Origin of the sequence: Kitasatospora sp. NPDC058492, from assembly GCF_042720685.1 — a bacterium.
GTDB lineage: Bacteria > Actinomycetota > Actinomycetes > Streptomycetales > Streptomycetaceae > Kitasatospora.
Genome location: NZ_JBHXMU010000029.1, coordinates 1 through 106,423 on the forward strand (window position 1 = coordinate 1; position 106,423 = coordinate 106,423).

Consider the following 106,423-nt stretch of genomic DNA (forward strand, 5'->3'; position numbering starts at 1 on the left):
GTTTGGTGGCGCCTCCCCCCGCTCGGGGGTAGGGTTCGGCGCCGCCCGGCCCCCCCCGCCCCCCCCCCCCCGCCCCGGGGGGGGGGGGGGCCCCCCCCCCCCCCCCCCCGGCTGCGTTTGAACCGGACCGTGGCCGAGGGGCCTTATGACGTCGTACTGGTCGACGAGGCCGGGGCCGCGCTGCTGCCTGAACTGATCGTTGCGGTCGCCAAGGCCAAGGAGACCGTCGTCCTGTTCGGCGATTTCTGCCAGCTCGGCCCGGTCATGCCCAAGCGTGTGCCGAAGCAGCCGGAGTTGGCTCGGTGGATCCGCGCGGACTGCTTTGGGTTGGTGGGCATCCGCACGCCCTCCGACGCGCTGGCGCACCCCGGCTGTGCGGCGCTGCTCACCACGCACCGGTTCGGACCTGACACCACCGATCTGGTCAACCGGATCGCCTACGGCGGCACGCTCAGGTCGGCCCGCCCGGTACGGGACCGTGCCCTCGACCCGGAGATCGTCCTGGTCACCACCGACGGCCTCGGCGACGGAGGCGACGGAATCGCTTCCGCAAGGCAGGTGCCGGGCGAAAAGGGCCGCTGGTGGGTGGCCGGCAGTCTGCTGGCGACCGCACTGGCCGAGCGCCACCACAACGAGGGTGAGAGCGTCGGCATCGTCACGCCGTACAAGCTCCAGGCCCAGGTGACGCACGACTGGCTCCACGACCAGGGCCGTCTCTTCCGTAGCCCCGCAGTGGAGGTGGGCACGGCGCACCGATTCCAGGGCCGGGAGTTCGACGTGGTCATCCTGGACCTGGTAGAGGACGGTGTCCTTCCAGGATGGACCGCTGCCGGTGACTTCAAGGATGCGCGCGACTACCGCAGAGACGGAGCCAGGCTCTTCAACGTGGGTGCGACGCGGGCCCGCCAGCGTGTCTACGTGCTCGCAGCCTGGTCCGCCCTGGCCAGAGCGGACCACGGGACGGTACTGGCCCAGTTGCGGGACATGGCAAAGGCGAAGCCCGTGCCACTGGTGGGCGGCGTCCGTTCCGGGCAACTCCTCGGTCTGCCCGCCACCGACTCGCCGGGGCTGAACCCGTTGCAGCAGGAGATCTGGCAAGCATTCGAGGGCCACGTCCGGTACACGGCCATCCACGACGAGGACACCTACTTCCCCGACGCCCTCGATGCCATCGATCAGGCCCGCCACAGCATCTGGCTCTGGTCCCCCTGGTACACCAAGCGCATGTGGGAGGTTCTTCCGCGGCTTCATGACGCGCGCCGCCGTGGCGTGCGGATCCACCTCTTTGTCACCAACGAGAGCGACAGCCTGCTGCAGGGCCAGCTGGCGAAACCGGCCACCGCGGCCGATGCCGCCCGCCGGCTGCCCGAACTCAAGGCGGTTGCGGACACCGTGGTGGAGATCAAGGACATGCACCAGAAGATCCTGGTGATCGACGAACAACTCTGCTTCCTCGGCAGCCTCAACACCTTGTCCCATGCGCCTGGCGGTCAGGGACGGCGGGAGATCATGGTCCCGTTCCGCGGGCGCCGATTCGCCCGCCATATCCTTGAGCACGAGAACGCAGAGCTTCTGCTCCATCCGCCTGTCTGCCCCGACCACGGAGGCCAGGCCGAACTGCGCAAGTACACGATCCCGGCCAAGCAGCGCCCCGCAAGGTCCCGGCACACGACCAACCACCCGGCCCAGCGCTACTTCGTCTGGGCCTGTCCGACACGCACTGCCGTGGCCGAACCCGACGGCACGCCCAGCACCGTCGGTTGCGACAGACGGAAGGCTCTGCGTCCTGACGAAGCCCGTTACTTGGGGGACAAACCGCCGCTGTAGCGAATCGGCCGGTTCCACGCGGTGGAACAGCTCACCGAGCGGGAGACCACTGTCCGACGGCCCCCCGATACGCATGGCCTGATCGGATCGCGGGGACGCGGTTCCGGCGGCAGCGGAGATCGAGGACCGGCACGGGTGCCGCTCGCAATGGTGGCCGAGCCGTTCTCGCCGCCCGCGCAGTCAGTCCGGTGTGACTGACAGAGAGGTGAGGACCGCGACGGTTTTCCCGGGCTGCTCATGGGGCTGAAGTCTATCCGGCCGCAGCGACGGCGCCGCCGGTGCGTCGATCGGCTGGTCGTGAGCCAGGGGTGTGCTGAGCGTCAGGTGCCCTTGGCCTGTCGAGTCCGCAGTGCCGGGGCCGCTGCTCCGTACGGTGTCCCCTCACTGCGGCCGTGTTGTCCACGGCCCGAGGGCTCTTCACGAGGAGCCGTGCGAGCCGCCTTCTCCACTTCCACGGCCGTGGCGACCGTGCGTGCGACGGTGTCCGGTGGCTCGTGTTCCCAGAAGCGCATGACCGTCCAACCCTTGGATATCAGCTGGGCGTTCGTCTCCAGATCCCGTGCGATGTTGCGGTCGAGCTTCTGCCGCCACCACTCCTCGTTCGCCTTGGGGCTCGTGGCGTGCTCCGGGCAACCGTGCCAGAAGCAGCCGTCGACGAGAACGGCCAACCTGGCTCTCGTGAACGCGATGTCGATCTTGCGTCGGCGCATGCCGGGCACGGGAAAATGGGTGCGATAGCGGTAACCCGAGGCATGGAGGATCTTTCGTACGGCTAGCTCGGCCGCTGTGTCACGGCTGGTCTGGCGACTCATTCGGGCCGAGACCTCAGGGCTGGAGGGCAGTACAGCTGGCATACCTCCATTGTCTCGTTCTCATGGCGTGCATCGGCACCGTGTGCCCGTCTGCCGGGGCACTGCTGGCGTCACTGCACGATGCTGTCACGGTTACCCGAGGCCGGTTCTCCGGCGTGGCCGTCGGCTGTGTCCCTGGGCTGTGTCCCACGATCACCGAGATGCTCCACCCCACCGCCGCCAGCACGATCGCGAAGCAGAGCGCCGCGACGGTTCAGCCCAGCGGGCCAGCGCCGGCCCCGCCGCCGGGGTGTGGGGCGGGGGCTGAGGGCGCGCGGGCCAGCGCCGGTCAGGGTGCCGACGACGACGATCTTCCACCATTCGGGATTCCTGCGCCGAGGCCGGTTGGCCGGTTGGAGTTGGTTCGCCGGTGGGCTGCGGTGACGGGCAGACCCGGCAGGGCGAGACTGGTGTGCGGCGGCTCTGGCGTATGGGTGGGCGGCCTGGAGTGCTTGCTTGTCCTCGCCGATGAGTTGGACTGCTGCTATGCAATGCGGTCGGCTGGGAGACCCAGCCGACCGCAGACGCGGACTACTCGCGCCCTGATCAACCACGTGATGCAGCGGTTCCTCGGGTTGGCTCGCCAAACGGCAGTCAGGGCGACGCAAAGGCAACGGCTACTCATCGTCACGTCGCTGTGGGCTGCGCAGTGGCGGTTCAGGCCGCTGAGGGGGTTTGCGTCGAGATCGAACTCAGTGCACTCCCATTTCACATCGCGAGCCCCAGGGTTTTCGGAGCGAGTCGGTCGCCTTGCGTTTCCGCAGGTCAGCGAGGTGATGACCCGCGGAAACAACGAGAGATCGAACTGCGTTTCTGCAGGTCGGAGGAGCTTCTACAGGTCGTAGTTCTGATCGAACATGCCTCTGACCTGCGCAAATGATGGTCGCATGGAAGATCATTTCACAACCAGTGCACACGCGGGGGCTTCAGCGGATGAGATGAGTCGGGAAGTGCGGAGCAGTGACGAGGGATCGCGTTGGCTGGTCGCTGCAGGGCGCTACGCAGTGCTACCGAACTTCGAACCGGCTCGTATGCGCCGCGTCGTCCAGTGCCTCTGTGTTGAGGGTAAACGCCGGAATGCCGACCTCCCGAGGGTATCGACCGGGGAGGTCGGCATTGGCGTTCTTGCCGCGCCGTGCAGTGCCCAGCACTGCTTTTGCCGCGGCGACCAGCGGCTCTGCTCGGTCCTACTCGGTCCGCAGCGCGGTGGCGGTCCGCGACCGGGCCGCCCAGCCGGCCGGCAGCAGTGCCCCGAGCAGGGCGATCACGATCCCGCCGGCCAGCAGGGGGATGAGCAGCCCGGCGGTGTAGGTGTGGGTCACGCTCGGCGGCAGGTGCCGGCCGATCGCGTTCCCCATCGGGTTCAGCGTCGTCTTCTCCACCGCGACCCCGAGCGGGACCCCGATCAGCCCGGCGATCAGGCCGGTGAGTGTCACCGAGGTCAGGACCATCGCGATGGTCTGCTTGGGTGTCATCCCGAGGGCCTTGAGGATCCCCAGATCATGGACCCGCTCCCGGGTGTCCTGCACCACCATGCTCAGCACCCCGAGCGCGGCGACCGCGGTCATCATCAGCGTGAGCGTGGCCACCAGGGCGCTCATGGTGAGCATCACGATGTTCTTGCCCGAGCTCGAGTTCGACTGGACCGAGGCGTTCAGCGGGGTCAGCGCGGCGGCGGCCGAGGTGGACCAGTCCGATCCGTTGACGTTGTCGGTCAGCTCGACGTTGAACTGGTCGATGTGCGGGGGCAGACCGGCGGCGGTGAAGGTGGCTGCGTCCGTCATGACGGTGTAGTCGCCCTGGTTGGTGTCGAAGTTGATGCCGACGACCTTCAGCGGCAGTTGTTTGTTCTGCTGCGTCACGGTGACGTCGTCACCGACGTGGATCCCCGCCGTCGTGGCCAGCTTGTCGCCGACCACGGCCTCGCCGGGCGCCGAGTACCAGCGGCCGGACACCAGCTCCAGGTGCGTCCAGGAGAAGTCGCCGGTGACCGTGAACACCTTCGGCGGTTCGCCGCCGGGCGGAGCGCCGACCATGGCCGCGCCGCTTTCGCCCCAGCCGAACGCGGCCTTCGTGCCCGGGATTCCGGCGAGCGCGGCGGCCACCTCGGCGGCGTCCAGGTGCGGGGTGCGCGGGTCGTTGGGGCCGTAGAGACCCCAGGGCACGCCCACGTCGGCTGTGGGTATCACGATCTCCGACGCGACGTTGAAGCCTGAGGTGCTGGCGTCCAGGTACTTGTTGAACCCGGTCCCCAGCCCCACCGCGAACGTGGCACTCACCACGCCGAACAGCACCGCCGCACCGACCAGTACGGCCCGGGCCGGCCGGGCGAACGGCTGGGCCAGCCCCAGCGACATGGCCCGGGGCAGCGGCAGCCGCGAGGCCAGACGCTGCGCCGCCTGACCGCCCCCGGCCTTGGGGGCGCGGCCGACCACCAGGGCCCGCACCGTCGACATCCGGCCGGCTCGCAGTGCCGGGATCAAAGCTGTGACGCCGACGATCAGCAGGGTGCCCAGCGACACCACGGCGCTGACCCACGACGGAATCGTGGTACGGGCCGCGCCGAGCTGCTTGGTGGCCCCGTCCAGGATCGGCACAGCCAGGAGGTTGCCGAAAACCGTGCCGAGCACCACGCCGAGTGTCGCCGGGATCATGGCCTGCGCGGTGTAGGCGCGGGCCACCTGCGAAGGGGTGAAGCCCAACGACTTCAGAATCCCGATGCGCCGGATTCCCGAGGCCACAGCCCCGCTGACCACGATCGAGATGATCAGCACCGACATGAACAGCCCGAGGATCCCGAAGCCGATCAGGAACGGCACGTAGGCCTTGGCGTTGCCGGTCGCCTGCTGCTCCGTGGTCAGGTACGACTGTCCGCCCTCGACCGCGCCGGCCGGCGCGGCGGCGGCCACCGCCTGCTTGTCGGTGGCGATGTCGGTGGCGGTCCCGGCCTCGGCGAACCGGTAGAGCATCTGCTCGTCGGACTTGGCACCGGCGGCGGTGAGCCGCGCGAAACCGTCGGCGGTGGCGAAGGCGGTCGCGCTGTCGGTCACCGAGCCGCCGAAGCCGACGACCTTGAACGACGGCTTGCCCGGCAGGGAGGAGAACACCACTGAACTGCCGAAGCAGTCGGTGGCGTAGTGCTGCCACGGCAGGGCGATCTCGTCCGGGCTCGTCGGCCAGCGCCCCTGGGTCAGCGCCAGTTGGTCCATCCCGGAGGTGCTGCCCAGGTCGGGCCGGGTGGTGACGGTGATCGGATGGTTGTCAGTACCGGCGAAATCGTTCTTGGGGCAGTCCGTGCCGATGGTTGTGTCCAGGGCGGCGGCGACCGGGTACGGCCCGGCCGCCTCGGTGACGCCGGCGGCGTGCGCGGTGGCGGCGGCCTGCGCGGCCGTGACCTTCGAACCGTCGAACTGGACCGCCAGGTGCGCCCCGTTCCGGGCACTGAAAGCGTGCTCGAACGGGGCCTGCACGACAGTCAGCAGACCGAGGGAGAGTACTGAGGACGTCACCGCGGCGAACGTGGTCAGGGCCATGACGATGGACTGGACCCGACGGCGGCCCACGCCGGAACGTACGACCTTGCCCAGGGCGCTCACCGGACCGCTCCCGCCGAGCTGTTGACGGTGGCGCCGCCGGCGGTGTTGACCACGTCCCGCTCGACCGCGCCGTCCACCAACTCGATCGTGCGGCGCGCGGTGCTCGCGGCCAACTGCACGTCGTGGGTGACCAGCAGGATGGTCTGGCCATCGCTGTTCAGCTCCAGCAGCAGCTGGCGCACGTCCTCGGCCGAGCTCGAGTCCAGGGCGCCGGTCGGCTCATCGGCCAGCAGCAGCGCCGGCTCGTTCATCAGGGCCCTGGCCACCGCCACCCGCTGCCGTTGCCCGCCGGACAGCCGCTGCGGATAGGCATTGACATGCCGGTCGATGTCCAGCGAGCCGAGCAGCTCGACGGCCCGCCGCTGCGCTTCGCGCTTGCCCATCCCGGCCAGCTGCGCCGGAACCATGACGTTGTCCAATACGGTCAGGTCGTCCAGCAGGTTGAAGAACTGGAAGATCATGCCGATGGAGGCCCGGCGGTACTTCGCCGAACCGGCCTCGCCGAGCTGGTCGACGCGGGTGCCGTCGACGGTCACGGTGCCACTGGAAGGCTTGTCCAGACCCGCGATCAGGTTCAGCAGCGTGGACTTGCCACTGCCGGAATGGCCGAGGATCGCCACGCACTCACCAGCCGCCACGGACAAGGTGACGCCGGCCAGTGCGGGCGGGCCGTCGTCGTACTTCTTCGTCGCGTCGCGGAGATCGATCATCGGTGCATTCGTCATGACCATGAACCTAGGAACGGACCACGATCCACCGCGTCGGCCGGCGGATGTCACCTCTTCCCAGGTCATCGGCCCGGGGGCGTATCCGGCGTACATCCCCGGGGCGACGCGCAGAGCCGATGCCACTGAATACGATCTCCGTATGGAACAGCTTCTCCAGCGTCTCTCGACATCGAAGCGCGTGACCTGGCTGACGTCACAGGCCGTGGTACTGGCCACTGCCTGCTTGTACGCGCTGATGCTCCCCTTGACGATGCCGACCCCTGAGAACGGCCTGTTCCGGTTCCCCGACCTCGAGCCCGCCCAGATGATCGGTCTGTACATCGTGCTCGCCCTGCCGGTTCTGCTGGTGCGCCGCCTGCCGGCGGCGGTCTTCGCGGCGGTCCTGGGCGAAACAGTCCTCGGCGACGCCTTCGGCGCGCGGCCCTCGATCGTGTTCGTCCTGCTCGTCGGCTTGGGCGGGTACCTCGCCGTCCGGCGGCCGAAGGCTGCCGCCGTCGGCTCCGTCGCGGGCGTCGCGGCCGCGCTCGTCAACGACATCCACACCCGCGAGCAGTCCGTCAGCGACGCGGTCCAGTGGGCCGGGGGGTTCGCGTTGTGGTTCGCGGTCGCGTGGGTCTTCGGGGGCGTGTATCGCAAACGCCGTGAATACCTCGAAGCCCTGCAGGAGCAGACCGCGGCCCGCGTCGTCTTGGCCGAGCGGCTGCGGATCGCCCGCGAGCTGCACGACAGCGTCGCGCACAGCATCGGGATCATCACGGTGCTGTCGGGAGCGGCGGCGCGGGTCGTGGAGACCAAGCCCGAGCAGACGCGGCAGGCGCTGACCGGCATCGAGACCACCAGCCGGGAGACGCTGCTGGAGCTGCAGCGCATGCTCGGGGCGCTCCGCCGCGCCGAGCCGGATGACGCCATGCCGCAGGCCGCTCCGCTGGCGCCGGCCAGCAGCCTGGCCGACGTCCCGCAGCTCGCCGAACGCACGGCCGGCGCCGGGGTGCGGGTCCATGTGACCTGGCGGGGCGAGCGGCGTCCACTGCCGCCGGAGATCGAACTGTCGGCGTTCCGGATCGTCCAGGAGTCGGTGACGAACGTGGTGCGGCATTCCGGTGCGCGGACGTGCCGGGTCGCGGTCGGTTACGAGCCGGAAGGGGTGACGATCGAGGTGGTGGACGACGGGGACGACGGTCTCGGCGGGCCGGGCCGTCCGAGGTTCACGGCGGGGGCCGGCGGCAGCGGCTTCGGCCTGCTCGGCATGCGCGAGCGGGTGACGTTGCTGTCCGGCCAGTTCAGCGCGGGCCGGCGTTCGGAGGGCGGATTCCGGGTGGCTGCGAGGCTCCCGGCATGAGCGTGCGGGTGCTGCTGGTCGACGACCAGCCGCTGATGCTGGTCGGGCTCGGGATCCTGATCGGCGACACCGACGACCTGGAGGTGGTCGGCCAGGCCGGCGACGGCCGCGAGGCGGTGCGCCTGGTGCGTGAACTGCGGCCGGACGTCGTGGTGATGGACATCCGGATGCCGGATATGGACGGGATCGAGGCGACCCGGCAGGCGACCGCCGAACCGGACCCGCCCAAGGTCTTGGTGCTGACGACCTTCGACGACGACGAGTACGTCTACGGCGCACTGCGCGCCGGGGCCAGCGGATTCCTGCTCAAGAGCATGGCCCTGGACGCGATCCTGGGAGCGATCCGTGTGGTGGCCGCGGGCGACGCGCTGATCGCACCGAGCGTGACCCGACGGCTGATCGCGGATTTCGCCGGGACGTCCCGCCCCGCGGCCCCCGAACCGGACGCCGAGCCCGCTGCGGACCCACGTCTCCTCGCGGGGATCACCGACCGGGAGCGCGAGGTGCTGGCACTGGTCGGACAGGGACTGTCGAACACTGAGATAGCCGAGCGGCTGGTGATCAGCGCGGCGACCGCGAAGACGCATGTCGCGCGCCTGTTCGCCAAGCTCGAAGCCCGGGACCGCGTCCACCTGGCGATCGTCGCCTTCGAAGCCGGACTCATGCCGCGTAGACGGTCCGGACTCATGCCGCGTAGACGGTAGGGACAGGATCAGAAGAACGAGGCGGCGCTGCCCGAGCCGCCGGCACTACACAGAACTCCTGCGGAGATCGAACCCAGTGCACTCTCATTCCACATCGCGAGCCCCAGGGGTGTCGCAGCCGACCCCTCTCCAGGCGTTTCCGCAGGTCAGAACCTCGTCTGACCTGCGGAAACGATGAGAGGTCGAACTGCGTTTCCGCAGGTCGGAGGAGCTTCTACAGGTCGTAGTACAGCTCGAACTCGTGGGGGTGGGGGCGGAGGGCGATGGGGGCGATCTCGTTGGTGCGCTTGAAGTCGATCCAGGTCTCGATCAGGTCCGGGGTGAAGACGTTGCCGGCGAGCAGGTACTCGTGGTCGGCTTCCAGGGCGTCGAGGACGGCCGGGAGGGAGGCGGGCACCTGCGGGACGTTGGCGTGCTCCTCGGGGGCGAGCTCGTAGAGGTCCTTGTCGACCGGCTCCAGCGGCTCGATCTTGTTGCGGATGCCGTCGAGGCCGGCCATCAGCATGGCGGCGAAGGCCAGGTACGGGTTGGAGGAGGGGTCGGGCGCGCGGAATTCGATGCGCTTGGCCTTGGCGTTGGAGCCGGTGATCGGGATGCGGATCGCGGCGGAGCGGTTGCGCTGGGAGTAGACGAGGTTGACCGGCGCCTCGAAGCCCGGGACCAGGCGGTGGTAGGAGTTCACCGACGGGTTGGTGAAGGCCAGCAGCGAGGGGGCGTGCCGGAGCAGGCCGCCGATGTAGTAGCGGGCGGTGTCGGAGAGGCCGGCGTAGCCCTGCTCGTCGTAGAAGAGCGGCGAGCCCTCGGTCCACAGCGACTGGTGGACGTGCATGCCCGAGCCGTTGTCGCCGAAGATCGGCTTGGGCATGAAGGTGGCCGTCTTGCCGTTGCGCCAGGCGACGTTCTTGATGATGTACTTGAACAGCATCAGGTCGTCGGCGGCGTGCAGCAGGGTGTTGAACTTGTAGTTGATCTCGGCCTGGCCGGCCGTGCCGACCTCGTGGTGCTGGCGCTCGACTTCGAGGCCGGACTTGGCCAGTTCGAGCGACATCTCGGCCCGCAGGTCGGCGAAGTGGTCCACCGGCGGGGTGGGGAAGTAGCCGCCCTTGTACTTGACCTTGTAGCCGCGGACGTCGCCCTCGGCGGCGCCGGAGTTCCAGGCGCCGGCCTCCGAGTCGATGTGGTAGAAGGACGCGTTGGCGCTGGTCTCGAAGCGGACCGAGTCGAAGACGTAGAACTCGGCCTCGGGCCCGAAGAACGCGGTGTCGGCGATGCCGGAGGAGGCGAGGTAGGCCTCGGCCTTCTTGGCGACGTTGCGCGGGTCGCGGCTGTAGGCCTCGCCGGTGACCGGGTCCTGGATGAAGAAGTTGATGTTGAGGTGCTTCTCGACCCGGAAGGGGTCGAGCCGAGCCGTGGCGAGGTCCGGGACCAGGGCCATGTCGGACTCGTGGATGGCCTGGAAGCCGCGGATCGACGAGCCGTCGAACATCAGGATCTCGGACGGGTCGAAGGTCGCCGCAGGTACGGAGAAGTGCTGCATGACGCCAGGCAGATCGCAGAAGCGGACATCGACGAACTTCACGTCGTTGTCCTGAATGAACTGCTTCACTTCGGCGGCGTTGTTGAACATCCATCCTCCTCGGCGTGCGAATGGGGCTCACCCTAGGAACGGGCCGTTTCCGGCCGGTGACCCGGTCGTTTCATAAATGTTAACCACGCCCGCCGATCGGGTGGCAAAGATGTACGGGACGGGGCAAAACGCACCGCCGTCAGGCTCGGCTCTCCACAAGTGGTCTGGACCACTTGGAAAGCTCCGGCGGCACGATTCACCCGCCCGTGGCGTTCGGGGGAGCCGGTGGCGGCGCGGACGGGTCGCCCGGTTAGTGTGGATTCGTGGACACCAGAGAAGCGTTGGGATCGTGGATCGACGGCCCGAAGGCGGCCGCCGAGAAGATGGGAGCCGACTTCGGCTTCCGCGGCGAGCGCCTCGGCCTGCCCAAGGGGGGCCCCGGCTCGATCGCGGGCCCGGGCCGCCGGATCGGCGCCCTGTTCGTGGACGGCTGGCTGGTCGCCCTGATCGCCTACGGGCTGATCGGCAAGGGCAGCCCGGCCGAGGCGAACCTGTGGACCAGCCCGCTCTACTTCCTGGTCGCGGCGGTGCTGCTCGCCACCACCGGGACGACCGTCGGCAAGCGGCTGTTCGGCCTCCGGGTGATCCGTCTGGACGGCGGCCGCGCGACCATCCCGCAGGTGCTGCTGCGCACCCTGCTGCTCTGCCTGGTGGTGCCGCCGCTGGTCTGGGACCGCGACACCCGCGGTCTGCACGACAAGGCGGTCGGCACCGTCGAGGTCCGGATCTAGTTCGGATCTGTCGAGGTCCGGAACCCAGTCCGGAACCCAGCCTGGATCCAGGGCCGGACGGCCTTGCCGCACAACACTGAACGGCCCCGCTGCGGGATCTCCGCGGCGGGGCCGTTCAGTGTTGTGGTCGGGGGAGCGTCAGCGGGCCTGGCCGCCCTTGGGCATCCGGGCACCCTTGGGCATCGGGCCCTTGGGGATCGGCGCCTTGGAGAGCAGGTCGCCCAGGGCGCGCAGACGGTCGTTGGTCTCGGTGACCTGGGACGCGGTGATGGCGCGGGGCAGTCGCATCAGGTGGATCTGCAGCTTCTTGAGCGGGATCTCGCCCTCGCCGGTACCCACCACGATGTCGTGCACCGGCACGTCGCCGACGACCCGGGCCATCTTCTTCTTCTCGGAGGCCAGCAGCTGGCGCACCCGGTTCGGGTTGCCTTCGCCGATCAGCGCGATTCCGGCCCGGCCCACCGCGCGGTAGACCGCGTCCTGGTTGCGGGTGACCGCGACCGGGGTGGAGTTGGAGCTCCAGCCGCGTCGGATGTTGTTCAGCACCGCCGCAACGGCGCCCGGCTGCCCCTCCATCTGTCCGAACGCCGCGCGTTCGGCCCGGCGCCCGAAGACGATCGCCATGGCCAGGAAGGCCACGATGAAGCCCAGGATGCCCAGGTAGATCGGGTGGTCGATTGCGAAGCCGATGGCGAGGAACACGCCGAAGGTCAGCAGGCCGACGCCGGCGATGATCAGGCCGATCTTGGTGTCGACCTTCTTGGTCATGGTGTAAGCCAGGCGGATCTGCTTCAGTCGCCCGGGGTTCTCGGATGTTTCCCTCGCCATAACGCTCATGGTACGTGGCACGGGTACGGGATATCCAAGCCCGGTACCCGTTCGCCTCTATCCGTGACTCGTGTGCCCTGTGCCGTCGCACACAGCGACCGTCGGCGACGGTGAACGGCCTCCGGAGCGGTCGCGTCGAGAGCCGAGTCGAGAGCCGAGTCGAGAACGTCACCGTCGTGGCGGTGATGTCGTCGCCGCCCGCGCGTCGTGTCGGCGGTCCGCCGCGTACCGGCGGTTCTCGCAGACTGCCGCCCAGGCGTTGCGCCGGGCCTGCTGCTGGCCGCCCGCCAGCAGGACGCTCTCGGCGAGCCGCAGCGCGACCCCCACCGACCGGATGCGCATCCGCATGCCGAACAGCTCCCCTCGTGGCTGAGAAGAATCGAACGATCGCAACGAGTCCATCGTCACCATCCCGTGTTACCAGGCGGTGACCAGGCAGTCAAAGTGCGGTGAAACCGAAAGGGCGGAGCCGAGGCTCCGCCCTTCGCTCGCGCACCGGATGGCTCAAAAGCACCGGATCAGCAGGATCATCAGAATCTGCCGGCTCAATCAGCCCGGCCGACCCAGCCGACCCAGCCGACTCGGCCGGATCAGACCGCGGCCTGCGCGCGCCGCTCCAGCGCCTGCCGGTACAGCCGCCCGGCCCGGTAGGAGGAGCGCACCAGCGGGCCCGACATGACCCCGGCGAAGCCCAGCTCCTCGGCCTCCTGCTGGAGCTCGACGAACTCGTGCGGCTTGACCCAGCGCTCCACCGGGTGGTGGCGCAGCGAGGGGCGCAGGTACTGGGTGATGGTGATCAGCTCGCAGCCGGCGCCGACCAGGTCGGCCAGCGCCTGGCTGACCTCCTCGCGGGTCTCGCCCATGCCGAGGATCAGGTTGGACTTGGTCACCAGCCCGGCCGCGCGGGCCTGGGTGATGACGTCGAGCGAGCGCTCGTAGCGGAAGGCCGGGCGGATCCGCTTGAAGATCCGCGGCACCGTCTCGACGTTGTGCGCGAGCACCTCGGGGCGGGAGGAGAAGACCTCGGCCAGCTGCTCGGGCACCGCGTTGAAGTCGGGGATCAGCAGCTCGACGCCGGTGCGGCCGCTCTCGCGGTCGGCGGTCAGCGCGTGCACCTGGCGCACGGTCTCGGCGTACAGCCAGGCGCCGCCGTCCGGCAGGTCGTCGCGGGCGACGCCGGTGATGGTGGCGTAGTTGAGGTCCATCGTGACGATGGACTCGGCGACCCGGCGCGGCTCGTCCCGGTCGAACTCGGCGGGCTTGCCGGTGTCGATCTGGCAGAAGTCGCAGCGGCGGGTGCACTGGTCGCCGCCGATGAGGAAGGTCGCCTCGCGGTCCTCCCAGCACTCGAAGATGTTGGGGCAGCCGGCTTCCTGGCAGACGGTGTGCAGCCCCTCCTTCTTCACCAGCGACTGGAGGGCGTTGTACTCCGGCCCCATCTTCGCGCGGGTCTTGATCCACTCGGGCTTCCGCTCGATGGGGGTCTCGCTGTTGCGGACCTCCAGGCGGAGCAGCTTCCTGCCGTCGGGCGCGACAGCGGACACGTGCGACTCCTAGAACTAGACGGGGTACCCCCAGGGTACGCCTGTGGTTGTAAGGCCTTCGCGCGGCCTGTTGCCCCGCAATCGCAGGGCAACAGCGCTACTGGCCGGTAGATTCCCGGGGGGCAATCCGGAGTGGGGCCCGGGGAAGAGCCCGGGCGAGGACCCGGGCCCGGGTCAGCGGGTGAGCGCGGGTTCGGGCAGCTCGGCGAACACGTCCGCCAGGTGCCGCTCGACCACCGGCAGCGCCTCGCCGACGGTGAAGTCGCGTCCCAGCTCGCCGGCGAGCGAGGCGACGCCGGCGTCCCGGATGCCGCACGGCACGATCCGGTCGAACCAGGTCATGTCGGGGTCGCAGTTGAGCGCGAAGCCGTGCATGGTGACCCCGCGGGCGACCCGGACGCCGATCGCGGCGAGCTTGCGGTCGTCGCCGCGCTGGCCGGCGTTGGACGGCGCGTACTCGGGGCCGGCCAGCCGCGGGTCGATGCCCAGCGGCAGGCCCATCCGCAGGGTCAGCTTGCCGATGTCCACCACCTGCGCCGGGTCCACCACGGCGTCCGGGATGGAGTCGCCCAGCACCCAGACGCCGCTGCGGCCCTCGACCCGGGTGGTGCCGACGCCGAACCCGGCGCAGGCGCGGATCAGCGCCTCCTCCAGCCGGCGGACGTAGGCGACCACGTCGATCGGGTCGGGCAGCTTGACGATGGGGTAGCCGACCAGCTGGCCGGGGCCGTGCCAGGTGATCTCCCCGCCGCGGTTGACCTCGACCACCGGGGTGCCGTCGAGCGGCAGGTCGGCGGGGTTGGTGCGCTTGCCCATCGTGTAGACGGGCTGGTGCTCCAGCAGCAGCACGGTGTCGGGGATCTCGTCCGCGACCCGCAGCGCGTGCAGGCGCTGCTGCTCCTCCCAGGCCTCCTGGTAGGCGATGGCGCCCTCGCCTGTCCCCATTCGAACGAAACGCACGTTCTCGCTCACCGCTGCCGCTCCTTGCCAGGCGTTCGAGACCAACCTCGCCACTGTACGCCCACGCCCGTGCGGGCGGTTCAGCCGCCCGTACGGGCCGTTCAGGAGGCCGAACCGGACCGTTCGGGCGGCCCGGAAGGACCGCGCCCGCAAGGACCCGTTCAGCCCCCCGCCAGCAGTTGCAGCCGCAGCGCCAGCTGGAGTTCGAGCGAGCGCTCGGGGTGGTTCCAGTCCGGGCCGAGCAGCGCCTCGACCCGGTCCAGCCGCTGGACGACGGTGTTCACGTGGACGTGCAGTTCGTCCTTGGCGCGGGTGAGGCTGCCGCCGCAGTCGAAGTAGGCGCGCAGGGTGCGGACAAGTTCGGTGCCGCGGCGGGTGTCGTAGGTGAGCAGCGGGCCGAGCGCCGAGCCGACGAAGCCGTCCACGTCGTGCCCGTCGCCGAGCAGCACCCCGAGGAAGCCCAGCGCGCGGGCCGAGGCGCCCTCCCCGGCGCGGCCGAGCACCCGCAGCGCCCGGACGCAGCGCAGGCCCTCGGCGTACGAGGCGGCCAGCGCGGGCGGGCCGGCGGCCGGGCGGCCGGCGCCCACGGTGACGGGGAACCCGGCCAGCCGGGCCAGCCGCTCGGCGGCCTGCCGTGCGGCCTCCTCCGGGTCGCCGGCCTCCGGCACCAGCAGCACCACCGCCTCGCCGTGCTCGGCGCTGACGCCCCGGGAGCCGAACAGGTACCGCCGGGCGGCGCCGGCCAGCCGGCCGCGGTCGGGGACGGGGGGTCCGGCGGGTTCGGCCGGTTCGGCGACCAGGACCAGGTGCGGGCGGGCGAGGTCGACGCCGAGCCGGCGGCCGCGCGCGGTGAGCCCGGCCGGATCGCGGTCGGGGGCGGTGAGCAGGTCGGTGAGCAGTTCGCCGCGGACCCTGTTCTCGGTCTCGGCCACCGAGCGGCGCAGCAGCAGGAGCAGCGCGGTCACCACGCTGGCCCGCTCGAACAGCCGCCGGTCGGCGTCGTCGAGGCCGGGGCGTCCGCGCAGCACCAGGGTGCCGAGCGCGTCGTGCCCGGCCAGCACCGCGCATACCCACAGCTCGCCGTGCCGGACGGACCGCCCCTCGGCCCGGGACGCGGCGACCGCCTCCGCCAGTTCGCCGGCGGGTGCGGACCGCCCGGCCAGCGGCTCGCCCTCGGCGTCGAGGACGGCTATCTCGCCGCCCAGCAGGGTCGCGACGGCGGCGGCGACGTCCGGCACCTCGGCGCCGCGCAGCACCAGGTCGGTGAGCCGGTCGTGCGCCTGCTCGGCGCGCTGGACGGCGGCCGAGTGGGCGCGGACCAGTTCGTTGGCGCTGTTCAGTTCGGCGAGCGCGGCCCGGGTGTCGGCCAGCGACTTGGCGGTGTCCAGGGCGATCGCGGCGTGCGCGGCCAGCGTGCACAGCAGCGCCACCTCGTCGGGGGAGAAGGCGCGGGGCGAGCGGTCGGCGGCGAACAGCACCCCGATGACCTCGCCGCCGAGCAGCAGCGGCACCCCGATGATCGCCACCAGGCCCTCGTCGAGCACGCCCGCGTCGATCGTGCCGGTGTGGTGGAACCGTTCGTCGGTGCGGTAGTCGGGGGTGGCGTACGGGCGGGCGGTCTGCGCGACCAGGCCGCCCAGGCCGTGCCCGAGGCTGAGCCGCAGGGTCTGGAACAGGACGGAGACCGAGCCGTCGGTGACCCGCATGTAGGTGTCGCCCGCGGCCTCGTCCGGCAGGGTCAGGTACGCGGTGTCGGTGCCGAGCAGCATCCGGGCGCGGCGGACGATCGCCTGGAGCACGGTGTCCAGTTCCCGGGAGGCGGCGAGGTCCCCGGCGGTGTCGAAAAGGGCGGTCAACTCAGCCTCCCGGCGCCGGTGTTGACGCAGCGTGCGGTGCACCCGCAGGGCCTGCCAGGTGGCGTCGTCGATCTCGGCGAGGACGGCGGCCGGCGCCCCGCGGCGGCGGGCGTCGGCCAGCACGTCGGCGAAGTCCTCGGTGGCGGCGCCGGAGGCGAGCAGGTCGAGCAGCCGCCGCAGCGCGGGCGCGGCGCTTTCGTGAGGGTGGTTCATGGTGCGTGCCGCCAATCGGCGTCGGGTCCGGCGGAAGCGCGATCGTAGCGGCTCGGCCGTCAGGCGGTGGCGGGCTTGGCCGCCACGGCGGCGCCCTCCGCCTCCACCGCCGCCTCGACGTCCGCCAGGTCGCTGCCCCTGGTCTCCCGCCCGCACAGCACCGCCAGCACGGTGATCGCCGCCGCGATCGCCACGTACACCGAGATCGGGGTGGCGTTGCCGTAGTCCTTGAGCAGTGCGGTCGCGATCAGCGGCGCGGGCGCTCCGGCGGCCACCGAGGCGAACTGGGCCCCGATCGAGGCGCCCGAGTACCGCATCCGGGTGGCGAACAGCTCGGAGAAGAACGCCGCCTGCGGTGCGTACATCGCGCTGTGGAAGACCAGTCCGACCGTCACCGCGACCACCAGCTGTCCGAACGACCTGGTGTCCACCAGCCCGAAGAAGACGAACGCCCAGATGCCCACCCCGACCGCGCCCACCAGGTACACCGGTTTGCGTCCGACCCGGTCGGACAGTGCTCCGAACAGCGGGATCAGCGCGAACTGGATCGCCGAGCCGATCAGTACGGCGTTCAGCGCGGTCTGCTTGGAGAAGTGCGCGTGGGTGACGGCGTACGTCAGCACAAACGTGGTCATCACGTAGTACGAGATGTTCTCCGCCATCCGTGCGCCCATCGCCACCAGCACCTCCCGCCAGTGGTTGCGCAACACCGCCACCAGCGGGGGCTGTTCGACGGTCTTCCGCTGCTGCTTGGCCGCCAGCGCCTGCTTGAACAGCGGCGACTCGTCCACCGCGAGCCGGATCCACAGCCCGACCCCGACCAGCACCGCCGACAGCAGGAACGGCACCCGCCACCCCCACGACAGGAACGCGTCCTCCGACAGCACCGCCGTCAGCAGCGACAGCACCCCCGCCGCCAGCAGGTTCCCGGCCGGCGCCCCGCCCTGCGGCCACGACGCCCAGAACCCGCGCCGCCGCTGGTCCCCGTGCTCCGACACCAGCAGCACCGCCCCGCCCCACTCCCCGCCGAGCGCGAAGCCCTGCACCAGGCGCAGCACCGTCAACAGCACCGGCGCCGCCGCCCCGATGGAGCTGTAGGTGGGCAGCACCCCGATCAGCGTGGTCGACCCGCCCATCAGCAGCAGGCTGACGACGAGCAGCTTCTTCCGCCCGACCCGGTCCCCGAAGTGCCCGAACACCAGCGCCCCGACCGGCCGCGCGGCGAACCCGATCGCGTAGGTGAGGAAGGACAGCAGCGTCCCCGTCAGCGGATCGGTGTTCGGGAAGAACAACTTGTTGAACACCAGCGCGGCCGCTGTTCCGTACAAGAAGTAGTCGTACCACTCGATGGTGGTCCCGATGAGACTGGCGGCCACGACCCGAGGGAGTGAGCGGGTGGCTGCCGTGGCTGGTGCGGAGGCGTTCATGGTCACCACTTCCGGGCCGGGGGGAGGGCGTCGCCCCGAGAGGCGTCGCCCCGAGGAATGTCGCCACAAGGGGCGCCGCCCCAAGGGACGTCGCCACAAGGTAGGGAGGCGCGTTCCCCGGGACTATGTGGGCCACCCACATAGTCCCGGGGGTCAGCCTGGGGAGGGCGGCCAGGTGCCGCCGCTCAGTGCGCCGTCCAGCCGCCGTCGACGGGGAGGCTGGCGCCGGTGATGTAGGAGGCGGGCGGGGAGCAGAGCCAGAGGGCGAGTTGGGCGATCTCCTCGGGTTCGATGAGACGCTTGACGGCCGTGCGTTCGAGCATGATCTGCTCGACGACCTCGTCCTCGCGGATGCCGTGGGCGAGTGCCTGGCTCGCGATCTGCTTCTCCACCAGGGGAGTTCGGACGTAGCCCGGGTTGATGCAGTTGCTGGTGACGCCGTAGGGGGCACCCTCCAGGGCGACGGTCTTGCTGAGGCCCTCCAGCGCGTGCTTGGCGGTGACGTAGGCGGACTTGAAGGCGCTGGCCCGCAGGCCGTGGACGGAGGAGATGTTGACCACCCGGCCCCACTCCCGCTCGTACATGTGCGGGAGAGTGCGGCGCAGGATGCGGAACGGCGCCTCGACCATGACGCGTTGGATGAGGGTGAAGCGGTCGGGCGGGAACTCGTGGACGGGCGCGACGTGTTGGAGGCCGGCGTTGTTGACCACGATGTCGGCGTCGGCCGGCAGGGCCTCCACGGCCTCGGGGTCGGCGAGGTCCGCGACGACGGCGCGGCCGCCGATCCGCTCGGCGAGCTCCCGGGCCGGACCGGCCGCGAGATCGACGACGTAGACCCGGGCGCCGGCCCCGGCGAAGGCCTCGGCACAGGCCCGGCCGATGCCCGAGGCGGCCCCGGTGACCAGGGCCGTCCGGCCGTCGAGCGGGCGGGCTGTAGTGGTGTCCATGGCCGAGAACGCTAGGAAACCCGGGGGCCCGGCTCCCATGTGGTGGTCCACCACAGCATCCCGGTGGGCTGTGGTGTTCACCGCCATGATGGTCGATCGACGGTTCGACCGCGAAAGGCCAAACCCGCGCCGCCCGCGCTTCCCCACAATGGGCGCGATTGCTTCACCCGTTCGGAGGATTGCTCGGTCAGATCCACCCATAGCGCCCGAATGCTCGCTACATTCACGCCGATTCCCGACAGGGGGCGCCGCCCCAGGCAGCCGAAGTGCTGGTAGAGCCCGGTGCGACGTCCGAGAGGTGTTGACTGACATGCCCCAACGGCCTGCAACCGACAGCCCGGCGTACGGACCGCTCGACCCGCTCGGCCACCACCGAGGCCCGGTCGGCCGGACCCTGCCGGACGCCCCCGACGCCCTGACCGCCGACGCCCCGACCGCCGACGAACTGCGGCTGCCCGCGCAGGCCACAACCGACCGGCACGAACCCGCCGTCCCCGCGCCCGGGCCGGTCGGCGGCCACTCCGGGCACTCCGGCCCGTCCCCGCAGAACGGCCAACTCGCCGCGCTCATCGAGGAAGCCGGCTTCTCGCACGCGGGCCTGGCCCGCCGGGTCGACCAGCTCGGCCTGGAACACGGCCTCGACCTGCGCTACGACAAGACCTCGGTCACCCGCTGGCTGCGCGGCCAGCAGCCCCGCGGCGCCACCCCCGCGCTGATCGCCGAGGTCTTCACCCGCCGCCTCGGCCGCCGCCTCACCGCCCAGGACCTCGGCCTGGACGCCTGCGCCCCGGTGTACGCGGGCCTGGAGTTCGCCGAGACCCCGCAGGAGGCGGTGGACATCGTGGCGAGCATGTGGCGCAAGGACAACGGCCCGCAGTCCGAACTGCGCCGGATCGCCTTCACCCCGGCGGGCCTGGTCGTCCCCAGCCGGGACTGGCTGATCGGCCGTACCGACGAGCGCGTCGCCCGGGACGGCTCGACGATGGTCCGCCCCGACGCCGCCACCGGTCCGCCCGCCGGTCCGTCCGCCGCCGCTGCCGGTACCGCCGGCACCGCAGCATCCGTCGTGACGGCGGCATCCGGAGCACCCTCCGCACCCGCCCAGAGCGTGCCCCCCGCGCCCGGCGCTCCCCCTCCGAGCCCAGCGCGCAGCCAGGCCCACCACGGGGCCCCCGGCATCCGCCCCGTGCCCGGCGCGGCCGGCCCCGCCGCGCCCACCATCGGCCGGGTGCCCACCCAGAGCCGGCGCCCGCCGACCGCCGTCGAGCCGCCGTACACCGAACCGGCCCGCGAGTCGCGCCCCGCCCTGCGGGTCGGCCGCGGCGACATCGCCGCCATCCGCGCCGTCGGCGACCTCTTCCGGGCGCTCGATCACGCCTACGGCGGCGGGCACGCCCGGCAGGCGCTGGTCCGCTACCTGGAGAGCGAGGCCGAGCCGATGCTGCGCGGCCGCTACGGCGAGCAGATCGGCCGGGCGCTGTTCGGCGCCGTCGCCGACCTGACCAGGCTGGCAGGCTGGACGTCCTTCGACATCGCCGCGCACGGCCTCGCCCAGCGCTACTTCGTCCAGGCGCTGCGCCTGTCCCAGGCCGCCGGGGACCGCGCGCTCGGCGGGTACGTCCTGGTGACGATGAGCCAGCAGGCCGTCCACCTGGGCCACGGCCGGGAGGCCGTCCAACTGGCCCGGGTCGCCCAGCAGGGCGTGGGCACCGCCGTGCCGCCGGTGGTCCAGTCGCTGATGCACACCGCCGAGGCACGCGGGCACGGCCTGCTGGGCGACGTCCGGGCCTGCACCACCGCCCTGGTGCGCTCCGAGCGGGCACTGGCCGCGGCCCGGGTCGGCGACGAACTGCCCTCCTGGGCGCGGTACTTCGACGAGGCCCAGCTCTCCGACGAGTTCGCCCACTGCTACCGCGACCTCCAGCAGTGGCGCACCTCCGCGCAGCACGCCGAGAAGTCGCTGCGGCTGCGCTCACCCGCCTACGCGCGCAGCCGGATCTTCTGCCGGCTGGTGCTGGCCACCGCCCGGCTCGGCATGGGGGACCTCGACGAGGCCTGCACCATGGCCACCGACGCGCTGCGGGCGGCGGGGGAGATGCGCTCGGCCCGCTCGCTGGAGTACGTCCGGGACTTCCACCGCCGCCTCACCCCCTACCGGGGCAGTCCGGTGGCCCGTGCCTTCGAGGAGACGGCCCGCCAGGCCGGCGTGATCTGAGGACCTGTCGCAGAGGGGCCGGTCGGGCGAGCTCCGGCGGCCCTGGAAACCCGTCCGGCCCGGGTCCGCCCCGGGCCGAAGGGCCCATCCGCCCGGCGACGGCTCCGAGCGCCCCGGCGACGGCTCCGGGTGCCCCGGTGACGGGCTGGAGCATCCCGGCGACGGCTCCGAGCACCTCGGCGACGGGCGGGAGCGAAGCGGGTCACCAGCTCTCGGCCCGGACGCGCGGCTGCCCGGCCTCCGGCGAGGGCGGCCGGACGCCGCCGCGCACCCGCTGCGCCACCAGCGGGAACACCAGCACCGAGAGCATGCCGGCGCCGACCAGCGCGGCCGCCGTCGAGGACGGCAGGTGGCCGTCGTCCACCTCGATGGTGGTGATCACCACGACCAGCGGCAGCGCCGTCGCGCCGTAGAGCCCGAGCGCCGTGCGGTCCCGCCGGCCGAGTCCGGCCGGGGCGAGCAGCCCGGCGGGCAGTCCGCGCACGGCCAGGAGCAGCAGCAGGAACACCGGGACGAGCAGTATCGTGCCGGGGTCGTCCAGCAGGGCGGACAGGTCGAAGTTCATCCCGCTGACCACGAAGAACACCGGCACCAGGAAACCGAAGCCGATGCTCTCCAGCTTGGCCTCGATCACCTCCTCCTCGGCCCGGCGGATGTCGGAGAGCAGCAACCGGGAGACGATCCCGGCGGTGAAGGCGCCGAGCAGCATGTCCAGGTCGAGCCAGATCGCGGCGGCCACCATGACGGCGAGCACCAGGATCACCGCCCGGACGGCGAACTGCCCGGAGGTGCGCAGGGTGCGCTCGATGAGCCGGGTGGCCCAGGCGGGCCGGGGGCGGCGTGCGCCGAGGACCGCGACGGCGGTGATCACCGCGAAGGCGCCGAGGATGACGGCCGTCCGGACCGGGGAGTTGCCGCTGAGCAGGATGGCGATCGCGATGATCGGCCCGAACTCGCCGACCGCCCCGGTGGCCATCACCAACGAGCCGAAGGGGGTGGGCAGTTCGCCGGAGTCGCGGAGGATCGGCAGGATGGTCCCGAGGGCGGTGGTGGTGAGCGCGAGCCCGGCGAAGGCGCCGTTCAGCGGGTCCCGGTTGACCAGCGCGCCCACGCCGAGCGCCACCACGAGCGAGACCAGCCACGCGGTGCCCGCCCGTTTCAGCGGGCCGCCGCGCAGCTTGGCGAAGTCGATCTCGTACCCGGCCAGGAACATCAGCATGGCCAGGCCGAACTGGGAGAGCGCGTTGACCAGGTCGTCGACGCGTGCCCAGTTCAGGACGTCGGGGCCGATCAGGACGCCGAGCAGGATCTCGAACACGACGGTCGGGACGGCGATCCACCGCAGCAGGCGGTCGGCGAGCAGCGGCGCGGCGACGGCCGCGGCGGGGATCAGGATCAGGGCCACCGGCTGGACGGCGGCGCTCACCGCGCAACCGGCCGGACGGTGTAAATCATCCGATGAGCGGTCATGTCGGCATCCTGGCATGCCGCCGGTCCGTCACCCACCGGCGGGCCGCCAGCGTGTCCCGGAAGCCAGACCGAAAGCCCGCCGGGCCGGGAGCCGGGCCGGGAGCCGGGCCGGGAGCCCGCCGGGCCGACCCCGACGGGCTCAGGCCGCCGCCTCGGCCTCCCGGGCGTTGGCCGGGACGCCGAGGTCGCGCAGCACCGCCTGCGCGGCCCGCCGCCCGGAGACCAGCGCGCCCTGCACGGTGCTGGTGTCCCGGTGGTCCCCGGCGACGTACAGCCCGGCCAGCACCCGCACCGGGCGCCGGGGGTTGTGCGGCGGCGGCATCGCGGGCAGCGCGTCCGGGACGTGCCGCACGTTCAGGAACTGCCAGCCGGTGGTCGAGGCGCCGTACAGCTCGGCGAGCCGGGCCCGGACCGCCGGTTCCAGTCCGGCCGGGCCGCCCGCGTCGAAGGAGCGCCGCCCGAGCACGGTGGTGGCGATCAGCGCCTGTCCGGCGGGGGCGTAGGAGGGGTGCAGTTCGCTGAGCACCAGCGAGTGCGAGACCAGCGGCGGCTGCCCGCCGGGCCGGTCGCCGTCGAGCAGCAGGACGGCCTCGCCCAGCGGGGTGCGGTCGGCCGCGTGGTAGAAGGTCGTGACGGGGTGGAAGTCCGGCAGCCGTAGCCCGGGCAGCAGTTCGGCGGCGGAGCGGGCGTCGGTGGCGAGGACGACGGCCTGGGCGCCGATCCGCCCGTGGGCGGCGGTCTCCACGCCGTCGGCGGTGATCGAGGTGACCTGCACCCCGGTGCGTACGGTGCCGGCGGGCAGGGTGGCGGCCAGCTGGGCCGGCACGGCCGCGATCCCGCCGGCGGGCAGACAGAGCCGTCCGCGCGCGTAGGAGCGCAGGACCAGGTCGGCGATCCGGCTGCTGGTGCCGAGGGCGGGATCGCTGAGCAGCGCGCTGAGCAGTGGCCGCAGGAAGCCGTCGAGGGTGCGCGGGGCGAGCCCGTGGCCGGCCAGCGCGCGGGCGGTGGTGGTCTCCGGGCGGGCCTTGAGCCGGCTGGCGGGGGTGGTGGCGAGCCGGCCGAGCCAGCTGCCGAGCCGGGCCTTGTCCAGCGGGCTGCCAAGTGGGGCGCGGGTGGCGGCCTGCCGGGCGGTGGTGAGCTGCGGGTCCCCGGTGCGGTAGCGGCGGCCGCCGCTGTGTACGAGGACTCCGGGGGCGAGCGGGCGCAGGTCGAGGCGGTCGAGGTCGAGGACGCGGCGGAGTTCGGGGAAGGCGGTGTTCAGCAGGTGGCTGCCGTCGTCGAGCCGGAATCCGTCCAGTTCGCGGGTGGCCATCCGGCCGCCGATCCGGTCCGTGGCCTCAAGGATCTGCACGGTGAGGCCGCGGCCGGTGAGCGTGCGGGCGGCGGCCAGGCCGGCGAGTCCGGCGCCGATGACGATGACGTCAGGGTCGGACGGGCGGCGGGCGCGGCGGGTGAAGTCGTATGTGGGCACTGGCGTGCTCCCTCCCTGGTCCCGGGGCTCCGGCCGACGCAGGCAGCGGGGTGCCGGGACACGGTCCGACGGTGTGATGCCCAGTCAGTGTGAGCATCAGACAAGCGCATCGGGCCCGATCCAAGGGTCGAGAGGGGGCGTGCGGCACCGGGCGGGAGCGCGGTCACGGACAGTGCGCCGTTGGGGCCGGGTTCCGGGGTTGGCGGGCGCGCACGGTCACCGGGGGCGTGCGACGCGCCCGGTGTGTGCTCCCATGCGCCCCCTCCCGGAGCCCCGTCCGACCCCCACCCGACCCCCACCCGATCTCCGCCCGGCATATGCCCCTGGCCAGCGCGAATGCCGTAGCCGCCGTACGCAGCGGGACGTACCGGAGCCCCGCCGTGCAGCCCGTGCCGGAAACCCGCGGCGGACGGCAGGGTTCCGCGCCACCGGTCGCCCCCACCGCCACGCACGGCGCCACTTACAGCGCCGCGCGCACCGCCGCGTCCACGTCCGGGTGCGCGAAGCGGAAGCCCGCGTCCAGCAGCCGCCGCGGCACCACCCGGTGGCTGCCGACCACCTCGACCGCCAGCTCGCCGAGCACCACCTTGAGCACCGCCTCCGGCACCGGGAACGGGGTCGGCCGCCGGAGCACCCGCCCGAGCGCCGCCGTCAGCTCGGCGTTGGTGACGGGATCGGGCGCGGTGAGGTTGACGGCGCCGGAGAGGTCGTCCCGGTCGATCAGGAACCGCAGCGCGGCGACCTGGTCGGCCAGCGAGATGAAGCTCCAGTACTGCCGCCCGTCGCCGAGCCGCCCGCCCAGCCCCAGCTTGAACAGCGGGAACAGCCGCGCGCCGGCCCCGCCGGCCGCGGACAGCACCATCCCGGTGCGCGGGTGGACGACCCGGATGCCGGCGAGCTCGGCCGGCCGTGCGGCCGCCTCCCACTCCACGCAGACCTCGGCCAGGAAGTCGTCGCCGGCGGGGGAGTCCTCGTCGATCACCCGGTCGCCGGTCTGCCCGTACCAGCCGACGGCGGAGGCGCTGACCAGCACCCGGGGCGGCTCCTTGAGCGCGGCCAGTGCGACGGCCAGCGTCTCGGTGCCGAGTGCCCGGCTCTCCCGGATCTCCCGCTTGTAGGCGTCCGTCCAGCGGTGGTCGCCGACCCCGGCGCCGGCCAGGTGCACGACCGCCTCGACCCCGGCCAGCCCGTCCTGCTCGACCTGGCCGAGCAGCGGGTTCCAGCCGATGGCCGTGCTGCCGTCGGGCTGCGGGCCCGTCCTGGAGCGGCGCCGGACCAGCCGGACCACCTCGTGGCCGTCCGCCAGCAGGGAGCGGACGAGAGCCGAGCCGATCAATCCCGTGGAGCCTGTGACAGCGATGCGCATGCGTCCATCCTCCCAGTTCCCAAAGCCCTGTCATGTCGGCATGCGCCTCACTAGCATGACGCGCATGCACGAGGACGATCTGATCATCCGCCCAGCTCAGCCCGAGGACGAGGTCGAACTCGCCGTTCTCAACCGTGCCGCCTGGTCCCCGCTGGCCGACGTCTCCCCGCAGCCGCCCGAGGGGGACGGCGTCTTCGACGAACGGCACACCCCGGAGCAGTACCTGCTCGCCCTCCTTGACGGCCGGGTGGTCGGCTATGTCCGCCAGGTCCCGCCGACCCCGCTGGCCAGCAACCGGCACGTCCGGCAGATCCAGGGCCTGGTCGTCGACGGCACGGCCCGCGGCCGGGGTGTCGGCCGGCGCCTGGTCGAGGCGGCGTGCGAGGCCGCCCGGGCCGCGGGCGCGCGCAGGATGACCCTGCGGGTGCTCGGCTGGAACGCCCCGGCCCGCCGCCTCTACGAGGGCTGCGGCTTCGTCGTCGAGGGCTCGCTCGCGGAGGAGTTCCTGATCGACGGGTCGTACGTGGACGACGTCCTGATGGCCCGCAGCCTGGCGCACTGACAAGCCCGACCGGCCTTTCCGCCCACCGAAACTGACGGCACGTCAGGCATGGCGGGCGGTGCAGAGTCGTGACCGATCCGCTCTGTCTGGACCAGCACCCCGCCGGGTACCGTACGGCCGTGAGCAACTCGACGCCCCCCGGGTGGTACCCGGTCCCCGGTGCGGACGGCACCCCCGGTCACGAGCGCTGGTGGGACGGCAACGCCTGGACCAGCGAGGTGCGCCCGCTCCAAGGCGGCGCCGGCCAACTCGCCGACGCCCCCACCCAGGGCTGGCAGCCCCCCGGCCGGCAGCCCGGGTACGGCTACGGCGGCCCGCAGGACGCCCCCGGCCACGGCTACCCGGGCAGCGCCCCCGCCCCGGGCTACGGCTACCCGGGCCAGGACGGCTACTACCCGGCCCAGGACGGCTACCCCGCCCAGGGTGCGGGCTACGGCTACCCGGCGCCGGGCTACCCGCCGCAGCAGCCGGGGCCCGGCCGGATGAGGCCCGGCCTGGTCGTCGGCATCGCGGTCGCCGTCCTGGCCGTGGGCGGGATCGTCGCCGGGATCGTGCTCAGCGGCGGCGGCTCCCCGCAGGCCGACCCGACCCCGAACCCGACGGTCACCATCACCCGGGGCGCCGGCCCCGCCCCGAGCCCCACGGCGGGCACGCCCGCCCCGACGCCCGCGCCCAAACCGGCGCCGACCGTCAGGAGCACCGTCCCGGACGCCCAGCACGCGATCACCGTCCCGGTGCTCGACGGCTGGGACGTGGCGCCCAACTCCCCGCACTCCACGGTCTACCTGGGCACCGGCCGCTACACCTGCCCGGACGGCAACTCCTGCATCCGCGGCCAGTTCTCGGTCGAGACCGACACCGTCCAGGGCGTCACCGCCAAGACGGCCGCCGAGGCCACCATGCCGGCGTACGCCGGCCAGATCTTCACCGGGATCAGCTCGCACACCGACTCCGGCTCCGGCTACACGACCGTCGCGGGCGTGTCCGGCTACGCCGTGCGCTGGCACATCCGCACCGCGGACGGTACCCAGGGCTACGTCCTGCTGGCCGCCGTCCCGGCCAAGGGCGGCGGCTTCGTGGTGTTCGAGGGCGGGGTGGACGACACCCCGAGCGCGCCGGACGCGTCCGTGCTGGACCAGATCCTCAAGGGCGTCAAGCAGGACGGTACGTCCGGCGGCGGCAGCACCGCCTGACGCGTCCGGCGCCGCTCACGCCGTGGGCGTGTCTGACGCGCCGTTCGGCCGGACAGAACCTGTGGCCTGCCCTAATCCCCGTAGCGCTCCCAGAGCTTGGGAAACCGTTTCGCCATGACGTCCGGGTCGTCGAAGTCCAGCGCGGCCCCGGCCGGTCGGCCGGACTGTCGCCCGCCCACCTCGGGCAGCGGCAGCCCGGTCAGCTGCTCGTACGCCTCGTCGGCGGCGTAGCCGAGGTCCTCGGCCTCGCCGTCCTCCTCCTCGTCGAACTCGGGCAGCAGGTCCGCCAGGTCGTCCGGCTCGAACAGAGCGCCCTCGAAGACGTCCCGGCCCTGGCCGATCAGCCAGCAGCGGAAGTAGTCGAAGGTGTCGTCGGAGGCGCCGTCCAGCAGCAGGTAGGCGGCGCCCCAGAGGTCGTGGCGGTAGGCCCGCTGGAACCGGGCCTCGAACAGCCGGGCGAAGTCGATGACGTCGTCCGGGGTCAGTTGGACCAGCCGTTCCACCAGCCGGTCGGCCTGCTCGTCCGGATCGCCGTCGGCGTCCTCCCGGGTCTCGTCGATCATCTGCCAGAAGTCGGTCTCGTCCATCACCGCTCCAGCATCCCCGTTCGCCAGCCCCCGCGCATGCCATGGCCCGGCGAAACGCTGGTGATGTTCGACGCAGCCGGGCGCGGGTCGGAGACGACCAGGCGCGGCCAGGAGCAGGCGGACGGCAGGCGGACCCCGGCAACGGCGGAGCCCCGCGCCGTCCAGGGACGACGCGGGGCTCCGTGCAGCCGAAACCGCGGACCGGCAGTGGTGCCTTACAGGCCGAGCTCGACCTCGAACTCGCCGGCCTCCAGGATCTCCTTGACCGCGACCAGGTAGCGGGCGGCGTCGGCGCCGTCCACCAGGCGGTGGTCGTAGGAGAGCGACAGGTAGGTCATGTCGCGGATGCCGATGGCGGTGCCGCCGTCGGCCTCGATGACCACCGGGCGCTTGACGGTGGCGCCGATGCCCAGGATGGCGACCTGGTTCGGCGGCACGATCACGGTGTCGAACAGCGCACCGCGCGAGCCGGTGTTGCTGATGGTGAAGGTGGCGCCGGACAGCTCGTCCGGGGTGATCTTGCTGTCGCGGACCTTGGTGGCCAGCTCGGCGGTCTTCTTCGAGATGCCGGCGATGTTGAGGTCGCCCGCACCCTTGATGACCGGGGTCATCAGACCCTTCTCGGAGTCCACCGCGATACCGATGTTCTCGGTGTCGAAGTAGGTGATGGTGCCCTCGGCCTCGTTGATCCGGGCGTTGACGACCGCGTGGGTCTTCAGCGCCTGGGCGGCGGCCTTGACGAAGAACGGCATCGGGGACAGCTTGACGCCCTCGCGGGCGAGGAAGCCCTCCTTGGCCTTGCCGCGCAGCGACATGATCTTGGTGACGTCCACCTCGACCACGCTGGTCAGCTGGGCCTGCTCGTGCAGGGCCTTCAGCATGTTGTCGCCGATGACCTTGCGCATGCGGGTCATCTTGACCGTCTGGCCGCGCAGGGCGGACGGTGCGGCGGCGGCCTTCGGCGCAGCGGCCGGAGCGGCGGCGGCGACCGGGGCCGGGGCGGCCTTGGCGGCCTCCGCGGCGGCGACGACGTCCTGCTTGCGGATGCGGCCGCCGACGCCGGTACCGGCGACGGAGGACAGCTCGACACCGTGCTCGGCGGCGAGCTTGCGCACCAGCGGGGTGACGTAGGCGTCACCGGCGTCGGCCACCGGGGCAGCCGGCGCGGCCGGGGCGACGGGAGCCGGGGCGGCGACCGGAGCGGGCGCGGCCGGGGCCACCGGGGCCGGGGCGGCGGCGACCGGAGCCGGGGCAACCGGAGCCGGAGCAGCCGGAGCGACCGGGGCGGCCGGAGCGACGGGGGCCGGGGCAACCGGGGCCGGAGCGGCGACCGGAGCCGGAGCGGCCACCGGGGCCGGAGCGGCCACCGGGGCCGGAGCGGCGGCGACGGCACCCGCGGCACCGATCAGCGCGAGCTGGGCGCCGACCTCGGCGGTCTCGTCCTCGCCGACCAGGATCTTCACCACGACACCGGCGATCGGTGACGGGATCTCGGTGTCGACCTTGTCGGTGGAGACCTCGAGCAGCGGCTCGTCGACCTCGACCGTCTCACCCTCGGCCTTCAGCCAGCGGGTGACGGTGCCCTCGGTGACCGACTCGCCCAGTGCGGGCAGCAGGACGGGGGTGGCGTCGGCGGCCGGAGCGGCAGCCGGAGCCGCCGGGGCGGCAGCGGCGACCGGGGCGGGGGCGGCGGGCGCCTCCACGACCGGGGCCGGGGCGGCGACGGGCGCGGCCTCGGCGACCGGGGCCGCAGCGGCGACCGGGGCACCGGAGCCGTCGTCGATGATCGCCAGCTCGGCGCCGACGTCGACGGTCTCGTCCTCGCCGACCTTGATCGAGGCCAGGATGCCGGAGGCCGGCGACGGGATCTCGGTGTCGACCTTGTCGGTCGACACCTCGAGCAGCGGCTCGTCGACCTCGACACGCTCACCCTCGGCCTTCAGCCAACGGGTGACGGTGCCCTCGGAAACGCTCTCGCCCAGCGCGGGCAGTGTTACTGAGACCGCCATGGTTTCAGCGACTCCTATCAAGTCTTGCGTACTGGAAATGGGGGGTGGTGGCGTGATCAGTCGTGCGCGTGCAGCGGCTTGCCGGCCAGCGCCAGGTGCGCCTCGCCCAGGGCCTCGGACTGGGTCGGGTGCGCGTGGATGAGCTGCGCGACCTCGGCCGGCAGGGCCTCCCAGTTGTAGATCAGCTGAGCTTCGCCGACCTGCTCGCCCATGCGGGCGCCGACCATGTGGACGCCGACCACGGCGCCGTCCTTGACCTGGACGAGCTTGATCTCGCCGGCGGTCTTCAGGATCTTGCTCTTGCCGTTGCCGGCCAGGTTGTACTTGAGGGTGACGACCTTCTCCTTGCCGTACAGCTCGACGGCCTTGGCCTCGGAGATGCCGACGGAGGCCACCTCGGGGTTGGAGTAGGTCACGCGCGGGACGCCGTCGTAGTCGATCGGCACCGGCTTGAGGCCGGCCAGGCGCTCGGCGACCAGGATGCCCTCGGCGAAGCCGACGTGGGCCAGCTGCAGGGTCGGGGCGAGGTCGCCGACGGCCGAGATGGTGGGCACGTTGGTGCGCATGTACTCGTCGACCAGGACGTAGCCGCGGTCCATCGCGACGCCGTTCTCCTCGTAGCCGAGGCCGGACGAGACCGGGCCGCGGCCGATGGCGACGAGCAGCAGGTCGGCGTCGATCTGCTTGCCGTTCTCGGTGGAGACGCGGACACCGGCCTCGGTGTACTCGACGCCCGAGAAGCGGGCCTTCAGCTCGAACTTGATGCCGCGCTTGCGGAACGCGCGCTCCAGCAGCTTGGAGGAGTTCTCGTCCTCCAGCGGGACGAGGTGCGGCAGCGCCTCGACGATGGTGACCTCGACGCCGAAGGACTTCCAGACGGAGGCGAACTCGACGCCGATCACGCCGCCGCCGAGGATGACGGCCGACTTCGGGATGCGGTCGAGCTTGAGCGCGTGGTCCGAGGAGATCACGCGGTTGCCGTCGATCTCCAGGCCCGGGATCGAGCGCGGCACGGAGCCGGTGGCCAGGACGATGTGGCGGCCCTCGATGCGCTGGCCGTTGACGTCCACCGAGGTCTGCGAGGAGAGCTTGCCCGCGCCCTGGATGAAGGTGACCTTGCGGGAGGCGACCAGGCCCTGGAGGCCCTTGTACAGGCCGGCGACGACGTCGTCCTTGTACTTGTGGACGCCGTTGATGTCGATGCCCTGGAAGGTGGCCAGAACGCCGAACTCGGCGGCCTCCTTCGTCTCGTCCGCGATCTCGGCGGCGTGCAGCAGAGCCTTGGTCGGGATGCAGCCGCGGTGCAGGCAGGTGCCACCCAGCTCCCCCTTCTCGACCAGGGCGACGCTCAGGCCCAGCTGAGCGGCGCGGAGCGCCGCGGCGTAACCGCCGCTTCCGCCTCCGAGAATGACTACGTCGAAAACGGTGCTGGCGTCGTTCGCCACGTCACGTCCTCCATGCAATGGGGTGGGTCGCCGGGCCGGTCGCGGTCCGGTGGGTCGGAAGCCTTTGTGAGGCGCCCAGTCGTGCCGGAAATACATCTTCGCACTTGTTCGCGGTGGCTGATGTCCGGGTCCACCCCAGGGGTGTCCCACAGAGCGGTCACCGGGGCGGGAATACCCCCGACGGAAGGGCATCATTGCAGCTCAACGCGGGGTTGACAGCCGCCGGACGGGCGTCGGGGCGGCCCTGCGGCGCCGCGTCTTCCGCAGGGTGGAACAAAGTTTCGCCCGCAGCGAACAGAGGTGCGGGTCGGGGTCCCGCCCTACTCGCAGGTAACCGGCGCCGGAACGTGACGGACCCACGACGGGCCGACAGCGGACCCACGGCGGACCCACGGCTGACCCACGCGCGAACGCCGACGGGGGCCCGGCGCACGCGCGCCGGACCCCCGTCGACTCGGGTGCCTGATCAGGCCTTGCCGCCCGCCGCGGTCTGCTCGGCGAACCGGACCAGGGTGCGCACCGCGCTCGCGGTGCCGCCCTTCGGGGTGTAGCCGAACGGAGCGCTCTCGTGGAACGCCGGGCCGGCGATGTCCAGGTGCGCCCAGTCGATGCCCTCGGCCACGAACTCCTTCAGGAACAGGCCGGCCACCAGGCCGCCGCCCATCCGCTCGCCCATGTTCGCCAGGTCGGCGATGGTCGACTCGGTCATGCCCTTGCGCAGCTCGGCCGGCAGCGGCATCGGCCAGGACTGCTCGCCGACCTCGCCCGAGACGGTGTGCAGGGTCGCGCGCAGCTCGTCGTTGTTGGACATCACGCCGAAGGTGCGGTTGCCCAGGGCCAGCACCATGGCGCCGGTCAGGGTCGCCACGTCGACGATGACGTCCGGGTTCTCCTCGCCGGCGCGCACGATCGCGTCGGCCAGCACCAGACGGCCCTCGGCGTCGGTGTTCAGCACCTCGACGGTCTTGCCGCCGTACATGCGCAGCACGTCGCCGGGGCGGGTGGCGGAGCCGGACGGCATGTTCTCGGCCAGCGCCAGCCAGCCGGTCACGTTGACGGCCAGGCCCAGGCGCTTGGCGGCCACCACGGCGGCGAACACGGCGGCGGCGCCGGCCATGTCGCACTTCATGGTCTCGTTGTGGCCGGCCGGCTTCAGCGAGATGCCGCCCGAGTCGTAGGTGATGCCCTTGCCGATGAAGGCCAGCGTGGCCTTCGCCTTCGGGTGGGTGTAGGCCACCTTCACCAGCCGCGGCGGGTTGGCCGAGCCGTTGCCGACGCCCAGCAGGCCGCCGAAGCCGCCCTTGAGCAGCGCCTTCTCGTCGAGCACCTCGACCTTGAGGCCGTGCTCCTTGCCGGCCGCCTGGGCGATCGCGGCGAAGCTCTTCGGGTTCAGGTCGTTCGGCGCGGTGTTGACCAGGTCACGGGCCCGGTTCATCTCCTCGCCGACCGCGGCGGCGCGCTCCACGGCCGCCTTGGAGTCCTTGCTGCCCTTGCGGGGGGCCAGCACGACCAGCTCGCCGACCGGCTCCTTGCCGCTGCCGTCGGCCTTGTAGGTGCCGAAGGCGTACGAGCCGAGCAGGCCGCCCAGCGCGACGGCCTCGACCTCGTCCGCGGACTCGGCCGGCAGGGCCAGCGCGGCCTTCTTGGCGCCGGCCAGGGTGCGGGCGGCGACACCAGCGGCGCGGCGCAGCGCCTCCAGCTGGTAGCCGGTCTCGGCGGCCTCGCCGAGGCCGACCGCGAGCACGAGCGCGGCCTTCAGGCCGGCGGGGGAGGGCACCTTGACGGCCTCGCCCTCGGCGCCGGTCGCGCCCAGGGTGCTGAGGACCTCGGTCAGCTTGCCCTCGAACGCCTCGTTCACGGCCTCGGAGCCGGGGGCCAGCACGATGCCCTTGGGGCCCTTGGCGACACCGACCACCAGGGCGTCCGCGCGCAGCGAGGCGGCGGAGGAGGTGCTCACAGACAATGCAGTCACGTAATGCGTCCTGTTCTTTCGCGGTCCACGGCCGGTTGCGGCGAGGCTGCCGCACCGGCGCAACCCGCCGTCGCAGGCCGGACCGCCCGGCACGCCCCGGGTCCGGGCCCCCTGGCGCGCGCACCCGCGCAGGTCGCGGCCACGCACACCAGAGGCCCCGGCTCCTCGGGTCAGGCCGGGCGGGCAGGACCTGCGACGGTGCAGGGCTGCGGTGCTCCCCGCATGGTAGTCCGCATGGTGGGATCACGCGCCGCCCGGTGTCAGCCGAGCAACGCCAGGGCGAACAGCGAAGCGGTCGCGGCGGTTTCCGCCATCGCGCCGAGCACGTCCCCGGTGATTCCGCCGAACCGCCGTACGCAGCGCCGGAGCAGCAGCTGGGCGCAGCCGACGCCGAGCACAACGGCCGTGGGGAGACGAAGGGTTGACGATCCGTCAAACAGTCCGAGGGCGGCCAGGGCGAGCGCCGCGGCGGCCGTCCCCGCGACCGCTCCGGCGGGTGCCACGGTGCCCGCCACCATCGCGCCCAGGCCGCCCGGCCGGGCGGCCGGCACCGACCGCAGGCAGCCCCAGGCGAGCGCGCACCGCGCGGTCACCGCCGACGCCAGCACCGCGAGCGCGCCGCGTGCGGTCGACTCGGCGAACTGTCCGGCCAGCGCCGCGATCTGGGCCAGCAGCACGAGAAGGAGGGTCAGGACGCCGAACGGGCCGATGTCGGACTGCTTCATGATGCGCAGCGCGTCCTCGGCCGGCTTCCCGCTGCCCAGGCCGTCGGCCACGTCCGCCAGACCGTCCAGGTGCAGCCCCCGGGTGAGCGCGGCCAGCACCCCCACCGCCGCCACCGCCCCGAGCAGCCCGCCGGCCCGCCAGGCCACCAGTGACCCCGCCCCGGCGGCCACCGCGCCGAGCACCAGCCCCACCACCGGGGCCGCCGTCATCGCCCGCGCCGCCGCGGCCCGGTCCCACCGCTCCACCCGCACCCGCAGCACGGACAGCGTCCCGAACCCGAACCGGAGCCCCTCGGCCCAACTGGCGCCCTGCACGACGTGTTTCCCTCCGAACGGAAGCGCCCCGTCCGATGTGCCGGACGGGGCGCCCATGATCCTGGTGCCACAGGTTGCCGCGGGTTGCTACATCCGCCGCAGCAGGTCCGCCGCCGAGGGCAGCTTCGGCTGCTCCTTCGGCGCCGACGGCACGAACGGCCGCGGGGCCTCGTCCGCGAGCGCGTCGCCCGCGGCCTGGAGCAGCGGCAGGGCCAGCAGCGCGCCGAGGCCCTCGCCCATGGTGATCCCCTGGTCCTGCAGCGGCGTCAGGGTGAGCCGGTCGTAGGCCTTGGCCTGGGCGGGCTCGCCGCTGGACTGCCCGGCCCGCCACCACTCCGGCGCCCGGAAGGCGATCCGCTGCGCGACCAGCGCGCAGGCCGCCGAGACGACGCCGTCCAGCACCACCGGGAGCCGTCGCACCGCGGCCTGGAGCAGGAAGCCGGTGATCGCCGCGAAGTCGGCCCCGCCGGTGGCGCCGAGCAGCGCCAGCTGGTCGCCCAGGACGGGCCGGGCCCGCCGCAGGGAGTCGCGGATGGTGGCGCACTTGACCATCCAGACCCGGTCGTCGACGCCCGAGCCGCGCCCGGTGACGGCGGCCGCGTCCGTTCCGCACAGCGCGCCGACCAGGACGGCGGCGACGGTGGTGGCGCCGACGCCGAGGTCGCCGAGCAGCACCAGGTCGGTGCCGGCGTCGGCCTCCTCGTCGGCGACGGCCATGCCGGCCCGGAAGGCCCGCGCGGTCTCCGCGGGGGTGAGCGCGTCCTCGACGTCGATCCGGCCGGAGCCGCGCCGGATCCGGTGGGTGACCACGTCGTCCGGGAAGTCGGCGGGGTCGGCGTCCACCGCGACGTCGACGACCCGCACCTCGGCGCCGTAGCGCCGGGCCAGCCGGGTGACCGGCGCGGTGCCGTCCAGGACGGCGCGCACCCGCGCGGCGGTGCCGCCCTTGGCGGGCAGCCGGGACACCCCGAGCGCGGCCACGCCGTGGTCGGCGGCGAACAGCAGCACCTTGGGGGCCGACACCGGCCGCACGGGGGATCGCCCCTGTACGGACGACAGCCAGCTGCCCAGTTCCTCCAGCTTGCCGAGCCCGCCGCGCGGCCGGCCGGCCTCCTGCCAGCGTTCCTCGGCGGCCCGTCGGGCGCTCTCGTCGGGGCGCTCGACGAGCGAGGAGAACGTATCGAGATCCACGGTCGTGTCCATCGTCCGGAAGGCTACACGCCGCAGATGTTCAGGCGGCGGCTGGCTTGACGGTCAGAACCTGCCCGGCCACGACCAGCAGCACACGCTCGGAGGCGTCCGCCACGGCCATGTTCAGCCGGCCCAGGGTGTCGCGGAAGCGCCGGCCTGCGGCGGTCGCCGGGACGACGCCCATCCCGACCTCGTTGCTGACCGCGACGGCCGTGCGCCCGGTGGCCGCCCAGGCCCGCGCCAGGGCCTCGCAGCGCCGCTGGACGGCGGCCTCCCCACCCGCCGCCCAGACCGCGTCGTCCCAGGCGCCGCACTCGTCCATCACGGCGGTCAGCCACAGCGCCAGGCAGTCGACCAGCACCGGCGCAGGGTCGGTCCGGTCGGCCAGCACGGCCTCCAGGTCGCAGGTCTCGGCGGTGCGCCAGCTCGCCGGCCGCCGCTCGCGGTGCAGCGCGACCCGCTGGGCCCACTCGGCGTCGCCGTCCCGGGTGCCGCCGGTGGCCACGTACAGGACGTCCGGGTGGTCGGCGAGCAGCTGCTCGGCCCGGGTGGACTTGCCGGAGCGGGCGCCGCCGAGCAGCAGTGTGCGGGGGAGCGGGTGGTGGATCGCCATGCCGCCCATCCTGCCCGACCGGGCATCCGGAGCGTCCGGCCAGGCATACGGAAGATCGGGCCGGGCAGGCTAAGGTGCGCAGCACGCAGGCAGCGTCGTCGGTGGGAGGAGCCGGGCATGGTCTGGACGTGGCGGTACGAGAAGGCGGACGGCACCGCGGTGGTGCCGGAGGGCGCGCAGGAGGAGTTCGCGGGCCAGGGGGACGCCGAGACCTGGATCGGGGAGTCCTGGAAGCAGCTCGCCGAGGACGGCATCGACACGGCGGTCCTGCTGGACGACGACCGGGTGATCTACTCGATGAGCCTGCACGAGGCGTAACCGCCGTCGCGGGGCCGCTACTTGGCCCCGACCACGTGCAGCAGCGCGGCGACCTGCCGGTACGGGTCGGTGCGGCCGGCCCGGTCCTCGGCCTCCAGCAGCTGGGCCAGCTGCCGCCCGTCCACCGGCGGGGCCGCGTCGTCGGGCGCGTTGTCGGTGAAGACCCGTACGCCGTACCAGTGCTTCAGCGGCACCGACACCTCGGAGAGGGTGACGGTGAGGTCGGCGAGGCGGTCGGCGCGGGCCGCCAGCCCGAGCCGGTTGTAGTACCGGTCGCTCTCGAAGGCGTGCAGGGCGGCCCGCCAGTCCCCGGCGGCGGCGGGCCGCAGGGCGAGCGCGTCGCGGTTGCGGACCAGCAGCGAGAGCAGCCCTCCCGGGGCCAGCAGCCGGGCCAGCGAGGCGATCATCGGGTCGGGGGCGGGCAGGTACATCAGGACGCCGTGGCAGAGCACCACGTCGAAGCTGCGCGGGCCGAACCAGCGCCCGCACTGGTGGGCGTCGCCGCTGAGCAGTTGCAGCCGGCCGGCGACCTCCGGCGGTTCCTCGGCGAGCGCCCCCTGGGCGACGCCGAGCGCGACCGGGTCGGAGTCGATGCCGGTGACGTAGTGGCCGGCCCGGGCCAGGCGCAGCGCCTGGGTGCCCTGGCCGCAGCCGATGTCGAGGACGCGCTGCGCGGTGCGGCCGGCCAGTTGCTCGGCGAGCTGCCGGGAGACCAGCTCCTGGCGGACGAAGTTGCGCAGTCCGCCGAGCCGGTCCAGCCAGGCGCCGGTACCGCCGGCGAAGGAGCCGCTGCGCGAGGGCAGCCGGCGCTCCTGGCCGATCCGGTCGTGGCCGCCGTCCCCCTGCCCCGGCAACGCGTACAGGCCGGGCCCCTCCCAGGAAGGCGGGGCCCAGCCGGAGTCCACCGGTTCGGCGGTCAGGGCTTCTCCCCGCGCCGCACCTGCGGCTTGGGCAGTCGCAGCCGGCGCATCTGCAGGATGCGCATCAGGCCGTAGGCGACCGCGCCGCGGGTGTTCTGGCCGGCGAAGCGCTCGGCGAACTGCTTGCGCAGACCGAAGCCGAGGCGGACGAAGTCCAGGATCACCAGCACGAAGAACAGCAGGAACAGCAGCGTGGACAGCAGCTGGATGGCGGGCACCTTGATGATGCTCAGCACCAGGATGACCACGGCGGCGGGCAGGAAGAACTCGGCGAGCGACCAGCGGGCGTCCACGTAGTCACGGGCGAACTTGCGCACCGGGCCCTTGTCACGGGCCGGCAGGTGGCGCTCGTCGCCCTCCATCAGCGCGGTGCGCTGCTTCTCGCGCTCGGAGCGCATCCGCTCGCGGGCCTGGCGGGCGGCCTCCTTGCGGTCCTTGGGCACCGTCACCCGGGTACGCCGGTGGGCCTCGGCCTCACTGCGCTTGGGCGTTGGCCGACCCTTCTTGGCCTGGGGGTGGCGGGTCTCGTCCGGCTTCTCCAGCACGGTGGCGGAGGCGGCTGCATCATCTGAACGGCGTCGGAACACACCACCAGCGTACGGGGTGCCGGGCGGCTTCTCGGGGTCCCCTCGGACCCAAACGCGTATCGATCCGCGAGGTCGGCCGCCCGCCGGGGTTTCCCGGCCCCTTCCCGTAGGGGATCAATCGGATGGACTATGGAGGGGATGAGAGGCGGATCCACCCGGGGGAGGAGGAACTCCGCTGGTCGCTGTAGCAGTCTTGTAGCAGGCAGGTGCACTGCGGCGACGGGCTCGCTGCACATACACTCGTCGTGTCTGGTATCGAGATAGAGACCGCAGGCCGGAGAAGGGGGCACCCGAGGCCCATGAGCGACGGAATCATGAAGCGTATGGGGTTGATCTTCCGCTCCAAGGCGAACAAGGCCTTGGATCGGGCGGAGGATCCCCGAGAGACGCTCGACTACTCCTACCAGAAGCAGCTCGAACTGCTGCAGAAGGTACGGCGTGGCGTCGCGGACGTCGCGACCTCGCGCAAGCGCCTGGAACTCCAGCTGACCCAGCTCCAGCAGCAGTCGGCGAAGTACGAGGACCAGGGCCGCAAGGCGCTGTCCCTGGGCCGTGAGGACCTCGCGCGCGAGGCGCTGACCCGCCGGGCCAACATGCAGTCCCAGATCACCGACCTGGAGACGCAGTACCAGGCCCTCCAGGGCGAGGAGGAGAAGCTCACGCTCGCCTCCCAGCGGCTGCAGGCCAAGGTGGACGCCTTCCGCACCAAGAAGGAGACCATCAAGGCCACGTACACCGCCGCTCAGGCGCAGACCCGCATCGCCGAGTCCTTCTCCGGGATCTCGGAGGAGATGGGCGACGTCGGCCTGGCCATTCAGCGGGCCGAGGACAAGACGGCCCAGATGCAGGCCCGGGCCGGTGCGATCGACGAGCTGCTGGCGTCCGGTGCGCTCGATGACGCGAGCGGTCTCGGCCGCAAGGACGACATCGAGGCCGAGCTGGAGCGAGTGGCCGGCGGCACCGACGTCGAGCTGGAGCTGGCCCGGATGAAGGCCGAGCTGGGGGGCCCGTCCTCCGGTCCGGCCGCGATCGAGCAGGGCAAGCCGCAGCAGCCGCAGGCCCACCCCCAGCAGGACACCCCGCGCATCAACTACAACAAGTGATCTGAGCTCCATCCCACGAACCAGGGAGACGCACGGCATGATCATGAGGGTCATGGGTGAGGGGCAGTACGAGGTGGGCGAGGCCCATCTGAACCTGCTCAACGAGCTCGACTCCGAGCTCGTCACCGCAGTGGAGTCGGGGGACGAGGAGCACTTCCGTCGCGCCTACGGCAAGCTGCTGGACGCGGTGAAGCAGTTCGGCACTCCGGTGCCGCTGGATTCACTGGCGCCGTCCGAGCTGATCCTGCCGAGCGCCGAGGCGACGATCGACGAGGTCCGCGAGATGTTGATGGCCGACGGCGAGGGTGTGATCCCGGGCTACCCCGAGTAGCCGCCGCGGCCGGTGCCAGACGAAAGGGCGGGTCCCCTCCGGTGGGAGGGGACCCGCCCTTCGTCGTGTCGCCGTGTTCCGGCGGCCGGGTCGGGCCGGGCCGGCTACGGCAGGGCCAGCATCCGGTCCAGCGCCGCCTTGGCGTACTTCTCGGTCTCCGGGTCGACGGTGATCACGTTCGGCACCCGGCCCTCGACCAGCGACTCCAGCGCCCAGACGAGGTGCGGCAGGTCGATCCGGTTCATGGTGGAGCAGAAGCAGACCGTCCGGTCCAGGAAGACGATCTCCTTGTCCGGGTGGGCCTTGGCCAGGCGGCGGACCAGGTTCAGCTCGGTGCCGATGGCCCACTTGGAGCCGGGCTCGGCGGCGTCCAGCGCCTTGATGATGTACTCGGTCGAGCCCACCATGTCGGCGGCCGAGACGACCTCGTGCTTGCACTCGGGGTGCACCAGCACGGTGACGCCGGGGATCCGCGCGCGCACGTCGTTCACCGAGTCCACGCTGAACCGGCCGTGCACCGAGCAGTGGCCGCGCCACAGGATCATCTTGGCGTCCCGCAGCTGCTCGGCGGTCAGGCCGCCGTTCGGCTTGTGCGGGTTGTACAGGACGCAGTCGTCCAGCGAGAGGCCCAGATCGCGCACCGCGGTGTTGCGGCCGAGGTGCTGGTCGGGCAGGAACAGCACCTTCTGGCCCTGCTCGAAGGCCCACTCCAGGGCGCGCTCGGCGTTGGAGGAGGTGCAGATGGTGCCGCCGTGCTTGCCGGTGAAGGCCTTGATGTCGGCGGAGGAGTTCATGTACGAGACCGGGACGGTGACGTCGGCTATGCCGGCGTCGGTCAGCACGTCCCAGCACTCGGCGACCTGCTCGGCGGTGGCCATGTCGGCCATCGAACAGCCGGCCGCGAGGTCCGGGAGGACGACCTGCTGGGCGTCGCCGGTCAGGATGTCGGCGGACTCGGCCATGAAGTGCACGCCGCAGAAGACGATGTACTCGGCCTCCGGGCGGGCCGCCGCGTCGCGCGCGAGCTTGAAGGAGTCGCCGGTGACGTCGGCGAACTCGATCACCTCGTCGCGCTGGTAGTGGTGTCCGAGGATGAAGACCCGGTCACCGAGCGCGGCCTTGGCGGCGCGGGCGCGCTCGACGAGGTTCGGGTCGGAGGCCGGGGGGAGGTCGCCGGGGCACTCGACGCCGCGCTCGCTGTTCGGGTCGGCCTCGCGGCCGAGCAGCAGCAGAGCGAGCGGCGTCGGAGTGGGGTCGACGCCGTGGGTCTCGGTGATGGTGGTGGTCACGGGCGGGTGCCCTTCTGTGCGGCCGATCAAGCCTGAAGCCTTTTCGTCTATCTGACGCTATCTATGATAACCGGTTAGCGTCAGAGTGACGATGGCCATCCTGTCGATGTGACGAGAACCGCTCGCCGAATCGGACCCCCGGCGGAGCCGGATGACCGTTTTGGGGTGGTCCTCGCGTGGCCGAATCGATATCCGGCCGGGCCCGGGTATGGCTGAGGCCATGAAGGCAATCGCGATCAACCGCTACGGCGGCCCCGAAGTCGTCGAGTACACCGACCTGCCCGACCCCAAGGTCGGCCCGGACTCGGTCCTGGTGCAGATGCGGGCGGCCGGGGTGAACCCGGTGGACTGGAAGATCCGGGACGGCGCCCTGGACGGCCTGCTGGACGTGCACTTCCCGCTCGTCATGGGCTGGGACCTGGCCGGCGTGGTCCGCGCCGTCGGCGGCGGCGTCACCGAGTTCGCGCCCGGCGACGAGGTCTACGGCTACGTCCGCAAGGACACCGTCGAGCACGGCACCTACGCCGAACTCGTCTCCGCCCCGGTCCGCACCCTCGCCCGCAAGCCGGCCGCACTGGACTGGGCCCAGGCCGGCGGCCTGCCGCTGGCCGGGCTCACCGCACTGCAGAGCCTCAAGGCGCTGCGGCTGCGGGCGGGGGAGACCCTGCTGGTGCACGCCGCGGCCGGCGGGGTCGGGCACCTGGCCGTGCAGATCGCCCGGGCCCTCGGCGCCCGGGTGATCGGCACCGCGGGCGAGCGCAACCACGACTACCTGCGCGGCCTCGGCGCCGAGCCGGTGCTCTACGGCGAGGGCCTGGCCGACCGGGTCCGGGCGCTCGCCCCGGGCGGGGTCGACGCGGCCCTCGACCTGGTCGGCCACGGCGCCGTCCCGCTCTCGGCGAGCCTGGTGGCGGACCAGAGCCGGATCGCCTCGATCACCGACTTCGGGGTGAAGGCCCTCGGCGGCCACTACGTCTGGGTCCGCCCGGACGCCGCGGACCTCGCCGAACTGGCCGCGCTGGCCGACGACGGCCGGCTGACCGTCACCGTCGCCTCCACCTTCCCGCTCGCCCAGGCGGCCTCCGCCCAGGCGCTCAGCGCCGAGGGCCGCACCCGGGGCAAGATCGTCCTGCTGGCCGACTGACGGCGGACCGGCTGCCGACCGGCGGCGGACCACCGGCCGTCATCTGCGAGCGGTGAACTCGCTCCTGACATCCGCCAGAATGGTTGGCGAACCGTTTCGGCAGCCGCCCCTACCGCCCTCCGTCCGAGGGCCGCCGCCCGAGGCCGCAACCGACCCGTACGACCCGTGGAGCCCCGCACCGATGACCAGCAGCCGAGCGCACGAGGTGGTCGGGGCCGACCTGGACGAGACCGACCGGCTCCTGCTCGCCCGGCTCGGCCGCGACGGCCGCGCCTCGTACGCCGAGATCGGCCTCCAGGTCAACCTCTCCGCCACCGCCGTGCGCCGCCGGATCGACCGGCTGCGGGCGCGCGGCGTGGTGCGGGGCTTCACCGTGGTGCTCGACCCGTCGGTGCTCGGCTGGCAGACCGAGGCCTTCGTCGAGGTCTACTGCCGCGAGCGGACCGCCCCCGAGGAGATCCTCGCCAGCCTGCGCCAGTTCCCCGAGGTGATCGCCGCCTGGACGGTCACCGGAGATCCGGACGCCCTGGTCCACCTGCGCGCCGCCGACATGCGCCACCTGGAGGCCGTCATCGAGCGCATCCGCCGCGAGCCCGGCGTCCAGCGCAGCCGCTCCTCGGTCGTCCTCTCCCAGCTCATCGGTTGAGGCGCGCCCCGTCCGGCCCCCTCCGGCCGGTGCGCAGGAATCCTGCGCGGACCGGCCCGAAGACGCCCGAAAGCTGCCTGACCAGCCGGGTTCCGACGCGCGGCGAACCCCTCCCGCTGCCTACGCTGATCACGTCCGGTCCACGCGGTGAACCGCCCCGCCGACCGGGCATCCCCCGACACCCCACAGCCGAGAGGGACAGCCGTGTCCGCAGCCCCCGACCGCATGCACCGGCCCGACAACGAACTGGTCGACCTGGTTTTCGACTACATGCGGGACCGGCTGCAGTACGACCCCGTCCCGCTCGACCACCCCGGTGACGGCGAGCACCTGCGCGCCCAGCTGGCCGGTCTGCTGAACGCGGACGGCAACGCCCCCGCCGACGTGCTCAAGCTCTACGACCACGAGCTGTCCCGCGCGGTGATCTCCGCCGACAGCCCGCGCTACCTGTCGTTCATCCCGTGCGCCCCGACCAAGGCCGCGCTGCTCTTCGACATGGTGGTCTCCTGCGCGTCCCTGCAAGGCATCTCCTGGCTGGAGGCGGCCGGCGCGATCGCCGCCGAGAACCAGGTGCTGCGCCTGATCGCCGACCGCGCCGGCCTGCCCGCCTCGGCCGGCGGCACCTTCGTCTCCGGCGGCTCCGCGGGCAACCTCTCCGCCCTCGTCGTCGCCCGCGACACCGCCCGCCGCAAGCTGGGCGTCGGGCCGGAGGCGCGGCTGCGGATCGCCGTCGCCGACCAGGTCCACTCCTCGGTCAAGAACACCTTCAACATCATCGGCGTCGAGGCCTTCAAGGTCCCCACCGTGAACCGCCGGTTCACCGGCGAGGCGCTGCGCGCCGCGCTGGCCGCCGACCCGAACCCGGAGACCGTCATCGCGGTCGTGGGCACGGCCGGGACGACCAACGAGGGCATCGTCGACGACCTCAAGGGCCTGGCCGAGGTCGCCCGCGAGCGGGACCTGTGGTTCCACGTCGACGGCGCCTACGGCGGCGCGGGCCTGTTCGCCCCCTCGGTGCGCGAGCGCTACAACGGCATCGAGCACGCCGACTCCTTCGTCGTCGACCCGCACAAGTGGCTGTTCGCCCCCTTCGACTGCGCCGCGCTGATCTACCGCAACCCGCAGCTCGCCCGGGCCGTGCACACCCAGGACGCCTCCTACCTCGACGTCCTGCACACCGAGGGCGACGAGTGGAACCCCACCGACTACGCCTACCACCTCACCCGGCGCGCCCGCGGCCTGCCGCTGTGGTTCTCCCTCGCCGTCCACGGCACCCAGGCCTACACCGACGCCATCGAGGCCGGCCTCACGCTCGCCCGGGACACCGCCCAGCTCATCCGCGACACCGACCACCTGGAGCTGCTGTTCGACCCGCAGCTCTCGGCCGTCTGCTTCAAGCGCAAGGGCTGGACCAACGAGGACTACTACCGCTGGTCGCAGCAGCTGCTCGCGGACCAGATCGGCTTCGTCACCCCCACCGGTTGGGACGGCGAGACGGTCGCCCGCTTCGCCTTCCTGCACCCGGGCACGACGATGGACATGGTCCGGGAGATCCTGGACACCATGGCCTGATCGGCCCCGGTGACCCGTGGCCCCCGCCGGAGCAGGCAGCCGGCGGGGGCCACGTCGTCCGTCCCGTCGTCCCGTCGTTCACAGGAAGGCGCCGCTCGGCAGGTACGGCGCCGGCGGCCGCATCCCGCGCAGCCCGACGAAGCCCCGGCTCTGCGGGGTCAGCCCCACCTCCAGGCCGACGTCCAGCGCCCACTCCTGCTCGGCGGTCAGGAACTCCACCCGCGCCTCGACCCCGTCCGGCACCCGGGCCAGCGCCTCGCGCAGCAGCCGGGCGGCGATCCGCTTGGTGGTGGCCGCCAGCAGCTTCACCTCGCCGCCGTCCCGGTAGCAGTAGCCGCTGCCGGCCAGCGCGTCGGCGATCAGCAGTTCCTCGAAGTGGCCCAGCATCAGCTCGTGGTCCGGGCCGTGCGCGGACCCGCGCAGCCGCCGGTCCACCGAGTCCAGCAGGTACCGGTGGACGGCGCCGCCCCGGTGCACCGGGATGTCCCCCGGGTCGAGCAGCCCGGCCCGGTCCACCCGCCCGGTCAGCCGCATCGCCGGGTGCAGGGTGAACCCGGCCAGCCGGTAGCGGCGGACCGCCGCCGGGGACGCCGACGCGCAGACCATCCCGCGCAGGCAGCCCCGCGAGTGCGCCGCCGCCCGTTCCAGCAGCAGCCGCCCGACGCCCTTGCCCTGCGCCTGCGGCCGGACCGCGAACAGGGACGGCGCCCACAGGCCCTCCCGGCGCATCGACAGCACCGCGCCGACCGGCTCCCCGCCGCTCTCCGCCAGCCAGCAGCCCGCCGGATCGGTGCGCGCCAGATGTCTCGTCCGGGCCAGCTGCAACGGGGTCGGCACGGCCGCCGGACCGGGCAGGGCCGGATCGGCGAACGCGGCGAGGGAGAGCTCCTGGACGGCCTCCGCGTCGGCGGCGGTGTCCCTGACCTGGCGCAGGATCATGGCCACCATCCTGGCGTCCGCCGGCCCGGCCCGGGGCCGGTTCCCCGGATTCCGCGGCTCGGGCGGTGACCCGCCCTCCCGGGTTGTGCGAGCATGGGGAGCGTAGGGGACACGGGTGGCACACCCGGCCCACGGAAATTCCGCCACCAGCAAGCCGACGAAGACAATCGCCGTTCGGGAAATGAATCCGGACGGCCGTTGGTTGGCACTGGGGGCAAACCGTCGTCAAAGACCGGGAGAAAGCAGATGACCGTCCAGGACGAGACCACCGTCGAGAGTGGCATCCTCCTTACCGATGCCGCCGCGGCCAAGGTCAAGGGCCTGCTGGAGCAGGAGGGCCGCGACGACCTCGCACTTCGCGTCGCCGTCCAGCCCGGTGGCTGCTCCGGCCTGCGTTACCAGCTGTTCTTCGACGAGCGCTCGCTCGACGGCGACGTGCTCAAGGACTTCGACGGTGTCAAGGTCGTCACCGACCGGATGAGCGCCCCGTACCTGGGCGGCGCCACCGTCGACTTCGTCGACACCATCGAGAAGCAGGGCTTCACGATCGACAACCCGAACGCCACCGGCTCCTGCGCCTGCGGCGACTCGTTCAGCTAGGCCTGAGCAGCACCGCTCGACGCTCGTTCGAGCCGCGGTACGGAGGCGGGGCCCGGGGGGAGGACCCCCGGCGCCCCCGCGGGGGCCAACCCCGAGGTGGGGTGGGGGGGGGGGCGGGGGGCGGCCCGGGGCCCCCCCCCCCCCCCCCGCCTCCGCGTTCCACACCGTTGTCGCGGTTACTGGGTCGTCGCGGCTACTGGCCGGCGACGTCGGGAGTGACCGGGTCCGGCCCCATGTGCGGATCGGCGTCCAGCGGCACGTTCTGGCCGCTCGACTGGTCGGTCACCGTCCGCCCGGCCAGCGGCGAGCGCAGATCGGCGGTCACCGACTGCCGCTTGGCCAGCGCGTTGCAGACCTGCCCGGGCTGCACCGGCGCCGCCACCACGATCCTGACGTCCACCCGGCCGGGGTGCGACTCGTCCGCCTTCAGCGCGTACTTCTGGCAGACCCCGCCGAAGAAGTAGACGGTCAGCCCGTTGCTGCCGTCCACCCGGTAGGAGACCGCCGGGCGCGCCCCCGACCCGGCCGGGTCGGGCTCGCCCACCGCGATCCCGGGGCCCGGGGGAGTGCCCCCGGAGCCGGCCGTCGACGGCTGCCCAGGGGCGGGCGAGGCCGGGGTGGGGGCCCACTTGGTCGGCGGCGTCTGGCCGGGCTGGTCCGTGGTGGCCGACGGGCTCCCCGTCGGAGCCGTCGGAGCCGGCGCGGACGGGGCGCCGGAGGACGCCGGGGCCTCCGGGGAGGCGCTCGCGCCCGCCGAGGTCGTGGCCGCGCCGCCCGCCGCCGCGTCCGAGGAGGTCTTGCCGTCCCCGTTGCACCCGGCCACCGTCACCACCGCCGCCAGCGCCAGGCCCGCCAGGGCCACCGCCCGCCGACCGCGCCGGGGCATCGTCTCCAGGTCCATCTGCACATCCTCCCGAGGGCTCAGCGGTGCCGCCCGCTCGGCCGCTCCGCGCGGATGTGACGTGACCCGGTCGGATCCGGTTCCACCCGCCCCGGGCCGGGGCGGGCGCCGGGTCACATGTCGTACTCGGCCATCCCGGCGACCAGCCGCTGCGCGTCGGACGGCACCCGGAACCCCTCCCGGGCGGGCGCGGCCGGCTCGGGACCGGTCGCCAGCAGCGGCCAGAACCGGCGCAGCCGCCGGGACGAACTCACCAGCGCGTCGAGGCTCTCGCCGTCGGCTTCGGTCCGGAGGGCGGACAGCGGGGCGTGGCTGGGCATCATCGGGCATCGCTCCGATCCATGGCCGTGGCCGCACTGCCACGGTCGACGACGGGGCCCGCCCGGCTCGGCGGGGCCCCTGCTGCCGACCCTAGGCCGGGGTTCGGCCCACCCACCAGTGCTACCCGGAGGTAGTACACGTTCGACGGTGACGGGTGCCACGATGGCACTGCGGGCCGGCGGATTGCGGCGGTCTTGCTGCCGCCCGCCCCGAGCCCGGTACCGTGTGTGGGTTCACCCGTGCTTGCCCGTTGGCCCCGCAGCCATCCTGAGGAGACCTCCCGTGCGTATCGCCGTCGCCGGCTCGATCGCCACCGACCACCTGATGACGTTCCCCGGTCGGTTCGCCGACCAGCTCGTCGCCGAGCAGCTGCACACTGTGTCGCTGTCCTTCCTGGTCGACACCCTGGACATCCGCCGCGGCGGAGTCGCGCCGAACATCGCGTTCGGCATGGGCGTGCTCGGGCTCCGCCCGATCCTGGTCGGCGCGGCCGGCGCGGACTTCGCCGAGTACCGCAGCTGGCTGGAGCGCAACAACGTGGACTGCAACTCCGTCCACATCTCCGAGACCCGGCACACCGCCCGCTTCATGTGCACCACGGACGAGGACCACAACCAGATCGCCTCGTTCTACACCGGTGCCATGGCGGAGGCCCGCAACATCGAGCTCAAGCCGATCGCCGACCGCGTCGGCGGCCTCGACCTCGTCCTGATCGGTGCCGACGACCCGCAGGGCATGGTCCGCCACACCCAGGAGTGCCGCACCCGGGGCTTCGCCTTCGCCGCCGACCCCTCCCAGCAGCTGGCCCGCCTGGACGGCGACGACATCCGCGACATCGTCGACGGCGCCGCGTACCTCTTCACCAACGAGTACGAGGCCGCACTGATCGAGAGCAAGACCGGCTGGGACGCCGAGGAGATCCTCACCCGGGTCGGCACCCGGATCACCACCCTGGGCAGCAAGGGCGTGCGGATCGAGCGCAAGGGCGAGGCGGCGATCCTGGTCGGCTGCGCCGCCGAGGAGGCGAAGGTCGACCCGACCGGCGTCGGCGACGCCTTCCGGGCCGGCTTCCTGACCGGCCTGTCCTGGCAGCTCGACCTGGAGCGCGCCGCCCAGCTCGGCTGCATGCTCGCCACCCTGGTGATCGAGACCGTCGGCACCCAGGAGTACGAGCTGCGCCCGACCGCCTTCCTGAAGCGCTTCGAGGACGCCTACGGCGCCGAGGCCGCCGCGGACGTCCGCGCGCACCTGGTCAAGTAGTCCGCCGGACGACGAGGTAGGCCGAGCCCCGGTCGCCGCCGTAGTCGGCGGCCGGGGCCTCGCCCGCGTACTCCTGACCGCGCATCCCGCACCAGGCCGGGATGTCCAGCCGGGCCGCCTCGTCGTCCGCGAGCACGGCGACCGTGCCGCCCTCCGGCACCTCGCCGATCCGCTTCGCCAGCTCGATCACCGGCAGCGGGCAGCGCTTGCCCAGCGCGTCGATCACCAGCAGGGGCCCGGCCGCCGGCTCCGGCTCCGGGGCCGGCAGGTCCAGCCCGAGCGGCGCCCGGACGCCCGCGACCAGCTCCGGCAGCACGGTGAGGAAGCGTTCGACGTCGGCCTCGGCCGTCCCGGGCGGCAGCGAGACCCGGACGTTCCCCTCGGTGAGCACCCCCATCGCGGCCAGCACATGGCTCGGCGTCAGGGTGGAGGAGGTGCAGGAGGAGCCGGAGGAGACCGCGAAGCCCGCCCGGTCCAGTTCGGTGAGCAGCACCTCGCCGTCCACGTACAGGCAGGAGAAGGTGACGATGTGCGGCAGCCGCCGCACCGGGTCGCCGACCACCTCCACCTCGGGCACCAGCTGCGGCACCCGGGCCCGGATGCGCTCCACCAGCGCGTGGAGCCGGGCGTTCTCCCGCGCGGCCTCGGCCCGGACGGCCCGCAGCGAGGCGGCCGCGGCGACGATCGCCGGGACGTTGACGTAGCCGGGCACCCGCCCGCCCTCGCGTTCGTCGGCCGGCAGCGGCGAGGCGTACCGGACGCCCTTGCGCACCGCCAGCACCCCGACGCCGGGCGGCCCGCCCCACTTGTGCGCGCTGGCGGTCAGCAGCGACCAGCCGGCCGGGACGTCCATCCGCCCGACGCTCTGCGCCGCGTCGACCAGCAGCGGGACACCGGCCTCGCGGCAGTGTCCGGCGACCTCGCCGACCGGCTGGACCGTCCCCACCTCGTGGTTGGCGCTCTGCAGGACGGCCAGCGCGGTGTCCGCGCGCAGCAGCGCGGCGAACACGTCCGGGTCGACCCGTCCGGCGCGGTCCACCGGCACCACCGAGACGGTGCCCCCGCCCGCCTCCTGACGCTCGGCGACGTGCAGCACGCTGGAGTGCTCGACCGCCGAGTGCACCAGGTGGCCGCCGCGCCGCCGGTGGCCGGCCAGCGCGCCCAGCATGCCGAGTTGCACCGCCTGCGTCCCGCTCGCGGTGAAGGAGATCTCGTCCGCCCGGGCGCCCAGGGCCTCGGCCACCGTCTCGCGGGCGGCGTCCAACAGCATCCGGGCCTGCCGGCCGGAGCGGTACAGCCGGGCCGGATCGGCCCAGCCCTCGTCCAGGGCGGCGGTCAGCGCCTGTCGTGCGACGGGGTGCAGAGGAGCCGTCGAGGCCGCATCGAAGTACACGGTCACATTTAACGACACACCCGGAGCCGTTCCGGTCCGACGACATCGCTTACCGGCCGTCAGTCGATCACCCCGAATGTCCGCTTCGTCCGCGTCCGACGGACCGTCACCCGCGTAGTTCGAGGTCATCCCCCGATCGGGCGTAAGGACCTCGAATGCCTACGATGACCTGCGACGCAGCCCCTGCCGGGCCTGATCGGGCGACCGGGCGGCGCGTTACCGGGGGCTGCCCGTCAGGAGCGCATAAGGCTGGAGTAGGGTTTGGCCCGCATAAGCATTCAAACCGTGCCCGTGGACGGGTCGCCGGGGAGGCTCACAATCCTCCGCGGGGCGACGCGAAGGCGGGCGAGACTTCGGGAAGGCGCTACGTGAGTCCCAACGGCTCCGACCGCTCGCCGCGGCGCACGATGCGGCGGAAGCTGCCTCAGGCGCTGGCACTGGGCCTCGTCATCGCGACCGCCACCGGCTGCTCGGCCAACGACCTCCCCAGGCTTGGCCTCCCGAGCCCCGTCACCAAGGAAGGGCCGATGGTCCTCCAGATGTGGCAGGGCTCCTGGATCGCGGCGCTGGTGGTCGGCGTACTGATGTGGGGTCTGATCATCTGGAGCGTGATCTTCCACCGGCGCAGCCGCACCGGCGTGGAGGTCCCCCCGCAGACCCGGTACAACGTGCCCATCGAGGCGCTCTACACCGCGGTCCCCATCATCATCGTCTCGGTGCTCTTCTACTTCGTCGCCCGCGACGAGTCGAAGCTGATCGCCGTCTCCGAGAAGCCGCAGCACACGGTCAACGTGGTCGGCTTCCAGTGGAGCTGGGCGTTCAACTACGAGAACACCGAGAACCCCGACCCGGCCAACAAGGACGCCGCGTACGACGTCGGTACGCCCAGGGACGTTCCGACGCTCTGGCTGCCGGTCAACGAGTCGGTGCAGTTCCGGCTGACCTCGCGTGACGTCATCCACGACTTCTGGCCCGTCAACTTCATGATGAAGATGGACGTCGTGCCGGGCGTGGTGAACAGGTTCGAGGTCACCCCCACCGTCAAGGGCGAGTACATGGGCAAGTGCGCGGAGCTCTGTGGCGTCGACCACTCGCGCATGCTGTTCAACGTCAAGGTCGTCGACCGCGCCGACTACGACAAGCACCTGGCGGACCTCCGGGCCAAGGGCCAGACCGGCGCGTTGCCCTCCGGCATCACGACCATGGGAAGTGAAGAGAAGTGACCATCCTCAACGAGCCCGCCGCGGCCGGCGGGGGCGCCGGGGCCGTCACGGTCGGGGCGCAGCGGACCCGCAAGCCGGGTTCGACCATCATCAAGTGGCTGACCACCACCGACCACAAGACGATCGGCACCCTGTACCTGGGCACGTCGTTCGCCTTCTTCCTGATCGGCGGCATCCTCGCGCTGGTCATGCGCGCCGAGCTGGCTCGTCCCGGGACCCAGATCCTGTCGAACGAGCAGTTCAACCAGGCGTTCACGATGCACGGCACGATCATGCTGCTGATGTTCGCGACGCCGCTGTTCGCCGGCTTCGCGAACTGGATCATGCCGCTCCAGATCGGCGCCCCGGACGTGGCGTTCCCGCGTCTGAACATGTTCGCGTACTGGCTGTACCTCTTCGGCTCGACCATCGCGGTGGCGGGCTTCCTGACCCCGAACGGCGCGGCCAACTTCGGCTGGTTCGCCTACTCCCCGCTGTCGGACGCGGTCCGTTCGCCGGGCGTCGGCGCCGACATGTGGATCATGGGCCTGGCCTTCTCCGGCTTCGGCACGATCCTCGGTGCGGTCAACTTCATCACCACGATCATCTGCATGCGCGCCCCCGGCATGACGATGTTCCGGATGTCGATCTTCGTCTGGAACGTCCTGCTGACCGCCGTGCTGGTCCTGCTGGCCTTCCCGGTCCTGGCCGCCGCGCTGTTCGCCCTGGAGGCGGACCGTAAATTCGGGGCCCACGTATTCGATCCCGCCAACGGCGGGGCGATGCTGTGGCAACACCTGTTCTGGTTCTTCGGCCACCCCGAGGTGTACATCATCGCGCTGCCGTTCTTCGGCATCGTGTCGGAGATCATCCCGGTCTTCAGCCGCAAGCCGATGTTCGGCTACTCCGGCCTGATCGCGGCCACCATCGCGATCGCCGGTCTGTCGGTGACGGTGTGGGCGCACCACATGTACGTCACCGGGCAGGTGCTGCTGCCGTTCTTCTCCTTCATGACCTTCCTGATCGCGGTCCCGACCGGTGTGAAGTTCTTCAACTGGGTCGGCACCATGTGGAAGGGCTCGCTGAGCTTCGAGACGCCGATGCTCTGGACGGTCGGCTTCCTGGTCACCTTCCTCTTCGGTGGTCTGACCGGTGTGCTGCTGGCCTCCCCGCCGATCGACTTCCACGTCTCGGACTCGTACTTCGTCGTCGCCCACTTCCACTACGTGGTCTTCGGCACCGTCGTCTTCGCGATGTTCGCCGGCTTCCACTTCTGGTGGCCGAAGATGACCGGCAAGATGCTGGACGAGCGCCTCGGCAAGATCACCTTCTGGACGCTGTTCTTCGGCTTCCACACCACCTTCCTGGTCCAGCACTGGCTCGGCGCGGAGGGCATGCCCCGCCGCTACGCCGACTACCTGGCCTCGGACGGCTTCACCACGCTGAACACCGTCTCGACCATCGGCTCGTTCGTGCTCGGCGCCTCGATGCTGCCGTTCCTCTACAACGTGTGGAAGACGGCCAAGTACGGCGAGAAGGTCGAGGTCGACGACCCGTGGGGCTACGGCCGCTCGCTGGAGTGGGCGACCTCCTGCCCGCCGCCGCGGCACAACTTCCTCACCCTGCCCCGGATCCGCTCCGAATCCCCGGCCTTCGACCTCCACCACCCGGAGATCGCCGCGCTGGACTACCTGGAGAACCACGGTGAGCCGGCCAAGCACCTCGCCGGCGTGACCCCGGCGAAGTACGACGCCCCGAAGCTGGACAAGGGCAAGAAGGAGGGCGACGTCTGATGAAGGAACAGGGAAAGATCTTCCTCGGGCTGGCGGTCTTCGTCCTCGCGATGGCCGTCACCTACGGCCTGTGGACCAACCACTCGGAGCACGGGATCGAGGCGGCCGGCACCACGGCGCTGTTCCTCGCCTTCGCGCTCTGCGCCTTCATCGGGTACTACCTCGCCTTCACCGCCCGCCGGGTGGACAGCGGCGCGGGTGACAACCCCGAGGCCGAGGTGGCGGACGACGCCGGCGAGCTGGGCTTCTTCGCCCCGCACAGCTGGCAGCCGCTCTCCCTGGCGATCGGCGGCTCGCTGGCGTTCCTCGGAGTGATCTTCGGCTGGTGGCTGCTGTTCTGGTCGATCCCGATCATCCTGATCGGCCTCTTCGGCTGGGTCTTCGAGTTCTACCGGGGCGAGAACCAGAACCAGTAGGTTCCCGGGTTCCGCCGACGACGACAGGGCCGGTCCTCCCGCACGGGGAGGACCGGCCCCGTTGCGTCTCCAGGGTGACGAACTCACTCACCCGGGTGAACGCGGGGGCGCTCCGATGTCGCTTCGGCGGGCCTCGTTCCTACGATCTGAGCAATCGTGCGGACCCTCGGAGGCGTTTCATGGCCGACAGGCGCGGAATCGCAGGTATCGGCGGCATCTCGCTGACCCTCGCAGTACTGGCCCCGCTGGCCGCCTGCTCGTCCGGCGGCGGCGAGGCGGTCGGCCCCCACCGGATCGACGCGGCCGTGCTCGTCCATCTCTCGGCCGAGGGCGGGGGCAAGGTCGACCCCTCCAAACCGGTCACGGTGACGTCCGTGCCCGGCAGCCGGCTCACCGACGTCACCGTGACCGGCCCGGACGGCCGGGTGGTGGCCGGTCAGCTCGCCGAGGACCAGCGCAGCTGGCAGACCACCGGCCGGCTGAAGGCCGACACCGACTACTCGGTGCGGATCGCCGCCGACGACGGCAAGGGCGGCCGCGGCGACACCACGGCGGACTTCAGCACCCTCGCCGCCCAGCGCCTGCTCACCGCCAAGCTGGGCCCGGACTCCTCCGGCAGCGGCATCTACGGCGTCGGCCAGCCGCTCACCGTGCAGCTCTCCGAGGCGGTGCAGGACCCGCAGGCCCGCCAGGAGGTCGAGCGCGTCCTGACCGTCAGCTCCCAGCCCGCCGTCACCGGCGCCTGGTACTGGGTGGGCGACAAGGAACTGCACTTCCGCCCGCAGGAGTACTGGCCGGCCGGCACCACCGTCTCGCTGGCCTTCGACGGCACCGGCGTCCGGATCGCGGACGGCCTCTACGGCGGCGACCGCAGCACGCTGGGCCTGCGGATCGGCGCACGGGTCGAGACGGTGGTCGACGCGGCCGCCCACCTGCTCACCCTCAGCCGTGACGGCGAGCTGCTCCGGAGCATCCCGGTGACCACCGGCAAGCCCGGATTCGACACCCGCAACGGCGTCAAGGTGGTGCTCGGCCAGGAGCGGTCCGTCCGGATGAACGGCGAGACGATCGGGATAAAGGCCGGGAGCTCGGAGTTCTACGACCTCAACGTGGAGTGGGCCACCCGGGTCACCTGGAGCGGCGAGTACGTCCACGCGGCGCCCTGGTCGGTCCGCTCGCAGGGCCTGGAGAACGTCAGCCACGGCTGTACCGGCATGAGCACCGAGAACGCCAAGTGGTACTTCCAGAACACCAGGGTGGGGGACCTGGTGACGGTGGTGAACAGCCGCGGCGCCACCATGGAGCCCTTCGGCAACGGCTTCGGGGACTGGAACATCTCCTGGACGGACTGGATCAAGCACAGCGCCCTCGGACAGCCCGTCAGCACCACCGTGCCGTCCTCCCAGGCCCACGCCTCGGGGATGATCCGCCCGGAGGCCTGAGGGCCCCTGGAGCGCCTCCTCAGGCCTCCTGGTAGGCCAGCCGCAGGGCGGCGTCCACGGCGGCCAGCGCGTCCGCCCGCGGGAGCCCGAGCCGGGTCGCCCGCTCGGCGTACTCGGCGGCGGCCGCGGCGGCCAGCCGGTGCGCGGTGTCGCCGGTGGCCGCGATCAGCGTGCCGCGCCGGCCGTGGGTCTCCACCACGCCGTCCGCCTCCAGTTCCCGGTACGCCCGGGCGACCGTCCCGGCGGCCAGCCCCAGCTCCTCGGCCAGGGCCCGGACGGTGGGCAGCCGCAGCCCGGTCGGCAGTTCGCCGGAACGGGCCCGTTCGGCGATCTGGGCCCGGATCTGCTCGTACGGGGGAGTGGCGGCGGCGGGGTCGACGGACAGCTGCACGGGAGCTCCTGGAGGGTGCGGACGGGGGACGGGAAAGCCCGAGGGCCGCCGACCAGAAGAACTCTGGTCAGCGGCCCTCGGGTGTGACGCTGCGGGGCGTACGGGATCAGTGGTGGCCGTGGCCGCTGGTGATCTCGTGGTGCTCCTCGGAGGTCGGCTTGGGGATCTGGGCGCCGCCGCCGTAGAAGCCGCGGGACAGCTTGGCCCGGGTGCGGCCGATCAGGCCGGCCTTGCCGGCCACGCCGTTCTCGTCCGTCTGGGCCGGCAGCTCGACCGGCTGGACCTGCTCGTGCGCGGTGAGCTTGTACAGGTCCTTCTGCGGCAGCTGGGCGTGCACCTCGACGAACTCGCCGTGCGGCAGGCGCTTGATGACGCCCGTCTCGCGGCCGTGCAGCACCTTCTCCTTGTCCCGGCGCTGGAGGCCGAGGCACCAGCGCTTGGTGATGATGAAGGTGATGACCGGCACCGCGAAGAAGCCGACGCGGACGAAGTAGGTGATCGAGTTGATCGACAGGTGCAGGTGGGTGGCGAACAGGTCGTTGCCGCCACCGACCAGCAGCACCAGGTACAGGCTGATCCAGGCGGCGCCGAGCGCGGTGCGGACGGGCGCGTTGCGCGGGCGGTCCAGGATGTGGTGCTCGCGCTTGTCGCCGGTGATCCAGCCCTCGATGAACGGGTAGACCGCGATCGAGACCAGGACCAGCGGGAAGATCATCAGCGGGATGAAGACACCCAGGTTCAGGGTGTGGCCCCACAGGCCGACCTCCCAGCCCGGCATGACGCGGATCAGGCCTTCGGAGAAGCCCATGTACCAGTCGGGCTGGGCGTCCGTGGACACCTGGTCCGGGCGGTACGGGCCGTACGCCCAGATCGGGTTGATCGTGGCGATCGCCGAGATGGCGGCGATCAGACCGAACACCAGGAAGAAGAAGCCACCGGCCTTGGCCATGTAGACCGGCATCAGCGGCATGCCGACGACGTTCTTCTCGGTCTTGCCCGGGCCCGCCCACTGGGTGTGCTTGTGGTAGAAGACCAGGATCAGGTGCGCCACCAGCAGGCCGAGCATGATGCCCGGGATCAGCAGCACGTGGATCGTGAAGAAGCGCGGCACGATGTCGTGGCCGGGGAACTCGCCCCCGAACAGGAACATCTGGATGTAGGTGCCGACCAGCGGGACGGCGAGGATCGCGCCTTCCATGAACCGGATACCGGTACCCGACAGCAGGTCGTCCGGCAGCGAGTAGCCGAAGAAGCCGTCGAACATGCCCAGGATCAGCAGCAGGAAGCCGAAGACCCAGTTGATCTCACGCGGCTTGCGGAACGCGCCGGTGAAGAACACGCGCATCATGTGCACGAGCATCGCGGCCACGAAGACCAGGGCGGCCCAGTGGTGGATCTGCCGGATCAGCAGACCGCCGCGGACCTCGAAGCTGATGTCCACCGTCGAGGCGTACGCCTCGGACATCCCGATGCCCTTGAGCGGCACGTACGAGCCGTTGTAGACGACCTCGGCCATCGACGGCTTGAAGAACAGCGTCAGGTAGACACCGGTCAGGATGATGATGACGAACGTGTAGAGGCAGATCTCGCCCAGCATGAAGGACCAGTGGTCCGGGAAGATCTTGCGCAGGTTGGCCTTGGCGAGGGAGTAGATCCCCACCCGGCCGTCCGTCCAGTCAGCAGCGGCCTCCCACTTGTTGGCGGGCTTGGCGCGCGTGCTGGCGGGCTTGGCGGCACCGGTGGTGCTGCTCGTACTCATCGAGCACGCTCCCAGTAGCTCGGGCCGACGGGCTCGTCGAAGTCGCCGGTGGCGACCAGGTAGCCCTTCTCGTCAGTGATGATCTTCAGCTGCGGCAGCGGGTGGCCGGCCGGGCCGAAGATCACGCGCGCGCCGTCCGCCAGGTCGAAGGTCGACTGGTGGCAGGGGCAGAGCGCGTGGTGGGTCTGCTGCTCGTACAGGCTGATCGGGCAGCCGACGTGGGTGCAGATCTTGGAGTAGGCGAGGATGCCCTCGAAGCCCTTCTCCCGCGACCGGTCGTCCTTGATGTCGTCCGGTGCGATGCGCACCAGCATCAGGGCGTCCTTGGCGATCGCCTGCTGGAAGTCCTCGTCGTGGACGTGCAGACCCTCGGGCATGGCGAAGGTCAGCGAGCCGATGACGATGTCCTCGGCCTTCATCGGCAGGTTGGTGTTCATGTTGATGAGCTGCAGGGGCTGGGCCGGGGTCGCCTCGTTCCAGCCCGTCTCCTTCAGCTTCTTCTCGGGCAGCGGCCCGAGGTCGCGGAGCAGGACCACGCCGGAGAGCGGGACCAGCGCCATGGAGCCGATGAGGGTGTTGCGGATCATCTTGCGGCGGCCGAAGCCGGACTCGGCGGCACCGGTCTTGAACTGCTCGATGACGTCCGCGCGGACCTCGTCGTCAGCCTCGATCGGGTGGCGCTCGGCCGGCAGCTCGACGTCCGACATCAGCGTGCGGGCCCAGTGGACCGCACCCGCGCCGATCATGAACAGCGCGACGCCCAGGGTCATGCCGAGCGCGAAGTTCAGCGCGCTGACGTGACCGAGCGGGAAGATGTAGACGATCTTGTCCGGGTCGATGGCCACGTACGAGGCGATGAAGCCGATGGTGGCGAGCATCGAGACCACGAACATCAGCGAGACCTGGCGCTCGGCCCGCTGGGCGGCCCGCTCGTCGATGTCGGTGCGGCGGGGCTCGTGGGCCGGAAGGCCCGGGTCGGCGAACGGGTCGCCGTGTGCGGCGACGTCACCGGCGGAGCCGTGTGACTCCGGCAGCTTCTCTTCTGACATGTCGTGGCTCATGACTTCTTGGCCTTGGTGGTGTGGGCGGCGACCCAGATCGCGACCGCGATGAGCGTGCCGAGACCGAAGATCCAGCCGAACAGACCCTCGGTCACCGGACCGAGGCTGCCGAGCGTGAGACCACCGGGGTTGGGCTCATCGGAGGTGGTGTGGCGGACGAAGGCCACGATCTGCTTCTTCTGCTCCTCGGGCATGGTGGTGTCCGGGAACGACGGCATGTTCTGCGGGCCGGTCTGCATGGCCTCGTAGATGTGCTTGGCGTCCACGCCCTCCAGCGACGGGGCGTACTTGCCCTTGGTCAGGGCACCGCCCTGGCCGGCGAAGTTGTGGCACTGGGCGCAGTTGGTGCGGAACAGCTCGCCACCCTTGGAGATGTCGTCCGGGTTGGTCGAGGTGTACTGCTCCGGGGTCGGCGTCACCGGGCCGGGGCCGAGCGAAGCGACGAAGGCGGCGAGCTGGTCGATCTCCGCCTGCGAGTAGATGTTCTTCTTGCGCGGCACCTGGGCGCCGGGCTGCTGGGCCGGCATGCGGCCGGTACCGACCTGGAAGTCGACAGAGGCGGAGCCGACGCCGACCAGGCTCGGACCGTCGCTGCTGCCCTGGCCGTTCAGGCCGTGGCACGAGGAGCAGCCCACGGCGAAGAGCTTCTTGCCCTCATCGATCGCGAGCGACTGCGCGGCGACGTCGGCCTGCGCCTTGTCGGCGGGCGCGAACGCGGCGTACAGCCCCCCGGTTGCCGCCAGGGCGAGAAGTAGGACGACCAGCGCCGCCAATGGGTGGCGCCGTCGTGCGGAGAGCTTTTTCACGGAATAACCCCGGTGTCAGGATCTGGTCGACTGGTGGGTGCACCCGGCGGCCGGTCTGGCCGGCACGAGGCTGCCTGTCTAGGGCTGCGCGCGCGGTCGGTCGGTGGGAGCGTCGCCCACCGGCAGAATCGGCCCGACGCCGGTGAGGGCGGGGACCGAAGCCGGTGGCCAGCGACCTGATCAGCTGGTTACTTGATCAGGTAGATGGTCGCGAACAGGCCGATCCACACGACGTCGACGAAGTGCCAGTAGTACGACACGACGATCGCGGCGGTGGCCTGCTCGTGCGTGAAGCGCTTGGCTGCGTACGTCCGTCCCAGGACCAGCAGGAAGGCGATCAGACCACCCGTCACGTGCAGACCGTGGAAGCCGGTGGTCAGGTAGAACACCGTGCCGTACGGGTCGGAGGACAGCGAGAGGCCGTCCTTCTTGACCAGCTCGGTGTACTCGAAGATCTGGCCGCCGATGAAGATCGCGCCCATCACGAAGGTGATGACGAACCACGAGCGGAGCTTCTTCACGTCCCCGCGCTCGGCAGCGAACACGCCGAGCTGGCAGGTCAGCGAGGAGAGCACCAGGATCGTGGTGTTGACCGAGGAGAAGGGCACGTTGAGGGCGTGCGCCTTCTCGGTCCAGAACTCGGCTCCCTTGACGGAGCGGAGCGTGAAGTACATCGCGAAGAGGGCCGCGAAGAACATCAACTCGGAACTGAGCCAGACGATCGTTCCGACGCTGACCATGTTCGGCCGGTTGACCGATCCGTGCGCGTGCCCGGTTTCTACTGCTGTTGCTGTCGCCACGACGGACATTATGTCGGTCCCTTATTCCGTCTTCACGCCGGGGGGTGTCCCTCGGAGTGTCCGGTGCGTGCGGTATGCCCCCCTGAGGGGCGGTGGGGGACCCCAATGGCGGCTGAGCAGCGGCGTGTCCCTTTTCTGACGGTTCCTCGAAGGGGCCCGCGACCCCGTTGCCCAGCGCGTCGTTGCACGCTTGGCGGAGCCTCCGGGGGTAATGCGCGGGCCCCTTATCGGCCGTACGGGTGGTCTGGACGGGTCCGGGTGACGGGCCGTCCTCCGGGCGGGTGAGTCGCGGGCGCGGCGGCTTGAGGAGGAAGGTCCGCGAGGGGGACTCGGCGACGGGTGATCGGGAGTAGCATCCGGATCAGGCGAACGTGGTCCGGATCACACTTGAGGGAGCAGGGCCCATGGCGTACACGACCGACGAGACGCTCACCGTCCTCGTCTACAGCGATGACCGCAACACCCGCGAGCAGGTGCTGACGGCACTCGGCCGCCGGCCCGTCGAGGACCTTCCGGAACTGTCCTACCTGGAGTGCGCGACCACCCCGGCGGTGCTGAAGGCACTGGAGAAGGGCGGCGTGGACCTCTGCATCCTGGACGGCGAGGCGGTGCCGGCCGGCGGGCTCGGGCTCGGCCGCCAGCTCAAGGACGAGATCTACGGCTGCCCGCCGGTGCTGGTGCTGATCGGCCGGCCGCAGGACTCCTGGCTGGCCGCCTGGAGCCGGGCCGACGCCGCGATCTCCCGCCCGGTGGACCCGGTGGCGCTGGCCGGCGCGGTCGCCACCCTGCTGCGGGCACGGCTGGCCAAGCGGGCGCCCGTCAGCCGCTGAAGGGTGCCGTCTCACGACTAGAGAAGACGCCGCCGCGGGGACCCCACCGGTCGATAGGCTGACTCCATCCGTACGGACGTCCCCCCGACGCGGGGAACCCGACAACAGCTGGAGTCAGCCATGGTGAACGTGAACCCTGCGAACGGTGGTACCGCACCCGCGCAGGTGGTCCGCACCTGGCCGGACGTCCTGGCGGCGCTGTTGAAGGGGGAGGACCTCGACCGCTCGGCCACCGCGTGGGCGATGGACCGGATCATGAGCGGCGAGGCGTCCCCCGTCCAGGTGGCCGGGTTCATGGTGGCGCTGCGGGCCAAGGGCGAGACGGTCGACGAGATCACCGGCCTGGTGGACGCGATGTACGCGCACGCCGAGCCGCTGGACATCCCCGGCCCGGCCGTGGACATCGTCGGCACCGGCGGGGACCGGGCCAAGACCGTCAACATCTCCACCATGTCGGCGATCGTCGCGGCCGCGGCCGGCGCCAAGGTGGTCAAGCACGGGAACCGGGCCTCCTCCTCGGCCAGCGGCTCCTCGGACGTGCTGGAGAAGCTCGGCGTCCGCCTCGACCTGTCGGCCCGGCGGGTCGCCGAGATCGCCGAGGAGGTCGGGCTGACCTTCTGCTTCGCGGCCAAGTTCCACCCGTCGATGCGGCACGCCGCCACCGCCCGGCGCGACCTCGGAGTGCCGACCGCGTTCAACATCCTCGGCCCGCTGACCAACCCGGCCAAGGTCACCTCGCACGCGATCGGCTGCTTCGACACCCGGCTCGCCGCACTGATCGCCGGCGTGCTCGCCCGGCGCGGCTCGACCGGCCTGGTCTTCCGGGGCGACGACGGCCTGGACGAGCTGACCATCACCACCACCTCGCAGGTGTGGATCGTGCGGGACGGGACCGTCACCGAGACCACCTTCGACCCGCGGGACGTCGGCGTCGAGCTGGTCGGCATCGAGGCGCTGCGCGGGGCGGACCCCTCGTACAACGCCGAGGTCGCGCGCCGGCTGCTGGCCGGCGAGCGCGGGGCCGTACGGGACGCCGTCCTGATGAACACGGCGGCGGCGCTGGTCGCGCTCGACCTGGGCGAGGCGCCGCTCACCGAACAGCTCGCGGCCGGCATGGCGCGGGCGGAGCAGGCCATCGACTCGGGCGCGGCGCAGGAGCTGCTGCGGCGTTGGTCGGAGGCCACCAGCCGGGTGTGAGGCGGTACTTGGGAGCCCGTGCCGCAACGTCGGCGCGGGCTCCTCGGCTGTCCGGATGGTGGATGCCTGTTTGACCACTCGCTGGGCGCGACCTAGAGTCTTGGCCAGGTCATGAGTGACAGCGTCAAGCCCCAGCTTGCTGTCCGGCAACCCTCCGTCCGTGGCGGGGTGCCCTGGGTGAGGACCGGGTCGCTCGGCGAATCGTCCGTGCGGCAAGCGCGGACGCCCGACGACTAGTACTCCCGGGGTCCCACACCCCCAGAAGGAGTGCATCCTCATGTCGATCTCCCACCCGTCGCCCGCCGCCACCCTTGTCTCGGCGCGCTCCGCGCGGCAGCCTCGTGTTGAACTCTGCGCCCCCCTCGCCGTCCTCGGCCACGACGTCCAGGTCCCGCTCGCCAGCGGCGAGAAGGTCGGGTACGCGGCCCTCGACTACGCGGCCAGCTCCCCGGCGCTCCAGCGGGTCTGGGACGACGTCTCCGCCTACGCCCCCTACTACGGCAGCGTGCACCGCGGCGCCGGGTACCTCTCCCAGCTGTCCACCGACCTGTTCGAGCAGAGCCGCCGCACCGTCGCCGAGTTCCTCGACCTGCGCGAGGGCGACCAGGTGGTCTTCACCCGGGCCACCACCGACTCGCTGAACCTGCTCGCCTCGGCCGTCCCGGCCGGGACCCGGGTGTTCGCCTTCGAGACCGAGCACCACGCCTCGCTGCTGCCCTGGGCGCACGCCGGGCTCGACGTCCACTACCTGCGCGCGCCGCGCTCGCACGCCGAGGCGGTCGCCGCCCTGGACGCCGCGCTCGCCGAGGCGCCCGAGGGCCCCAAGCTGCTCTGCGTCACCGGAGCCTCCAACGTGACCGGCGAGCTGTGGCCGGTCGCCGAGCTGACCGGGACCGCGCACCGGCACGGCGCCCGGGTGGTGCTGGACGCCGCCCAGCTGGCCCCGCACCACCGGGTCTCGGTGCGCGAGCTGGACGTCGACTGGATCGCCTTCTCCGGCCACAAGATCTACGCGCCCTTCGGCGCCGGTGTGCTGGCCGGCCGGGCGGACTGGCTGGACGCGGCCGACCCGTACCTGGCCGGCGGCGGGGCGACCCGGACGGTGGCCCGGGAGACCGACGGCTCGGTGGCCGTCCAGTGGCACTCCGGCCCGGCCCGGCACGAGGCCGGCTCGCCGAACGTCATCGGCGCCTATGCGATCGCCTCGGCCTGCCGGGCGCTGAGCGAGGCGGGCTTCGACGCGCTGGAGGCCCGGGAGCGGCAGCTGATCGCCCGGCTGACCGCCGGGCTGGCGGAGATCCCGCAGGTCAAGGTGCTGAACCTGTTCGGTGCCGAGGCGGCCCGGGTGGGCGTGCTGTCCTTCGTCGTCCAGGGCTGGAACAGCTCGCACTTCTCGGCCGCGCTGTCCGCCGAGTACGGCATCGGGGTCCGCGACGGCCTGTTCTGCGCGCACCCGCTGCTGCGCACCCTGCTCGGGGACGAAGAGGTCTCCCCCTCCGAGTGCGGGGCGCCCGAGCCGTCGCTGCCCGGCGAGCGCAGCCTGAACGCGATCCGGGTGAGCTTTGGGGCCGGGACCCCGGACGAGCACGTCGACCGCTTCCTGACCGCCGTCCGCGAGCTGGTCACGGACGGTGCCGCGTGGAACTACCGCAACGAGGGCGGACGCTGCGTCGCCACCGTGGAGGTCGACCGGGGGCGTCGGCAGGGCTGAGGGGCCCGGTCGGCAGGGCTGAGGGGCCTACTCGTCCAGACCGAGGGCGAAGGCGGCCTCGAGGTCGTGCTGGGAGTAGGTGCGGAAGGCGATCTGGGTCTCGGTGTGGGCCACGCCCGGGACCTTGTTCAGCCGGCCCGGGATGACCGCGGCCAGATCGTCGTGCCGGCGCACCCGGACCATCGCCACCAGGTCGTAGCCACCGGTCACCGAGTACACCTCGCTGACGCCCTCGATGGCCGCGATGGCCTCGGCGATCTCCGGGATGCGGTCGACACTGGTCTTGATCAGGACGATGGCGGTGATCACTGTTCGGGCTCCTTTGTGGGGTGCCGCCAGCGTATCGGGCGTCAGCCGGGTCGTCTCGGGGGGTGGCTGACCGCCGTGCAGGCGTAGAGGAAGCCCGCCGCGAAGCCGATCACGTGGACCAGATAGGCCACCCCGGGCCCGGCCGAGTGGACCGACCACCACTGCAGGGCGAACCAGAGGCCGAGCACCAGCCAGGCCGGGAAGCGCAGCGGCAGGAACAGCAACAGCGGGACGAGCGTCGTCACCCGGGCGCGCGGATGGAAGCGCAGGTAGGCGCCGAGGACGGCGGAGATCGCGCCGGAGGCTCCGATCAGCACCCGGGTGGAGCCCGGGGAGTGCGCCTCGGCGAGGGCGAAGCCGTACGTGGCCAGACTGCCGGCGGCCAGGTAGAAGAGGGCGAACCGGGCCCGGCCCAGCCGCTGTTCGACGGTGGGGCCGAAGACGTGGAGGAAGAGCAGGTTGCCCAGCAGGTGCAGCCAGCCCGCGTGCACGAAGAGCCCGGTGAGGACGGACAGCGCCGGGTGCTTGGCCGGGGTGGGCGCGGCCGGGCAGCCCGGGGCCGGGTCGGGGGCCTGGGCCAGCTGCTCGGCGGTCAGCGGGCGGCCGGCCAGCACCTCGGCGGGGATGACGCCCCAGCGCTGCTCGTACCGCTGCTCCGCGCAGAGCCGGGACTGGCCGGTGCCGTACAGCGGATTGAGCCCGGCGGCCGGGCCCAGCAGGAACACCAGGGTGTTGACCGCGATCAGGGCGTAGGTGACCGCCGGGGCAGGCACGGACGGGCGTTCGCCCCACGCGTCGGTGTGCCCGGGGGCCGTCAGTGCCATGCGGCCAAGCATCCCTCCGTGTCGGGCGTGTGACACGGCCTTGTACGGCAGGTGGACTAGCCCGCTCGTTCTCCTGACTGGTGGCCGGGATGGTTGCCTCAGGCAATAGGCTTGGGGCGGGCAATCCCGCCTCCCGCCGCCGACGCCGGGGCCCCGGGGGGAGCGCCTAGCCCACCCAGGGACCACCCGAGAGGACCCCCGATGACCGTCCCCGCCCTGACCGCCGAGACGCGCTGGCGCTGCACCCTGTGCGGAAACCTCACCCGCTTCGACGTGACCCGCACCGCGCGGGTCACCGAGTTCCTGCACTTCGACCTGGCCGGCGAGTCCAAGGTCGAGGAGACCGAGGTGCTGAGCGAGACGATCGAGTCGGTGCGCTGCCGCTGGTGCAACGCCGTGGACCAGGTCGAGCTGGTGGCCCGTCCGGGCGCCGAGAGCGCGGAGGCCTCCGCCGAGCAGGGTTGACGCCCGACGGCGCGGGGGGCGGGTGCGCGGCGCGCCTGCCCGCCGCGCTGGGACAATACAGACAGGACGCACGGAGCGTGACGACAGGGCGGCGGCCGCGGGCCGTGACCCCGTAGGACCAGGATCGGAGCCGAGGACGTGGTGGACGCAGCGAGGGAGCCCGCCGAAGCGCAGGGGCTTCAGCCTGCTGCCGCCGCGCAGGCGCAGGCCGCCGACGCGGCCCCGTCCGGGCCCGCGGCCGTCGGCGAGGCGGCGGGTTCCGATGAGGCGGTGGGCTCCGGCGAGGCGGTGGCGGAGCGTGCTGCCGAGAAGCTGGACCGGCCGCTGCCCGAGGGCGTGCGCCGGCGCGTGGTCGGCCTGGCCTCGGACGCGCTCGGCGGGCTGCCGCCCGGCGAGCTCCCGCAGAGCCTGCGCCAGTACGTCAAGTTCACCCCGGCCCGGCGGGCCAAGTACGCGGCCACGGCGCTGGCCGCGGCGCTGGAGTCGGAGCCGGCGTTCCGGGTGCGGATAGCGGAGCGGCTGAGGCTGGGCCAGCCGGACCTGGTGAAGGCGTTGGAGTCGGGCAGCGTCCCGGGCGCCGCCGATCCGATGGACGTCGCGGCCGCCGCCTACCTGGTGCGGTCGGCCGGCTGGAGCCGGCTGGTGGCCGAGGCCGGGGAGGAGGCCGAGCGGGCCGGCGCCGAGGGCGCGGCCGCCGAGGCCACCCGGCTGGTGGAGAAGCTGCAGGCGGAGCTCGCCGAGCTGCGGTCCGCCGCCCGGGCGGACCTGGAGCGGCAGCGTGCGGAGTCCGAGGACGTCCGCCGGGAGGCCGAGTCGCTGCGGAAGAAGGTGCGCTCGCTGGAGAGCGACACCCGCCGGGCGCAGGCCGAGACCAGGCGGCTGACCGCCGAGCTGGAGGCCGCGAGGGCGCAGGCGGCTGCCGAGCGCGGCGCCGCGGAGTCCGAGGCGCGGCGGCTGCGGCACCGGGTCGGCGAGCTGGAGACGGCGGCCGAGCAGGGCCGCCGGTCGGCCCGCGAGGGCCGCAGCGTCGAGGACATGCGGCTGCGGCTGCTGCTGGACACGGTGCTGCAGTCGGCGCAGGGGCTCCAGCGGGAGCTGGCGCTGCCGGTCTCCCAGATCCGGCCGGGGGACCTGGTGGAGGCGGTGGTGCCGGGGGCGGCCTCGCCGCACGACGTGGCCCGGCGCGGTCTGGCCGACGACGATCCGGCGCTGCTGGACCAGTTGCTGGCGATCCCGCAGGTGCACCTGGTGGTGGACGGCTACAACGTGACCAAGACGGGCTATCCGACGCTGCCGCTGGAGCAGCAGCGGATCCGGCTGCTGGGCGGGCTGGCGATGCTGGCCCAGCGCACGCAGGCGGAGGTCACCTGCGTGTTCGACGGGCAGGACCTGGACGTTCCGGTGATCATGGCGCCACCGCGGGGGGTGCGGGTGCGGTTCAGCCGGACCGGCGAGACCGCGGACGAGCTGATCCGCCGTCTGGTGCGGGCCGAGCCGCAGGGGCGTCCGGTGGTGGTGGTGTCCACCGACCGGGAGGTCGCGGAGGGCGTGCGGAAGGCGGGCGCGCGCCCCGTGGCCTCCGTTCTGCTGCTGAACCGGCTGGCGCGGCCCTGACGGCTGCCGCGACGGAATGACGCCTGGTCAGCGCCCGGTTTGCGGCGGTGTGCACATCCGGTGAAGCCTGCGGGGGAAGTGGAGTTCACGCCTTCGGGGGAGTGGCAAAACCCGTGGATCTTCCCTAGGGTGTGGCGTCAAACCTATTTTCCGGATTCTCACCTGATCGGGTGAGGCCGATGGAAGAAGGAGCAATTCCCTTGGCCTCCCACCGCCGTCCCAAGCAGCCGAGCCGCGCCCGGGTCTCCGTGCTCACCGCTGCCGCGGCGACCGCGGTCGCCCTCTCCGCGCAGGTCGCCGCGCACGCCGCGCCCCAGCCCAGCAAGAGCGACGTCAAGGCGCAGATCGACCAGCTCCAGCAGGACCAGGAGCAGGCGGCGGAGAAGTACAACGGCGCCAAGGAGCGGGCCGACCAGCTCCGCAAGCAGTCCGACCAGCTGCAGGACAAGGTGGCCCGCAGCCAGGACGAGATGACCCAGCTCCAGACCGGCCTGGCCGGCGTGGCGGGCGAGCAGTACCGCACCGGCGGCATCGACCCGTCCGTCCAGCTGATGCTCTCCTCGGACCCGTCCGGCTACCTGGAGAAGGCGTCCAGCGCCCAGCAGGCCAGTGCCAGCGAGTCCGAGGCGCTCAAGGGGCTGCTGGACCAGCAGCGCCGGCTGGACCAGGAGAAGTCCGAGGCCGCCGCCGTCCTGGCCTCGCTCGACTCCACCACCAAGGACCTGAACCAGGCCAAGACGGACGTCAACCAGAAGCTCAAGGCCGCGCAGGACCTGCTGAACTCGCTCAGCGCCTCCGACCGCGCCGCGCTGCGGGCCCAGCAGCAGCAGGACGACCGCGCCTCGCGCGGCAGCGACCGCGCCGACCTCGGCAGCCTCCCGCAGGCCGGCGGCTACGCGGGCGTGGCCGTCGCCAAGGCGATGAGCAAGCAGGGCTCGCCGTACGTGTGGGGCGCCACCGGCTCGACCACCTTCGACTGCTCGGGCCTGATGGTCTGGGCGTACGGCCAGGCCGGCGTCTCGCTGCCGCGTACCTCGCAGGAGCAGGGCAACGTCGGCACCAAGGTCACGCTGGACCAGGCCCAGCCGGGCGACCTGGTCATCTACGGCCCCGACCGGCACCACGTCGGGATGTACATCGGCAACGGCATGGTGGTGCACGCGCCGCACACCGGCGACGTGGTGAAGGTGATGAAGGTCGACGCGATGCCGATCAACACGATCCGCCGGGTCTGACGGTCCGACACGCCCGAAGGGCCCCGTCCGGGCCTGTGATCCACGCCACCCTCCGGCCGGGGGTGGCGTTCGGGTTTTGTCCGCCGCGCGAGTCCCCGGTGAAGACTGATCAGCTTTGCGTACGGCGGTGATCACTATGTGTCATATTCACAAAAGAACTTTGGTCTTCTTCCGTCTTTTTTCTGACAAGGATTTGAACGGATCACGGTTCAGTTACTAGGGTCGTGCCCCGAACCACCGCACTCCCGATCGCCCAGCCAGGGTGACGGCGGTGGTTTCCGTCGAGTTCGTGACGCAGCGGGGCGGGCCCAGTGCCTGCCCGACGGGGAGCCCAGCAGTCGGGGGTGCTGTCGAACGGAGCCGGGGAACCACGTTCCTCCGGGGTGAATCGGCGCCAGGTCGGCCGGTGGAACGGCCGTGAGGCGTCGTAGGGCACGCTTCCGGCCCGAACCCGTCAGCTCACCCGGTAGACGGCGTAGGAAGAAGGAGTCCGCCTTCGTGGCGTCCCATCGTCGTCCCAAGCCCGCTAGTCGCACCCGGGTCTCGATCATGACCGGCTTCGCCGCCGCGGCCGTCGCGCTGTCCGCGCAGTCCGGCGCCCACGCCGACCCGCAGCCGACCAAGGACCAGGTCAAGGAGCAGGTCGACCAGCTCAACGAGCAGGCCGAGGTCGCGACCGAGAAGCTCAACGCCGCCCAGGAGAAGCAGCAGCAGCTGCAGAAGCAGGTCACCGACCTCCAGGACCAGGTGGCGCGGCAGCAGGGGCAGGTGACCGACCTTCAGGGCGGCCTGGCCGAGATCGCCGGCGAGCAGTACCGCAACGGCGGCATATCGCAGACCGTCCAGCTGATGTTCTCCGCCAGCCCGGACACCTTCCTGAGCCAGGCCGACACGCTGAACCAGGCCGGCGGCACCCAGAAGGGCCAGCTCAAGCAGCTCCAGGACGAGCAGCGCAAGCTCGACCAGGTGCGCTCCGAGGCCCAGGGCAAGCTCGCCGAGATGGAGACCACCACCCAGCAGCTGAAGAGCGCCAAGGACGAGGTCCAGGGCAAGCTCAAGGCCGCGCAGGACCTCTTCAACACCCTGTCCGAGCAGGAGCGCCAGGCGATCCGCGCGGCCGAGGAGAAGGCCGCCGCCGAGGCCAAGGCGAAGGCCGACGCCGCCGCGAAGGCCGCCCAGCAGCAGGCGGCGGCCCAGCAGGCCGCCGACCGCTCCTCCCGCGACAACAGCCGCACCGACCTGAGCGCGTCGCAGGCCCCCGCCGCGCCGGTCACCAAGCCGAGCGCCGGCAGCTCGCGCGGCGCCGCGGCGCTGTCCATCGCCGCCTCCAAGATCGGCAGCCCGTACGTCTACGGCGCCTCCGGCCCCGGCTCCTTCGACTGCTCGGGCCTGATGGTCTGGGCGTTCAACCAGGTCGACGTGGCGCTGCCGCGCACCTCGCAGGAGCAGGCCCACGCCGGTACCCGGATCGGCACCGACCTCTCCCAGGCCCAGCCCGGCGACCTGCTGATCTTCTACGGGGACGCCCACCACGTCGGCATCTACGCCGGCAACGGCCAGGTGCTGCACGCGCCCAAGCCCGGTGCGTCGGTCCGCTACGAGGCGGTCGGCAACATGCCGCTGACCTCCATCGTGCGGGTCTGATCCCCGCGCAGGCCCTCCCAGGCCCGGCCTTCCACCACGGAAGGCCGGGCCTGCGGCTTTTCCGGCGCCTCGGACTGATGTCCGATTACGGGTCAAATATTCGGGTTGGCAGGGGTTTGGACTCGGTTGCCCGGACTCGCTAACGTCTGCCACCGGACTCCGCTTCCAGGGCCGCCCGCGTTGGTGCGGCGGCGGGGCCCCACCGCCGGATCGGAGCCGCTGCCGCCATGCCCGTGCACCGTCGTCCCCAACTGCTCGCCCGTGCGCTGGTGCTGACCGCGGCCGCCACCACCGCCCTGGGCGTGACGGCGGGCGGCAGCGCCCAGGCCGCCCCCGCCGCGCCGGACACGCCCACCCGCAAGGACGTCAAGGCGCAGGTGGAACAGCTCTACGGCGAGGCCGAGCAGGCGTCCGAGAAGTACAACGCCGCCCTGGAGACGCAGCAGCGCCTCCAGGGCGAGACGACCGTCCTCCAGGGCGAGATCGCCGTCGCCCAGGACCAGCTCAACCAGTTGCGCGGCGACCTCGCCACCGTGGCCGGCGCCGAGTACCGCGGCGGCGGCATGGCCCAGACCGTCCAGCTGATGCTCTCCACCGACCCGGAGGGCTACCTGTCCCGGGCCCGCACCCTCGACCAGGCCGCCGAGCGGCAGCAGGAGACCCTGCACGAACTGGCCACCCGCCAGCGCCGGCTCGACCAGCGCCGCACCGAGACCGCCGGCAAGCTCGCCGAACTCGACCAGGCCCGCCGCTCGCTCGCCGACAGCAAGCAGCAGATCCAGCAGCGGCTCACCAAGGCCCAGCGGCTGCTGAACAGCCTGGGCGTCGCCGAGCGGGCCCGGATGGCCGCCCAGGACGCCCAGGAGGCCGAGCAGCGCGCCACCCGGGGCACCGACCGGCTGGACCTCGGCACGGCCCCGCCCGCCTCCGAGCGCGGGGCGGCCGCACTGGCCGCCGCGGTGCGGATGATCGGCTCGCCCTACCTCTACGGATCCACCGGGCCCCGCGCCTTCGACTGCTCCGGTCTGATGTACTACAGCTGGCGGCAGGCCGGAGTGACCCTGCCGCGTACCTCGCAGGCCCAGGCGTACGCCGGGCAGCGGGTCAGCCTCTCCGAAGCGCGGCCGGGAGACCTGGTGATCTTCTACCGGGACATGCACCACGTCGGGATGTACGCCGGCGGCGGGGTGATCGTGCACGCCCCCTACCCGGGCGCCAGGGTCCGCTACGAGAGCGTCAACGCGATGCCGGTCGCGGGGGTGGTCCGGCTCTGAGCCCGGCACCGTCCGACCCCGACGCCCCCCACCCGATAGGCGGCGCCCGCCGGACGCTGTCCCGGCGCGGTGCGCTGCTGCTCGCGGCCGGCGGGCTGGCCCAGCTGTCGCTGCCGCCGGCCGCCCCGGCGGCCCCCTCGGCGGCCGGGCGGGCGTCGGGCCGGTGGGCGGCGGACCGGCGGGCCGAGGTGGCCGCGCTGCTGGACGCGCGGGCCCGGGCGCTGCCCTCCTGGTCCGGACCGGCGGCGATCGAGGCCGGCTACCGCAACCTGGTGCTCGGCGCGGACGCCGGGTCGGAGCGGCTCACGGCCGCCGCCGACCTGGCGGTCCGGATCACCGGGTACGACGACTACCCGGTGGTGTACCCGCGCCGGATCGACCTGGTCCGGGCCGGCGGCAGCTGGCGGGTCGACCGGGAGGAGAGCGCGAGCGGGCCCCCGGCGCTCTGGGACCTCGGCTCCGCCCGGTCCGCGGCGGGCGCGCACTGCCTGGTGCTGGGCCTGGCCGACGGACCCGACCCGGCCGGCCTGGTCGCGGTGGCGGACCGGGCCGTGCCCGCCGTGAGCGAGGCCTGGGGCACCGGCTGGGCGGGCCGCCTGCTGCTCGAAGTGCCCGCCACCGCAGAGCAGTTCGCCCGGCTGCTGGAGGTCGACCCGGCGGGCTGGACGGGCATGGCGGCGGTCACCTCGGCCGCCCCCGGCGCGCCCTGGCACACCCCCGCCGACCGGGTGCTGGTCAACCCCGGGACGTTCGGGCGGCTCAGCGACTTCGGCCGGCAGGTGGTCGTCACCCACGAGGCCACCCACGTCGCGACCAGGGCCGACACCCGGGCCTGGACACCGCTCTGGCTCTCCGAGGGCGTCGCCGACTGGACCGCCTACCGGGGCTCCGGCCGGCGCCCGCAGCAGATCGCCCCCGAGCTGGCCCGGGACGTCGCCGCCGGCCGGCTGCCCGCCGCGCTGCCCGCCGACCGGGACTTCACCGCGGGCGCCGACGGCATCGCCCAGGCCTACGAGCAGGCCTGGCTCGCCTGCGAGCTGATCGCCCGGCGCTACGGGCCCGAGCGGCTCGTGGCGTTCTACCGGGCGGTCGGCGCGGCCGACGGGCAGGGGGAGGACCGGGACCGCCGGCTCGACCGGCTGCTCCGGGCCGGACCGGGCGTCGGCCTGGCCGAGTTCACCCGGCTCTGGCTGGCCGAGGTGGCCGCGCTGCGCAGTTGAAGGCGCGCGTCGTTCAGCGCCGCTGCCTGGCCGGGGTGCCGGGCCGGTCGATGCCGTCCAGCAGGTCCTGCTCGTAGGCGATGCCGGGGCGCACCGGGTAGGCGCCGGCGGGCACCGCCTCGGGCTTGGCCAGCACCACCGTCGCCGGGAGCTGTGCCGGGCCGCGGGTGGCACGCCAGAGCCGGATGCAGGAGAGCACGGTGGCGGCCAGCAGCAGCAGGTTGCGCAGGCTGAGCACGGTGACGCCCCAGGGCTCGCTGGCGAGGATCCGGCTGAACATCAGCGGGAACTCGGCCAGCGTCAGCGGGCAGGCGAGCAGGATCAGCAGGGCCACCGGCCGCTGGCTGCTGCCGCGCACGGTCAGGCAGACCGCGGCGACGCCGATCAGCCAGACCAGGTACTGCGGGCTGATCACCCGGCTGGTGACGGTGAAGATGAGCAGCGCGCTGAGCGCCGCGTCGTACATGGTGGCCGCGTTGCGGCGCTTGGCGGTGAAGCGCCAGAGCAGCAGCCAGGCGAAGCCCAGCACGGTGCCGGCCATCATCACCTTGCTGATCACGGGGACCCACGGCCCGAGCATCTCCGGGGAGCCGTAGTTCATGGTGACCTTGCCGTCCCAGGCGTCCGCGAGCCGGGCGAAGTGCAGCGGCAGCGCGCCGAGCGACTCCACCTCGATGCCGCGCTCCTTCTGGAAGGCGAGGAAGCCGAAGGCGCCGTTCATCCCGGCCGCGAGCAGGAAGCCCACCGAGACGGCGGTGGCCGCGGCCAGCGTCCAGGCGCGGCGGGTGCGGCGGCCGGAGGGGGTGCCGATCAGGGCGAGCAGCGGCCAGATCTTGATGATCCCGCCCAGGCCGAGCAGCATCCCGCCGATCGCCGGGCGGCGGATCAGCGCCAGCAGGCCGGCCAGGGCGATCGCGGTGACGATGATGTCCAGCCGGTTGTAGACCATCGGGCCGAGCAGCGGCACGGCCACCACCCACATCCAGGCGCCGGTCAGTGCCCGGCCCCGGCGCAGTCCGGTGCGGACCAGCAGGGCGGTGGCGGCGACGTCGGCGATCCCGCAGATCACCCAGAAGGAGACCAGGTACGACCAGGGCAGCAGGCCCGGCAGCAGGATCACCAGGGCCGCGCCGGGCGGGTACTGCCAGGTCACGTCGTCGAACGGGAAGGTGCCGGTCTGCAGGACGCCGTACCAGGCGTGGTAGATCATCCAGACGTCGGCGGTGATGTCCCCGCCGAGCCCCTTGACCACGCCGGTCATCAGCAGCACCAGCACCGTCCGGGTGGCCAGCCAGGTGGCGCCGAGTGCGGCGAGCGCCCCGAACGGGCGGCCGGGGGCACGGGCCGGCTCCTGCCGGGCGGCCGGCGTCGGGCCGGGGCCGGCGGCGCCGCTGGGTGTACCGGACTCGGTGGCCGGGGCCAACTCCACTGCGCTCCCTCGTTCGTCTCGGACGTCCCACCGGAGGCGCCGCGCGACGGACGCCCGGGCGGTCGGAGGGGCGGGCACGGCACGCTGGGCCGGGCCGCCACCGGCCGCCTAGGTTCTAGGACTGACCCGGGGGTGAAACGGTTGCCGTGCGCGGATCCGTTCCCGGCGGGTCATGGTGTTGACCTATCGTACGGATCACCCAGCGGTACACCGCGCACCCCCCGACAAGCGAGCCGTGGCCTGAATGCACCGAACCTTGATCGTCACCAACGACTTCCCGCCCCGCCCCGGCGGCATCCAGGCCTTCGTGCACAACATGGCTGTACGTCAGCCCGCCGGGAGCATCGTGGTGTACGCCTCGACCTGGCGGGACGGCACCGAGGTGGCCCGCTTCGACGCCGAGCAGCCGTTCCCGGTGATCCGGGACCGGACGAAGGTGATGGTTCCCACACCGCGGGTCACCCGGCGGGCCGCCGAGATCCTGCGGGCGGAGAAGTGCGACTCGGTCTGGTTCGGCGCCGCCGCCCCGCTCGGGCTGATGGCGCCCGCGCTGCGTCGGGCCGGTGCGGCGCGGCTGCTCGGCATGACCCACGGGCACGAGGCCGCCTGGGCCCAGCTGCCGGCCGCCCGGCAGCTGCTGCGGCGGATCGGCGCGGGCACCGACGTGCTGACCTACCTGGGGGAGTACACCCGGTCCCGGATCGCGGGCGCGGTCGGGCCGCAGGCCGCGGCCCGGATGGTGCAGCTGCCGCCGGGCGTGGACGAGACGACCTTCCACCCGGGCTCGGGGGGCGCCGAGGTGCGTCGACGGCTCGGGCTGGCGGACCGGCCGGTGGTGGTCTGCGTCTCCCGGCTGGTGCCGCGCAAGGGGCAGGACACGCTGATCGAGGCGATGCCGCAGATCCTCGCCGACGTGCCGGACGCCGTGCTGCTGATCGTCGGCGGCGGCCCGTACCGGGCGGACCTGGAGAAGCTGGCCGACGCCAGGGGAGTCCGGGCCTCGGTGCGCTTCACCGGCTCGGTGCCGTGGGAGGAGCTGCCCGCCCACTACGGGGCCGGGGACGTCTTCGCGATGCCCTGCCGGACCAGGCGCGGGGGGCTGGACGTCGAGGGCCTGGGCATCGTCTACCTGGAGGCCTCGGCGACCGGTCTGCCGGTGGTCGCGGGCGACTCCGGCGGCGCGCCGGACGCGGTGCTGGAGGGCGAGACCGGGTACGTGGTGCCGGGCGGCTCGGCCGCCGCGGCCGCCGAGCGGATCGTCCGGCTGCTGGGCGACGAGGAGCTGCGGCGGCGGCTGGGCGAGGCCGGGCGGCGCTGGGTGGAGCGCTCCTGGCGCTGGGACCTGCTGGCCGGGCGGCTGACCTCGCTGCTGGAGGCCTAGGTACGTGAGCGGGCCCCGTCTCCTTCCGCGGAGGCGGGGCCCTGCGGCTACTTCTGGTAGATCGCCTCGATGTCGGCGGCGAAGTCCTTCAGCACGAGGTTGCGCTTGAGCTTGAGGGAGGGCGTCAGGTGGCCGCTCTCCTCGGAGAACTCGGTGTCCAGCAGGCGGAACTTCTTGACCGCCTCGGCGTGCGAGACGGCCGCGTTGCCGTCGTCCACCGCGGCCTGGAGGGCGGCCAGCAGGTCAGGGTCCTGGCTCAGCTCGGCCACCGTGGCGGTGGCGGGCTTGCCGTTGAGCTCCTTCCACTTGGGGAAGAAGTCCGGGTCGACGGTGACCAGGCAGGCCACGAAGGGCTTGCGGTCGCCGACCACCATGACCTCGCCGACCAGCGCGTGCGCCCGGATGCGGTCCTCGATCACGGCCGGGGCGACGTTCTTGCCGCCCGCGGTGACGATGATCTCCTTCTTGCGGCCGGTGATGGTCAGGTAGCCCTCGGAGTCCAGCGAGCCGAGGTCGCCGGTGGCGATCCAGCCGTCCTTGAGGGTGTCGGCGGTGGCCTGCGGGTTGTTCCAGTAGCCGGTGAAGACGTGCGGGCCCTTGAAGAAGACCTCGCCGTCCTCGGCGATCCGCACCGAGGCGCCGGGGACCGGCTGGCCGACCGTGCCGATCTTCGGCTTGTCCCACGGGTTGAAGGCGGTGGCCGCACAGGTCTCGGTCAGGCCGTAGCCCTCCAGGACGGTGAAGCCGATGCCCCGGTAGAAGTGGCCCAGCCGCTCGCCGAGCGGGGCGCCGCCGGAGATGGCGTGGGTGGCCCGGCCGCCGAGGGCGGCGCGCAGCTTGCTGTAGACCAGCTTGTCGAAGACCGCGTGCTTGATCCGCAGGACCAGGCCCGCGCCGCCGGCGTCCAGCGCCCGGCTGTAGGCGATCGCGGTGTCGGCGGCCTTGTCGAAGATCTTGCCCTTGCCGTCGGCCTGGGCCTTGGCGCGGGCGGTGTTGTAGACCTTCTCGAAGACTCTCGGCACGCCCAGGATCAGGCTCGGCTTGAAGGCGGCCAGCTCGGCGGTGACGTCCCTGATGTCGGAGACGTGGCCCAGCTTGATCGGCGCCATCGCGGTGGCGATCTCGGCGATCCGGCCGAGCACGTGGGCCAGCGGCAGGAACAGCAGGACGGAGCTGTCGCCGGTGCGGAACAGCGGGGCCAGGCGTTCCACCACGTTGCCGCACTCGGCGAGGAAGTTGGCGTGCGTCAGCTGACAGCCCTTCGGGCGGCCGGTGGTGCCCGAGGTGTAGACGATGGTGGCGATCGAGTCGGCGGTCGCGGTCGAGCGGCGCTCCTGCACCGTCTCGTCCGGGACGTCCTTCCCGGCCTCGGCCAGCGCGGCGATCGCGCCGCCCTCGATCTGCCAGGTGTGCTTCAGCCCGGTCAGCCGGCCGCGGACCTCGTCGACCACCTTGACGTGCTGGTCGGTCTCGGTGACGACGGCGACCGCGCCGGAGTCGCCGAGGATCCACTCGACCTGCTCGGCGGAGGAGGTCTCGTACACCGGGACGGTGATCGCGCCGGCCGTCCAGATCGCGAAGTCCAGCAGCGTCCACTCGTACCGGGTGCGGGACATGACGCCCACCCGGTCGCCCGGCTCGATGCCCGCGGCGATCAGGCCCTTGGCGGCGGCGTGCACCTCGGCCAGGAACTGCACCGCGGTCAACTCCTGCCAGCGGCCGTCCACCTTACGGCTGAGCACCGCGACATCCGGGTGCTCCGCTGCGTTCCGGTGCACAGGGTCGGAGAGATTACCGCCGCTGGGTACCTGGTAGAGAGCCGGAAGGCTGAAGTCGAGCAAGACTGCTCCTCGTTCGCGACGCTGCGGGACGGCAGGACGTTACTGCCCGGTAGGCAGCTTCGACCAGGGGGGTCGGCTCCGGTGTTCGAAGTGTCACACCCGGCCGGGTCCGACCAGGCCGTGACCGGGTCGTTCGAATGGCACCCTACGACAGCCCCGAGGTGACCGGCCGGTAGCATGCCCCGCCGACCGGCGCCGGGCCCCCGCCGAGCCGCGGCCCGCGCGGCCGAGCCGATCGCCGGTCGCGGTAGCCTGCTCCGGGCGGACAAGGCCGAGCACGCTCGACCGGACCGGCAGGCAGAGGGACGACGCGGAGGGCCATTCCATGGCGGAGCACACCAGGTCGAGCATCACCATCGACGCGACCCCGGCCACGGTCATGGCCGTGATCGCCGACTTCGCCGCCTACCCGGCCTGGACCGGCGAGGTCAAGGAGGTCGAGGTCCTGGAAGCCGGCGAGAACGGCCGCGCCGCCCAGGTCCGCCTGCTGCTCGACGCCGGCGCCATCCGTGACGAGCACGTCCTCGCCTACACCTGGGACGGCGACCGCGAGGTCGGCTGGACCCTCGTGCGCAGCCAGATGCTCCGCTCGCTGGACGGCTCCTACACCCTCGCCCCGCTCTCCGGCAGCCGCACCGAGGTGACGTACCAGCTCGCCGTGGACGTCAAGATCCCGATGCTCGGCATGATCAAGCGCAAGGCCGAGAAGGTCATCATCGACCGCGCCCTGGCCGGTCTGAAGAAGCGCGTCGAGGACGCCGACGGCAAGAAGCCCGTCCAGGGCTGACGCGGCGGAACGGGGGCCGACGGCATGACGGCGACACGCACCATCCTGGTCAGCGGCGACGCGGGCGCGCCCGTGGTGGCCGCCGCCACCGCCCTGCACGCGGCCCGGCGCGGCCACCGCACCTGGCTGCTGGCTGCCGACGACCCGCACCGCGCCCTGGACGGCGTCCTCGGCACCCGCCTGGAGCCCGAACCGGCCCGCTACGCACCCGGCCTGACCGTCTCCCGGATCGACGAGCAGGCCGCCTTCCGGTACGCCGCCGGCGAGCTCACCAGCCGGCTCAGGCCCGCCCTCGACCTGCTCGGTGCCGAGCAGCTCGACCCCGAGGAGCTGACCGCCCTCCCCGGCATCGCCCGGATCGCCCTGCTGCGCGCCCTGCCCGCCGCCGACCAGGACGTCCTGGTCGTGCTCGCCCCGCCGCCCGCCGAGCTGATCGCCACCCTCGCCCTGCCCGAGCAGTTGGAGCGCTACCTGGACCGGCTCGTCCCCGAGCAGCGGCAGGCGGCCCGGGCGCTGCGCCCGCTGCTGGCCGGCCTGGCCGGCGTGCCGATGCCCGCCGAGTGGCTGTACGAGGGGCGGACCAAGGCCGCCGCGGTGCTCGCCGAGTCCCGCGCCGCGATCGCCGCGCCCGGCACCAGCGTGCGCCTGGTCGTGCCGGCCGACGGCCACCCGTACCAGGAACTGGGCCGGATCCGGGCCGGGTTGGCCCTGCACGGCCACCGGCCGGACGCCGTCGTGGTGCACGGCGTGCTGCCCGAGGGCGCGGCCGACTCGCCGGACCCGTGGCTGGCCGCGCTGGCCCGCCGCCGCCGGGAGGAACTGGCCGAGCTCGCGGCCGAGACCGACGCCCCGGTGCTGGCCACCGGCCTGGCCGAGGCCACCCTGGAGGCCGTCGCCGACCGGCTGTACGGGGACGGGCCCGGCCCGGAGCGGCTGGCCCCCGAGCCCTGGCCGGTCGAGGACCGCCTCGCCGAGGAGGGCCTGCTGGTCTGGCACCTCGCGCTGCCCGGCGCCGACCGGGCCGAGCTGGACCTCGTCCGGCGCGGCGACGAACTGGTGGTCGGCCTCGGTGCCCACCGCCGGGTGCTCACCCTGCCGTCCGCGCTGCGCCGCTGCACGGTGGCCGGCGCGAGCCTGCACGACGGGGCGCTCTCGGTGCGGTTCGCGCCCGACCCGGCGCTCTGGCCCCGGGGCTGAAGTGCTTTCGGGGCCCCTACGGGCTGTCCGGTAGCGTCGGGCCCGAGGGCCGCGGGGTGCGGCCCCGGCTGAGGAGGCGCCCGCGATGACCAGCACCGACGACCGGACCGAGCCCACCGCCGAGCCGGGCGGTCCGCAGGCCCACCCGTTCGGGCCGGAGCTGGGCCCGCTGGTGGACGAGGTGCGCAAGCTCGCCTCCGCCGTCGGCCAGAAGGCGCAGGAGGCGAGCGCCGACACCCTGATCACCCTCTCCGGGCTGGCCGACCGGCTGCGCACCCAGCAGCCCGAGGTCTACTCCCACCTCGCCGCCGCCGGCTCCGGGCTGGCCGCCGCGGGCACCGAGCTGCTGGCCGCCTACCGGGCCGCGGTGGCCGGCCACGAGCACCGCTGGACGGCCGGCGAGGGCGCCGCCACCGAGCGGATCGACCTCGACACGCCTGACGAGGCGTCCGCCAAGCAGTGAATCCGTAACCTTCGAACCGTGATCGCGTTGCTCTGGTGCGTGACGAAGCGGGCGATTAGATACGACTTTTGAAGCGTCACGGCCCGGTTGGTCCATGATTGTCTTCGGTTAATGTATGCGAGGCTGTGTACGGGGGGCAGGGTTGGGCGGTACCGTTCCGCCCAGCGGGAACGAGTGAATAGCTGAGGGACACATGGCTCTGACCATCGGCGTCGATGTCGGCGGGACCAAGATCGCGGCAGGCGTGGTCGACGAGGCGGGCGCGATCCTGGCCCGGACCAGGGTGCCCACCCCGGCCGACCCGCAGTGGGCGGTCGATGCCATCGCGCAGGCCGTGCGCGAGCTCAAGGAGCAGCACCCCGACGTCACCGCCGTCGGCGTCGGCGCCCCCGGCTTCGTGGACAGCAACCGTTCCACGGTGATCTTCGCGCCCAACATCGACTGGGAGAACGAGCCGCTGCGCGGCCGCATCGAGGAGCTCGCCGGCCTGGACACCGTCGTCGAGAACGACGCCAACTGCGCCGCCTGGGCCGAGTTCCGCTTCGGCGCCGCCGCCGACCACCAGGACATGGTGCTGATCACCGTCGGCACCGGCATCGGCGGCGGCATCGTCCTCGACGGCCGGCTGCACCGCGGCCGGTTCGGCGTGGCCGGCGAGATCGGCCACCTCAACATGGTCCCCGACGGCCTGACCTGCGGCTGCGGCGGCAAGGGCTGCTGGGAGCAGTACGGCTCCGGGCGGGCGCTGCGCCGCTACGGCCGGGAGAAGGCCGCCGCCGACCAGGTGCGCGGCCGGCGGATGCTGGAGCTCAACGACGGCGTCGCCGAGACCATCCGCGGCATCCACATCACCGAGGCGGCCGAGGAGGGCGACCCGCTCGCCCTGGAGTGCTACGCCGAACTGGCCGACTGGCTCGGCCGCGGCATGGCCGACCTCGCCGCGCTCTTCGACCCGGGCGTCTTCGTCCTCGGCGGCGGCGTCTCCGACTCCGGCCGCCTGCTGCTCGACCCGGTCGCCAAGGCCTTCGAGCACTACCTCACCGGCGGCATCCACCGCCCGCGCGCCGAGGTCGTGCTGGCCTCGATGGGCTCCGCCGCCGGCATCGTCGGCGCCGCCGACCTGGCCCGCACCGCGTAGCCACCCCCTGAACCCGCCGGCGGCGGTGCGACCGGACCCCGACCAACTCCGGACGCGCCGCCGCCGACGCACGCCCCCGGCCCTGCCGTACGGTCGTCCCACGCACCACGTACGGGGAGGACCAGGACCATGACCACGGCACCCGCCGAACCGCCGCCGCCCGGCCCGCGCCGGTTGCGCCTGCTCAGCTACAACATCCGCTCGCTGCGGGACGACCGGCGGGCGCTGGCCCGGGTGATCCGGGCCTGCGCGCCCGACCTGGTCTGCATCCAGGAGTCACCGCGCTACTGGCGGCCCGAGGGTCAGGCCGCCCGGCTGGCCCGGAGCACCGGGACGGTCGTCCTGGCCGGCGGCGGCCGGACCGCCGCCGGGCCGCTGCTGCTCGGCCGGCCCGGCGCGGCGCAACTGCTGGGCGTGCACGACCGGCTGCTGCCCAAGACCCGCGGCCTGCACGCCCGCGGCTTCGCCACCGCACTGCTGCGACTGCCCGGAACGGCGCCGTTCACCCTCACCAGCTGCCACCTCAGCCTGGACGCCGACGAGCGGTACGGCCAGTTCGAGCTGCTGCTCGACCAGCTCGGTATCGCCGAACACGGCATCGTGGCAGGGGACTTCAACGAGCACCCGGACGGCAGGGGTTGGCGGCTGCTGGCCGCGCGGCTCCAGGACGGGTACCCGACCGCGCCCTGGGGCGGCGAGTTCACGTCCGTCCCCGAGCGCCCCTACCAGCGGATCGACGCCGTGTTCGCCACGCCCGGGATCACCGTCCTCGGCTGCGGGGTGCCGCACGGGCTGCCCGGCGTCACCGAGGCCGACCTGCGCGCCGCGACCGACCACCTGCCGGTGCTCGCGGTGCTGGAGCTGCCGGAGGCCTAGGACCTAGACGACCGCGCCGTTGTCCGGGTCCTCGGGCTCGTCCTCGTCGCGGTCCTTCATCCGGGTCACCAGGGTGACGAAGCCGCCGAGGAAGGCGGTGATCCCCACCCAGGCCGGCCAGCCGGCGATCTCCCGCCACACCACCGCGTCGAACAGCAGCAGGGCGGGGCCGCCGAGCACCGCGAGCCAGGCGAACTTCGCGGTGACGTCGGCGGTCGGCAGCGGCGGGGGCTCCGGCGGGACGTAGTGGTCCTCGTCGGTCTCCTCGGCCAGCTCGAAGTCGCGCGGGCCCGAGCCCGCCGCCGGCATCACCGGCCGACCGGAGCGGGGGCGGGGCTGCGGGGCGAGGTCGGCGAGGTCGTCCGGGTCGGTCCGGGAGCCGGGGGCGTCCTTGAAGCCGCCCTTCAGCTCGCTCTGGGCCCGGAGGTTCTCGACCTCCGGCCAGTTGGGGTTGGTGAGGTCCACGGGGTCGTCGAACTGGGCGACCAGGGCGGCGAAGATCTCGTCCTGCTCGGCCTGGCTGCGCTCGGGGGCGCGCCGGGTGCGGGGCTCCGCGGGCGCGGTGGCGTCCGGTTCGGCCGGGCGCCGGTCGGCGGCCGGTGCTTCGGCGGCCTCCGCGGCCGGGGCGGTGACGCCGTCCGCCCCCGGACGGTCCGCCGGGGCGCCGCTGTGCGCGGTGCCGTCCTTCGCCGTGCTGTCCTTCGCCGTGCTGTCCTTCGCTGTGCCGTCCTCGCGGGGTGCCTCGTCCCCGCCGCCCGCCGTGCTGCTCTCGTGCACTTCCGGCCCTTCAGCCATGGTGATCGTCGGATTCGACCCCGGTGACGCCCACCGCGTGCGCGGGGGCCAGCCGTCGGATGAAGTCCTGGCTGGCCGCGAATATTTCCGCCGCGTCGTGGTCCAGCGTCGCGACGTGGAAGCTGCGCTGGCACAGCCGCTCCGTCACGTCGGTCGAGGATATCCGGGCCAGCACCAGTTCCGAGTTGGCCGGCGAGACGACGTGGTCCTGCGGACTGCGGAAGAGCAGCACCGGCTGGGTCACCTGCGGCAGCCGCCGTTGGACGTCCCGCCACAGCCGGCCCAGCGACCAGGCGGCGTTCAGCGGCGTCCGGTCGTAGCCCAGCTCGACCGTGCCGGGCTTGGCGATGTCGTCGGCGATCCCGGGCACGCTCGGCACGAGGTGCCGCAGCACCGGCAGCAGCACACTCGCAGGGTTGTCCGAGCGCACCGACGGGTTGACCAGCACCAGCCCGGACACCGCCGGACCGTGCAGCGCGGCCAGCCGCAGCGCCAGCGCGCCGCCCATCGACAGCGCGCAGACGAAGACCTGCTCGCACTCGGCGGAGAGCGTCAGCAGTTCGTGCTCGACCTCGGCGTACCAGTCCTCCCAGCGGGTGACCTGCATGTCCCGCCACCGGGTGCCGTGCCCGGGCAGCAGCGGCAGCGACACGCTGAACCCGGCCGCCGCCAGTTCCTCCGCCCAGGGCCGCAGCGACTGCGGCGATCCGGTGAAGCCGTGGCACAGCAGCACCCCCACCGGTCCGCCGCGGTGGCGATACGGTTCGGCACCGGGCAGCAACGGCATGGCGGACTCCTTCGCGGGCGGGTGGCGCTGGGGGAGGAACGCTGGAGGGGGAGGCTGCGGGAATCCGCATCGTCCCACGGCCCCGCCCGGGACGTACACCCCTCATGGCGGCCTCCGCGCGGGCCGCACACCCCTCTCGGCGGCCCCCGTGCGAGTGCCTGCGGGAGTCCGACGGCGGCCCGCCGGGGCGGGGCGGGGCGCGGGCCGAGCCCACGGGGCATTAGGATCGACCGGTCCGCATAACAGGAGGCCCGGGTTGTTCTACCGACTGATGAAGATGATCGTCGCGCCACTGCTTCGGATCTTCTTCCGGCCGTGGATCGAGGGTGAGGAGAACATCCCCACCGAGGGCGCGGCCATCATCGCGAGCAACCACCTGTCCTTCTCGGACTCCTTCTTCTTCCCCGCGCTGATCAAACGCCGGGTGACCTTCATCGCGAAGGCCGAGTACTTCAACACCCCGGGCATCAAGGGCCGGCTGACCGCCGCGTTCTTCAAGGGCGTCGGCCAGCTGCCGGTGGACCGCTCGGGCGTGCGCGGCGCGGGCGAGGCCGCGATCCGCAGCGCCATCGCGGTGCTGGACGGCGGCGAGCTGTTCGGCGTCTACCCCGAGGGCACCCGCTCGCCCGACGGCAAGCTGTACCGCGGCAAGGTCGGCGGCCTGGCCCGCGTCGCGCTGGCCACCGGCGCGCCGGTCATCCCGGTCGCCATGATCGACACCGAGAAGGTCCAGCCGCCCGGTCAGGTGATCCCCAACTTCGGCACCCGCCCCGGCATCCGGATCGGCCGCCCGCTGGACTTCTCCCGCTACCACGGCATGGAGAACGACCGCTTCATCCTCCGTTCGGTGACGGACGAGGTGATGTACGAGATCATGCGGCTCTCCGGCCAGGAGTACGTGGACATCTACGCGACCGCCGCCAAGCGGCAGATCGCCGACGACAAGAAGAAGGCCGACGCCGAGCGCAAGGCCGCCGCCAAGGCGGAGAAGGCGGAGGCGGAGGCCGAGAAGGCCGCCGCCGACAAGGCCGCCGCGACGGAGCAGGCCGAGCAGTCCGGGCAGGAGCCGAAGGAGACCGGGTCGGCCTGACGACCGCGGGCACGGCCCAGGGGAGGGGCGCAAGGATGACGGACGGCGAGAGAACCGGGGCAGTCGGCGGCGCGGTCGCGGCCGGGGGCATGTCCGTCGAACTGCCGTTGTGGAAGGCCATCTCCTACTTCCGGGTGCTGGCCCTGTGCTACGCCCTGCTGCGCTACCTCAACTCCTACCTGGACTTCCTGCACCCCGTCGCCGGCTGGATCTTCCTCGGCACGCTCACCCTCTGGACACTCGCCAGCACCCGGGCCTTCGCCGGCCCGCAGCGCTGCACCTGGTACGTGCTCGGCACCGACCTCACCCTCGCCGTCACCGGCATCGTGATGAGCGGCCTGACCGACGACCCGGTACGGATCAGCCACGGCGCGCCCACCCTGCCGACCATCTGGGCCGCCGGCACGGTGCTCGGCTTCGCCGGCAAGGGCGGCTGGCGCTGGGCGGCCGCCGCGGGCACGGTGATCGGCGTCGCCAACATCCTCGGCCACGGCGGCCCGACCGGCGACAACATCCACAACATCATGCTGCTGATGGTGGCCGGCTGCGCCATCGGCTACGTCATCGAACTGGCCCGCGCCAGCGAGGCGACGCTCACCCGGGCACTCCAGGTCGAGGCGGCCACCCGGGAGCGCGAGCGGCTCTCCCGGGACATCCACGACGGCGTGCTCCAGGTGCTCGCCCTCGTCCAGCGCCACGGCGCCGAACTCACCGCGCGGCCGGCCGAGGGCGCCGCGGCTGCGGCCGGTGGACGCCCGGGCGGCGACGCCGACTTCGCCGAACTCGGCCGACTGGCCGGTGAGCAGGAGCGCGCCCTGCGGGCGCTGATGACCGGCGGCCCGATCCCGGGGCAGCGCCCGCAGGAGTGCGGGGCCGGGGAGCCGCAGGACCTCACCGCGCTGCTGCGCCCGTACGCCGACGAGCGGATCACGCTGTCCGCCCCCGGCGGGCCGGTGCTGCTGCCCGCCGGGGCGGCCGGCGAACTGGCCGCGGCGGTCGGCGCCGCCGTCGACAACGTCCGCCGGCACGCCGGGGAGCGGGCCCGGGCCTGGATCCTGGTGGAGGACGAGCCGCAGGCCGTCACGGTCAGCATCCGCGACGACGGCCCCGGCTTCGCCCCCGGCCGCCTCGGCGAGGCGGAGAGGGCCGGGCGGCTGGGCGTCTCCCAGTCCATCCGCGGCCGGCTGCTGGACCTCGGCGGCACGGCCGAGCTGTACTCGGCGCCCGGGGAGGGTGTCGAGGTCGAACTCCGTGTCCCGAGGAAGGGCTCTGATGACCGATCAGCCGACGACTGACCGGCCGATACGGGTGATGGTCGTGGACGACCACCCGATGTGGCGCGACGCCGTCTCGCGGGACCTCGCCGAGGCGGGGCTCGACGTGGTGGCCACCGCGGGCGACGGCGAGGAGGCCGTCCGCCGGGCCCGCGCCTGCTCGCCGCAGGTCGTCGTACTGGACCTCAACCTGCCCGGTCTGCCCGGCGCCGAGGTGTGCCGCCAGGTGGCCGCGCAGGATCCGGCGGTGCGGGTGCTGGTGCTCTCGGCCAGCGGCGAGCACCAGGACGTGCTGGAGGCGGTGAAGTCCGGCGCGACCGGGTACCTGGTCAAGTCGGCCGGGCGGGAGGAACTGCTGGACGCGGTGCGGCGCACGGCCGTGGGCGACGCCGTGTTCACCCCGGGCCTGGCCGGCCTGGTGCTGGGCGAGTTCCGCCGGCTGGCCGCCGAACCGGCCCCGGCCTCCGCGCCGGCCGTCCCGCAGCTGACCGCGCGGGAGACCGAGGTCCTGCGCCTGGTGGCCAAGGGCCTGTCGTACCGGCAGATCGCCGACCGGCTGGTGCTGTCGCACCGGACGGTGCAGAACCACGTGCAGAACACGCTCGGCAAGCTGCAACTGCACAACCGGGTGGAACTGGTGCGGTACGCGATCGAGCAGGGGCTGGACGACGACATCTGACGGTTCCGGCGGGATCCGGCCGCCTCGGCGATCCCGCGTGCGGCGGGGGGCCGGTCCCGGGCCGGCCCCCCACCGGCTGCTCAGCCGGTTCCTCAGCCGCGGACGGCCGCCGCCTCGCGCAGCAGGCCCGCCACGATGCCGACGCCGTCGCGGGTCAGCACCGACTCGGGGTGGAACTGGAGGCCGGCGAAGCCGGGCCCGCGCAGCGCGTGGACGTCCCCGGTGGCGGCGTCCCGGGCGACCTCGACGCCCTGCGCGGCGAGCCGGGCCGCGTCGGCGTCCGAGCAGCGCGCGGTGAACGTGTTGTAGAAGCCGACGGTGTGCTTGGTGCCGAACAGGTCGACGCTCTCCTGCGCCCCCTGGTACGGGACGTCCTTGCGGCCCAGCGCCAGCCCGAGCTCGCCGCAGAGCAGCTGGTGGCTGAGGCAGACCGCGAGCAGCGGCGCGGTGCGGGCCCCGGACCGGACCGCGGCCAGGGCGTCCGCGACGACCGGCCGCAGCAGGGCCATCTTGGGGTCGTCGGCGAGCGCCGGGTCGCCGGGCCCGGGGCCCAGCACCAGCGGCCCGCGGTGCGCCGCCAGCAGGGCGGGCAGCCCGGGCGCGTCGTAGCGGACGACGCTGACCTGGTGGCCGATCGAGGTGAGCAGGTGGGCGAGCATCGAGGTGAAGGTGTCCTCGCCGTCGACCACCAGGGTCGGCGCGGGCTCGGTGACCACGGTCGGCGTCTGCATCCGCAGCCAGAACGGGGCGAGGTCGGCCCGCCGGGCGTCCAGGGCGGCCTGGACGCGGTGGTCGTCGGCCAGCCGGGGGCCGGTGGGGCCGGGCAGCCGGGCGGGCGCGGGCCGGGCGCCGATCGCGGTGAGCACCCCGGCGGCCTTGGCGTGGGTCTCGGCGACCTCGGACTCGGGGACGGAGTGGCGGACGAGCGTGGCGCCGACCCGGACGACCAGGCGGCCGGTGGCCGGGTCGATGTCGGCGGTGCGGATGCAGATCGGCGAGTCCAGCAGCTGCCCGCCGCTGGCGGAGCGGCCGATCAGGGCGAGCGCGCCGGAGTAGTAGCCGCGCCCGCCGGGCTCGTACCGCTTGATGACCCGGGTGGCGTTCTGTACCGGGCTGCCGGTGACGGTGGCGGCGAACATCGTCTCGCGGAGCACCTCGCGGACGTCCAGCGAGGTGCGTCCGCGCAGCTCGTACTCGGTGTGGGCGAGGTGGGACATCTCCTTGAGCCGGGGCCCGAGCACCTGGCCGCCGAGGTCGCCGACCGTGCACATCATCTTGAGCTCCTCGTCGACGACCATCGTCAGTTCCTCCAGCTCCTTGGGGTCGTGGAGGAACCGGAGCAGCGAGTCGATGTCCGAGCCGCCGGCCGGATAGCGGTAGGTGCCGGAGATCGGGTTCATCACGACGGTGCCGCCGCTCTGCCGGACGTGCACCTCGGGGGAGGCGCCGACCAGGACGCGTTCTCCGGTGTGCACCAGGAAGGTCCAGTAGGCGCCGCGCTCCTGCTCCAGCAGCCGCCGGAACAGGGTGAGCGCGAGTGCGGGCGAGAAGTTCTCCAGGGTGGCGCCGAAGTCGCGCCGGATCACGAAGTTGGCGCCCTCGCCGTTGCCGATCTCCTCCTCGATCACCCGGCGGACGATCGCGGCGTACGCCTCGTCGTCGATGTCGAACGAGCCGCCGGTGAGCGAGACCGGCGACTGCGGCAGGGCGGCGGTGAGTTCGGCCAGCGGCAGGGTGTGCTGTTCGGTCACCGAGAGGGCCTGCAGCGGGGTCCCGTCGTCGTGCGCCTCGAAGCCGCGCTCGCGGATCTGCCGGTACGGGACGAGCGCGAGCAGGTCGTGCACCGGGCCGTCGGCCGGGACGCCGGTGCGGACCGGCAGGTCGGCGAGGTTGCGGTAGCTGTCGACGGTGCCCACCAGCACCTCGACGGTGTCCGGGGCGAGCCGGGGGGTGCGGCGGTGCAGCAGGGCGAACGCGGGCGCGTCGGGAGCGGTGAGGCGGGCGAGCAGGTCGGCGGTGGCGGTCACGGAGCGGCTTCCTTCCGGGGGACTGGTGAGGTGCGGTGCTGGGATCCGCTCCCGGAGGGCCGTCTGCGCATACGCCGACGGCCGCCCCGAGGGGCGGCCGTCGTGTTCGTCTAGGAACGCGCGATCGGTGGGCCACCCTTGGGGGAGGCCCACCACCAGGAGTGGGTGTGGGGCGCGTGCATGGTTCGAGCGTAGCGGATCGTGCGGGGAGGGTGAGCCCGGTCACGTGTTTGTCCGAGTTATGTCTCACCCCTCGGGCAATGGTCACGAATCGCTCGGGTCACCCCGTAGCCTTGGTGGTGTGACCGTGACGACTGAGACATCGAGGACTGGCCACTCCTGGCAGTCCCTGCCCGCGGCGCAGCAGCCTGAATGGCCGGACCAAGAGGCTCTGCGCAAGACCCTTGCCGAGCTCGCCTCCTATCCGCCGCTCGTGTTCGCCGGCGAGTGCGACCAGCTGCGCGCCCGGCTCGGAGCCGTGGCGCGCGGGGAGGCCTTCCTGCTGCAGGGCGGTGACTGTGCCGAGGCCTTCGACGGCGTTTCGGCGGAGCACATCCGCAACAAGCTGAAGACCCTGCTGCAGATGGCCGCCGTGCTGACGTACGCGGCCTCGGTGCCGGTCGTGAAGGTGGGCCGGATCGCCGGCCAGTACTCCAAGCCGCGCTCCAAGTCGACCGAGACCCGCGACGGCGTGACGCTGCCGGTCTACCGCGGTGACTCGGTGAACGGCTTCGACTTCACCCCCGAGTCCCGCATCCCGGACCCGGAGCGTCTCAAGCGGATGTACAACGCGTCCGCCGCGACGCTGAACCTGGTGCGCGCGTTCACCACCGGTGGTTACGCGGACCTGCGCCAGGTGCACGCCTGGAACCAGGACTTCGTGCGCAACTCGCCGGCCGGCCAGCGCTACGAGCAGCTCGCCCGGGAGATCGACAACGCCCTGGCGTTCATGAACGCCTGCGGTGTGGCGCCGGAGGAGTTCAAGACCGTCGAGTTCTTCTCCTCGCACGAGGCGCTGATCCTCGACTACGAGACCGCGCTGACCCGCGTGGACTCGCGCACCGGCGAGCTGTACGACGTCTCCGGCCACATGGTGTGGATCGGTGAGCGCACCCGCCAGCTGGACCACGCGCACATCGAGTTCGCCTCGAAGGTCCGCAACCCGATCGGCGTCAAGCTCGGCCCGACCACCTCGGTCGACGAGGCACTGACCCTGATCGAGAAGCTGGACCCGGAGCGCGAGCCGGGCCGCCTCACCTTCATCACCCGGATGGGCGCGGGCAAGGTCCGCGACCACCTGCCCACCCTGGTGGAGAAGGTCACCGCGTCCGGCGCCCAGCCGGTGTGGATCTGCGACCCGATGCACGGCAACACCTTCGAGGCCTCCAGCGGCCACAAGACCCGCAGCTTCGACGACGTGCTCGACGAGGTCAAGGGCTTCTTCGAGGTGCACCGCGCGCTGGGCACCCACCCGGGCGGCATCCACGTGGAGCTGACCGGCGACGACGTGACCGAGTGCGTCGGCGGTGGCGACGAGGTGCTGGTCGACGACCTGCACCAGCGCTACGAGACGGCCTGCGACCCGCGGCTCAACCGCAGCCAGTCGCTGGACCTGGCGTTCCTGGTGGCGGAGATGTACCGCGGCCAGTGAGCTGCCACGGGTGAGCCGCCGCCGGCGGGTCACCGGTGAACGAATGTGACGAAAGCCCCTCCGGATTCGGGGTCCCCGAGCCCGGAGGGGCTTTTTCGTACCCGGATCGCCGGGTAAGGTGAGGCTTAGTGAAGTAAGGCAAGCCTTAGTCAAGATCGTTCCGCCGGTCGGCGCCGCACCACCCTGGAGAGTCCGCGATGTACGTGTGCATGTGCCATGCGGTCACCGAGGACCAGGTGAAGAAGGCGATCGACGCCGGTGCCGAGACCCCGCGTCAGATCGCCCGGGGCTGCAAGGCCGGCACCGACTGCGGGTCCTGCGTCCGACGGATCCAGGCCCTGCTCGGCGAGCACGGCGCCCGGCCCTGCCCGACCGCCCGCCTCGCCGCGAAGCTCGGCCTGGCCGACCCGCAGGCCCAGGCCGCGCCCGCGCCGGTGGCCGCCGCGGCTCCCGCCGCCCCGGCCCTGGTCGCCCCGCTGCGCGCGGCCTGAGGACTCGGCCTGAGGACTCGGCCTGAGGGCTCGGCCTTGAGGGCTCAGGACTCCGGCTGCTCGATCACCTGGGCGAGGTAGAGCGCCTCGCCGAGCTTCTCCAGGAGCTCCAGCTGGGTGTCGAGGTAGTCGATGTGGTGCTCCTCGTCGGCCAGGATGTCCTCGAAGATGTTCGCCGAGGTGACGTCGTTCTTGGCGCGCATCACGACGATCCCGCGCTTCAGCCGGTCGATCGCCTCGACCTCGATCTGGCGGTCCGCCTCGAACATCTCCTTGACCGTCTGGCCGATCCGGACGTGGAACAGCCGCTGGTAGTTCGGCAGCCCGTCCAGGAAGAGGATCCGGTCGGTGAGGGTCTCGGCGTGCTTCATCTCGTCGAAGGACTCGTGCCGGGTGTACTTGGCGAGCTTCGTCCAGCCGAAGTTCTCCTGCATCTTGGCGTGCAGGAAGTACTGGTTGATCGCGGTGAGCTCCGCGGTGAGCTGCTCGTTGAGGAACTCGATGACCTCTGGGTCGCCCTGCATGGCTGGTGCCTCCCTGCGCTACGGCCTGTTGTGACTCCTGCGCTGCGCATCCTGGCATCGAAATGGGAGGAAATTCCAGTAAGTTCACACTCACTAGGACATGTTTCGGAATATCCGATTTGAGCTGATACGGGCTCGACCACCGGTTCTTGGGGATGGGGCGCGTGGCCGCGCGAAGGGGCGCGCACGGCGCGTCGACCGCCGTCTGTCACCATGGAGTCATGGGTCAGTCCGAACAAGAACCGCTTCCGCCGTCTGACCCGAGGCTCCCCCCGGGGCAGCGCGTGCAGCGCGGCTGGCCCGCCCTGCACTACGGGCCCGTACCCCGCTTCAAGCCGCTGACCTGGGACCTCCAGGTGTTCGGCGCGACCGCCTCGGCGGAGAAGCACAGCTGGGACTTCGAGGCCTTCCACGCCCTGCCGCGCACCACCGTCGTCGCCGACCTGCACTGCGTCACCAAGTTCACGCTGCTCGGCAACGAGTGGTCGGGCGTGCCGGCCGCCGCCCTCCTCGACCTGGAGCCCCCCGCGCCCGGCGTCACCCACGTGATGGTCTGGGCCGAGTACGGCTACAGCGCCAACCTGCGGCTGGCCGACTTCGCCGACCCGCGGACGATCTTCGCCACCCACCGCAACGGCGAGCCGCTGACCGCCGAGCACGGCTTCCCCGTCCGGCTGATCGTCCCCGGGCTGTACGCCTGGAAGGGCCCCAAGTGGGTCCGCGCGGTGGAGTACATGCGGGCCGACCGCCGGGGCTTCTGGGAGGAGCGCGGCTACCACAACCTCGCCGACCCGTGGCGCGAGCAGCGCTACTCCCACCAGGAGGAGCCGGGCGACGGCCCGCTGCGCTGAGGGCGGACCGACGTTCGGAGGAATCCCCTTAGAGTCGGAGGAATCCCCTTAGAAGAAGGGGAAGTTGACCGTCACCGCGGTGTGCTGTGGGCGCCGCTCGCCGGCCGCCGGGGACTGGCCGGACACCTTGCCCGTGCCGAACAGGTTGACCCCGCTGGTCTGCATCGTGAAGCCGGCCGCCTGGAGCGCCTTCGCCGCGTCGTCCTTGCTCATCCCGGTGACGTCCGGGACGGGCACCATGCCCTTGCTGACCACCAGCGAGACCGCGGTGTTCTCCTGGAGCAGCTGCCCGGCCGCCGGCGAGCTGCTGATCACCACGCCCTCCGGCACGGTGTCGTCGTACGTCCCGGTCACGCCGCCCCTGGTCAGCTGGGCCGCGGTCAGCGCGTCGGCGGCCTGGTCGGCGGTCTTCCCGGTCAGGTCCGGCACCGCGATCCGCTTGGGGCCCCTGGAGACGGTGACCGTCACGGTGTCGCTCTTGCGGGTCCGCGCACCCACCCCGGGGTCGGTGGCGATCACCTGCCCGGCCGGGACGCTCTCGCTGAACGCCTCGACGAAGCGGCCGTGCATGCCGTCCTTGTCCAGGATCCGCTGGGCCTCGGCCCGGTCCTTGCCGAGCACGCCGGGCACCGGCCCGTACAGCCCCTCGGACAGCCCGTACGTCGCGCCGCCGACCGCCAGCACCAGGGCGGTCAGCGCGGCCGCCCAGATCAGCGGCTTGCGGGGGAGGCGGCGCAGCAGGCCGGGCCGGCGCCCGCGCACCGGGGTCGGCTCGTCGTACGGGCGCGGCTCGACCAGCAGCTGGTCCAGCAGCTCCGCCGGCACGTCCAGCACGCTGGTGGGCTCCGGTGCCGCGGCGTCGACGGGCCCCGTCGGCGGCTGGATCACCGAGGTCGGCTCGCTGGTCGGGTAGCGCGGGCTGGGCCGGGTGGAGGCCGGCGGCTCGGCGTCCAGCTCGGCGGGGGTGAGCGTGCGGCGGAGCCGCTGGAGGGCGGCGAGCAGTTCGACCGCGTCGTACGGGCGGGCCTCGGCCGTCCGGGCGCAGGCGCCGGCCACTATGGCGTCCAGCCCGGGGCCGACGGCCGGGGCGATCAGCGAGGGGGCGGGGACGTCCTCGTGCAGGTGCTTGTACATGACCTGGACGGGGTTGTCGCCGGTGTGCGGGCGGCGGCCGGTGAGCATCTCGTAGAGCAGGATGCCGGCCGCGTAGACGTCGACCCGCTGGTCGGTGGGGGCGTCCGGGAGGATCTGCTCGGGGGCCAGGTAGGAGACGGTGCCGAGGACCGTGCCGCCGGTCGCGGTGCTGGTCGAGGTGGGCGCGCCGTCGGCGGTGCCGAGGACCCGGACCAGGCCGAAGTCGGCGACCTTGACCAGCCCGTCCTCGGTGATCAGCACGTTCTCGGGCTTGACGTCCCGGTGCACCAGCCCGGCCCGGTGGGCGGCGCCGAGGGCGGCCAGCACCGGCTCCAGCACGTCCAGCGCGGCCCGTACGGACAGTGCGCCGCGGTCGCGCAGCAGGTCCCGCAGGGTGCGGCCGGGCACGTACTCCATGGCGAGGAAGACGTTCGCGCCGTCCGCGCCCTGGTCGAAGACGTTCACCACGTTCGGGTGGGAGAGCCGGGCGACGGCCTTGGCCTCGCGGATGAACCGGGCGGTGAAGCCGTCGTCCCCGGCCAGCGCGGGGTGCATCACCTTGAGGGCGACGACCCGGTCGAGCCGGGTGTCGGTGCCCTTGTAGACGGTGGACATCCCGCCGGTCGCGATGCGCTGCTCGACCCGGTACCGGCCGTCGAGCAGGGTACCGATCAAGGGGTCGTGCAGTGCCATGTCCACCCGGAGAGTCTAGGGCGTGCCTTCAAACCCCCGTCGTCCGCCCGGAGGGCGGGCGTGGCGGCGTTGGGGTGCGTGCATCGCAAGGCGGAGGAGGGAGTCCATGCGGTGGGGGCACCTCCCGGCCGAAGGCTGGGGGCCATCGGCGACCGACGACAACGCGGCGAGGTGCGTGCCCCGGCGTCGGCGCGCAGGCGGGGGTTTGAAGGCACGCCCTCGGGCTCCGGCGGCAGCGGGGCCCGGAGGACATCGCCTCCGGGCCCGGCTGTGCCCGGTTTGTGACACGGCACACGCGGCGGGTGCCCGGGCGCCAGGGCGTCAGAACGCCGGGTGCTCGCGGGTGTCCAGCTCCGCCCGGCCGGCCATCGCCGAGGAGGCCTCGGCGTGGAACCGGCGCGGGATGCGGCCGGCCCGGTGGGCGAACCGGCCCGCCTCGGCGGCGTGCCGCATCGCCTCGGCCATCAGCACCGGGTCCTGCGCCCTGGTCACCGCGGAGGCGAGCATCACCGCCGCGCAGCCCAGCTCCATCGCCAGCGCGACGTCCGAGGCGGTGCCGGCGCCCGCGTCCAGGATCACCGGGACGCCCGCGCCCTCCACGATCAGCTGGAAGTTGTGCGGGTTGCGGATGCCCAGGCCGGAGCCGATCGGCGAGCCCAGCGGCATGATCGCCGCGCAGCCGACGTCCTCCAGCTTGCGCGCCAGCACCGGGTCGTCGTTGGTGTACGGCAGCACCGTGAAGCCGTCGTCGACCAGGGTCTCGGCGGCGTCCAGCAGCTCGATCGGGTCCGGCAGGAGGGTCCGCTCGTCGGCGATCACCTCCAGCTTCACCCAGTCGGTGCCGAGCGCCTCGCGGGCCAGCCGGGCGGTCAGCACGGCCTCCCCGGCGGTGAAGCAGCCCGCCGTGTTGGGCAGCACCCGGATGCCGTTGCGGGTCAGCACGTCCAGGACGGAGCCCTGGGTGCCGGCGTCGACCCGGCGCATCGCCACGGTGGTCAGCTCGGTGCCGGAGGCCAGCAGTGCCCGTTCGAGGATCTCCAGGCTGGGTGCGCCGCCGGTGCCCATGATCAGCCGGGAGCCGAAGGACGCCCCGGCGATGGTCAGCAGGTCGTCGGCCATGTCAGCCTCCCTGGACGGCGGTGAGGATCTCGATCCGGTCGCCCGCCGACAGTTCCGTGGCCGGCCACGAACTGCGCGGCACCACGGCCTCGTTGAGGGCGGCGGCGACGCCGCTGTGGGCGGCGCTGAGGGTGGCCACGACCTCCGCGAGGGTGGTCGTGGTGGACACCCGGCGGGGCTCGCCGTTGACGGTCAGCGCGATCTCGGCCGGTGCGGTCCGGGCCGGCGTGGTCTGGGCCGGTGTGGTCTCGGGTGGTGCGATCTCGGTCATGCGGAGGCCTTCGTGGTGGAGCGGTCGGGGGAGAACCGGGTGGGTGTGAACGGCTGTGCGAGCTCGGGGAGTTCGCCGGTCGCCAGGTACTCGGCGAGCAGGTCGGCGGTCACCGGGGTGAGCAGCACGCCGTTGCGGTAGTGGCCGGTGGCGGCGACCAGCCCTGGCAGCGCGGTCGGGCCCAGCAGCGGGGCGTTGTCCGGCGAGCCGGGCCGCAGCCCGGCCGAGGTCTCCAGCAGCGGGAGTTCGGTGATGCCCGGCACCAACTCGTGGGCGTCGCGCAGCAGTTCGTACACCCCGCCGGCGGTGACGGTGGTGTCGTAGCCCTGCTCCTCGGTGGTCGCGCCGATCACCAGCTCGCCGTTCTCCCGGGGCACCAGGTACAGGTGCTGTCCGCGCACCACCGCGCGGACGTTGCGGGACAGGAACGGCCGGTACGCCTCGGGGATCCGCAGCCGCAGGATCTGCCCCTTCACCGGGCGGACGGCCGGCAGCACGCCCTCCGGCAGTCCGGGCAGCCGGTGGCTGTGCGGGCCGGCCGCGAGCACCACCTGGTCGGCCCTCCGGGTCTCGCCGGTGCCGAGCCGGGCGCCGACCGCGCGGCCGCCCTCGACCAGCAGCCCGACGGCCTCGGCACGGTGGACCACGACCCCGGCGAGCTCGCAGGCGGCCACCAGGGCGGTCAGCAGCCGGCGGGGATCCACCTGGTGGTCGTCCGCGACGTGCAGGCCGCCGCGCACGCCGGGGGCGAGCATCGGCTCCAGCCTGCGGGCCTCCCGGCCGGTCAGCCAGGACGAGTCCAGGCCGAGTCGCTGGTGGAAGGCGTGCAGCTCGCGCAGTTCCTCGCGGTCGTCGGAGTCCAGCGCGACGGCGATCGTGCCGCACCGGCGGTACCCGGTGTCCAGGCCGCCGCTCGCCTCGGTGAGCTCGGCGGCGAAGTCCCCGTACCGCTGGTTGGAGGCCATGCCGAGGCGCAGCAGCGGTTCCTCCCCGTACTGCAGCTCGGTGACCGGGGCGAGCATCCCGGCCGCGACCCCGGCCGCCCCGCCGCCGGGGGAGGGGTCGACCACGACGATGTTCCGCAACCCGCGCTGCGCGGCGCGCCAGGCGACGGCGAGGCCGATGATGCCCCCGCCGATCACCAGCACGTCGGCGTGGGTTTCCTCGGGCAAGCGTGACAAGGCTGCTCTTCTCCCTTCGCCGGAATGACCCGGATCAGGTTCGGACGGTCGCGGGCCGTGCCAGCCCGCCTCTCAGCCCGGTACGCCGGGCTCCCGTGATGGTGCCCCCACCATAACGCCGGGGGCGGGCCCGGCCGAAGGCCCGTACGCGGGGTGGACGGGCCGGTGGCCCCGGCAGGGCGCTGAGTACAGTGACGGGCGTGGCAGAGCTGAACGCAACGGATCAGGTGGTCGTCGTCGGGGCCGGGCTGGCCGGGGCGCAGTGCGCCCTGAAGCTGCGGCAGGGCGGCTGGCGGGGGCGGATCACGCTGGTCGGGGAGGAGCCGCACGCGCCGTACGACCGGCCGCCGCTCTCCAAGGACGTGCTGCTCGGCAAGGCCGACGCCACCACCCTGGACATCGACTACCCGCACCTGGGCATCGAGCTGCTCACCGGCCGCCGCGCCACCGGCCTCACCCCCGGCGTGCTGCACACCGACGCCGGCGACCTCCCGTACGACGCCCTGGTGATCGCCACCGGCGCCACCCCGCGCGCCCTGCCCGGCGCCGAGCGCGCGCACCTGCTGCACACCCTGGACGACGCGCTGGCGCTGCGCGCCCTGCTGCGGCCCGGCCTGCGGCTGGTGCTGGTCGGCGCGGGCTGGATCGGCGCCGAGGTGTCCACCGCCGCCCGCGCGGCCGGCTGCGAGGTGACGGTGGTCGAGGCGGGCCCGGCGCCCGTCCCCGGCGCGCTGCCGGCCGAGGTCGGTTCGGCGATGGCCGCCTGGTACGCCGAGGCCGGTGTCGACCTGCGCTGCGGGGTCGGCGTGGCTGCCGTCGAGGAGGGCGCGGTGCTGCTCGCGGACGGCTCGCACCTGCCCGCCGACGAGGTCGTGGTCGGCGTCGGCGCCCGGCCCGCGACGGGCTGGCTGGCCGGTTCCGGCGTCGAGCTGGACGGCACCGGCGCCGTCCTGGTGGACGGGCGGCTGCGCACCGGTCTGCCCGGCGTCTTCGCGGCCGGGGACTGCGTCAGCTACCCGTCCGCCCGCTCCGGCGCCCGGCTGGCCGTCCAGCACTGGGACCACGCGTTGCAGTCCGGCGAGGCCGCGGCGGCCGCCGTCCTCGGCGCGGACGCGCCGCCGTACGACCCGGTGCCGTACTTCTGGTCGGAGCAGTTCGGCCGGATGGTCCAGTACGCCGGGCGGCACGCCGAGGGCGACGAACTGCTGTGGCGCGGCGGCCCGCAGGACGCCTCCTGGACGGTGCTCTGGCTGCGCGACGGGGTGCCGAGCGCGCTGCTGGCCGTCGACCGGCCGCGCGATCTGACCCAGGGCCGCCGGCTGATCGAGCGCGGCACCGCGCTGGACCGGGCCCGCGCGGCGGACCCCTCGGTGCCGCTGAAGTCGGCGGTCGCGGGGTAGCGGCTGGTGCGCGGGGGGCTGTGGAGGTGGCAGTCTGGTGGCGTGAGTGAGATTGAAAGCAAGATTGAAGCCCTGGTTTCCGAGTGGATGTACCTGCCCGACATCTCGGAGCAGTGGGGGGTGCGCGTCACCGAGGTGCGCGACCTGGTCCGCACCGGCGGGCTGATCGCCGTCCGGCGGGGCCCCAACAAGTCGCTGCAGGTCCCTGCGGCGTTCATCGACGGCCAGGGGCTGGTCAAGCACCTGTCCGGCACCCTGACCGTGCTGCGCGACTGCGGTTACAACGACGTGGAGATCCTGGAGTGGCTCTTCACCGAGGACCCGTCGCTGCCCGGCAGCCCGATCCAGGCGCTGCAGGAGAACCGCGGCACCGAGGTCAAGCGGCGCGCCCAGGCGATGCTGATCTGATGGCGGCGGACACGCCGCGCCGGCGGCTGGCCGACGCCCGGCTGTACCTGTGCACCGACGCCCGCCGGGAGCAGGGCGACCTCGCCCAGTTCCTGGACGCGGCGTTGGCGGGCGGGGTGGACATCGTCCAGCTCCGGGACAAGGGCCTGGAGGCCAAGCAGGAACTGGAGGCCCTGGAGGTCTTCGCGGACGCCTGCCGCCGCCACGGCAAGCTGCTGGCCGTCAACGACCGCGCCGACGTCGCGCACGCGGCCCGGCCGGACGTGCTGCACCTCGGACAGGACGACCTGCCGGTGCCGGCCGCCCGGGCGATCCTCGGCGACGAGGTGCTGATCGGCCGGTCCTGCCACGCCGAGTCCGAGGTGGACGCGGCGGTCGCCGAGCCCGGCGTGGACTACTTCTGCACCGGCCCGGTCTGGCCGACCCCGACCAAGCCGGGCCGCCCGGCGCCGGGCCTCGGCCTGGTCTCGTACGCGGCGAAGCAGAGCACCGACCGGCCGTGGTTCGCCATCGGCGGCATCGACCTCGGCAACCTCGACGAGGTGCTGGCCGCCGGCGCCCGCCGGGTCGTCGTGGTCCGCGCCATCACGGCCGCGGACGACCCGCAGGCCGCCGCCGCCGAGCTCGCCCGGCGGGTGCGCTCGGCCTGACGGCCCCGGGGGCCGCCACCGTTCTCCGTACCTGCGGATCCTCTTGCGTGCGGATCTCAGTACTTGCGGACGGTGGCGGCCTCGGCCAGGGCCAGCAGCACCGTGCGGGCCTGCTCGTCGGCCAGCGGCGCCGCCTCCAGCGCGGCCAGGGACTGCCGCATCAGCTCGTCGATCCGGCGCTCCACCCGCTCGGGCGCGCCGCTGCGGGCCACCAGGTCGCGCAGCCCGGCGACCTCCTCGGGCAGCAGGTCCGGCGCGCCGAGCCGCTCGTCCAGGTGCCGGGCGTCGGCGGCCGGCAGGCCCCGCATCGCGTGCGCCACCAGCAGGGTGCGCTTGCCCTCGCGCAGGTCGTCCCCGGCCGGCTTGCCGGTGACCGCCGGATCGCCGAAGACGCCGAGCAGGTCGTCCCGCAGCTGGAAGGCCTCGCCCAGCGGCAGCCCGAACGCCCCCAGCGCCGCCACCAGCTCCGGGCCGGCCCCGGCCAGCAGCGCGCCGACCTGGAGGGGGCGCTCGATCGTGTACTTCGCCGACTTGTAGTGCAGCACCGTCTGCGCCCGGTCGAGCGCGCCCTCGTCGGCGGAGTCGCCGGCCACCGGCTCCAGGACGTCCAGGTACTGGCCGACCATGACCTCGGTGCGCATCAGGTCGAACACCGGCTTGGCGGCCAGCACGGCGGCCGGCTCCAGGCCCGAGCGCAGGAACAGCTCGTCGCACCAGATCAGCAGCAGGTCCCCGAGCAGCACCGCCGCCGAGGCGCCGTACTGCTCGCGGTCGCCGCGCCAGCCGTTCGCCCGGTGCAGCGCCTCGAAGCGGCGGTGGATCGAGGGCAGGCCGCGGCGGGTGTCGCTGCGGTCCATCAGGTCGTCGTGCACCAGGGCGCTCGCCTGGAGCAGTTCCAGCGCGGCCGCCGCGTTCGCGATACCCTCGCCGCCGGCCGGGCCGCCGGCGCCGCGCCAGCCCCAGTAGCAGAAGGCCGGGCGCAGCCGCTTGCCGCCGTCCAGCAGGAAGTCGCGCAGGGCATCTGCGGCGGGCACGAGCTGCGGGGAGATCTTGTCCAACAGGGCGGACTGGCCGTCCATGAACGCGGCGAGGGCGGCGTTGACGCGCGCGCGGACGTCCTCCACGTCTATGGGGTTGGCCGGCCGGTTGCTGGACGAGGTCACGATGAGGCTCCGCTGGTTCGCTGGGGTGCAGCAAGCGTAGCGGGGCGACTGGGAACGGATGTGCGAGCCGGCGTGCGGGCCGGCGGGCGCGGGCTTCGAGCGCCGGTCGGAATTCGTCGGACCACGGACGGAGTATCGTCCACCGCTTGTCTCAATCCGTGGTACCGAGTTGTCCGGCCCCTTCGAACGCCCGATAACCTGCCAGCATGGCACTCGGCATCGCTTCCACCAGACCGGACCGCGCACTGACGGTCCGCGAACTCCTGGCAGCCGGAAAGCGGTCCTTCTCCTTCGAGTTCATGCCCCCGCGCACCGAGGTCGGCGAGCAGAGACTCTGGGACGCCATCCGCCGGCTCGAACCGCTGGACCCCAACTTCGTCTGCATGACGTACGGCGCGGGCGGCTCCTCGCGCGAGCGCACCGTCAACATCGTCGGCCGGATCGCCACCGAGACCACGCTGACCCCGGTCGCCCACCTGACCGCCGTCGACCACTCGATCGCCGAGCTGCGCAACATCATCGGCCAGTACGCCGACCAGGGCGTGCGCAACGTCCTCGCCGTCCGGGGGGACCCGCCCGGCGACCCGATGGGCGAATGGGTCAAGCACCCCGACGGCGTCACGTACGCGTACGAGCTGGTCGAGCTGATCAAGGGCATCGGCGACTTCTGCGTCGGCGTCGCCGCCTCGCCGAACATGCACCCGCGCTCCACCGACTGGGACGAGGACATCCGGCACTTCGTCGGCAAGGTCCGGGCGGGCGCCGACTACGCGATCACCCAGATGTTCTTCGAGGTCGACGACTACCTGCGGCTGCGCGACCGGGTCACCGCCGCCGGCTGCGAGACGCCGATCATCCCGGAGATCATGCCGGTCACCAACGCCAAGCAGCTGGAACGCTTCCCCCAGCTGAGCGGCTCCGCCTTCCCCGCCGACCTGGAGGCCCGGCTGCGGGCCGCCGTCGACGACCCGGCGGCGCTGCGCGCGATCGGCATGGAACACGCCACCGCGATGGCCGAACGCCTCCTCGCCGAGGGCGCGCCGGGCCTGCACTTCATCACGCTCAACCACTCCACGGCGACGCTGGAGATCTACCAGAACCTCGGCCTGCACCAGCGCCACGCGTAGGTCCCGTCCGGCGCCGTCGGGGGCCCTGCTCCGGGCAGACCGGGGCCCGCGGGCCCGGACGTTCACCGGCCCGTCACCGCCCCGACGGTGACGGGCTCGGTCGTGTGCGCCCCGGCCGCGACCGGCGGGAACGCGATGCGGTACCCCGGCCGTTGAACCGGTACAGTCGCCGCACACGCGCGGCGAGCGCGGGCACGCGACTGGAGGTAGCGGGCGGATGGGCATCGGATACCTGCTGCTGTACGTCGCGTTGGCGGTGGTGGCGCTCTGGCTGGTCGCCGAGGTCCTGCTGCAGAACCGGGCCCCGCTGCACTGGCGGGCCCTCGCCCTGGTCGGCTTCCTCGGAGTGGCCGCCGGCATGGTGCTCGGCTCCGTCCCGGTGATCGGCGCCGGCGCCGCCCTCTTCGCGGCCGGCCAGACCTTCGTCACCCTCTCCGTCAAGCGCGGCTACCGGGCCGGCTGGTCGCTGCGCAAGGCCGACGGCTCGCTGCCCGGCCCGCTCGCCAAGGTGCCCCTGCTCGGCGCCCTCACCGGCGGCGCGGCCGCCGTGGCCGCGGTCGAGGCCACCGAGAAGCGGATCGGCGAGGTCAGCGCCGTCGAGGAGGCCCCGGCCGCCGCCCCCGCCCTTGCCCCGGTTGCCGAGGACGTCCCCGAGGTCGAGCAGACCGCCGCCTTCGAGATGCAGGAACTCACCCAGGACGGCGTCTACGCGCCCGCCTACTACGAGCAGCAGCAGGCGCCGCACGACCCCTACGCCGAGGCCTACCAGTCCGGCTACGACAACGCCGCCCAGCCGCAGCCGGCCTACGAGCAGCAGCAGTGGCAGAGCCAGCAGCAGCCCGCCTTCGCCTACGACCAGGGCTACGGGGCCTACCCCCAGCAGCCCGACCCGTACAACGGCTACCCGCAGCAGGACCAGTACCAGTCCTACCCGCAGCAGCAGCCCGGCTGGGAGCAGCACCCCCAGCAGCAGTGGCAGACCCCGCAGCAGCACCCTGAGCAGCACCCCGGCCAGCAGCCGGGCCAGCACCCCCAGGGCATCCCGCAGCAGCAGTCCTACGACCACACGTACGGCTACCAGCAGCAGAACACCTGGCCCCAGGGCTGAGTTCCGGCGCCAGGGCCGCTAGGCCCTGTCCGGCCGGACCTAAGCCGGGCCGATCAGGTTGGCGGCGATGCAGGCGGACATGCCGGTCCGGGCCAGTCCGCCGCCGGGGTGGGCCGCTCCGCCGATCAGGTAGAGGCCGGGGACGGGCGACTCGTTGGCGGGCTGGAGCCATCCGCCGCCGTCTCCGGCGAGCGCAGGGCGGGGGACCGACCCGCCGAGGGCGCCGGTCTCCCGGCGGGTGTCGTCCGGGGTGCGCACGACCCGCCACAGCACCCGTTCGCGCAGGCCCAGGCCGGCGGCGTCGGCGTGCGCCAGCAGCTGGTCCGCGTAGCGCTCGGCGACCCCGGGCGCCGTCCAGTCGACGTCGCCCTGGGCGGGGACGGTCGCGGTCAGCACCACGCTCTCGTGCGCCTCGTCGGGGCGCAGCGAGGGATCGTCCGGGCGCAGCACCTGGAGGGTGGGGCGTTCGCAGGGCGGGGCCGAGAGGGTCAGGGCGTCCCGCTCGGCCGCCGGGTCGGCGGCGTGCACCACCGTCCGGTGCGGGGTGCCGGCCGGCCGGGCGCCGCGCAGCGCGAGCAGCACGCTGAACCGGCCGGGCACCTCGGACGGCTCCCCCTGGTCGGGTCCGAGCTCCGGCCACCGGGCGAGACCGTCACGGAACAGGGTCCTGGCGTCCATCGAGGAGACCACCAGGTCCGCGTCGATCCGGCCGCCCGGGGTGTCGACGCCGCAGGCCCGGCCGCCCTCGACCAGCACCTCGGTGACCGGGGTGTCGAAGCGGAACTCCACCTTGCGCAGCTCGCAGCGCCGGTGCACCGCGTCCGCCAGGGCCCGCAGGCCGCCCCGGACGTACCAGACGCCGAAGGACTGCTCCATGTACGGCAGCACGGTGGCCCCGGCGGGGGCGGACCCGGGGGGCAGGCCGAAGCGCAGGGCGTGCTCCGCCAGCAGCGCGGTGAGGCCGGGGTGGCCGCCGAGTTCGCGGGCGGCGACGTCGGCGAGGGTCCACGGGCGGGGTCGGCCGAGCCGGGCGAGCAGGCCGCGCCGGGGCGGGACGGGGTAGGGGTCGGTGTGCAGCGGCGACCGGTCGGCCGGGAGCGGCTCCTCCAGGAGCGGGCGGCGGGTGGCCTCCCAGACCGTCCGGCCGTGGTTCATGACCGCGCTCCAGCGGGCGCCCGAGCCGGCGCCGAAGGCGGCGTCCAGGGCCTGGCTGACGCCGCCGCGGGAGGCGTTGGGCAGGCTGACGGCGGTGCCGTCCGGGAACAGGTGCCGGCTCTCCGGGTCCACCGGGGCGAGGTCGACGAGCTGTTCCAGCGGCTCCTTGCCGGTCTTCAGCGCGAGGTCGCGGTAGACGGCCGGGAGGGTCAGCAGGCCGGGGCCGGTGTCGAAGGCGAAGCCGTCGCGCTCGTACCGGCCGACCATGCCCCCGTACGTGCCGCCGGCCTCGCAGACCGTCACCCGGTGTCCGAGGGTGGCCAGCCTGGAGGCCGCCGCGAGCCCGCTCATTCCTGCGCCGATGATGACGATCCGTGCCATGGCACCTGATCCTAGGGCGTGTCTGACAATTCCCGCCGGGCGCGCGACGCCGGGCATCCCGCCTGGACGCACCGGCGAAACGTCCAAGTACGGCCCAGTACGAGGACGCTTCGCCGGCACGCCCAGCCGGGCGCCCAACGCCGCGCGCTGATCCGACGCGAATTGTCAGACACGCCCTGGGCCGTGACCTGGGCCGTGACCTGGGCCGGGCCGGGCCCGGCGGGCGCCGTCCTCAGCGCCGTGGGACGTACGGCCGGTCCGCCTCCTGTTCGCGGGCGGCGGACCGGGCGTCGTGGGCGGCGCGGCGTTCGCGGCGGCGGGCCCGGAAGGCGCGGATCCGGTTGACCGCGAACCAGACCAGCAGCAGGCCGACGGCGAGCAGGACGGCGGAGATCGAGGCGGCCAGCCAGGGGTGGAAGATCGCCAGGGAGACCAGCCCGGCCACCGACACGTCCTCCGCCATGCTGACCGCGATGTTGCTGGCCGGCTCGGGCGAGGTGTTGACCGCCATCCGCAGCGAGGCCTTGACCAGGTGGCTGACCAGCGCCGTGGTGCCGCCCATCGCGCCCGCCGCGACCTCGCCGAGCGAGCCCGGGTCGGTGCTCGCGATCAGCGCGCCGACGGTGGCGCCCGCGATCGGCCGGATCACGGTGTGCACGGAGTCCCAGAGGCTGTCGACGAACGGGATCTTGTCGGCCACCGCCTCCAGCAGGAACAGCACGGCGGCCGCCACCAGCACGTCGGTGCGCTCCAGCGCGGGCGGCACCGAGTCCGCGCCGCCGAAGCGGCCCAGCAGTCCGAGCAGCAGCACCACCGCGTAGGCGTTGATGCCGCTGGCGAGTCCGCTGGTGAAGATCAGCGGCACGATCGTCATGGCTTCCCCCTCCTCATCGCTTTCCCCCTCCTTCTCGTGGCCGTGGCCGGGCCGCCCGGGCCACGGCCGTACCGTACCGGGACGTGCCGGGTCGGCCCGCCGGTTCCGGCCACGCCAGGGCCCGGGGCCGACGGATCTGAGTACGCGTACTCAGATCCGGGGTTGAGTACGTCAGCGGATGGCCCGCCGACCTGCCGGGACGGGAGAGTGGTGGCACCGGGACGGCGGCGCGTCGGGCGCCCCGCCCCGGACGGCGGATCCGTCCGCCCAGCCGGCAGATGAGGGGTCGGCGGGGCGGCGGCGGAGATCCGCCACTGGAGCCGGTCACGGGCCCTGCACCGCCGACACGGGGCGGCGGAGCGGGCCGGGGGGAGACCGGCCACCGGAAGGGGGAGCTGGCCACCGCCGCCTGTGGGGAACGGCGGAGCGGCGGCGTACGGCGGCGGCACAGGACCTGGGGGGACAGGCCGGTGCCCGCCGCCGCTCACCCGTTCCGGGCCGCGTTGTCAGTGGTCCCGTTCACGATGGAGGGGCACGGACCGCCCGGTCCGCGCGCTGCCTCGGAACGGGGGAGACCATGACCATCAGCCGTCCTGAGCCCGTCACCGCCCGCCTCCACTCCACCGCCCTGCCGTCCTCCCCGGGCGGGCGCCCGGGTGGCGGGGACGTCCACCCCGTGCTGCGCCGGACCGCCGCGCCGCCGGCCGCCCTCGACCTGCTCGCCGACGCCCACCGCACGCTCGCCCGGGCCCGCCTCCTGGAGGACCCGCTGGAGCGGTACGCCACCGCGCACCTGGCCGCGCTGCGCACGGTGGCGGCCGTGCTCGCGGTGCGCGGGCGGCCGGAGAAGAGCCCGCGCCGGCGCAAGGCCATCCGCAGCGCCTGGGAGGTGCTGCCCGAGATGGCCCCCGAGCTGGCCGAGTGGGCGCTCTACTACGCCGCCGGCGCCCGCCGCCGGGCGGCCGCCGAGGCCGGGATCAGGGGCGCCGCCTCGGCCCGTGACGCCGACGACCTGGTCCGCAACTCCGCCCTGTTCCTGCGCCTGGTGGAGCGCCTGCTCGGCCTGCGCCCGGCCCCGCCGGCCCCGCGGCTTCCGCTGGACGGCGACGACCCGCCGGGGGTGACGGGCCCGGCCACCCGCCCGGTCTAAGGTGGAGGCATCCTGATCGATCTGCATGTGCCGAGGAGCCCCGCCTTGTACCCGACGCGTCCCCGCAGTGCCCTGCGTACCGCCGTGGTGTGGGAGGTGGTGCGGGCCGCCCTGGAGAAGCGGGCGGCCGAGCTGGACCAGCCGGTGCTCGACGTGGTCGACACCGGCGGCGGCACCGGCAACTTCGCCGTGCCGGTGGCCAAGCTCGGCCACCGGGTCACCGTGGTCGACCCCAGCCCGGACGCGCTGTTCGCGCTGGAGCGCCGGGCAGCCGAGGCCGGGGTGACGGAGCTGGTCCGGGCCGTCCAGGGCGACACCCAGACGCTGCCCGAGCTGGTCGCCCCCGGCACCGTGGACGCGGTGCTCTGCCACGGTGTGCTGGAGGTCGTGGACGACCCGGCGGAGGCGCTCGGCAGCCTGGCCGGCACCCTGCGCCGGGGCGGCCTGGTCAGCCTGCTGGCCGCCAACCGCAACGGCGCCGTGCTGGCCCGGGCGCTGGCCGGCCACTTCACCGAGGCCCGGACGGTGCTGTCCGCGACCGACGGCCGCTGGGGCGAGCAGGACCCGATGCCGCGCCGCTTCACCGGCGAGGAGCTGGGTCGGCTGGCCGAGGGCGCGGGCCTGCGGGTGGAGTCGGTGCACGGCGTCCGGGTCTTCGCCGACCTGGTGCCCGGGGTGCTGGTGGACGCCGAGCCGGGCGCGATGGAGGCGCTGCTGAAGCTGGAGGAGGCCGCCGCCGAGCAGCCCGCGTTCCACGCCGTGGCGACCCAGCTGCACCTGCTGGCCACCCTGGCCTGAGCGGCCGCGGGACCGCCCACCGCCGTACGGTTCGCACGCCGTGCGGCGGCGGTTCGCCTTCCGGACGCCCCCCGGCCTCGTCCGGGTGGTCCCGAACCTGCCCAGGTCCGGACCGATTCCACCCGTTCGGGCACTTGTCCGCGTCTCGTGGCGTTGAGCCGGGTGCGGCCGTGCCCGGTCGAAGTGGCCCGTCCCACGCGGCGCAGACCACTCCGTAACGGGCTCACGGACCGTATGATCTGGGTAAAGCCGGAAAGCATGACAGCCGGATGGGTGGGGCATATGGACGACACGGGCCGGGTCCCCCCGCACAGGCGTCCGACCGTGTGCCCCGAAGGCTGATTGGACTTTGCCTCCCCGACCGGGGTGGCGGACCGGTCGCACCCGCGACCGACGAGTAGGAGGACTCCGTGCCGCTCTCGGAGCACGAGCAGCGACTGCTCGACCAGATGGAGCGAGCGCTGTATGCCGAAGATCCCAAATTCGCGACGGCGCTTGAGGGAACCGGGCTGCGCACCTACACCCGCCGGCGGGTGTACCTGGCCGTTGCCGGCTTCGTGGTGGGCATCGGCCTGCTGATGGGCGGCATGGTCGTCCCCGACCAGATCTGGGTCAGCGTCGTGGGCTTCCTGGTGATGCTCGGGTGCGCGGTGTTCGCCGTGACCGGCTGGCGCCGCGGCCCCGCCGGCCAGGGCTCCGGCCCCCGGCCGGCCGCCGCGCCCCGCCGCAAGGCCGGGATGATGGACCGGGTGGAACAGCGCTGGCAGCGTCGACGGGACGAGCAGACCGGCGGCTTCTGAGCCGCGCACCGCACGCCCGCCGGGGCGCGCACACGCTGGACGAACGCCGGGGCGGGGCGGGGATGGACAGACCCCCCCCGCCGGGGGTTTTGAGCCCGGCC

Annotated in this window: 96 protein-coding genes and 3 riboswitches; of the genes, 48 read left to right on the forward strand and 48 right to left on the reverse strand. The window is 72.9% G+C overall.

Features of this window, described 5'->3' with window-relative positions:
- The first annotated feature begins 129 nt into the window (after nucleotides 1-129).
- Entirely contained in the window at nucleotides 130-1,827 is a 1,698-nt protein-coding gene (locus ACFWPI_RS20110) for an AAA domain-containing protein (RefSeq protein ID WP_380374651.1), read from the forward strand.
- Nucleotides 1,828-2,147: 320 nt separating this feature from the next.
- Here the strand turns inward: ACFWPI_RS20110 and ACFWPI_RS20115 are convergent, their stop codons facing one another.
- The 3 genes from ACFWPI_RS20115 to ACFWPI_RS20125 all read right to left on the reverse strand — a co-directional run bounded on the left by ACFWPI_RS20115 (nucleotide 2,148) and on the right by ACFWPI_RS20125 (nucleotide 6,999).
- Nucleotides 2,148-2,681: a very short patch repair endonuclease gene (locus tag ACFWPI_RS20115; protein ID WP_380374653.1), complete on the reverse strand. Its 534-nt coding sequence runs from the start codon at nucleotides 2,679-2,681 to the stop codon at nucleotides 2,148-2,150.
- A gap of 1,184 nt (nucleotides 2,682-3,865) precedes the next feature.
- Entirely contained in the window at nucleotides 3,866-6,211 is a 2,346-nt protein-coding gene (locus ACFWPI_RS20120) for an ABC transporter permease (protein ID WP_380424950.1), read from the reverse strand.
- A gap of 59 nt (nucleotides 6,212-6,270) precedes the next feature.
- On the reverse strand, nucleotides 6,271-6,999 hold the full coding sequence (locus tag ACFWPI_RS20125) for an ABC transporter ATP-binding protein (RefSeq protein WP_363372124.1): 729 nt from the start codon (nucleotides 6,997-6,999) through the stop codon (nucleotides 6,271-6,273).
- A gap of 142 nt (nucleotides 7,000-7,141) precedes the next feature.
- Between ACFWPI_RS20125 and ACFWPI_RS20130 the strand changes: the two genes are divergently transcribed.
- Nucleotides 7,142-8,341, forward strand: a complete 1,200-nt coding sequence (locus ACFWPI_RS20130; RefSeq protein WP_380374657.1) for a sensor histidine kinase — start codon at nucleotides 7,142-7,144, stop codon at nucleotides 8,339-8,341.
- Nucleotides 8,338-9,045 carry a response regulator gene (locus ACFWPI_RS20135; protein WP_380336598.1) on the forward strand — a complete coding sequence of 236 codons (708 nt, stop codon included), beginning with the start codon at nucleotides 8,338-8,340 and terminating at the stop codon, nucleotides 9,043-9,045. Before ACFWPI_RS20130 ends, ACFWPI_RS20135 begins: the two co-directional genes overlap by 4 nt.
- A gap of 214 nt (nucleotides 9,046-9,259) precedes the next feature.
- Here ACFWPI_RS20135 and glnA read toward each other — a convergent pair whose 3' ends face one another.
- Nucleotides 9,260-10,672, reverse strand: a complete 1,413-nt coding sequence (gene glnA, locus ACFWPI_RS20140) for a type I glutamate--ammonia ligase (protein ID WP_063347323.1) — start codon at nucleotides 10,670-10,672, stop codon at nucleotides 9,260-9,262.
- A 263-nt stretch (nucleotides 10,673-10,935) separates the two neighbouring features.
- Between glnA and ACFWPI_RS20145 the strand changes: the two genes are divergently transcribed.
- On the forward strand, nucleotides 10,936-11,403 hold the full coding sequence (locus ACFWPI_RS20145; RefSeq protein ID WP_380374658.1) for an RDD family protein: 468 nt from the start codon (nucleotides 10,936-10,938) through the stop codon (nucleotides 11,401-11,403).
- 138 nt (nucleotides 11,404-11,541) lie between these two features.
- Here the strand turns inward: ACFWPI_RS20145 and ACFWPI_RS20150 are convergent, their stop codons facing one another.
- The 7 genes from ACFWPI_RS20150 to ACFWPI_RS20180 form a co-directional block, all read right to left on the reverse strand.
- On the reverse strand, nucleotides 11,542-12,231 hold the full coding sequence (locus tag ACFWPI_RS20150; RefSeq protein ID WP_063347321.1) for a DUF4191 domain-containing protein: 690 nt from the start codon (nucleotides 12,229-12,231) through the stop codon (nucleotides 11,542-11,544).
- 168 nt (nucleotides 12,232-12,399) lie between these two features.
- On the reverse strand, nucleotides 12,400-12,579 hold the full coding sequence (locus tag ACFWPI_RS20155) for a hypothetical protein (RefSeq protein ID WP_063351061.1): 180 nt from the start codon (nucleotides 12,577-12,579) through the stop codon (nucleotides 12,400-12,402).
- A gap of 242 nt (nucleotides 12,580-12,821) precedes the next feature.
- A complete protein-coding gene (gene lipA / locus ACFWPI_RS20160) occupies nucleotides 12,822-13,775 on the reverse strand; it encodes a lipoyl synthase (RefSeq protein WP_063347320.1) in 954 nt (317 codons plus the stop codon).
- A 174-nt stretch (nucleotides 13,776-13,949) separates the two neighbouring features.
- The gene (gene lipB, locus ACFWPI_RS20165; protein WP_063347319.1) at nucleotides 13,950-14,720 is read right to left on the reverse strand and encodes a lipoyl(octanoyl) transferase LipB; all 771 of its coding nucleotides are present in this window, start codon (nucleotides 14,718-14,720) and stop codon (nucleotides 13,950-13,952) included.
- Nucleotides 14,721-14,896: 176 nt separating this feature from the next.
- Nucleotides 14,897-16,804, reverse strand: a complete 1,908-nt coding sequence (locus ACFWPI_RS20170) for a helix-turn-helix domain-containing protein (RefSeq protein WP_380374659.1) — start codon at nucleotides 16,802-16,804, stop codon at nucleotides 14,897-14,899.
- Nucleotides 16,805-16,863: 59 nt separating this feature from the next.
- Nucleotides 16,864-18,231 carry an MFS transporter gene (locus ACFWPI_RS20175; RefSeq protein WP_380374661.1) on the reverse strand — a complete coding sequence of 456 codons (1,368 nt, stop codon included), beginning with the start codon at nucleotides 18,229-18,231 and terminating at the stop codon, nucleotides 16,864-16,866.
- 185 nt (nucleotides 18,232-18,416) lie between these two features.
- Nucleotides 18,417-19,178: a 3-hydroxybutyrate dehydrogenase gene (locus ACFWPI_RS20180; RefSeq protein WP_063347316.1), complete on the reverse strand. Its 762-nt coding sequence runs from the start codon at nucleotides 19,176-19,178 to the stop codon at nucleotides 18,417-18,419.
- A gap of 310 nt (nucleotides 19,179-19,488) precedes the next feature.
- Here ACFWPI_RS20180 and ACFWPI_RS20185 point away from each other — a divergent pair, with 310 nt between their 5' ends.
- Nucleotides 19,489-21,393 carry a regulator gene (locus tag ACFWPI_RS20185; RefSeq protein ID WP_380374663.1) on the forward strand — a complete coding sequence of 635 codons (1,905 nt, stop codon included), beginning with the start codon at nucleotides 19,489-19,491 and terminating at the stop codon, nucleotides 21,391-21,393.
- Between the two features lie 202 nt (nucleotides 21,394-21,595).
- On the opposite strand, the gene ACFWPI_RS20190 is transcribed toward ACFWPI_RS20185, so the two are convergent.
- The 3 genes from ACFWPI_RS20190 to ACFWPI_RS20200 form a co-directional block, all read right to left on the reverse strand.
- On the reverse strand, nucleotides 21,596-22,819 hold the full coding sequence (locus ACFWPI_RS20190; RefSeq protein WP_063347315.1) for a cation:proton antiporter: 1,224 nt from the start codon (nucleotides 22,817-22,819) through the stop codon (nucleotides 21,596-21,598).
- Between the two features lie 183 nt (nucleotides 22,820-23,002).
- The gene (locus ACFWPI_RS20195) at nucleotides 23,003-24,334 is read right to left on the reverse strand and encodes an NAD(P)/FAD-dependent oxidoreductase (RefSeq protein WP_380374665.1); all 1,332 of its coding nucleotides are present in this window, start codon (nucleotides 24,332-24,334) and stop codon (nucleotides 23,003-23,005) included.
- Between the two features lie 460 nt (nucleotides 24,335-24,794).
- Nucleotides 24,795-25,700, reverse strand: a complete 906-nt coding sequence (locus ACFWPI_RS20200) for a TIGR01777 family oxidoreductase (RefSeq protein WP_363372099.1) — start codon at nucleotides 25,698-25,700, stop codon at nucleotides 24,795-24,797.
- Between the two features lie 55 nt (nucleotides 25,701-25,755).
- Between ACFWPI_RS20200 and ACFWPI_RS20205 the strand changes: the two genes are divergently transcribed.
- Together ACFWPI_RS20205 and ACFWPI_RS20210 are read left to right on the forward strand one after the other, a co-directional pair.
- Complete coding sequence (locus tag ACFWPI_RS20205; RefSeq protein ID WP_380374666.1) at nucleotides 25,756-26,262, forward strand: GNAT family N-acetyltransferase; 507 nt, start codon at nucleotides 25,756-25,758, stop codon at nucleotides 26,260-26,262.
- Between the two features lie 119 nt (nucleotides 26,263-26,381).
- Nucleotides 26,382-27,455 carry a DUF2510 domain-containing protein gene (locus ACFWPI_RS20210; protein ID WP_380374668.1) on the forward strand — a complete coding sequence of 358 codons (1,074 nt, stop codon included), beginning with the start codon at nucleotides 26,382-26,384 and terminating at the stop codon, nucleotides 27,453-27,455.
- 71 nt (nucleotides 27,456-27,526) lie between these two features.
- Here the strand turns inward: ACFWPI_RS20210 and ACFWPI_RS20215 are convergent, their stop codons facing one another.
- The 7 genes from ACFWPI_RS20215 to cobU form a co-directional block, all read right to left on the reverse strand.
- Complete coding sequence (locus tag ACFWPI_RS20215) at nucleotides 27,527-28,042, reverse strand: DUF4240 domain-containing protein (RefSeq protein WP_350885237.1); 516 nt, start codon at nucleotides 28,040-28,042, stop codon at nucleotides 27,527-27,529.
- Between the two features lie 215 nt (nucleotides 28,043-28,257).
- Nucleotides 28,258-30,051 carry a 2-oxoglutarate dehydrogenase, E2 component, dihydrolipoamide succinyltransferase gene (gene sucB, locus ACFWPI_RS20220; protein ID WP_380374670.1) on the reverse strand — a complete coding sequence of 598 codons (1,794 nt, stop codon included), beginning with the start codon at nucleotides 30,049-30,051 and terminating at the stop codon, nucleotides 28,258-28,260.
- A gap of 56 nt (nucleotides 30,052-30,107) precedes the next feature.
- The gene (lpdA, locus tag ACFWPI_RS20225; protein WP_363372086.1) at nucleotides 30,108-31,496 is read right to left on the reverse strand and encodes a dihydrolipoyl dehydrogenase; all 1,389 of its coding nucleotides are present in this window, start codon (nucleotides 31,494-31,496) and stop codon (nucleotides 30,108-30,110) included.
- A 466-nt stretch (nucleotides 31,497-31,962) separates the two neighbouring features.
- On the reverse strand, nucleotides 31,963-33,468 hold the full coding sequence (locus tag ACFWPI_RS20230) for a leucyl aminopeptidase (protein ID WP_380374672.1): 1,506 nt from the start codon (nucleotides 33,466-33,468) through the stop codon (nucleotides 31,963-31,965).
- A 260-nt stretch (nucleotides 33,469-33,728) separates the two neighbouring features.
- Nucleotides 33,729-34,508 carry an adenosylcobinamide-GDP ribazoletransferase gene (locus ACFWPI_RS20235; RefSeq protein ID WP_380374673.1) on the reverse strand — a complete coding sequence of 260 codons (780 nt, stop codon included), beginning with the start codon at nucleotides 34,506-34,508 and terminating at the stop codon, nucleotides 33,729-33,731.
- An 87-nt stretch (nucleotides 34,509-34,595) separates the two neighbouring features.
- Nucleotides 34,596-35,711 (reverse strand): nicotinate-nucleotide--dimethylbenzimidazole phosphoribosyltransferase, encoded by a 1,116-nt coding sequence (locus ACFWPI_RS20240; protein WP_380374675.1) that lies wholly within the window; start codon nucleotides 35,709-35,711, stop codon nucleotides 34,596-34,598.
- A 28-nt stretch (nucleotides 35,712-35,739) separates the two neighbouring features.
- A complete protein-coding gene (cobU, locus tag ACFWPI_RS20245) occupies nucleotides 35,740-36,312 on the reverse strand; it encodes a bifunctional adenosylcobinamide kinase/adenosylcobinamide-phosphate guanylyltransferase (protein ID WP_380374677.1) in 573 nt (190 codons plus the stop codon).
- Nucleotides 36,313-36,429: 117 nt separating this feature from the next.
- Here cobU and ACFWPI_RS20250 point away from each other — a divergent pair, with 117 nt between their 5' ends.
- The gene (locus tag ACFWPI_RS20250; RefSeq protein WP_350886321.1) at nucleotides 36,430-36,630 is read left to right on the forward strand and encodes a hypothetical protein; all 201 of its coding nucleotides are present in this window, start codon (nucleotides 36,430-36,432) and stop codon (nucleotides 36,628-36,630) included.
- Between the two features lie 17 nt (nucleotides 36,631-36,647).
- Here the strand turns inward: ACFWPI_RS20250 and ACFWPI_RS20255 are convergent, their stop codons facing one another.
- Both ACFWPI_RS20255 and ACFWPI_RS20260 read right to left on the reverse strand, forming a co-directional pair.
- Nucleotides 36,648-37,388 (reverse strand): class I SAM-dependent methyltransferase, encoded by a 741-nt coding sequence (locus ACFWPI_RS20255; RefSeq protein WP_107453016.1) that lies wholly within the window; start codon nucleotides 37,386-37,388, stop codon nucleotides 36,648-36,650.
- A gap of 158 nt (nucleotides 37,389-37,546) precedes the next feature.
- Nucleotides 37,547-38,137 carry a DUF3043 domain-containing protein gene (locus ACFWPI_RS20260; protein ID WP_363372077.1) on the reverse strand — a complete coding sequence of 197 codons (591 nt, stop codon included), beginning with the start codon at nucleotides 38,135-38,137 and terminating at the stop codon, nucleotides 37,547-37,549.
- A 299-nt stretch (nucleotides 38,138-38,436) separates the two neighbouring features.
- Between ACFWPI_RS20260 and ACFWPI_RS20265 the strand changes: the two genes are divergently transcribed.
- Both ACFWPI_RS20265 and ACFWPI_RS20270 read left to right on the forward strand, forming a co-directional pair.
- Nucleotides 38,437-39,240, forward strand: a complete 804-nt coding sequence (locus tag ACFWPI_RS20265; RefSeq protein WP_079135541.1) for a PspA/IM30 family protein — start codon at nucleotides 38,437-38,439, stop codon at nucleotides 39,238-39,240.
- Nucleotides 39,241-39,277: 37 nt separating this feature from the next.
- Nucleotides 39,278-39,571: a hypothetical protein gene (locus tag ACFWPI_RS20270; protein ID WP_380374679.1), complete on the forward strand. Its 294-nt coding sequence runs from the start codon at nucleotides 39,278-39,280 to the stop codon at nucleotides 39,569-39,571.
- Nucleotides 39,572-39,675: 104 nt separating this feature from the next.
- On the opposite strand, the gene nadA is transcribed toward ACFWPI_RS20270, so the two are convergent.
- Nucleotides 39,676-40,848, reverse strand: coding sequence for a quinolinate synthase NadA (nadA, locus tag ACFWPI_RS20275; RefSeq protein ID WP_063351058.1), 1,173 nt, complete (start codon nucleotides 40,846-40,848; stop codon nucleotides 39,676-39,678).
- 232 nt (nucleotides 40,849-41,080) lie between these two features.
- Here nadA and ACFWPI_RS20280 point away from each other — a divergent pair, with 232 nt between their 5' ends.
- The 3 genes from ACFWPI_RS20280 to ACFWPI_RS20290 all read left to right on the forward strand — a co-directional run bounded on the left by ACFWPI_RS20280 (nucleotide 41,081) and on the right by ACFWPI_RS20290 (nucleotide 44,222).
- A complete protein-coding gene (locus ACFWPI_RS20280) occupies nucleotides 41,081-42,004 on the forward strand; it encodes an NADP-dependent oxidoreductase (protein WP_063347299.1) in 924 nt (307 codons plus the stop codon).
- Between the two features lie 181 nt (nucleotides 42,005-42,185).
- Nucleotides 42,186-42,650, forward strand: coding sequence for an Lrp/AsnC family transcriptional regulator (locus tag ACFWPI_RS20285; RefSeq protein WP_063347298.1), 465 nt, complete (start codon nucleotides 42,186-42,188; stop codon nucleotides 42,648-42,650).
- Between the two features lie 204 nt (nucleotides 42,651-42,854).
- A complete protein-coding gene (locus ACFWPI_RS20290) occupies nucleotides 42,855-44,222 on the forward strand; it encodes a pyridoxal-dependent decarboxylase (RefSeq protein ID WP_244293334.1) in 1,368 nt (455 codons plus the stop codon).
- A 78-nt stretch (nucleotides 44,223-44,300) separates the two neighbouring features.
- On the opposite strand, the gene ACFWPI_RS20295 is transcribed toward ACFWPI_RS20290, so the two are convergent.
- Entirely contained in the window at nucleotides 44,301-45,161 is an 861-nt protein-coding gene (locus tag ACFWPI_RS20295) for a GNAT family N-acetyltransferase (RefSeq protein WP_380374681.1), read from the reverse strand.
- 246 nt (nucleotides 45,162-45,407) lie between these two features.
- Between ACFWPI_RS20295 and erpA the strand changes: the two genes are divergently transcribed.
- Nucleotides 45,408-45,761: an iron-sulfur cluster insertion protein ErpA gene (gene erpA, locus ACFWPI_RS20300; RefSeq protein ID WP_030391519.1), complete on the forward strand. Its 354-nt coding sequence runs from the start codon at nucleotides 45,408-45,410 to the stop codon at nucleotides 45,759-45,761.
- Nucleotides 45,762-45,954: 193 nt separating this feature from the next.
- On the opposite strand, the gene ACFWPI_RS20305 is transcribed toward erpA, so the two are convergent.
- A complete protein-coding gene (locus ACFWPI_RS20305; RefSeq protein WP_380375663.1) occupies nucleotides 45,955-46,662 on the reverse strand; it encodes a hypothetical protein in 708 nt (235 codons plus the stop codon).
- Between the two features lie 113 nt (nucleotides 46,663-46,775).
- A complete protein-coding gene (locus tag ACFWPI_RS20310) occupies nucleotides 46,776-46,985 on the reverse strand; it encodes a hypothetical protein (protein WP_063347294.1) in 210 nt (69 codons plus the stop codon).
- A 280-nt stretch (nucleotides 46,986-47,265) separates the two neighbouring features.
- On the opposite strand from ACFWPI_RS20310, the gene ACFWPI_RS20315 reads away from it, so the two are divergent.
- A complete protein-coding gene (locus ACFWPI_RS20315) occupies nucleotides 47,266-48,243 on the forward strand; it encodes a carbohydrate kinase family protein (protein ID WP_063347293.1) in 978 nt (325 codons plus the stop codon).
- Here ACFWPI_RS20315 and ACFWPI_RS20320 read toward each other — a convergent pair.
- A complete protein-coding gene (locus ACFWPI_RS20320) occupies nucleotides 48,236-49,636 on the reverse strand; it encodes an aminotransferase class V-fold PLP-dependent enzyme (protein WP_363377783.1) in 1,401 nt (466 codons plus the stop codon). The genes ACFWPI_RS20315 and ACFWPI_RS20320 overlap by 8 nt on opposite strands.
- Nucleotides 49,637-50,004: 368 nt before the next feature.
- Here ACFWPI_RS20320 and coxB point away from each other — a divergent pair, with 368 nt between their 5' ends.
- The 4 genes from coxB (at nucleotide 50,005) to ACFWPI_RS20340 (ending at nucleotide 54,489) form a co-directional block, all read left to right on the forward strand.
- Complete coding sequence (gene coxB, locus ACFWPI_RS20325; RefSeq protein WP_063347292.1) at nucleotides 50,005-50,859, forward strand: cytochrome c oxidase subunit II; 855 nt, start codon at nucleotides 50,005-50,007, stop codon at nucleotides 50,857-50,859.
- Entirely contained in the window at nucleotides 50,856-52,631 is a 1,776-nt protein-coding gene (gene ctaD, locus ACFWPI_RS20330; protein WP_063347291.1) for a cytochrome c oxidase subunit I, read from the forward strand. The genes coxB and ctaD overlap by 4 nt, the downstream gene beginning before the upstream one ends.
- The gene (locus ACFWPI_RS20335; protein WP_063347290.1) at nucleotides 52,631-53,047 is read left to right on the forward strand and encodes a cytochrome c oxidase subunit 4; all 417 of its coding nucleotides are present in this window, start codon (nucleotides 52,631-52,633) and stop codon (nucleotides 53,045-53,047) included. Before ctaD ends, ACFWPI_RS20335 begins: the two co-directional genes overlap by 1 nt.
- A 179-nt stretch (nucleotides 53,048-53,226) precedes the next feature.
- Complete coding sequence (locus ACFWPI_RS20340) at nucleotides 53,227-54,489, forward strand: Ig-like domain-containing protein (protein ID WP_063347289.1); 1,263 nt, start codon at nucleotides 53,227-53,229, stop codon at nucleotides 54,487-54,489.
- 19 nt (nucleotides 54,490-54,508) lie between these two features.
- Here the strand turns inward: ACFWPI_RS20340 and ACFWPI_RS20345 are convergent, their stop codons facing one another.
- The 5 genes from ACFWPI_RS20345 to ACFWPI_RS20365 all read right to left on the reverse strand — a co-directional run bounded on the left by ACFWPI_RS20345 (nucleotide 54,509) and on the right by ACFWPI_RS20365 (nucleotide 59,315).
- The gene (locus ACFWPI_RS20345; RefSeq protein WP_063347288.1) at nucleotides 54,509-54,880 is read right to left on the reverse strand and encodes a GntR family transcriptional regulator; all 372 of its coding nucleotides are present in this window, start codon (nucleotides 54,878-54,880) and stop codon (nucleotides 54,509-54,511) included.
- Nucleotides 54,881-54,986: 106 nt separating this feature from the next.
- Entirely contained in the window at nucleotides 54,987-56,639 is a 1,653-nt protein-coding gene (locus ACFWPI_RS20350; protein ID WP_063347287.1) for a ubiquinol-cytochrome c reductase cytochrome b subunit, read from the reverse strand.
- Nucleotides 56,636-57,688, reverse strand: coding sequence for a ubiquinol-cytochrome c reductase iron-sulfur subunit (locus ACFWPI_RS20355; protein ID WP_063347286.1), 1,053 nt, complete (start codon nucleotides 57,686-57,688; stop codon nucleotides 56,636-56,638). The genes ACFWPI_RS20350 and ACFWPI_RS20355 overlap by 4 nt, the downstream gene beginning before the upstream one ends.
- A gap of 8 nt (nucleotides 57,689-57,696) precedes the next feature.
- Nucleotides 57,697-58,506, reverse strand: a complete 810-nt coding sequence (locus ACFWPI_RS20360) for a c-type cytochrome (RefSeq protein ID WP_063347285.1) — start codon at nucleotides 58,504-58,506, stop codon at nucleotides 57,697-57,699.
- A 188-nt stretch (nucleotides 58,507-58,694) separates the two neighbouring features.
- Complete coding sequence (locus ACFWPI_RS20365) at nucleotides 58,695-59,315, reverse strand: heme-copper oxidase subunit III (RefSeq protein WP_063347284.1); 621 nt, start codon at nucleotides 59,313-59,315, stop codon at nucleotides 58,695-58,697.
- A 395-nt stretch (nucleotides 59,316-59,710) separates the two neighbouring features.
- On the opposite strand from ACFWPI_RS20365, the gene ACFWPI_RS20370 reads away from it, so the two are divergent.
- From ACFWPI_RS20370 to ACFWPI_RS20380, 3 genes are all read left to right on the forward strand, one after another.
- A complete protein-coding gene (locus tag ACFWPI_RS20370; protein WP_063347283.1) occupies nucleotides 59,711-60,136 on the forward strand; it encodes a hypothetical protein in 426 nt (141 codons plus the stop codon).
- A 120-nt stretch (nucleotides 60,137-60,256) separates the two neighbouring features.
- The gene (trpD, locus tag ACFWPI_RS20375; protein ID WP_380375658.1) at nucleotides 60,257-61,333 is read left to right on the forward strand and encodes an anthranilate phosphoribosyltransferase; all 1,077 of its coding nucleotides are present in this window, start codon (nucleotides 60,257-60,259) and stop codon (nucleotides 61,331-61,333) included.
- 107 nt (nucleotides 61,334-61,440) lie between these two features.
- A riboswitch (SAM riboswitch) is annotated at nucleotides 61,441-61,558 on the forward strand.
- A gap of 52 nt (nucleotides 61,559-61,610) precedes the next feature.
- Nucleotides 61,611-63,044 (forward strand): aminotransferase class V-fold PLP-dependent enzyme, encoded by a 1,434-nt coding sequence (locus tag ACFWPI_RS20380; RefSeq protein WP_380375656.1) that lies wholly within the window; start codon nucleotides 61,611-61,613, stop codon nucleotides 63,042-63,044.
- A 27-nt stretch (nucleotides 63,045-63,071) separates the two neighbouring features.
- On the opposite strand, the gene ACFWPI_RS20385 is transcribed toward ACFWPI_RS20380, so the two are convergent.
- Both ACFWPI_RS20385 and ACFWPI_RS20390 read right to left on the reverse strand, forming a co-directional pair.
- Entirely contained in the window at nucleotides 63,072-63,353 is a 282-nt protein-coding gene (locus ACFWPI_RS20385) for an Lrp/AsnC ligand binding domain-containing protein (RefSeq protein WP_063347281.1), read from the reverse strand.
- 41 nt (nucleotides 63,354-63,394) lie between these two features.
- Nucleotides 63,395-64,177, reverse strand: coding sequence for a rhomboid family intramembrane serine protease (locus ACFWPI_RS20390; protein ID WP_380375654.1), 783 nt, complete (start codon nucleotides 64,175-64,177; stop codon nucleotides 63,395-63,397).
- A 201-nt stretch (nucleotides 64,178-64,378) separates the two neighbouring features.
- Here ACFWPI_RS20390 and ACFWPI_RS20395 point away from each other — a divergent pair, with 201 nt between their 5' ends.
- The 6 genes from ACFWPI_RS20395 to ACFWPI_RS20420 all read left to right on the forward strand — a co-directional run bounded on the left by ACFWPI_RS20395 (nucleotide 64,379) and on the right by ACFWPI_RS20420 (nucleotide 71,629).
- Entirely contained in the window at nucleotides 64,379-64,642 is a 264-nt protein-coding gene (locus tag ACFWPI_RS20395; protein ID WP_063347279.1) for a hypothetical protein, read from the forward strand.
- A 270-nt stretch (nucleotides 64,643-64,912) separates the two neighbouring features.
- Nucleotides 64,913-66,256, forward strand: a complete 1,344-nt coding sequence (locus tag ACFWPI_RS20400) for an NYN domain-containing protein (RefSeq protein ID WP_380375666.1) — start codon at nucleotides 64,913-64,915, stop codon at nucleotides 66,254-66,256.
- 200 nt (nucleotides 66,257-66,456) lie between these two features.
- A complete protein-coding gene (locus ACFWPI_RS20405; protein WP_063347278.1) occupies nucleotides 66,457-67,491 on the forward strand; it encodes an NlpC/P60 family protein in 1,035 nt (344 codons plus the stop codon).
- A gap of 338 nt (nucleotides 67,492-67,829) precedes the next feature.
- Nucleotides 67,830-67,979: riboswitch (cyclic di-AMP (ydaO/yuaA leader) on the forward strand.
- Nucleotides 67,980-67,989: 10 nt separating this feature from the next.
- Complete coding sequence (locus ACFWPI_RS20410; protein WP_063347277.1) at nucleotides 67,990-69,135, forward strand: NlpC/P60 family protein; 1,146 nt, start codon at nucleotides 67,990-67,992, stop codon at nucleotides 69,133-69,135.
- Between the two features lie 227 nt (nucleotides 69,136-69,362).
- Entirely contained in the window at nucleotides 69,363-70,409 is a 1,047-nt protein-coding gene (locus ACFWPI_RS20415; protein WP_363377768.1) for an NlpC/P60 family protein, read from the forward strand.
- A gap of 188 nt (nucleotides 70,410-70,597) precedes the next feature.
- Nucleotides 70,598-71,629, forward strand: a complete 1,032-nt coding sequence (locus tag ACFWPI_RS20420; protein WP_380375652.1) for a hypothetical protein — start codon at nucleotides 70,598-70,600, stop codon at nucleotides 71,627-71,629.
- A gap of 13 nt (nucleotides 71,630-71,642) precedes the next feature.
- Here ACFWPI_RS20420 and ACFWPI_RS20425 read toward each other — a convergent pair whose 3' ends face one another.
- The gene (locus tag ACFWPI_RS20425; protein ID WP_380375650.1) at nucleotides 71,643-73,058 is read right to left on the reverse strand and encodes a glycosyltransferase 87 family protein; all 1,416 of its coding nucleotides are present in this window, start codon (nucleotides 73,056-73,058) and stop codon (nucleotides 71,643-71,645) included.
- 244 nt (nucleotides 73,059-73,302) lie between these two features.
- Between ACFWPI_RS20425 and ACFWPI_RS20430 the strand changes: the two genes are divergently transcribed.
- A complete protein-coding gene (locus ACFWPI_RS20430; protein ID WP_380375649.1) occupies nucleotides 73,303-74,439 on the forward strand; it encodes a glycosyltransferase family 4 protein in 1,137 nt (378 codons plus the stop codon).
- Nucleotides 74,440-74,486: 47 nt separating this feature from the next.
- Here ACFWPI_RS20430 and ACFWPI_RS20435 read toward each other — a convergent pair whose 3' ends face one another.
- Nucleotides 74,487-76,280 carry a long-chain fatty acid--CoA ligase gene (locus ACFWPI_RS20435; protein WP_063347272.1) on the reverse strand — a complete coding sequence of 598 codons (1,794 nt, stop codon included), beginning with the start codon at nucleotides 76,278-76,280 and terminating at the stop codon, nucleotides 74,487-74,489.
- A 325-nt stretch (nucleotides 76,281-76,605) separates the two neighbouring features.
- Between ACFWPI_RS20435 and ACFWPI_RS20440 the strand changes: the two genes are divergently transcribed.
- From ACFWPI_RS20440 to ACFWPI_RS20460, 5 genes are all read left to right on the forward strand, one after another.
- Nucleotides 76,606-77,067: an SRPBCC family protein gene (locus ACFWPI_RS20440; protein ID WP_063347271.1), complete on the forward strand. Its 462-nt coding sequence runs from the start codon at nucleotides 76,606-76,608 to the stop codon at nucleotides 77,065-77,067.
- 24 nt (nucleotides 77,068-77,091) lie between these two features.
- Entirely contained in the window at nucleotides 77,092-78,264 is a 1,173-nt protein-coding gene (locus ACFWPI_RS20445; protein WP_380375646.1) for an ArsA family ATPase, read from the forward strand.
- Between the two features lie 85 nt (nucleotides 78,265-78,349).
- Complete coding sequence (locus ACFWPI_RS20450; protein ID WP_350884427.1) at nucleotides 78,350-78,727, forward strand: DUF5304 family protein; 378 nt, start codon at nucleotides 78,350-78,352, stop codon at nucleotides 78,725-78,727.
- Nucleotides 78,728-78,920: 193 nt separating this feature from the next.
- Nucleotides 78,921-79,865: an ROK family glucokinase gene (locus tag ACFWPI_RS20455; protein WP_063347268.1), complete on the forward strand. Its 945-nt coding sequence runs from the start codon at nucleotides 78,921-78,923 to the stop codon at nucleotides 79,863-79,865.
- Between the two features lie 129 nt (nucleotides 79,866-79,994).
- Entirely contained in the window at nucleotides 79,995-80,741 is a 747-nt protein-coding gene (locus tag ACFWPI_RS20460) for an endonuclease/exonuclease/phosphatase family protein (RefSeq protein WP_380375643.1), read from the forward strand.
- Nucleotides 80,742-80,744: 3 nt separating this feature from the next.
- Here ACFWPI_RS20460 and ACFWPI_RS20465 read toward each other — a convergent pair whose 3' ends face one another.
- Nucleotides 80,745-81,518 (reverse strand): hypothetical protein, encoded by a 774-nt coding sequence (locus ACFWPI_RS20465; protein ID WP_380375641.1) that lies wholly within the window; start codon nucleotides 81,516-81,518, stop codon nucleotides 80,745-80,747.
- A gap of 10 nt (nucleotides 81,519-81,528) precedes the next feature.
- Nucleotides 81,529-82,323, reverse strand: a complete 795-nt coding sequence (locus tag ACFWPI_RS20470) for an alpha/beta fold hydrolase (RefSeq protein ID WP_363377751.1) — start codon at nucleotides 82,321-82,323, stop codon at nucleotides 81,529-81,531.
- A gap of 256 nt (nucleotides 82,324-82,579) precedes the next feature.
- On the opposite strand from ACFWPI_RS20470, the gene ACFWPI_RS20475 reads away from it, so the two are divergent.
- From ACFWPI_RS20475 to ACFWPI_RS20485, 3 genes are read left to right on the forward strand one after another with little or no spacing between them, the layout of a single operon-like run.
- Nucleotides 82,580-83,413 carry a lysophospholipid acyltransferase family protein gene (locus tag ACFWPI_RS20475; protein ID WP_380375639.1) on the forward strand — a complete coding sequence of 278 codons (834 nt, stop codon included), beginning with the start codon at nucleotides 82,580-82,582 and terminating at the stop codon, nucleotides 83,411-83,413.
- Nucleotides 83,414-83,448: 35 nt separating this feature from the next.
- The gene (macS, locus tag ACFWPI_RS20480) at nucleotides 83,449-84,708 is read left to right on the forward strand and encodes a MacS family sensor histidine kinase (RefSeq protein WP_244293333.1); all 1,260 of its coding nucleotides are present in this window, start codon (nucleotides 83,449-83,451) and stop codon (nucleotides 84,706-84,708) included.
- Nucleotides 84,686-85,366 (forward strand): response regulator, encoded by a 681-nt coding sequence (locus tag ACFWPI_RS20485; RefSeq protein ID WP_380375637.1) that lies wholly within the window; start codon nucleotides 84,686-84,688, stop codon nucleotides 85,364-85,366. The genes macS and ACFWPI_RS20485 overlap by 23 nt, the downstream gene beginning before the upstream one ends.
- A 92-nt stretch (nucleotides 85,367-85,458) precedes the next feature.
- Here ACFWPI_RS20485 and ACFWPI_RS20490 read toward each other — a convergent pair whose 3' ends face one another.
- Nucleotides 85,459-87,393, reverse strand: coding sequence for an anthranilate synthase family protein (locus tag ACFWPI_RS20490; protein ID WP_380375635.1), 1,935 nt, complete (start codon nucleotides 87,391-87,393; stop codon nucleotides 85,459-85,461).
- Nucleotides 87,394-87,634: 241 nt separating this feature from the next.
- Between ACFWPI_RS20490 and ACFWPI_RS20495 the strand changes: the two genes are divergently transcribed.
- Nucleotides 87,635-89,044 carry a class II 3-deoxy-7-phosphoheptulonate synthase gene (locus tag ACFWPI_RS20495; RefSeq protein ID WP_380336515.1) on the forward strand — a complete coding sequence of 470 codons (1,410 nt, stop codon included), beginning with the start codon at nucleotides 87,635-87,637 and terminating at the stop codon, nucleotides 89,042-89,044.
- Nucleotides 89,045-89,241: 197 nt separating this feature from the next.
- Complete coding sequence (locus ACFWPI_RS20500) at nucleotides 89,242-89,535, forward strand: bacterioferritin-associated ferredoxin (RefSeq protein ID WP_063347261.1); 294 nt, start codon at nucleotides 89,242-89,244, stop codon at nucleotides 89,533-89,535.
- Between the two features lie 44 nt (nucleotides 89,536-89,579).
- Here the strand turns inward: ACFWPI_RS20500 and bfr are convergent, their stop codons facing one another.
- Nucleotides 89,580-90,059: a bacterioferritin gene (bfr, locus tag ACFWPI_RS20505; protein WP_063347260.1), complete on the reverse strand. Its 480-nt coding sequence runs from the start codon at nucleotides 90,057-90,059 to the stop codon at nucleotides 89,580-89,582.
- Between the two features lie 221 nt (nucleotides 90,060-90,280).
- Between bfr and ACFWPI_RS20510 the strand changes: the two genes are divergently transcribed.
- Nucleotides 90,281-90,910, forward strand: a complete 630-nt coding sequence (locus ACFWPI_RS20510) for a molybdopterin-dependent oxidoreductase (protein ID WP_063347259.1) — start codon at nucleotides 90,281-90,283, stop codon at nucleotides 90,908-90,910.
- Between the two features lie 48 nt (nucleotides 90,911-90,958).
- Here ACFWPI_RS20510 and pknB read toward each other — a convergent pair whose 3' ends face one another.
- From pknB to thiO, 4 genes are all read right to left on the reverse strand, one after another.
- Nucleotides 90,959-92,737 carry a Stk1 family PASTA domain-containing Ser/Thr kinase gene (gene pknB / locus ACFWPI_RS20515; RefSeq protein ID WP_380375665.1) on the reverse strand — a complete coding sequence of 593 codons (1,779 nt, stop codon included), beginning with the start codon at nucleotides 92,735-92,737 and terminating at the stop codon, nucleotides 90,959-90,961.
- Between the two features lie 321 nt (nucleotides 92,738-93,058).
- Nucleotides 93,059-93,856: a thiazole synthase gene (locus ACFWPI_RS20520; protein ID WP_063347257.1), complete on the reverse strand. Its 798-nt coding sequence runs from the start codon at nucleotides 93,854-93,856 to the stop codon at nucleotides 93,059-93,061.
- A gap of 1 nt (nucleotide 93,857) precedes the next feature.
- Nucleotides 93,858-94,127: a sulfur carrier protein ThiS gene (gene thiS, locus ACFWPI_RS20525; protein ID WP_380375633.1), complete on the reverse strand. Its 270-nt coding sequence runs from the start codon at nucleotides 94,125-94,127 to the stop codon at nucleotides 93,858-93,860.
- On the reverse strand, nucleotides 94,124-95,299 hold the full coding sequence (thiO, locus tag ACFWPI_RS20530; protein ID WP_380375632.1) for a glycine oxidase ThiO: 1,176 nt from the start codon (nucleotides 95,297-95,299) through the stop codon (nucleotides 94,124-94,126). Before thiO ends, thiS begins: the two co-directional genes overlap by 4 nt.
- 3 nt (nucleotides 95,300-95,302) lie before the next feature.
- Nucleotides 95,303-95,415, reverse strand: a riboswitch (TPP riboswitch).
- An 84-nt stretch (nucleotides 95,416-95,499) separates the two neighbouring features.
- On the opposite strand from thiO, the gene ACFWPI_RS20535 reads away from it, so the two are divergent.
- Genes ACFWPI_RS20535 through thiE form a run of 3 tightly spaced genes read left to right on the forward strand, consistent with a single transcriptional unit; the run spans nucleotide 95,500 to nucleotide 97,766 of the window.
- On the forward strand, nucleotides 95,500-96,708 hold the full coding sequence (locus ACFWPI_RS20535; protein ID WP_380336503.1) for an NAD(P)/FAD-dependent oxidoreductase: 1,209 nt from the start codon (nucleotides 95,500-95,502) through the stop codon (nucleotides 96,706-96,708).
- Nucleotides 96,709-96,750: 42 nt separating this feature from the next.
- Complete coding sequence (locus tag ACFWPI_RS20540; RefSeq protein ID WP_063347255.1) at nucleotides 96,751-97,116, forward strand: Rv2175c family DNA-binding protein; 366 nt, start codon at nucleotides 96,751-96,753, stop codon at nucleotides 97,114-97,116.
- Nucleotides 97,116-97,766, forward strand: coding sequence for a thiamine phosphate synthase (gene thiE, locus ACFWPI_RS20545; RefSeq protein WP_363378583.1), 651 nt, complete (start codon nucleotides 97,116-97,118; stop codon nucleotides 97,764-97,766). The genes ACFWPI_RS20540 and thiE overlap by 1 nt, the downstream gene beginning before the upstream one ends.
- Nucleotides 97,767-97,822: 56 nt before the next feature.
- On the opposite strand, the gene ACFWPI_RS20550 is transcribed toward thiE, so the two are convergent.
- The gene (locus tag ACFWPI_RS20550) at nucleotides 97,823-98,929 is read right to left on the reverse strand and encodes a polyprenyl synthetase family protein (RefSeq protein ID WP_380375630.1); all 1,107 of its coding nucleotides are present in this window, start codon (nucleotides 98,927-98,929) and stop codon (nucleotides 97,823-97,825) included.
- A 206-nt stretch (nucleotides 98,930-99,135) separates the two neighbouring features.
- Here ACFWPI_RS20550 and metF point away from each other — a divergent pair, with 206 nt between their 5' ends.
- Together metF and ACFWPI_RS20560 are read left to right on the forward strand one after the other, a co-directional pair.
- Complete coding sequence (metF, locus tag ACFWPI_RS20555) at nucleotides 99,136-100,056, forward strand: methylenetetrahydrofolate reductase [NAD(P)H] (protein ID WP_063347252.1); 921 nt, start codon at nucleotides 99,136-99,138, stop codon at nucleotides 100,054-100,056.
- A 217-nt stretch (nucleotides 100,057-100,273) separates the two neighbouring features.
- Complete coding sequence (locus tag ACFWPI_RS20560) at nucleotides 100,274-101,164, forward strand: hypothetical protein (RefSeq protein ID WP_380375628.1); 891 nt, start codon at nucleotides 100,274-100,276, stop codon at nucleotides 101,162-101,164.
- 39 nt (nucleotides 101,165-101,203) lie between these two features.
- Here ACFWPI_RS20560 and ACFWPI_RS20565 read toward each other — a convergent pair whose 3' ends face one another.
- Together ACFWPI_RS20565 and ACFWPI_RS20570 are read right to left on the reverse strand one after the other, a co-directional pair.
- Nucleotides 101,204-102,700, reverse strand: coding sequence for a phytoene desaturase family protein (locus tag ACFWPI_RS20565; RefSeq protein WP_380375626.1), 1,497 nt, complete (start codon nucleotides 102,698-102,700; stop codon nucleotides 101,204-101,206).
- Nucleotides 102,701-102,932: 232 nt separating this feature from the next.
- Nucleotides 102,933-103,574 (reverse strand): DUF4126 domain-containing protein, encoded by a 642-nt coding sequence (locus ACFWPI_RS20570; protein WP_380372169.1) that lies wholly within the window; start codon nucleotides 103,572-103,574, stop codon nucleotides 102,933-102,935.
- Nucleotides 103,575-104,157: 583 nt separating this feature from the next.
- Between ACFWPI_RS20570 and ACFWPI_RS20575 the strand changes: the two genes are divergently transcribed.
- The 3 genes from ACFWPI_RS20575 (at nucleotide 104,158) to ACFWPI_RS20585 (ending at nucleotide 106,322) form a co-directional block, all read left to right on the forward strand.
- Complete coding sequence (locus ACFWPI_RS20575) at nucleotides 104,158-104,724, forward strand: SAV_6107 family HEPN domain-containing protein (RefSeq protein ID WP_380372237.1); 567 nt, start codon at nucleotides 104,158-104,160, stop codon at nucleotides 104,722-104,724.
- 45 nt (nucleotides 104,725-104,769) lie between these two features.
- Complete coding sequence (locus ACFWPI_RS20580) at nucleotides 104,770-105,522, forward strand: methyltransferase domain-containing protein (RefSeq protein WP_363378597.1); 753 nt, start codon at nucleotides 104,770-104,772, stop codon at nucleotides 105,520-105,522.
- 410 nt (nucleotides 105,523-105,932) lie between these two features.
- Nucleotides 105,933-106,322: a DUF3040 domain-containing protein gene (locus tag ACFWPI_RS20585; protein ID WP_063347247.1), complete on the forward strand. Its 390-nt coding sequence runs from the start codon at nucleotides 105,933-105,935 to the stop codon at nucleotides 106,320-106,322.
- Nucleotides 106,323-106,423 lie beyond the last annotated feature (101 nt).

What these genes read in the sequence shown, in the direction of transcription:
- sucB (WP_380374670.1), bottom strand. Translation starts at nt 30,051, where the DNA reads ATGGCGGTCTCAGTAACACTGCCCGCGCTGGGCGAGAGCGTTTCCGAG.
- ACFWPI_RS20250 (WP_350886321.1), top strand. Translation starts at nt 36,430, where the DNA reads ATGGTCTGGACGTGGCGGTACGAGAAGGCGGACGGCACCGCGGTGGTG.
- ACFWPI_RS20155 (WP_063351061.1), bottom strand. Translation starts at nt 12,579, where the DNA reads ATGCGGATGCGCATCCGGTCGGTGGGGGTCGCGCTGCGGCTCGCCGAG.
- thiE (WP_363378583.1), top strand. Translation starts at nt 97,116, where the DNA reads ATGGCGGCGGACACGCCGCGCCGGCGGCTGGCCGACGCCCGGCTGTAC.
- ACFWPI_RS20415 (WP_363377768.1), top strand. Translation starts at nt 69,363, where the DNA reads ATGCCCGTGCACCGTCGTCCCCAACTGCTCGCCCGTGCGCTGGTGCTG.
- ACFWPI_RS20295 (WP_380374681.1), bottom strand. Translation starts at nt 45,161, where the DNA reads ATGATCCTGCGCCAGGTCAGGGACACCGCCGCCGACGCGGAGGCCGTC.
- ACFWPI_RS20265 (WP_079135541.1), top strand. Translation starts at nt 38,437, where the DNA reads ATGAGCGACGGAATCATGAAGCGTATGGGGTTGATCTTCCGCTCCAAG.
- ACFWPI_RS20440 (WP_063347271.1), top strand. Translation starts at nt 76,606, where the DNA reads ATGGCGGAGCACACCAGGTCGAGCATCACCATCGACGCGACCCCGGCC.
- ACFWPI_RS20150 (WP_063347321.1), bottom strand. Translation starts at nt 12,231, where the DNA reads ATGGCGAGGGAAACATCCGAGAACCCCGGGCGACTGAAGCAGATCCGC.
- ACFWPI_RS20365 (WP_063347284.1), bottom strand. Translation starts at nt 59,315, where the DNA reads ATGTCCGTCGTGGCGACAGCAACAGCAGTAGAAACCGGGCACGCGCAC.
- metF (WP_063347252.1), top strand. Translation starts at nt 99,136, where the DNA reads ATGGCACTCGGCATCGCTTCCACCAGACCGGACCGCGCACTGACGGTC.
- ACFWPI_RS20380 (WP_380375656.1), top strand. Translation starts at nt 61,611, where the DNA reads ATGTCGATCTCCCACCCGTCGCCCGCCGCCACCCTTGTCTCGGCGCGC.
- ACFWPI_RS20240 (WP_380374675.1), bottom strand. Translation starts at nt 35,711, where the DNA reads ATGGACACGACCGTGGATCTCGATACGTTCTCCTCGCTCGTCGAGCGC.
- ACFWPI_RS20445 (WP_380375646.1), top strand. Translation starts at nt 77,092, where the DNA reads ATGACGGCGACACGCACCATCCTGGTCAGCGGCGACGCGGGCGCGCCC.
- ACFWPI_RS20175 (WP_380374661.1), bottom strand. Translation starts at nt 18,231, where the DNA reads ATGAACGCCTCCGCACCAGCCACGGCAGCCACCCGCTCACTCCCTCGG.
- ACFWPI_RS20390 (WP_380375654.1), bottom strand. Translation starts at nt 64,177, where the DNA reads ATGGCACTGACGGCCCCCGGGCACACCGACGCGTGGGGCGAACGCCCG.
- glnA (WP_063347323.1), bottom strand. Translation starts at nt 10,672, where the DNA reads ATGTTCAACAACGCCGCCGAAGTGAAGCAGTTCATTCAGGACAACGAC.
- ACFWPI_RS20430 (WP_380375649.1), top strand. Translation starts at nt 73,303, where the DNA reads ATGCACCGAACCTTGATCGTCACCAACGACTTCCCGCCCCGCCCCGGC.
- ACFWPI_RS20560 (WP_380375628.1), top strand. Translation starts at nt 100,274, where the DNA reads ATGGGCATCGGATACCTGCTGCTGTACGTCGCGTTGGCGGTGGTGGCG.
- ACFWPI_RS20350 (WP_063347287.1), bottom strand. Translation starts at nt 56,639, where the DNA reads ATGAGTACGAGCAGCACCACCGGTGCCGCCAAGCCCGCCAGCACGCGC.
- ACFWPI_RS20130 (WP_380374657.1), top strand. Translation starts at nt 7,142, where the DNA reads ATGGAACAGCTTCTCCAGCGTCTCTCGACATCGAAGCGCGTGACCTGG.
- ACFWPI_RS20120 (WP_380424950.1), bottom strand. Translation starts at nt 6,211, where the DNA reads ATGGCCCTGACCACGTTCGCCGCGGTGACGTCCTCAGTACTCTCCCTC.
- ACFWPI_RS20355 (WP_063347286.1), bottom strand. Translation starts at nt 57,688, where the DNA reads ATGTCAGAAGAGAAGCTGCCGGAGTCACACGGCTCCGCCGGTGACGTC.
- ACFWPI_RS20285 (WP_063347298.1), top strand. Translation starts at nt 42,186, where the DNA reads ATGACCAGCAGCCGAGCGCACGAGGTGGTCGGGGCCGACCTGGACGAG.
- ACFWPI_RS20570 (WP_380372169.1), bottom strand. Translation starts at nt 103,574, where the DNA reads ATGACGATCGTGCCGCTGATCTTCACCAGCGGACTCGCCAGCGGCATC.
- cobU (WP_380374677.1), bottom strand. Translation starts at nt 36,312, where the DNA reads ATGGCGATCCACCACCCGCTCCCCCGCACACTGCTGCTCGGCGGCGCC.
- ACFWPI_RS20370 (WP_063347283.1), top strand. Translation starts at nt 59,711, where the DNA reads ATGGCGTACACGACCGACGAGACGCTCACCGTCCTCGTCTACAGCGAT.
- ACFWPI_RS20460 (WP_380375643.1), top strand. Translation starts at nt 79,995, where the DNA reads ATGACCACGGCACCCGCCGAACCGCCGCCGCCCGGCCCGCGCCGGTTG.
- trpD (WP_380375658.1), top strand. Translation starts at nt 60,257, where the DNA reads ATGGTGAACGTGAACCCTGCGAACGGTGGTACCGCACCCGCGCAGGTG.
- ACFWPI_RS20205 (WP_380374666.1), top strand. Translation starts at nt 25,756, where the DNA reads ATGACGCGCATGCACGAGGACGATCTGATCATCCGCCCAGCTCAGCCC.
- erpA (WP_030391519.1), top strand. Translation starts at nt 45,408, where the DNA reads ATGACCGTCCAGGACGAGACCACCGTCGAGAGTGGCATCCTCCTTACC.
- macS (WP_244293333.1), top strand. Translation starts at nt 83,449, where the DNA reads ATGACGGACGGCGAGAGAACCGGGGCAGTCGGCGGCGCGGTCGCGGCC.
- ACFWPI_RS20510 (WP_063347259.1), top strand. Translation starts at nt 90,281, where the DNA reads ATGGGTCAGTCCGAACAAGAACCGCTTCCGCCGTCTGACCCGAGGCTC.
- lipB (WP_063347319.1), bottom strand. Translation starts at nt 14,720, where the DNA reads ATGGGGACAGGCGAGGGCGCCATCGCCTACCAGGAGGCCTGGGAGGAG.
- ACFWPI_RS20470 (WP_363377751.1), bottom strand. Translation starts at nt 82,323, where the DNA reads ATGCCGTTGCTGCCCGGTGCCGAACCGTATCGCCACCGCGGCGGACCG.
- bfr (WP_063347260.1), bottom strand. Translation starts at nt 90,059, where the DNA reads ATGCAGGGCGACCCAGAGGTCATCGAGTTCCTCAACGAGCAGCTCACC.
- thiS (WP_380375633.1), bottom strand. Translation starts at nt 94,127, where the DNA reads ATGACCGAGATCGCACCACCCGAGACCACACCGGCCCAGACCACGCCG.
- ACFWPI_RS20180 (WP_063347316.1), bottom strand. Translation starts at nt 19,178, where the DNA reads ATGGACACCACTACAGCCCGCCCGCTCGACGGCCGGACGGCCCTGGTC.
- ACFWPI_RS20450 (WP_350884427.1), top strand. Translation starts at nt 78,350, where the DNA reads ATGACCAGCACCGACGACCGGACCGAGCCCACCGCCGAGCCGGGCGGT.
- ACFWPI_RS20500 (WP_063347261.1), top strand. Translation starts at nt 89,242, where the DNA reads ATGTACGTGTGCATGTGCCATGCGGTCACCGAGGACCAGGTGAAGAAG.
- ACFWPI_RS20270 (WP_380374679.1), top strand. Translation starts at nt 39,278, where the DNA reads ATGATCATGAGGGTCATGGGTGAGGGGCAGTACGAGGTGGGCGAGGCC.
- ACFWPI_RS20455 (WP_063347268.1), top strand. Translation starts at nt 78,921, where the DNA reads ATGGCTCTGACCATCGGCGTCGATGTCGGCGGGACCAAGATCGCGGCA.
- ACFWPI_RS20395 (WP_063347279.1), top strand. Translation starts at nt 64,379, where the DNA reads ATGACCGTCCCCGCCCTGACCGCCGAGACGCGCTGGCGCTGCACCCTG.
- ACFWPI_RS20135 (WP_380336598.1), top strand. Translation starts at nt 8,338, where the DNA reads ATGAGCGTGCGGGTGCTGCTGGTCGACGACCAGCCGCTGATGCTGGTC.
- ACFWPI_RS20125 (WP_363372124.1), bottom strand. Translation starts at nt 6,999, where the DNA reads ATGACGAATGCACCGATGATCGATCTCCGCGACGCGACGAAGAAGTAC.
- ACFWPI_RS20565 (WP_380375626.1), bottom strand. Translation starts at nt 102,700, where the DNA reads ATGGCACGGATCGTCATCATCGGCGCAGGAATGAGCGGGCTCGCGGCG.
- ACFWPI_RS20200 (WP_363372099.1), bottom strand. Translation starts at nt 25,700, where the DNA reads ATGCGCATCGCTGTCACAGGCTCCACGGGATTGATCGGCTCGGCTCTC.
- ACFWPI_RS20335 (WP_063347290.1), top strand. Translation starts at nt 52,631, where the DNA reads ATGAAGGAACAGGGAAAGATCTTCCTCGGGCTGGCGGTCTTCGTCCTC.
- ACFWPI_RS20170 (WP_380374659.1), bottom strand. Translation starts at nt 16,804, where the DNA reads ATGAACCACCCTCACGAAAGCGCCGCGCCCGCGCTGCGGCGGCTGCTC.
- ACFWPI_RS20310 (WP_063347294.1), bottom strand. Translation starts at nt 46,985, where the DNA reads ATGATGCCCAGCCACGCCCCGCTGTCCGCCCTCCGGACCGAAGCCGAC.
- ACFWPI_RS20215 (WP_350885237.1), bottom strand. Translation starts at nt 28,042, where the DNA reads ATGGACGAGACCGACTTCTGGCAGATGATCGACGAGACCCGGGAGGAC.
- ACFWPI_RS20485 (WP_380375637.1), top strand. Translation starts at nt 84,686, where the DNA reads ATGACCGATCAGCCGACGACTGACCGGCCGATACGGGTGATGGTCGTG.
- pknB (WP_380375665.1), bottom strand. Translation starts at nt 92,737, where the DNA reads ATGGCACTGCACGACCCCTTGATCGGTACCCTGCTCGACGGCCGGTAC.
- ACFWPI_RS20185 (WP_380374663.1), top strand. Translation starts at nt 19,489, where the DNA reads ATGCCCCAACGGCCTGCAACCGACAGCCCGGCGTACGGACCGCTCGAC.
- ACFWPI_RS20340 (WP_063347289.1), top strand. Translation starts at nt 53,227, where the DNA reads ATGGCCGACAGGCGCGGAATCGCAGGTATCGGCGGCATCTCGCTGACC.
- ACFWPI_RS20495 (WP_380336515.1), top strand. Translation starts at nt 87,635, where the DNA reads ATGTCTCACCCCTCGGGCAATGGTCACGAATCGCTCGGGTCACCCCGT.
- ACFWPI_RS20115 (WP_380374653.1), bottom strand. Translation starts at nt 2,681, where the DNA reads ATGCCAGCTGTACTGCCCTCCAGCCCTGAGGTCTCGGCCCGAATGAGT.
- ACFWPI_RS20520 (WP_063347257.1), bottom strand. Translation starts at nt 93,856, where the DNA reads ATGGCCGACGACCTGCTGACCATCGCCGGGGCGTCCTTCGGCTCCCGG.
- ACFWPI_RS20305 (WP_380375663.1), bottom strand. Translation starts at nt 46,662, where the DNA reads ATGGACCTGGAGACGATGCCCCGGCGCGGTCGGCGGGCGGTGGCCCTG.
- ACFWPI_RS20280 (WP_063347299.1), top strand. Translation starts at nt 41,081, where the DNA reads ATGAAGGCAATCGCGATCAACCGCTACGGCGGCCCCGAAGTCGTCGAG.